The sequence below is a fragment of the Magnetococcales bacterium genome, from assembly GCA_015228815.1.
Taxonomy (GTDB): Bacteria; Pseudomonadota; Magnetococcia; order Magnetococcales; family UBA8363; genus UBA8363.
Map to the genome: position 1 here is coordinate 57,672 of JADGCV010000006.1, position 86,778 is coordinate 144,449.

Sequence of the window (86,778 nt, forward strand, 5' to 3'; positions counted from 1 at the left end):
AACGCATCGTCGTTTGCGCCAACTGGGCCACGGCAAAGGTGAAGTCTTCAATGCCATAGGAAGCCTTGTATGGGTCGATGACCTTGGTGTACAAAATTCCATCCACCTCCAGCGAAATATTATCCTTGGTGATGGCCGACTGGCTCGGAACATCGACCGCCATCTCCTTCAGGGTCTGATCGTAAGCCACCTTGTCGATGAACGGAACCAAAAAGTTGATCCCCGCCGTCAGGGTGGTATGGTATTTCCCGAAACGTTCGACGACAAATGCCCGGTTCTGCGGAACAAATTTCAGCCCACTTTTCAGAATGACCAGAACAAGAATGGCCAATCCGGTCCAAAAATTGAACACAAGGTCAAGCAACGCCTCTTCGGTCATTACATGTCTCCCGGTCGTGTGGATACGGAAACGATTTTCTTTTTACATTTACCATTTTCCCTGAATTGAATCGATCTTTTTCCTGGATGTGCCCGGGAACCGGTCCGGTTTTTCGTTTGACAGCGGTCGGACAGAATGAAAAAATTCGTCGGCCAGGGGACATTCAAACCTCGGTTACCCATTTGAACGATGATATGATGCACGGTCGGCATGGATGCAGTCACAATCGAAAAGCGGAGGCGAAAAACCTTTGAAAACCTGGACACGAAAACGGGTGGTGGTCACGGGCGGGGCCGGCTTTCTGGGATCGCATCTGTGCGAACGTCTCCTGGCCGAAGGAAACGATGTCCTCTGCGTGGACAATCTGTTTTCCGGCAATCGGGACAACATCATCCATCTTCTGGGACATCCCGGTTTCGAGTTTATCCGCCACGACATCACCTTTCCCCTGTATCTTGAGGTGGACGAAATCTACAACCTGGCCTGCCCCGCCTCTCCCATCCATTACCAGCACGATCCGGTCCAGACCACCAAAACCAATGTCCATGGGGCCATCAACATGCTGGGATTGGCCAAACGGGTCCGGGCGCGCATCCTTCAGGCATCCACCAGCGAGGTCTATGGCGACCCCGAACAACATCCCCAAAAGGAAGACTATTGGGGACACGTCAATCCCATCGGCCTGCGGGCGTGCTACGACGAAGGAAAAAGGTGCGCCGAAACCCTGTTCTTCGATTATTACCGCCAGCACGGACTGTCCATCAAGGTGGTCCGCATCTTCAATACCTACGGCCCCCGCATGCATCCCAACGATGGACGGGTCGTGTCCAACTTTATCGTCCAGGCACTGAACAATGAACCCATCACCCTCTATGGCGATGGCTCGCAAACACGCTCGTTCTGTTTCGTCGATGATCTGATCGACGGCATGGTGGCCTTCATGAAAACCCCTGATCGGATTCCAGGTCCCGTGAATCTGGGCAACGACCATGAATTCACCATTCTCGAACTGGCCCAAAAGGTGATCGCCTTGACCGGTTCCTCCTCGCCGTTGGTCATGAAACCTCTTCCCTCCGACGACCCCAGGCAACGGCGTCCCGATCTGACCCGCGCCCGGGAATATCTGGAATGGGAGCCCCGTATTTCATTGGATGATGGCTTGATCGCCACCATCGATTATTTTAAAAGTTTGTTCCGGAAAGCATAATCCGAAGAGGTGGCATGGTGTCATCCCCGCATGGCCCGCATGAATGGATGCTGCCGATGGGCCATCGTCCCGTTGCATGGGGACGTGTTGGTCGGTGGCTGCTCCTGATCGCATTGCTTTCGGCGAAAGCGGCATGGGCCGTGGACGAACCGCTTTCCTATGAGGTGGCGTTTCGTGGCGTGGAAGGATCGCTGCTTTCGTTGCTGCAATCGGTCTCTTCTTCGGTCCGGTTGCAGGATCGCCCCCCTGCGAATCCATCATCGCTGCGGCGCCGGGCCATGGACGATCACGAAAAAATGGTGCAGGCCCTTCAATCCAGGGGATGGTTCGATGCCCGTGTGGACGTCCTTCTTCCCGACGAAAGGCCGGTCCGGACCATCCTCTTCGTTGTCGATACGGGACAACTCTATCATTTGGCCCCCCCCGGATTGCGGATCAAGCCGGTGCATGACCGATTGGGGGCAATCACCGCGGAAAGCCTGGGATTGCGCGAAGGGGCACCCGCCGAATCCGCCGTTGTCTTTTCGGCGCGGGAGGCGTTGCTGGCTCGTGTCCGTCAGTTGGGGTTTCCCCACGCCTCGCTCGGAGATCATGGACACGATCTGGATCGCGCCGCCCGTCTGTTGCATGTCGTCCTCGACCTCGACGCAGGCCCCCTGGTCCGCCTGGGACCGGTCCGGTTCTCGGGAGATGAAGGTCTGGATGCAACATTTCTGGCGCGGCATTTGTCATGGCGCCCGGGTGCGGTCTACCATCCCATGCGACTGGAACGGGCGCAGCGCACCCTCATGGGTACGGGACTGTTCTCCGCGGTGGCGGTGGAACTGGGGGCGGCCCCGCCCGAGGGCGAACTGTGGCCGGTCGATGTACGTCTGACACAGCGAAAACACAGGACCGTCTCCACCGGCGCCGGCTACAGCACCGACAAGGGAATCAACCTGAAAGGGGCCTGGGAACACCGCAATGCCTTTCAGGTCGGACAGCGCATCAAGGTAAAAACCGAGTTGGGAACCGAAGCGCAATCGGTGTTCCTGTCCCACGAAACCCCATCATTCATCAGTTCACAGCAAAAATTGACCCTTTCCGCTCAATCGGAACGCACACTCGAAGATGCCTTCGTCAGCCAGTCCATCCAGCTCGGCGCCAATCTGTTGCGCCCGGTGTTTCCTCCGGGGGGAGAGGCCAGCGTCGGCGTGGAATGGCGCATTGCCGATGTCATGGAAAAAAGTGGCGGTGGCGTCCGTTCTTCCTTTGCCACCACCGCCATTCCCATGGTGTTCAAACTTGATCGCAGCGATGATCTTCTGGATCCACGCAACGGATGGCGTTGGGCCTCGGAACTCAAACCGGTGCTGTCTCTTTCCGCCGCTGGCGAACCACATGCCCGGTTTGTCCAACGGGGCAGTTGGTATCACACCCTTTCCTCGGCGTCGCCAACCGTATTGGCTTTGCGGGGCGAAGCAGGCACGGTGATGGGGGCAAGCCATGGGGACCTTGCGGCGGATCAACGTCTTTATGCCGGGGGAAGCGGCACGTTGCGGGGGGTTGGTTATCAGTTGGCGGGACCGTTGGATGGAGAACACAAGCCGATCGGTGGCCGGTCCCTTCTGGCCCTGGGAACGGAGGTTCGCTGGTTGGCGACAGATCAGGTGGGGCTGGTCGGATTCCTGGATGCGGCGCGGAGTTACCTGGGACAGACCCCCGATGTGGGGGAAGGACTGTTGTCGGGCGCGGGAATGGGCGTCCGCTATTTGACTCCGGTTGGACCTCTGCGGTTTGATCTGGCCTTTCCCCTGCGACGCAGGGAAGAGGTGGACGATCCTTTTCAGGTCTACGTCAGCATTGGGCAGGCCTTTTAGTCATGCATCGCGCACGGATCCGTCACCGTCCCCGGAGCATTCCGACGGGAAAACGCTTGCCATGATGCGCCGTTGGAGGTATGAATACCCGTTAGTTGCCATTAACGTGATTTCCGCGGCTGATTGGGGATAAAGCCCATGAAAAAGTTTCAGATGGAATTGGCTGGACTTATCGTCGAATCGGTTCAGGAGATTTTTTCCGCCTATCTGTTCATCGAAGCAACCCCCGGCCCTGTGAAAACCAGCGTCCCTGGCGAAATCTACATCCCGCCAAAGACCGAAGTCCTGGCCATGGTCAGCTATCATGGCGCCTTCGATGGCGGGATGCATCTGGCCTCTCCCGAATATGTGGCGTGCAAACTTTCCGGCGCCTTCGCCGGAGTGGAACTGGAAACCATGAACGCCGAAGGGTGTGACGCCTTCGGGGAACTGGCCAATCTGATCGCGGGCGGGGTACAGACCCGTCTGATGGAACATCACGGCTTCGCGGAAATCACCCTGACCCCGCCAACCGTCTCGACCCAGGGACAAATCAACGGCATCTACCGGGAAGACCTGTCGAGCGTCCAGCAATACTTCAAGTTTGCCGGCGGATTGATGTTCGCCGAATGTTTTTTCATTCCACGCCTTGCCGAAATGCACCCCAATCCGTGAACTTGAAGATCATGACGGATCGCCTTCACGTTTGCCACCGCTGTTTCTGAAGCGAGGTTGACGTTTTTCCTTGAACGCGGCGACCCCCTCGCGAGACTCGGCGGTTTGATAGAAAAGCGAAACGGCATGCAGTCCCAGTTGGGACAAACCGGCCAGGTGTTGCGTGTCGGCATTGAAGGAACTCTTGGCCAAGGCCAGGGCGGTTGGCGAAAGGGCGAGGATCTCCGCACACCATCGCGCCACTTCCTCGTCCAGGCGGTCCTCGGCAACGACACGATTGACCATGCCCATTTCCATTGCCTCGGTGGCGCTGTAGCGGCGACAGAGAAACCACATTTCCCGGGCTTTTTTCTCCCCGAGAACACGCGCCATGAACGCCGTGCCGAAACCAGGATCCACCGACCCGACCCGGGGTCCGACCTGTCCGAAGACCGCCCCCTCGGAGGCGATGGTCAGATCACACAGCAAAGCAAGCACATTACCGCCTCCGATGGCAAAACCACGCACCTTGGCAATGACCGGCTTGGGTACGGCGCGAATGATCCCCTGCAACGCTTCCAAAGGCAAGCCGATAATCCCCCGGCCATCGTAGGACCCGCTGTGGGCCGATTGATCGCCACCGGTACAAAAAGCCTTGTCTCCAACCCCGGTCAGCACAATGACGCCAATATCCCGATTCCAGCCCGCGCGATCGAAGGCATGGATCATTTCCTCGCACGTCCGGGCGCGAAAGGCGTTGAGGCTTCCAGGCCGGTTGATGGCGATTGTGGCGACCCCTTCCGACTCGTGATAAAGAATATCCTGATAATCCATCGCGATTGATCCTCAAGTCCGGTTTGATTCAACCTTTCCAACAGCCCCATCCCTCGGTATATAAAGAGTCTCAAGGACCGGACACTCCGGTTGCCCGCAAGACCGTCGTGTTTCCGGCCTTGTGTCGCTCGCCGGTTGACGCCTCCGGCTGAAGTCTGGTAGCGACATCATACCCGGATCGGGCCGGAAAAAACACGCGCCGAAACACAATCGGCGCATAAGGGATGTTGCATTTTCGAAACAGGGGCTTACCATCACGAGACGTTCATACCGACATCAGCGCATCCCGAGGCAAAACATGTTATCCTGGCAGCCATGATCCAACCATCCTTCGACTCCTTCCTGCGTCTGAGCGCCCAAGGCAACGTGGTTCCCATCTATCGGGAAATCCTGGCCGATCTCGACACCCCGGTATCCGCCTTCATCAAGGTGGCGGGCGATGCCAGCTATTCCTTTCTTTTCGAGTCGGTGCTCGGGGGAGAGAAATGGGGACGGTACAGTTTTCTGGGACTCGATCCGGCGGCGATCTTCCTGGCCTTTCCCAACCGGGTGGAAATTCGCTGGCGCAACCGGCCCAAGGAGGTATTCACCTCGGGTCAGCCGGTGCGCATTCTCGAATCGCTGATGCGCCGGTTCACCCCTGTCGAGGTTCCCGGTCTGCCCCGTTTCCATGGCGGGGCCGTCGGGTATTTTGGATACGACATGATCCGTTCCTTCGAACGGGTCCCCGACAACAACCCCGATACCCTGGGGACTCCGGACGCCATTTTCATGTTGTCGGACATGGTCATTCTTTTCGACAATCTGGCGGGAAGGATCAAGGTGGTCGTCAATCTGTTCATCGACCCCCGCGACGATATCGTCACGCTTTACGCCGATGCCGTGACCCGCATCAACCAAATGGTCACCAACCTGCGCAATGCCCCATCGCGACCGAAGCCCACTGCCCGAGGCCCGCGGATTCACGAAGATGCGTTTCGTCATGAAATGTCCAAATCCACCTTCGAGGCGGCGGTCGAAAAGGCCAAGGAATACATTCGCGCCGGCGACATTTTTCAGGTCGTCCTGTCGCAAAGGCTTTCCATCCCCTTTGCCCATTCTCCCTTGTCGCTCTACCGGGCGTTACGGGCGACCAATCCATCGCCCTACATGTTTCTCCTGAATTTTGGCGACTTTTCCCTGGTCGGCTCCAGTCCCGAGATTCTTGTCCGGCAGGAGGGAACGACCGTCACCGTGCGTCCCATCGCCGGAACCCGGCGCCGTGGTGAAAACGAAGACCGTGATCTGGTCCTGGAACAGGAACTCCTCGCTGATCCCAAGGAACTGGCGGAACATATCATGCTTGTCGATCTGGGACGCAACGATCTGGGACGGGTCGCGGTCCATGGATCGGTCCGGGTCACGGAACGTCTGGTCATCGAACGATATTCCCAGGTCATGCACATCGTGTCCAATGTCGAAGCGACCCTGAAACCGGGATTGACCCCATTCGATGTCGTCGCGGCCACTTTTCCGGCGGGCACGGTCAGTGGCGCCCCGAAAATCAGGGCCATGGAGATTATCGACGAACTGGAAGTGTCACGCCGGGGGCCCTACGCGGGAACGGTCGGATACGTGTCCTTCTCCGGCAACATGGATCTGGCCATCACCATTCGCACCGCCATCATCAAGAACGGGACCCTTCATGTCCAGGCAGGGGCGGGCATCGTCGCCGACTCCATACCGGAACGGGAATACGAGGAAACACGCGAAAAGGCCCGAGCCATTTTTCGCGCCGTCGATATGGTTCAACAGGGACTGGAGTGACCGGCATGCTCCTGATGATCGACAATTACGATTCCTTCACCTACAACCTGGTTCAATATTTCGGCGAACTCGGATCGGAAGTCCTGGTCAAGCGCAATGACGAAATCACGGTCGAGGACGTGATCCGTCTTGCCCCCAGTCACATCGTCATCTCCCCCGGACCTGGCAATCCCGATCAGGCGGGGATCACCCTGGAACTCATTCGCCGGTTGTCGGGCATGATTCCGATTCTCGGTGTCTGTCTGGGTCATCAGGCGATGGGACAGGTCTTTGGCGGTCGGGTAGTGCGTGCGCCGACACTCATGCACGGGAAGACCTCGCGCATCTACCATGAAGCCACCGATCTGTTCCTGAATCTCCCCTCGCCGTTCAACGCCACCCGTTATCATTCACTCATCGTCGAGAAAACGACTTTTCCCGAATGTCTGGACATCACCGCCTGGACCGACGATGGTTTGATCATGGGGTTGCGGCACAAAACCATGCCGGTCCATGGCGTTCAGTTTCATCCCGAATCGATCCTGACCGAGCACGGGCATGCCTTGTTGAAAAACTTTCTCGATACGTCCCAAGGATTTGAAGGACGGCCCAGATCATGAACATGCACCTGGCGATTTCGCGTCTGATCGAACGACACAATCTGTCTCAGGAAGAGGCGCGGCAGGTCATGGAACGGATCATGGCGGGCGAGGCGACCTCGGCCCAGATCGCCGCTTTTGCCGTCGCGCTGCGGATGAAGGGAGAAACGGTCGATGAACTTGCGGGCGCGGCCCAGGCGATGCGTGAAAAGGCAACCCGGGTGACGACCGCGGCAACCCCGTTGATCGATACCTGCGGCACCGGCGGCGATGGCCGGGGAACCTTCAACATTTCCACGACCGCCGCTTTTGTCGTGGCTGCCTGTGGTGTCACGGTCGCCAAACATGGCAACAGTTCCATTTCCTCCAAATGCGGGTCGGCGGATCTGCTTCGCGCCCTGGGGGTTGGCATCGAGGTGTCTCCCGCCACGGTAGCGCGTTGCCTGGAGGGTGCGGGGATTGGTTTTCTGTTCGCCCCGCGCCATCATGGGGCCATGAAGCATGCGGCGCAACCGCGGAAGGAGTTGGGAGTTCGCACCCTGTTCAATCTTCTGGGGCCCCTGACCAATCCCGCTTCCGCCACCTGCCAACTGATGGGTGTGTTCGATGGACGATGGACGGAACCGCTCGCTCATGTTCTGGGCCGTTTGGGCGTGCGGCGCGCCCTGGTGGTTCACGGGCTGGACGGTCTGGATGAACTGACCACGACTGCCGGCAACATTGTCTCGGAACTCAGGAGGGATGGCACGGTGGAAACCCGGACGGTCGAACCCGAGGAGTGGGGCCTCGCCCGGGCTTCCCTCGAAGCGTTGTCGGGAGGCGATGTCGCCGAAAACGTGACCATTACCCGGGAGATCCTTTCCGGAACCCGCGGTCCCAGACGGGACATCGTGGTACTCAACGCAGGCGCAGCCCTGTATGTCGCCGATGCCGCCGTGGACATCGTCTCCGGCATGGAACGGGCAGCCCAGGCCATCGACAGTGGCGAGGCATCGCGAAAATTGAATCTTCTCATTTCGCTGACCGGGACAAAACACGGACAATAACGAGGAAGACATGAACACCCGTGGCAGCGTTCTCGACCGCATCATGGCCACCAAACGCGACGAAGTGGCCCGCAGCCGGGCTGCGATCTCCGAAGAGGAACTGCTGCGACGCATTTCCGATCTGGAAGCGGTGCGGGGATTTTCCTCGACCCTCCAAAACGCGATGAATCGGCAGCATGGGGCCATCATCGCGGAAATCAAGCGGGCATCGCCATCGAAAGGGACAATCTTTCCCGAGAATTTGGCCCCCTTCGATCCGGCATCCATTGGAAAAGGATACCAGGATCATGGCGCCGCCTGTCTTTCCTGCCTGACCGACAGGGATTATTTTCGTGGATCGGATGAATTTCTTCCTCTATTGCGTCAACAGGTGCCTCTTCCGGTGTTACGCAAGGATTTTCTGTACGATCCCTATCAGGTCGTGCAATCGCGCGCCCTGGGCGCCGATGCCATTTTGCTGATCATGGCCGTCTTGTCACCTGCCCAGGCATTGGAACTGGAAGCGGCAGCCCTGGAGGTCGGTCTGGATGTCCTGGTTGAAATTCATGATGAAACGGAACTGGAAGCGGCCCATGATCTTGCATCGCCGCTCATTGGCATCAACAACCGCAACCTGAAATCGTTTGAAACCTCTTTGGATCGATGCCTGGAGCTGGCGCACAGAATCGAACCCGGTCGCATCGTGGTTGCCGAAAGTGGCATCGCGACCGGTCAGGACCTGGCGCGATTGCTGGCCAACGGCATTCGCGCCTTTCTTATCGGCACGGCCTTCATGCACCATCCCGACCCTGGGGCGGCCCTGGGGCGGCTGGTAGCGGATGTTTGTACTCACTGAATTTGGCCATTCTATGTGAGACATGGGCCAGGGTATCAAAAAGAAGGCAATTGTCGAATTCCATCCGAGGCGGAACAGAATTGGCCGCTGTATTTCTTACGGTTGGGTGCAACCGGTATTTGCTCACCGTTGGCTATAAAGCTCTCCTTGGCAAGTTTCCACGCTGCATCCAGTTCGGCAATAGCATTTTCTGGAGAGTCGCCAAACGCGGAGATGGTCGGCATCTCGACAAGACGGGCGATCCAATCACCATCGGCATCTTCCCAGGTTTCCAAGCTATAGCCGTCAAACCTGTCTTTGTTGTTCATGGCATCATTCCTCAATTAATTTAAGGGCCTGCCTGACCTGATAACCTTTTGCCATTCCGTCACGATTTTGGACAGAAATACGTTGGCCTTTGGGTGCGATAAAAATCATGTGGCTTCCTGATTGTCGGTCGAGGCGAAAGCCGAGGCCATTGAGCAAAGTCTCGAAGTCGCGGAATGAGACTCCGTCAGAGTTTCGTTTTGCCAAAACAAGTATCTTATCGATTTTTCTCATGCTGGTACTATATCAGGCGAAGGATTCCTGGTCATTCATCCGTAACAAATCTGGAATCATTGATTCGATTCTTGCTGATAGATCTTCCATCGTTGCCGCCTCGGTGACCAACCCTGGAATATCAGAATCCTCGACATACCAGACATTGGCCTCGGAATCCCATACAGCTCTAATCTTGAACGCTCCTGAAGAACGGTGTTTCCGTTTTCGGCTCATTGCTTAGGACTTCCCGTTCAGTCGTTATTGCATCGCCCGGTGAAAAATTTCAGCATGCCCAATTTTGACACCAAACGACGGAAACTGTCACCAGGAATTCTTCAGGCCCCTGACTCGCTTGGACGCCAAATCCAAAATTATGTAAGTATTTGTTTTATTTGGTAGCGGGGGGGGGACTTGAACCCCCGACACACGGATTATGAATCCGTTGCTCTGACCAACTGAGCTACCCCGCCCTGGGGAGGACCTGTCATCATCCGGTCCTGTTTGAATGGTATTTTCGGAAAAACGTCCCCAAGGAAACCCGCACCGGAACGTTTTTTCGAAGCCGCTGATTTTCGTGGGAAGTGGGTTCGTTGTCAACCCCTTCAAACACCGTTCGCTTCAATTTTCGGTCTGCCCCCCGTCAACCCCGGTTTGGCACCCCCTTCGCTGATCCGCCAGACTTCATCCCTTCCGGTTCCATCTTCCCATTCCGGCTATTTTTCGGAGGGCTTGACCAGATAGAACTGAATCGCCCGTACCACACCCCGTGCAAGATGAACCACCCCCCTGGGACGAATTCCGGGAAATATTCTGGAACTCAGAATGTAGGCGATATAAATGGTTCCAAAAAAAGAATAAAACCGGGGAAGGTTGATGTAGGTCATACGTTTCAGGATGGGAACCAGAAACGCCGGCGCTCTGCAAATCAATGGACCAAGAAAACACAAATTGCGCTGGATCACTTTCTCCCGATCCGTGTAACTGTTGAGCATCGACGTGCCATACGGCGAAAGTTCCGAGAAATTGTATTCCTTGTCCAAAACCCCAAGACTCTGGGCATATTCGGTCAATTCAGTCCGTGGATAAGGGGCGAAAATCGTGAACTGATTGGTCGTGGCCTTCAGGGATCGCGCCATCATGACCGATTGAAAGTCCTCGTCCAACGTTGTTCCGGGAATGCCCAGAATGGTGTTCGAGGTGATGTGCAAACCATGTTTTCGGGCAATGGCAAATCCTTCCCGGACCTTCTCGTCGGACATTTCCCGTTTCAAGACCACATCCCGCAACCTTTCGTTTCCCGCCTCCAGTGACATGCCCACCGACCAACAACCTGCCTGCGCCAACAACGCAGCGACCCTCTCGGTGATGACATCGGCGCGGATCAGGCAATAGAAAGGGATGCCAATCTCCTTCGAATATCGTTCAGCGAATTCCACCAGCCAGGGATCGTCCCGTTTCCAGACAAAAGAATCATCCTGGAAACGAATAAAACGAACTTCTGGATATTCCTGGCATACATGCTTGATCTCCGACAACACGGATTCCACACTCCGGCGACGAAAAAGATTGCGCCCCTCACCCTTGAACATGTTGTTGTAAAGATGGTTGAAACAATAGGTGCATTTGAATGGACATCCCTTCTGCGTCATGAAGGAACGCATGCCCGAATGGATCAGCTCCGGATCGGTTTCAAAGAAAATCCGTCGATCCGGAAAAGGAAGGGAATCAAGGTCGTCCACGACCTCCTTGATCAGCGTGCGCTGGGTCGGTGTGATCAGGTTGGGAATGCCATCCAGACTCTTTCCCGAGGCAACCGCCTCGATGATTCTCAAGATGGCCCAATCGCCCTCGCCCTGACAGACGGCATCCAGACGCAGTTGATCCATCACCTCCGGAAAAAAAGTCGGATGCGCCCCGCCCATCACCCGAACAATCTTTTTTCCTGTACAGACCGACCATTCCCGAACCTTGACATCGTTATCGGCAAAAAATTGCGCATCCGGACTCATGGTGGAATAACCCACAATGTCGGGTTGAAATCCATCCAGGCTGGCCACGATGTCATGATTGTTCAAGGCCATCATGTGTACCGTATGTCCCGAACGCTTGCAGATGGCGCTCAAGGCCATGATTCCAAGGGGTTCCCCAAAACTGAGATCGGCGACGACAAATAACACTTTCATGGCAGACGGCCTGTTTTTCTTCGCAAGAAGGCGTTCATATTCGTTCAGACGGTATTCAGTCTGTATTCAATCAACTTCATGGTACACGAATATTGACGGCGTAAATAAGATTGACATGGTGAAATGGAACACCTGTTGGATACCAGAACTCGCTGCGATCAGGAAAGAAATGCCGAATGAACGCCAAAAGCTGGGTACACGAATTGACATGATCCCGGGCAACGATATAATCCCAATCAAAACCTTTCTTCATGAAAGTACGCCGTGTCGTCACATATCGTCCCATATTCCATGCCAGACCGCCCTCCGTGGGGATGGCAATGCTCATGATGCCACCTGGCTTGAGGACACGGGTCCACTCCTTCAATACGCGATAAGGTTCGGGAACATGCTCAAGATTGTAGATGGAAATCAATCGGTCAAAAGAGTGGTCCGCCACATCCATATGACGGCAATCCAAAGGGATAAACGTCAGACGGCTGTTTGAGGCATACCGCCTTTGCGCCTGTTCAAGAATGTCCGTATTGACATCGGTCAGAACATATTCATCATATTGATGCCGGACATGGGGAACATGTTCCCCCGCACCGGCGCCGACCTCCAACACGCGACCCAGTTTCATCCCAGGCGTCAAGGGACGTTCCACCAGACGGTGGCCCGCGTTCTGGATGTGCCGAATCAACGAATTTCCCTCATAGAATACCTCATGATAATGCACGGCGAATTCATTTTGATAACGCAACCATACTTTGTCCTCATTCAAGTTTCTTGGACTCATATCATCCCGCCCTTTGATGACCACCATGTTCCATCGTACCCTGCCCCGACTCGATTCACCGTGGACCCGACCGGGCGCCAAGACAGAGAATATGAATATGTCCCTTCATCCATGAGGCCAACAACAGGTCTTCCACGACAAAGAAAAAATGAAGCACCGGAAACAGGGTTCTGTAAAACCTGAACAGCAGACTGTTTTGCACACCCATGATATCGGCGTGTTCCTTGAGGGCATTTTTCTTGAAATAAACCCATTTCAACAGGTCCATGGCCAACTCTGAAAGAAGCACCATGGAAAAACCATGGTAGAGCACCTCCAATGGCAGAGGCATGTACAATGCCTCCAGGTCCGCCCTGGAATAACCCATGCGGAAATGGTATTCCCCCCCCTCGGGATCGTCATGGCCCATGTTGCGCAAACGGCTGGTCGCCCGGATTCCTTCCAGGGCAGGAACCGTGATCAAGATGCGCCCCCCTGGCTTGAGAATCCGCGCCATCTCCTTCAGCGCCGCGGCGTCCAGTCCCTGGGGCAGGTGTTCCAATACCTCGGAACAAATGATCAAATCAAAGCTGGCATCCCGAAAAGCCAGGCGATCCACACGGCCACGGACCATCCAGCCAATCTTCCGCTCCCGGTTGGCCTCCAGCGAGGCCATGTCACAATCAACCCCCACGCATTGATAGCCCTGCCCCAACATCTCGCTGAGGTAACCCAGACCACAGCCCACATCCAGCAAACGCCCCCCTGTCGTCCGCGGCAGAAACCGTTTCAGACGGGCCAAACGCAGCCGGGAATGGATCGAAAAATGAAGAGGATGCGCAGAATGCGCGGATGGGGAGGATGCGCTGGGCATCAAAACCTCCTGAACAGTCCTCGTTAAAGTTTGCAACAGCGCGCACACGCCGGAAACATGCCATTTTTAAGGCGCAGGCGAAATTTTTTCATGGTTTCATTGTTCCATAAATGGAACGGATCCCCCTCCATGACATTCCCCAGTTCCAGATAGATTTTCGAACAGGGATACAACCTGCCATCGGCGTCCAGCAACATGCCGCGCCAGGCAAACAGACATTTGCGCGTGGAATGGAACGGTTCCATGGAATACCAATGCCGGGTCTCCTCCGGTGTCAGATCGGGGGCCCATTGCACCGGGATTCCCGGCAATTCCCGTCCCAGGCGTTCCCGGAAACGGATGATCCGCTCCGCCATGGCGGCCATGGGTTCGGTCTGTACCACCTCGTTGGTATTCGCCTTGACCGCAAAAAGGGCATCGATCACCTTTGGCTGGGCCGCGAACTCGCCAGGCAATAAATAATTGTAATGTTGAATGCGCAGACCATCCAGACCATGCTTTTTGACCAGTTCCACCGCATGATCGATCTCCGTCAACGCCCTGGGGGTAATGGTATAGTTGAGGATGATCTCCGTTTTGCCACGGTTGTCGGCAAACCGGGACAGATTGTCAATGAAATGCCGATAGGCCAAAGGAGAACAGGCCACCCTGGCATGGGATTGGGGATCGCCAAGCAAGGTAAAGTCGATATAATCCAGGCCCAGTTCCACCAAACGTTCCATGACGCCGGGGCGCATCAGGGTGCCATTGGTGAAAATCTGTACCGGCAATCGTTTTGACTTGGCATAGGCGACCATCGCCACCAGATCGGGATGGGTAAACGGTTCCCCGCCCGAAAGAATGACGCAGGGATGTTTGGCGGCGACCCGGTCGATGAACCGCCGATAAACCTCCAAAGGCAGAATATGACGGGTCTTGAGTTCCTCGTGAAAATAACACATCTCGCAACGAATATTGCACTGATGCGTTATGGCGATCGTGACGTTGGTGACCGATTCAATGGGAAACGGATTGAGAAAATAATCCACCGGAAACAACACCGCCTGCTTGAGCACAGTAGAAAGGGGATACATACGCTTGAAATAGCGGATACGCCGATAGACATTGTACATGATCCGCAACCGTTCCCCGAATCCAGGCATGTCCATGGTCCCCTCACTTGCGTTTCCAATGGGAAATCAACCGTATGACCGTGCGATAAAGATAAAACTCCACCATGAAATGATGCAGATTGAATCTTAACCGGAACAGGGCGATGGGTTTGTAAAGGCGGGAGGCCAGGCGTACAAATCGATAGAACAGGGTGTAATTGCCCCTGGATTCCTTGATCAGTTTGTCGTCGATGACAAAAGCGGCCATCTGCAACAGTTTGACCATGTTATCGAAACGGTCGGAATACCAGGGATGGCGTATTTTCCGGACACAGTCGAAGGTATCCATTTCGATCCAATCATCCAGGGTCTTCGGCCCCTGGTAATTGAATCGGTTTTCCGCCTCCTCCAGCATGACCGAACCGGGGATGGGTTTCCAGTCGCTGCCGATACCGAAATAGGCCTGGGGATTTTCCTTGAGCATTTGCAGCACGACATCCTTGGTTTCCACCAGATCGGCATACCGTTCCCCTGGGGTTCCATAGATGAAATTGTAGTGAGGAATCAGGTGTGGATGACGGGCCAGCTTCTGGTTGACGCGCAGAATTTGTTCCCTGGAAATCCCTTTTTGCATCCGTTGCAAAATCCGATCGCTGGCCGACTCCACCCCGACCATGATGACACGTCCCCCAGCCGCCACCATGAGTTCGAGAAATTCATCGTCCATGCGGTCGATTTCATTGATACGCGCCCCGCGAAACTCCAGATGGACATGAATCCCCAACTGGATCATCTTCTCGAAGATGCGCTGCATGCGCTTGATATTGACAAAACTTGTGTCATCGATAATACTTAGATGGGTGACTTCGTAGTGTTTGATCAAATACTGTATGTGTTCGATCACCTCGTCTTCGGGATCCGGCAGCCATTTCTTGCCGTTGATCTCTTTGTACATGGCGGGACTGACGCAAAAGGTGCATTTGTAGGGACAGCCCACGGCGGTAAACAGTGGAAAAAGCCTTTGTTTCTCCCCCTTGTAGACCCGTTGATACCCCTCGTGCCGCACATTGACGAGGTCATAGGGAATATCCCGAAAATTGAGTCGTTCAAAATGACTGGACCGGGGATTGTGTACCGGATGGCCCTGGGCATCCTTGAAGGAAATTCCCTGAATGGCGGAAAAATCTCCATGCCCCGACCTCAAGGCCTCGATGAGTTCGGCCAGCGCCCGGGAACCATCGCCACGTACCAGAAAATCGATGAACGGTTCCGCCACCGTCTCCGGCAACACCGTGGCATGCGGCCCACCCCAGACCACGGGAATGTCGGCATTGAACTCCTTGACATGACGTGAGATTTCCCGGGCACAGTCCAGTGGCAGGCCGGTCATGACCGAAATGCCGACCAGACGAACCCCCTGTTGCAGGATGGGATCGATGACCTTGCGCCAATCCCCCGGTTCCAGACGCAGGTCGATCAGTTTCACATCATATCCGCGTTTTACCGCATCGGTGGCGGCGTAGATGATACTCAACGGCAACTCGACAATGATGGAATCCATACTGCCGAGACGGGGATAAAGAAGAAGGGCATCCATCATGATGCGTGTGACTCCCAAGGTCTGGCATCGTCAATAAAGACCTTGAACCATAACTCCAGCATGGCGATGGCCACCAGTTGGCGATAGGCAAGCATGCTGCCGTGGGAAAACCAGCGAAACAACGCTTCCAGGTAGGTCCACTGGAAAATCCCCCGATTCGCCATCGATTCCTTGTTGAGAAGATCGTGACACCAGAGCAAAAAATGGCTGCGCATCGCCGTCGTCAGGGGCATATAGAAAGCCTGTTTGCCCTTTTCCCGCAAATGTTCGGGGAAACGGCGTTCAATCATGGCCCGCAACACCTCCTTGTTGCGGCTGCGGTTGAATTTGGCCTCCCGAGGCAGATTGAGGGCGAATTCGACCAGGCGGTAGTCAAGAAAAGGGCTGCGGTTTTCCACCGCGTGGGCCATGTTGAGTTTATCCAACCGAAACAGGACACTGAACGGAATCCAATACTTCACATCCAGCAACGAGATCCGGGAAATAAACTCAAACCCGTCCCCATCATCCAGGTCCCGCTCAAAACATTGGGCAAGAGGGACATCATCCCATTGTTGGCGAAACTCCGGAAGAATGGCTGCCATTTTATCTTCCGGGGTCAGGCAGGCGGTAATGTGTTCGTAAAAGTCGCCGAACCGTCCCGCATGGCGCAGGGATTGAACCAGCTTCAGTTTTTCACGCGGACCAAAACGGTCGGGATAATCGAAAAAACGGTCGATCAGCGCCGCGGGCGCCAGACGGGTCAGCCAGGTCAGGGCAGAACGCATCCCAGGCGTCGAGAACAGGGGTTCATGCCGCTGCCGCAGCATCATCAATCGTTGATGAAAATAACCATTGAAAATTTCGTCCGCTCCGTCCCCGGTCAGAACCACCGAAAGTTTTTTCTTCGCCTCCCTGGCCAAAATCCAGGAAGGAAGCGACAACAGGTCACCAAAGGGTTCATCCAGATGGTAGACCATCTCCGGCAATGTATGGAACAGATCCCCTTCAACCGTGATCGGATTGAATTCAAACCCCAAGAAGTCGGCCACCTGTCGCGCCCGGGGATGCTCGTTGTAGCGGTAATCGAAGCCGACGGAAAAAGAAATTTTCTTGCCGCTCATCTGACGACTCATGGACGCAGCGACGGCGGCGGAATCGACGCCACCACTCAAGTAGAGTCCAAGCGGCACGTCGCTTTGCAACCGCAAGCGGACGGCATCATCGAACAATTCCTCGAACCGGTCCACCGTTTCGGGTCCATAACTTGAACCCGGCGACGGCGCGGGATGCCAATACCGGAAAATGCGGATCCGTCCCTCCCGCCGCACCAGCATGTGCGCCGGTTGCAGTTTTTTGAACGATTTAAAAATGGTACGTGGCGCGGGCACATGGCGAAAGGCAAGGTAATGTTCCACCGCGACCGGATCCACCTCACGGGTCATCCACGGAAAGCGCAACAAGGTATGCATTTCCGAGGCGAAAAGAAACCGTGGTCCCTGTTCACCATAATAAAACGGTTTTTTGCCAAACCGATCCACGGCCGCCACCAGTTGACCGGCGCGCCGGTCCCACAGGGCAAAGGCAAACATGCCGTTGACCCCGTCAAGCAACCGCTCTCCCAACTCTTCATAAAGGTGCAACAGCACCTCACAGTCGCTATCGGATACGAAACGATGCCCCCGTTCCTTCAACCCTGCCGTCAGTTGCCGGTAATTGTAGATTTCGCCGTTGGCGACCAAAACCAGGGATCCATCTTCGTTGAACAACGGTTGGTTGCCGGAACTGGACAGGTCGATGATGGTCAGACGCCGGTGTCCCAGGGCCATCCCTTCCTCGCGAAACGCACCCCCGGCATCGGGACCGCGATGGAAGAGGGCCTGGGTCATCGCCGCGAAAAGGGCAAAATCCTCATGATCGGGACTGAACAGCCCTGTTATGCCACACACATCACCCCTCCTTGGCCACCGCATGGACCAGGCGGACTTCCGCCAGGCGCCAGGCGCCATCCAGGACATAGACCTTTTCAAGGTCCAACCGTTCCAACAATTGTGGCAAATGGACGATATTCTCGCCAATGGACCGTTTTTCGATGAAGGAGTGATCCCGGGCTTCCAGAAAATGGATGCGGTTGCCGCGGAGCGGAGTTTTGAACAAAAGCCGGTCCCGGATGCATACCTTCCCTGCGGACAGCTTGAGACGTCGTTCCAGGGTCCAGGGAGCGGACCGCCCCCCCAGATTGGCCGACGATTGATTGAGGGCGCTCCCCTTTCGCCGACGGATCCAATCAATCCCCTTGCGGGTCAGACGCGACCCCAGGGCGGTGGAAGAAGCCAGACGCAATACCAGACGCGCCATGAACGAAGGGATGAATTTCTTGACCCGGGGCAACGGGGCCAACACGAACGGCTGGCCCTGTTCCACCCCGAAATGCAGGTGACGGTCATAGGTCATGTTGGTGGCCGAACCCCGGTCCAGATCGAGGGCGTAGCCAAAATCGGCGACCGAACCCAACGTATCGGGAGAAAACAATCGTGTCACCCCCCCGGCGACCGCGGCAAAAATGCCGGAACCGGCGCCGACATGAAAACGGATCAGGGCCGAATCCTTGAACAGGACCGGTTCCGCCATCGGATCCTCCATCGAGGCCCCCCTGGCCAGGGGAACCGCCTCTCCTTCGGGAGGGGCTATGGTTTGGCGCCTTTGGTAATAATCATGGGCCAGAAGCGTTTGAAACGCCCAGCGCGGCAGGCGCAAATCATCACCCAGCGTATTGGCGAAGCCTTTGAATCCGGTTTCCATCCTTGCGAAACGGTGATAAAGCCAAGCCGCCTGCCGGGAATAAGGCGACAATAAAATCACGGCGATGCGGGAAAGATAGGGATTATGGCAGACGCCATATTCTTCACCGATCGTCAAATCGGGATGAACCCATTGGCAGGCGAATTCGAAAGCGCGGACAAAAGGGGCGATGGCCGACCAGTCGTTCCACAAATCCATGGCCATGGCGACGAATTCCACCGTCAGAAAGGTGTACCCCACATCCATGTGCCCCACCTCGGGAAACCATCCTTCGGTGGTTTGCGTCCGGAGGATGGACTGAAGTTTGTCACGGGCATTTGCGGTCAGGGCGGCATCATCCAGGACATGCCCCGCCCACGCCAGCGCCGCCACGCCGACCGCCTGGTGGTTGGTTTTGAACAAATCCTGCCGTCCCTTCAGCCAGTGCGCGGTCGCGGCCAGTTTTTCCCGGGCATGGCGCACCAGTTCCGGCGGCAATACCCCCCCCACCTCCGCCAGGGTACGGGCCACGGCATGACAGGAGAACGCAGCCGCGGCAAAAGCCCGCTCTCCCTTGTACCATTCGTCCATGGAACCATCGCCATACTGGTTGGCGCACCAGAAACCAAGCTGTGCCGCCACGGTCGCCAACAGTTGCGGATCCCCTCGCCATGGAGAACCGGGATATTCCCGGACATACAGCAGGGCCAAAGGCAGCATCGCCTCCTGACGACGCATGTCGGAAATCTCCGAGGTCTTGTCGCGCCAATAGGCCAGATGCATCGACCCCCACGTCGGCGAAAGGGGATCACGATCCATCTGCCCCATCAATCGCGGTACCGCCCGATAAAGAAATTCGAGGGGCTGCCTCAGGTCCTTCATGAACCGGGCGCTCCAGGTTCCACCGCGGAGGAAACAGGCGGGTTGCACTTTTCCCCGGAATCGAACCCCTCGACACAGCGAATGGGCTTTTGCCCGGCATGGCCCAGATGGAGGTAGAACGTCAATTCTCCCAGCAATCCAAACGCGAGAAACATGAACCCGACCACCATCATGAACGGAGAAAGCAACCAGATGGGATGGGATTGCAGCAGACCTTCCTGATGCCCCATCAAAAAGGAAACAAAATGCATCAGCATGAACACACCGCCCCAAAAGATGGAAAACACGATGCAGATCATGCTATAGGCACCAAAGAAATAGAGCGGCGACTGCACATATCGGGTCAGGAAAAACACCGTGAGAAAATCCATGAGTCCGGTAAACATGCGGCTGGTACCAAACTTGGAACGACCAAAACGCCGTGGCGCATGTTCGATGGGCACCTCGCCGACGCGATAACCCCGATTGGCCATAAGCACCAGGATATAACGATGCAACTGGCCATACAACGGCAATTCCTGCAAGCATTCCCGGCGGATCAACTTGAACCCGCAATTGAAATCCCGGATGGGAATCTTGGAAAACCGGCGCACGATGCGATTGAAAAGACGCGAGGGAAGGGTCTTGGTCAACGGATCCTGGCGATTGAACTTCCATCCCGTCACCACATCCAGATTTTGTTCTCTCATGGCTTGGAGAAGTTTGGGGATCTCTTCCGGTTGATCCTGAAGATCGGTGTCCATCATCACGACCAGTTCATGTTGCGCCAACCCGAAACCCGCCTTCAAGGCATTGGATTTTCCCTGGTTGATCCGGAAATGGACTGCCTTCACGATCCCCGGATGCGCCCGCACCAGTTGGCTGATGATCTCGGTAGAACCATCATGACTGCCATCGTTGATGAAAATCACCTCATGCGGTCCAATATCGTCGAGCACGGGCAACAGCCGCGCCACCAGGGGATCGAGGGTCTGGGCTTCGTTGAAAACCGGAAGTACGACACTGATCCTGGTTTCTTTCAGTTCAGAGTCTGACATATTCATTCCTTGGGGAACCGATGAACGATGAAGTCCGTCTTGACAATCACGCTCCGTTACGGATTTCCCCGACATGGGGAGGCCAGGAACCAGAAAATATATGAACGATCAAAAAAACACCAAGGAAGGAAACCATGACGGAACAATACAGGAAAAAACAACAACCCCACCAAATTTCACGTTCCTGGACGGGAAAGCTGGACGTTGACCATCATGCCCAGATGCCGATCAATCATACGGTACAGGAAACGCGGCATGACCTTGTGCAGGTGAATCGGGCCAAGATAGAGAAATCTGAATGGGAAGTGACTGCGGGACATACGTTCGATACGAAAACTGGAAAACAATTGCCGCAATTCCTCGTTGGTATAAAAACGTCCGATGGGATTGGTCGGACCATCCATGAATCGATAAAATTGCTCGTAATCTTCAGTATGCTGAATACCATCGCGTTTGGCCGGGGCCTTGAGCAGAAGGCGCAAGAAAAAGGTGGCGATGGGAAACAAAACCGGATTGAAGAAGAACAGCTTTCCATACAGGCTGATAAAGGCCGTGCCACCCGGCTTGATGACCCGCCACGCTTCCGCGACTCCTTTCTCCGTGTCCGGAATGTGGTGCAACACGCCAATGGAGGTGACCCGGTCAATGACCCCGGTCTGGAAAGGAAGATATTGGGCATCGGCCATGATCGCCATTCCGTTGGCAAGCCCATAGGTACGCAAGGCTTCCCGGGTGCTGATGGCGGCCTTTTCGGTAAAATCGACCCCCATCGAAAAAGCCCCATGCTTGGCCGCTTGTTTGACCACCCATCCAGAGCCGGAACCAATATCCAAGGTAACCAACCCGTGAAGGCTCGCAAAACGGTATTCATCCATGCAGAACATGTCCACCTCTTCCTGGCGCCACACATCCTGGGCCTCATAATATTCCCTGGAATAAAGGGGATTGGTGGCCTCATATTGAAAATGAGGGCTGTCCTCCCAATGTTCCTTGGCCTGGGCCAGCAAAGAATCGTCCACCGTGAGAAAGCGGGGAATGTCGTCGATGATGGGATAGTCTCGCCGACATGAATCGCAGGAATAACGCCTGCTCTGTGGCGTGTCAACCAGGGTCAACGTTCCCTTGCATTGTGGACACGCGATCCATTGGGTGACTTTTTGAAAATCGAACATACCATTACCTTTCGACGGACCCGGAGAGGTAGGTGAACCAGTTCTTTGATCAACGGTATTCCTGTAAAAAGGCAGAACATCATTTTTTCGGAAGATCTTACTTGGCAATACTTCCCATACTCCTGGGAAATGGATTCGTTGTCAACTTCTTCAAACACCGTTCGGATCAATTTTCGGTCTGCCCCATGGCATCCGGGTCCCAGGATTTGATCACCGGAACCGCCAGGCCCAGTTTGGCGACCCGCTCGCTCATCCGCCGGGCTTCATCCTTGGAAACATAGGGACCAAAAAACACCTTCTTGACCGGCATGTCCGCCTCGATCTTGACCATGCGCAACGGTTTGACCCCCAGGGTCTGCGCCTTTTCCATGTCATGAACCGCAAACCCCAGCAGCAACGACCGACTCAAGGAAAGAATGAATCCTTCCCAGGTCTCCTCCACCGCGACATCATATCCATTGCTCTTGAGGACCGTCTCCATGACCTTGGCATCCTCCAACCGGGAGTACGGTCCCGCCTGCACATTGTTCAATCGGACACTCTCCTCCTTCACACCCACCCGCGGTTCGAGTCCATTCTCCCGCATGCGGGTCAGGAGGCTCTCCATCCCCATCTCCAGAACAAAACTGCCCACCTGAACGACATAACGTCCATGTTCTTCATCGACTCTGGCGACCACTTTCTTTTCGGGCCTGGCAGTCTCCGCGGGAGGCGGCGTCACCGGTGGTTCTTTTTTTTCGTCCTTCACCGGGGGAACGGGTACCGGCTCCAAAACCTTCACCTCCGGTTTTGGTTTTTCCATGGCCGGCCTGGCCGCGACAGTCGCCTTGGCCGCATCCTTTCCGACCGGTTCACCAATGACCCGGGCCGTGGCAATGTCCGGCAGAGGATACCGTTTTCCAGGCATCAGGGGACCCGACCAGACCTCCGTATCGGGCGTTGACGATAAAATCAGTTTGCTGAAGTAGCCCAGATTACCCATCAACAGCAACAAGGCCATCGTCCAGGCAAACAATCCCATGATTCCGGAAACACGAGAAGACACGCTGACTTCCTTTAACAGTTCCGCTCGTACAGCAGTCGCAGACCGTTCAACGTCAAAAATTCATCGACCATCTCCACCCGCTTGCTCTCGGTCGCCATCAAACGCGCCAGCCCACCCGTGGCAATCACCCGGACGGGCGCATATCCCGATTCCTCGATCATCCGGTCGATCAATCCATCGACCAACCCCACATAGCCCCAGAACAATCCCGACTGCATCGATCCGACCGTATCCCTGCCGACGACCACCTTGGGTTTGGCCAGCTCGATCCGGGGCAGTTTTGCCGTTTTCTCCGACAACGCATCCATCGACAGCCCCAATCCCGGCGCGATCGCCCCCCCCATGTAATCGCCGTTCGGACCCACCAGATCGAATGTCGTCGCCGTCCCGAAATCGACGACGATCGCCGCCGCCTTCAGGGAATCGAACGCCGCCACCGCATTGACGATGCGATCCGCTCCCACCTCGCGCGGATTGTTGTAGCGTATGGTCATCCCCGTCTTGATGCCCGGCCCCACGATCATCGGATGAATATTCAGATACCGCTTCAACGCCCGCACCAGGGCCGATTGGATCGGAGGGACGACACTCGCCAGAATGACGGCCTTCACCTCCCGCGCCGGCAGGTCGGTCAGATGAAACAGGTTGACGATCAGAATGCCATATTCATCCCCCGTCTGCGCCACCCGCGTCGCCAGACGCCAATGACGGATCAGGTTTTCCCCCTCGTAGACACCAAGGACCACATTGGTATTGCCAACGTCGATGACAAGTAGCATATTTTTGGTTTTTTCCCTATAGGGGCATGACATCGCCCGCGATCACCCGAGTCGGACGCTCATCCCCCGAACGCTGGACGAGCAGAAATCCTTCCGAATCCATATCCACTGCCCTGCCCGAAAACTGCTCTGCAATCAGATTGACCCGGACCTCCTTGCCACGAATCCCCGACCGTTCGATCCAGGCCTCCCGAATCGCGCCGAACCCATGGTTTAAATAATGCCCATACCATTGTTCGAACCTGAAAAGAAAATCGGCCAACAACGGGGCGCGCTTGATCGTTTTTTGTGAATGATCATGAATCGAACGGGCAATGAGCCCGATCTGGGGTGAAAAAACGGGACTCCCGGCATTGACATTCAACCCGACCCCGACGACCACATGATGCACCCGGCCCTCTTCGGCAGCCATTTCGGTCAGAATGCCCGCCAGTTTTCCGCCCCCGAGCAACAGGTCGTTGGGCCATTTGATCTCCACCCCCTGGACCCCCGCCGCCGTGACCGTTTCGGCAAGCGCCAATCCCGAGATCAGGGTCATCTGTGCCGTATGACGCGGTTCGACCTCGGGTCGCAGGATCATCGAAAAATAAAGATTCACCCCCGCCGGCGATTCCCACACCCGTCCCAACCGGCCACGGCCATGGGTCTGGCGGTCGGCGACGACCACCGTCCCCTCCGGCGCCCCCGCCAACGCCATCCGCGCCGCCTGGACGTTGGTGGAATCGGTCTCGGGCAGATAATGATAGCGCTCCCCCCGGAACATCGTCCCACGCAACAACCCACCGATCATTTCCCGGGTCAGGGTATCCGGAACATCGTTCAACATATAGCCCTTTCCCGCCATCGACAATACCGTGAACCCCGTCCGACGCAATACCTCGATCCGTTTCCAGACCGCCGCCCGGCTGATCCCCAGCCTTCGTCCGATTTCAGCGCCCGAAAGAGGCCGATCCATGTGGCGGCGCAATAAGGTCAACAGATCGGTATCACATCGTGACGAGGAGAGAGACATCCTTGCTGCCCGCGCTGTGGGTGATGGCGCCAATGGAAATCAAATCGACGCCCGTTTGCGCGACCGCGCGGACATTGGACAACGTTATATTGCCACTCGCTTCCAACAACGCCTTCCCCCCGGCAATGGCCACTGCCTTCTCCAGGGTTTCCAGATTCATGTTGTCCAGCAGAATGATCCGCGCCCCCGCGTCCAGGGCCTCCCGCAATTGATCCAGGGTTTCGACCTCGATCTCGACCCCATGCAGATGACTGACCGCCTCGTAGGCTTTTTTGAGCGCCATGGAGATGCCACCCGCCAGGGCGATATGGTTTTCCTTGATCAATACCCCATCATCCAGGCCAAACCGATGATTGTAACCGCCACCGATGCGCACCGCATATTTCTGCAACAGCCGCAATCCCGGCGTCGTCTTGCGCGTGTCGCAAATCCGCGCCCGGGTCCCCTCGACCTGCTCCACATATCGCCGCGTCAAGGTTGCCACCGCCGACAGGTTCTGGAAAAAATTAAGCGCCACCCGCTCCCCGGCAAGGATTCCCCGGGCCGGGCCATGAATGGTGCAAATCCGGTTTCCTGCCAGGACGCCCTCGCCATCGGGCCGTTCCGGCAGGATCCGAATTCGCGGATCGACCGCGCGAAAGACCTCCGAAATCACCGGCAGACCACAGACCACCATGTCTTCCTTGGCAACCAGCTCCGCTTCCGCCTTCTGACCCGGGGAAACCAACGCATTCGTCGTAATATCTCCCCGGCCAAGATCCTGACTCAGGGCAATGGTGACGATGTCCAACCAGGGAGGATTCATCATGTCTTAACTCCGCATCCGTTCCAGGCGCCGCAGCGCCTCCTTCATTTCATGGATTTTTTCCTTGAGTTCCCCTTCCTTGGCCCGTTCCTTCGTTACGACCTCGGGGTTTGCCCGCGACAGGAACGAAGGGTTGGCCAATTTTTTCTCGACCTGCTCCAAATCCCGTGCCAGTTTCTCCGATCCCTTCAGTAAACGCGCCATTTCCGCATCGACATCCATCAACCCCGCCAATGGAATGTAAAGACGCAGATCTCCCACGACCCCGGTCGCGTTTTCCCCCTCGGGAACCTCATTCTCCCGCGTCCATCGGTCGATTCGCGCCAACACCGAAATGATGCGCTCATGCCGCTTCAAGCGTTGGATGATCGACTCCTCCCCCAGGACCACCAGCGGCAGCCCCTTGCCCGGCGGCAATTCCAGTTCGGCGCGTATCGTCCGAACCGTCGTCACCACTTCGATCACCCAATCCATTTCCCGCTCGATGGCCTCTTCCTCGGCATCAAGCCCTTCCGCCTCGGGCCACGAAGCCAACATGATCGAACTCCCGGCACATCCGGCCCTCGAAGCCACCCGCAACCAGAGTTCCTCGGTAATGAACGGCATCAGGGGATGCAACAGGCGCAATGACGTTTCCAACACCTCCAGCATGGTCGAACGGGTCATGTCCCGGGTCTCTTCCGCGATCCCATCGCCATACAGGACCGGCTTGACCATCTCCAGGTACCAGTCACAATAGACACCCCACAAAAATTGATAGATATGGTGGGCATAATCGTTGAAACGGTACTCCTCGATCGCCCGGCGGACCGCTTCGGTCACCCGTTTCAACCGCGCCCTGATCCATCGGTCGGGGATGGAGGCAACCCCTGCCACAACCAGGACCCGTTCGCTTCCCTCGTGCGAATTCATCAACACAAACCGGCTCGCGTTCCACAATTTATTACAAAAATTGCGGTATCCTTCAATCCGGCCAAGATCAAACTTGATGTCCCGTCCCTGGGTCGCGAGACTGGCCATCGTGAAGCGCAACGCATCGGCGCCGTAGGGAGGAATCCCCCGAGGAAATTCCCGACGGGTCGCCTTTTCGATCCGTTCGGCCAGATGCGGCTGCATCATGTCCCGCGTCCTCTTGGCCACCAGCGACTCCAGATCGATCCCGTCGATCAGGTCCAGGGGATCCAGAATGTTCCCCTTGGACTTGCTCATCTTGTTGCCCTCCGCATCGCGGATCAACCCGGTGATGTAGACGTCACGAAAAGGAACCTCTTCGGTAAATTCCAGCCCCATCATGATCATCCGGGCGACCCAGAAAAAAATGATGTCAAATCCGGTGACCAGGCAGTTGGTCGGGTAGAACGTCTTGAGTTCCTCCGTCGCCCCAGGCCATCCCAGGGTCGAAAACGGCCAGAGCGCCGATGAAAACCAGGTATCCAACACGTCCGGGTCACGTTCCAGATGCACCGGCGATCCATAGTGTTCCGCCGCCAGTTCATAGACCGTCTCTTCGCAATTGCACACGAACAGATGACCATCGGGGCCATACCAGGCGGGAATGCGATGCCCCCACCAGATCTGACGCGATATGCACCAGTCCTGAATGTTGCGCATCCATTCGAAGTAGGTTTTCTCCCAGTGGGCCGGAACCAGCCGGATCCGCCCCTCCTCCACCGCCGCGATCGCCTTTTGCGCCAACGGCGCCACCCGGACAAACCATTGATCGGTCAACAACGGTTCGATCACCGATCGCGACCGGTCCCCCCGGGGAACCATGAGTTCATGCGGTTCCACTTTTTCCAGCAATCCCAGCGATTCCAGATCGGCGACCACCCGGCGACGCGCTTCATATCGATCCAGTCCACGATAGACCTCGGGGGCGTTTTCGTTGATCGTGGCATCGGCGGCCAAGACACTGATCACCGGCAAATGATGACGTTCACCGATGGCATGGTCGTTGAAATCGTGGCCGGGGGTGATCTTGACGCACCCGGACCCGAATTCGGGATCGACATGGTCATCGGCAATGATCGGAATCAGACGACCGGTCAATGGCAACGTCACCATGGCACCGACCAACCCTTTGTAGCGCTCATCCTCCGGATGAACCGCCACCGCCGTATCCCCCAGCATCGTCTCCGGACGGGTCGTCGCCACCACCAAAAATCCCGAACCATCCGCCAGAGGATAGCGCAAATGCCACAGATGGCCCGCCTCCTTCTCCGACAACACCTCCAGATCCGATACCGCCGTCCGCAACACCGGATCCCAATTGACCAACCTTTTTCCCCGATAGATCAAACCCGCTTCATACAGACGGACAAAAACCTCGGTAACCGCATGCGACAGCTCCCGATCCATGGTAAACCGTTCGCGGCTCCAGTCGCAGGATGCCCCCAACCGGCGCAGTTGACCGACAATCGTCCCCCCCGATTGCCCCTTCCACTGCCACACCCGCGCCTCGAAGGCCTCGCGCCCCAGATCATGCCGGCTCTTTCCCTCCGCCTCCAGTTGCCGCTCCACCACCATCTGGGTGGCAATCCCGGCATGGTCGGTCCCTGGCTGCCACAGCGTCCGGTCCCCCCGCATCCGATGATAACGGGTCAGGGCATCCATGATGGTGTCCTGAAAAGCATGCCCCATGTGCAGGCTTCCCGTCACGTTCGGTGGCGGAATCATGATGCAATAGGGGGCTCCCCGCCCATTCAGGTCGGGAGTGAAATACCCCCGCTCCTCCCATATCCGATAAAGCCGCTTCTCGACACCCGAGGGATCATACGTCTTTGAAAGTTCCGATTCCGACATTGCGTTTCAATCCATCCGCTACAGTGTTCGTTCCATGGAACGTCTTCCCTGAAAAACAACCCCACTTCGTCCCATATCCATCCGTGGCGCCCATCCCCATGCCAGAATCAATCCAGCTCACGGATCCGGTCAAGTTCCTCGCGTACAACCTCCTCAATCAGTCCAGGCAACAGGCGTTGCACCATGGATGCGACCATCTCACGCACCAACTCCTCGACCTGGCCACCATACAGTTCCTCCAACGACCGGGAAGTCACCGCCTCCGCTCCATCTCCCGCCACACCATCCAAACGAGAAAGAACACTCCATGGTTTTTCTTCTTCTTTTAAAAGTTTTTCTTCCAGAGGCTCTTCCTCCAGGGATGCTTCTTTTAAAAGTTTCTCTTCCAGAGGTTCCTCCTCAAGGGGTTCTTCCTCAAGGGATTCTTCTTTTGGAAGTTTCTCTTCCGGCGGTTCTTCCTCCAGGGATGCTTCTTTTAAAAGTTTCTCTTCCGGCGGTTCTTTCTCAAGGGATTTTTCCTCCAGAGAGTCTTCCTCAAGGGATTCTGCCTCAAGGGATGCTTCTTCTGAAAGTTCTTCTTCAAGAGATTCTTCTTTCAAAAGTTCCTCTTCCAGAGATTCTCCCTCCAGGGGGGGGGCTTCTAATAGTTTCTTCTCAAGATCCTCATCCGGAAATTCTTCTTTTAGAAGATCCTCCTCCAAGGATTCTTCTTTCAGAGATTCCTCTTTCAGAGATTCCTCTTTCAGAGATTCCTCTTCCAAGGATTCCTCTTCCAAGGATTCCTCTTCCAAGGGTTTCTCTTCCAAGGATTCCTCTTCCAAGGGTTCCTCTTCCAGAGATTCCTCTTCCAGAGGTTCCTCTTCCAAGGGTTCCTCTTCCAGAGATTCCTCTTCCAGAGGTTCCTCCTCCAAGGACTCTTCTTCCAGGGATTCCTCTTCCAGAGGTTCCTCCTCCAAGGACTCTTCTTCCAGGGATTCCTCTTCCAGAGGTTCCTCCTCCAAGGACTCTTCTTCCAGGGATTCCTCTTCCAGAGGTTTCTCCTCCAAGGATTCTTCTTCCAGAGATTCCTCCTCCAAGGACTCTTCTTTCAGAGATTCCTCTTCCAGAGGTTCCTCCTCCAAGGACTCTTCTTTCAGAGATTCCTCTTCCAAGGACTCTTCTTTCAGAGATTCCTCTTCCAGCGGTTCCTCCTCCAAGGATTCTTCTTCTGAAAGTCCTTCTTCAAGAGATTCCTCTTCAAGAGATTCCTCTTCAAGAGATTCTTCCTCCAGGGATTTTTCTTTTAATAGTTTTTCCTCCAGAGATTCCTCATCCGGGGATTCTTCCAGAGGGAAAGTATCCTGCTCCGAGGGTTCGGGAATGAAGGTTGCTTCCTTTTCGATCGGGATTTCCGATTTCCCCCCAGGAGGGGTTTCATTTTCTTCTTCCACATCGAGCGGCGGCGGATTTTCGATGGCGGCGTCAAGGAGTTCCAGATCATCCTCGTCCGCGGCGTCAAGGAGGACGGTCTCCTCCTCACCGACGCCGATGGCGGATTCATCCTCCTTCGATAATTCTCCGGAAAGGGATGAAAGGTCTTCCCAATCACCGGGTTGCGAAACCAGCTTCACCCCCGGTTCACCGGAATCCTCCGCCCCGATCGGTTCCATCAAGAGGTGTTCTTCCCCATCGGTATCCTCATTGGAAAGAAGAGCCATCATTTCGTCATCGATCGCTTCCCGTTCCATGGCGGTCATGTCCGGAGCATCCTTGGCCGATTCCATGACCGCGGCGATATTGACCGGGGTGGGAAAATCGATTTCCATTCCGGTCAGGTCGAGAATATCATCATCTTCATCCATCACCGGGACCGGGTCGCCGGAAGCGGATTGGGGTATCGCACCCGCTTCGGGATCTTCGGGACCGGAATGGATTGGAGAATCGACCTCGGAGGGGGGCGAAGGGGAGACATTCTCCGCGAATTCCTCGCTGTCCAACATGCTCTCCAGTGAATTGAGGACCTCCTCCATGGAAGGGACCGGAGGGATGTCGGCGGGAAGAGAATCGGGAATGACGCTCCTGGACTCCGTTGCGGAAGGTTCCAGACTGTCGGCCAGTTCGACCTTTTTCAGGGGGGATTTTTTTCGGCTCGCGGTCCCCTCGGTTTTCTTGACCGACCTGGGTTTGGTGTCCTTGATGGCGGCCATTTTTCCTCTTTCATCCCACCGGGGGATCGTCTGGAGACCCGAAATCGTCCTTCACATCGGTCCGATCGGTGATCAATCACCATCCAAAATACAGACGGACGGTATCCATCAAATTGCCAATGAATCCTCCCGAGGGAAGTTCCCTGGATGCCACAACAGGACGATTGAGCAATTCCTGGCCCTTGAATTTAACGATCACCGAGCCGATCTGCTGTCCCTTTTCCAGTGGGGCGAAGATGGGATCTTCATAGACCATCCCGACCTCCAGGCTGTTTCTTTCCTTTCTGGGGATGGTCACCACGATCGGCTTGTCCACCGTGGCATCGACGAAGTCCTCCGCCCCCTTCCAGATGCGAAGGCTGCGAATCAAAGCCCCCGGTTCGTAGACGCGCACGGTTTCGAACATGCGGTTGCCATAACGCAGGAGACGCAGGGCATCCTCCTCGCGCACCTTGCTGCCCGTCGAACCGAGAATGACGGCGGAAAGCCGCTGTCCCTCCTTCTCGCTGGTGGCGACCAGACAATAACCCGCCTCGCGGGTATGACCGGTCTTGAGGCCGGTGATGGAAGGGTCCCGCCACAAAAGACGGTTGCGGTTGTACTGCTGGATGCCGCTGAAGGTGTACTGCTTCTCCTTGACGAAGTAGCTGTACTCGGGATAGCGGTTCATGATGGCACTTGCAAGTTTGAACAGGTCGCGGGCGCTGGTGTAGTGGTTGGGATCGGGCAATCCGGTAGGATTCATGAAGTGGGAGTTGGTCAATCCCAATTCCTTGGCCCTGGCGTTCATCATGTCGATGAACCCCGCCTCCGATCCCCCCAGGTGTTCCGCCACCACGACGCAGGCATCGTTGCCGCTCTGCACCGCAATCCCGCGGATCAAATCATCGACCTTGATTTCATCGCCAACCTTGACGAAGGTCTTCGATCCCGCAGTCCGCCACGCCTTTTCACTGACCGGAAGTTTCTGTTCCAGATTCATGTCCCCTTTCGCCAGGGCCTCGTAGATCAGATACAGCGTCATGATCTTGGTCAGAGAGGCGGGTGGCACCACCTTGTCGGGGTCCTTCTCGAACATGATCACGCCGGTATCGAGGTCACCAAGAATCGCCGACGTGGCGCGAATGTCGAGTGCGTTGCGATCGGGTTCGACCGCGGAAGAAGACCAGGGAAGAAGACAGAACGTCAAAAACAGCGTTGACAGTATGATGATTGGCACGACGAAAACCCCTCGGATGCAAGGGTCCCTGTTGATCGAGGTTTTTCCCTGCCAGGCAGTCCGGGCCTGGCCCCAAACCAGATTGTTTTCGGTGCGCATGGCGATGGCCGGTTTCGAACCGGTTCCAGCCATTGACCGCGTGGCCGTATCATTCGGAAACGATCCTGGATTTTTTCAAACCAAGGTTGGACAGTCGGGCCAGCATGACATCGGCGCCAAGCGGAGAGGGAAACGGACCCACCAAAACCCTGAAATAGCTGTCGCCATTCTTGGTACCCGCACGAACATGGGTCTTTCCGGTCGATTGTATCCGGTTGGCGAGACTTGCCGCGTTTTCACGCGAACGAAAGGCGCCAACCTGGACAAAGAAGGTATGCTCTGAATCCCGACGTTTATTTTGGACCTTTCCGGTTTCGTTATGCAAGTCCTGTTGGTTCTTTTGTTCTGTTTTTAACCGGTTGGCAAAGAGGCGCCGCCGATTTTGACTGTAGGGATGATCACTCGGCAGGGGATCGGCGAAGCCCAGAGCCTCGATGCGCACCTTTGCCGTCCCCTTGTCGAGAAACTGCAATTCCCGGGCAGCCGACTTGGAAAGGTCGATGATCCGGTCGCCGATGAACGGACCACGATCGTTGACCCGGATGGTGGTCCAACGACCGTTGTCCAGGTTCGTCACCCGGACCGTCATGGGAAGGGGCAGGGTCTTGTGCGCCCCGGTCATGCCGTACATGTCGAAAAATTCACCATTGGCGGTATCTTCTCCATGAAAATTGGGACCATACCAGGAAGCAATCCCCTCGGCGACAAAATTTTCCGCATCGTCCCGGGACATCGGAAAGTAGGTCCGACCGTTGATCGTATAGGGATTGCCGGTCTTGACATGATCAAGATTCTTTTGTTTCGCCGGAGCGGGAGGTTCAAGCTCGGAGACATCCTCCCGAGGCAAACTCTGACACCCCGCGATCAGCAGGCAGCACACCACCGTCACAATCCGGGTCCAATCGAAGGAATACTTGTTTGTCATCGTGCATCCTCTTCAAGGCCATCGGTCCGTCGAATTCCCGTGACTTTCGGGGCGACCACCCATGTGCCGCATGGAAATTAAAGCACTTTTGAAAATTATAGCAAGTCAAAGCAAATTTTGTTCCAAAAAAAGATCCATCACCACGCCTTCATGATCGATCGCTCTCGGAAAACCCGTGGGTATTGCAATTTAAACATAATTATTTCATTATCTTATATAAAGCATACGCACACCTTGGGACTGGATTGCCCCATCCTTCGGAAAAAATACGCCCACTGGCATCCCTTGCCAGAAACCCCATTCCAAGTTCATCCTCGCCTATGGATTCCGCAGTGTCGCGCGGAGATGGTGTCAATTCTCTAACATGGATGCCGCGGTCATTGAAAGGAGAATGGCGCATCACGATGGTCACCGTCGCCCCTTTCCAAGGCCCCGTGCCAACCCCTTGACCGACCTCGAAGGCATGACCTGGAACGATAAAACCCAAGAATGGCGTCGCCGGCTGCGCCACGTCCTCCCCCATGCGCACCAGCACCGGGGGGCCTTTGCCGTCGGATTCATTCTTCTGGCGCTGACCAATCTGAGCGCCGCCGCCATCCCCTATCTTCTGAAGCGGACCACCGAAACCCTGACCGCCACACCCGACCCCGGAGCCATCGCCCCGTTTGCCCTGGGCCTGATTGTTCTGGCGCTCTTCAACGCGACCATCCGGGTTCGGGCCAGGACCCATATTTTCGGCATTGGCCGCGCGGTGGAATTTGCGCTGCGGCAACGCTACCATGCCCATCTTCTCGAACTCGATGCCCTCTTTTTCGACAAGGAAAAAACCGGTGACCTTGTCGCCCGCGGCAACAACGACATCACCTCCATCCGCATGTTCATCGGCCCTGGATTTCTCCAGGTTTCCAACACATTCATGGTCTATGCCATCACCCTCCCCGTCATGATCGGCCTCGATCCCTCCCTGACGATCCTGGTGCTCGCCCCCTTTCCCATCGTTCTCGGTGGCGCCAGGATCCTGACACGCCGTCTCTACCGCCTCAGCCGCAAGGTTGCCGACCGTTTCGGGGCATTGTCGGGTTTTGTCCAGGAATCGATCACCGGCATCCCGGTCATCCGTACCCATGCCCGGGAAGAGGACTGGCGCCGCCGTTTCGCCGACGAAACCCGGGAACTCTACGAAGCCAACGTGCATCATACCCGGCTGCAAAGCCTGTTTGCCCCTCTGACCATGCTCAGTGGCGGCATCGGCGCCGTTCTTCTCTTGGGTTTTGGCGGCCAGGAGGTGGCGGCGGGCCGGTTGACGGTCGGAGATTTCGTTGCCTTTTCGGGATACCTGGCCATTTTGATCTGGCCCACGGTCGGTTTCGGCTGGATCCTGACCGTGCTGCAACGGGGATTGGCCGCCCTGGAACGGGTGGGACGGATCCTCGACACCCAACCCTTCCGGACCGACGCGCCTCAAGCCCCTCCCCTCGCGCAACGCCTCGGAGGAGACATCACGGTCAAACACCTGACCTTCGCCTTCGGTAACGGACCACCGGTCCTGAAAGACATCGATCTGTTCATTCCACAGGGTGGATTTTTCGGCCTGGTGGGTCGGATCGGCTCGGGCAAGAGCGCCCTGTTGTCGTGTCTGGCGCGCCTCTATCCTGTCGCCGACGGGTGCATCCGGATTGGCGGACACGACCTGATGTCCCTGGGCGAGGCCGATCTTCGCGCAACCGTGGCCATGACACCGCAGGAAAGTTTTCTCTTCGCCACCTCCCTAAGGGAAAACCTCGATCCGGGAAATCGTGGCTTGTCCGACGATGAACTCCGGGCGGCCCTGAAAATGGTGGCGCTGGAGGATGAAGTGGCCCGGTTTCCCCAGGGCATCGACAGCCTCCTGGGCGAACGGGGGATCACCCTTTCGGGAGGCCAGCGCCAGAGGGTCGCTCTTGCGCGCTCGCTTCTGGCGCACCCGGCGATTCTACTCCTGGACGATGTCTTTTCCAGCGTCGATGCCCGCACCGAGGAACGGATCCTCGAAAACCTCAGGGAATGCGCCAAAACGCAGACCCTCCTCATGGTCTGCCACCGGGTGGCGGCCCTGCACCATGCCGACCGCATCATTCTTCTGGAAGCGGGACGCATCCAGGGGATCGGCAATCATGCCGAACTCATGAAAGCAAACCCCATCTACAGAGACCTGCACCAGAAGATGGAACTCAAGGAAGCCCTGCGGACGATGGCCGATGGATTTCCAGCCCCTGCCGCGCCTTCCATGGAACAGATCATCCCATGACCCCCGCCATCCACCCCGACACCGATGAAACCCGTTATGGCCGCTTCATGGATTGGCGGCTGTTCACCCGTTTCCTCTCCTATGCCGCCCCCTATCGCCGCTGGATCACCGCCGCCCTGATCTTCCTGCCCGCAAACGCCCTGATCCAAATGGCGCAACCCCTGTTGATCCGGCAGGCGGTGGATGATCACCTGACCACGGGAAACATGGATGGATTCGTTGGCCTCATCGCCCTGTTCATCCTTCTGGTCGGCTTGCAGTTTGCCATCGGCTATGTTCAATCCTTCACCAATGCCGCCCTGGGACAGCGCGTGGTCCGAGACATTCGCGACCATCTTTTTTCCCATCTTCTGTCGCTGGAGGCAGCCTGGTTCAACCGCCAGACCAGCGGTCGTCTGACCAACCGCATCGTCAACGACACCGAGGCAGTCAGCCAGATGGTCAGCTCCGGACTGGTCAACCTGATCGGTGATTTTCTGCTTCTTGTGGGAATCGGCGTGTCGATGACGCTGCTGTCACCCGGGCTCTCCCTGGTGACCCTCCTGGCCATGCCGGTCATCGTCGTCGGCACCGTCCTCATCACCCGGAACATGCGCCTTGTTCAGCGCCAGGGCCGCCTCCTCCAGGGACAGATGGCGGGAAGGATGACCGAGGAGGTCGAGGGCGCGGAAGTATTGCGCCTGTTCGCCGGTCAGGAACACCGCCGCCTGCGGTTTGGCCATCTCAACCAGGAACATTTCGATACCGTCCTCAAGAGCAACTTTCTCGAAGCCCTGCAATTCAGTTTCATCGAGGCCGCCTCGACGATCACCATGGCCCTTCTTTTCTGGTATGGGGCCACCCTGGTCGCCCAGGGGGAGACCACCATCGGCACCATCGTCGCCTTCATCGACTATCTGCGCCGCATCTTTTTTCCGATCCGCGATCTTTCGGGAAAATTCACCACCATGCAGGCGGCCATGACCGCCCTGGAACGGATTTTTCATCTGCTGGATACCCCGCCGGCCATCCGTGATCCCGTAGTCCCCTCGCCGCTGCCCCCCTTTCGTGGCGAGATCCGTTTTTCCGATTGCGACTTCAGCTACGGCGACGCCCCGGTCCTGAAAGGAATCCACGGTATCATAAGTCCCGGAGAAAAAGTCGCCATCGTCGGCCCCACGGGATCGGGAAAAACAAGTCTTGTCAAACTGATCAACCGCATCCACGAACCAACCCGGGGAGCGGTCTTCATCGATGGCCTGGAGGTGCGCCGCTATCCCCTGGGAACCCTCAGACGCCTGGTCGGAATGGTGCAGCAGGAAACCTTTCTCTTTGCCGGCACCATTGCCCGGAACATCGGCCTCGACGATCCCGCCATCGGCCCGGAGCAACTCCATGCCGCCGCCGTCCAGTCCGGGGCCATCACCTTCATCGACCGCCTTCCCCAGGGAATGGCCACGATTTTGTCGGAACGTGGTGGCAACCTGTCCGCCGGTGAACGGCAACTCCTGGGGATCACCCGCATGTTTGCCTTCAACCCCGCCATTCTGGTCATGGATGAGGCAACCAGCTCGGTCGATACCATCAGCGAACGAATCATCCAGACCGCCCTGAAACGGCTCCTGGAACATCGAACCGCCCTCATCATCGCCCACCGCCTCGGGACCATACGCCATGTCGATCGCATCCTCGTCCTGGTCCAGGGCCGGATCACGGAAACGGGAACCCATGAGGAACTGATCGCAAAAAATGGGGTCTATGCCCGACTGCATGCATTGCAGTTTCGCGAAGATACCGCCACCATGATGGAGCTCCAATCCGACATTTCCAATCCCGAAGGACAATTCGCTCCGCTACCCAACAACCAACCCAACGGTGACGCCGATGAGCCAACGCAACGACGCTCCCCCTTCGAATGAACTGGAACTCGAAAACCTGGAATGGCGGGAATCATTGGACCATGTATTCCAGCACCAGGGGGCCAACCGGGTTGTAGAACTGCTGCATACCCTCCAGGCCCATGGCAAAATGCTGGGTGTCGAAATCCCGTTTTCCGCCAACACCCCCTTCGTCAATACCATCCCCCCCGAAAAACAACCCCCCTATCCCGGAAACCGCGCCCTGGAACGGCGGATCAAAAGCCTCATCCGCTGGAACGCCATGGCGATGGTCGTGCGCGCCAACCGGGATGAATCGGGAATCGGCGGCCATATTTCCACCTACGCCTCCGCCGCCACCCTCTATGAGGTGGGTTTCAATCATTTTTTTCGCGGCCCCGACCATCCGGGAGGCGGCGACCTTGTTTTTTTCCAGGGGCATTCGACCCCCGGAATCTACGCCCGCGCCTTTCTGGAAAACCGCATCGACGAACAACACCTTGTCAACTTTCGCCGTGAACTCAACCCCATGGGGGGGCTCTCCTCCTATCCCCACCCCTGGCTCATGCCCGACTTCTGGCAAGCTACGACCGTCTCCATGGGGCTGGGGCCGATCATGGCCATCTATCAGGCGCGGTTCATGCGCTATCTGGCGGACCGCAACCTCAAGGACACCTCCGACCGGAAAATATGGGCTTTCCTCGGCGACGGCGAAACCGACGAACCCGAAACCCTGGGCGCCATCAGCCTGGCGGCCCGGGAAAAGCTGGACAACCTGATCTTCGTCATCAACTGCAACCTGCAACGGCTTGACGGTCCCGTCCGCGGCAACGGACAGATCATTCAGGAACTCGAAGCGGACTTTCGCGGCGCGGGATGGAATGTCATCAAAGTCATCTGGGGTTCCGACTGGGATCCCCTCTTCGCCCGCGATCATGACGGACGGCTCATGAAACGGCTCTCCGAACTGGTCGATGGCGACTACCAGAAACTTTCCGCCGAGGGCGGGGCCTTCATCCGCCGTCATGTGTTCGGCGGGCATCCGCAACTGATGGAGATGGTGGCCCATCATTCCGACGAACAACTGGAACGGATGAATCGCGGTGGCCATGATCCCGAAAAAGTCCATGCCGCCTTCAAAGCGGCGGTGGAACATCGGGGACGGCCCTCGGTGGTCCTGGCGATGACCATCAAGGGATATGGGCTGGGTGCGGCGGGAGAAGGGAAAAACATCACCCACTCGCAGAAAAAACTTAATGAAGAGGAACTGCGCGATTTCCGTTCACGCTTCCAGGTCCCCCTGTCGGATCAGGAGGTGGCGGGCATGCCCTTCTACAAACCGCTGCCCGACAGTCAGGAGGTCCGTTATCTTCGGACCCATCGGGAAAAACTGGGCGGATTTCTCCCCTGCCGCCGTCCGATCGACGAATCCCTGCCGCTGCCGCCGGCGTCTCTGTTCGAGGAATTTCGCCCGGGGACCGAGGATCGCAAGATTTCCACCACCATGGCCTTTGTCCGGCTCCTGTCGAAACTGCTCAGGGATCCGGGATTGGGTAAACGGATCACCCCCATCGTCCCCGACGAGGCGCGCACCTTCGGCATGGAAGGATTGTTCCGCCAATGCGGCATCTACTCCCATCCGGGCCAGCTCTACGAACCGGTGGATCATGACAGTCTGCTGTACTACAAGGAAACCCGCGATGGCCAGATTCTTGAGGAAGGGATCACCGAAGCGGGAGGGATGAGTTCCTTCATCGCCGCCGGAACCTCCTATGCCAACCATGGCATCACCATGATTCCCTTTTTCATCTATTATTCCATGTTCGGCTTCCAGAGGATCGGTGATCTGGCCTGGGCCGCCGCCGACATGCGTTCCCGGGGATTTCTCGTCGGCGGCACCGCGGGGCGGACGACACTGGCCGGAGAGGGCTTGCAGCATCAGGATGGCCACAGCCATCTCCTGGCGCTGCCGATCCCCAATCTGGTCGCCTACGATCCCGCCTTCGCCTTCGAACTGGAGGTGATCATCGAGGACGGACTGCGGCGAATGATCGTCGAGCGGGAAGATGTTTATTATTATCTGACGGTCATGAATGAAAACTACCCCCAACCCCCAATGCCCGAGGGGGCCAGGGAAGGAATTCTCTCCGGTCTTTATCTGTTTCGCCCGGCGCCCGATCCGTCGTTTTCGCGCAAGGTGCAACTGTTCGGCAGCGGCGCCATCATCAACGAGGTCCTGGCGGCCCAGGAATTGCTCGCCGAATTCGAGGTCGCCGCCAACGTCTGGAGCGTCACCAGTTACAAGTCGCTCTACCGGGAGGCGATGGCGGTGGATCGTTTCAACCGCCTGCACCCCGAAAGGCCGCTGCAAAAACCCTATCTGACCCGTTGTCTTGAAGGACATTCGGGACCGGTGATCGCCGCGAGCGACTATGTGCGCACCCTTCCCGACATGGTGGCCCAATGGGTCCCGGAAGGGATGATCAGCCTCGGGACCGACGGCTTCGGGCGCAGCGATTCACGACCGGCGCTGCGGGATTTCTTCGAGGTGGATGTCAAGTTCATCACCCAGGCGGCCCTGAGCGCCTTGTGTCGCCGTGGCCAGATCGACGCCACCGTGGTCACGCAGGCACTCCGGCAACTTGGCATCGATCCCGAACGGCCCGATCCGATCACACGATGACGACCATGGCAACCATCCACTGGCACGGCAAGGAGCGGACCCAATGAGTACGGAATTCACACTGCCCAACCTGGGGGAAAACATCTCGGGGGGAGACATCGTTCATGTTCTGGCGACCGCTGGCATGTCGGTCACCGCAGGGACGGTCCTTCTCGAAGTGGAAACCGACAAGGCGGTCGTCGAAGTCCCGGCAAACGAGGATATGATCGTCCAGGAGGTCCGGATCAAACCCGGAGATCACGTCAAGGTCGGACAAGCCCTGTTCATCGTGGAACCGGGAGGAGCGAAAACAGCCGCCCCTCCCGATCTGTCACCCCCTCCCGTAACGGCGCCCCCGACCGCGCCCCCGACCGGCGCGGACCAGACCGACAGGGCACAAACCACAACGGGTGATGCCGCCACCGCCCGGCCCGCCGGAATGGAGGGATCTCCGATGGCGGTTGCGCCCCCCGTCCGTTCGACGGTCCCGGTCGCGGCGGCCCCTTCGGTGCGCCGCGAGGCGCGGGAACTCGGGGTTGACATTCGTCAGGTCAAGGGAACCGGGCCGGGAGGACGGATCGGCATGGCGGATGTCCGGGCCTGGGTGCGGGAACACAACCGCAATCCCGCCGCCGCCGTCTCCCAGGGACCGATCGGGGTGGGTGATGCCCGGGTACCGCTGCACACGCAACTGCCCGACTTTGCCTCGTGGGGCACGATCACCCGGGAAAAGATGAAAAATGTCCGACGCGCCACGGCCATGCACATGGCCGCCACCTGGAACACCGTCCCCCAGGTCACCTGCCATGACAAGGCGGACATCACCCGCCTGGAAGAACTGCGTCACCGGTTTGCCCCCCGGATCGCCAAGGGTGGCGGAAAACTTTCGCTCACGGCCATCGTTTTGAAGGTCGTGGCAACGGCGCTCAAGATGTTTCCCCAGTTCAACGCCTCGGTGGACATGGCCAATGATGAAATCATTTTCAAGCAGTACATCCACCTTGGAGTTGCGGTCGATACCCCGAGGGGACTCATCGTGCCGGTGCTCCGCGACGTGGACCGGAAAAACATCACCCAACTGGCCGCCGCCCTGACCATTCTTTCCGAAACGGCGCGCGCGGGAAAGACGGCGTTGGAGGATATGCGCGGAGGATGCTTTACGGTATCCAATCTTGGCGGAATCGGCGGTATCGGTTTCACCCCCATCGTCAACTATCCCGAGGTGGCGATCCTTGGAATGTCGAAAGGGGTGGTGGAGGCGGTGCAGGTCGCGGGAACATTCGAACCCCGCCTCATGTTGCCATTGTCGCTATCGTTCGATCATCGTCTGATCGATGGCGCGGATGGCGCCCGCTTTTTGCGTTGGATTTGCGAAGCGTTGGAAGAACCGCTCCTTCTGTCCCTTGAAGGATAGAAGCCCGCGACTTAAGTCACGCACCCTGGCAACCGGTTGGGAGAAGGTCATGAATAAACCCGGACATGTCATCGTCATCGGCGGCGGTCCCGGAGGCTATGCCGCCGCGTTTTTGGCCGCCGGTCATGGATTTGAAACCACCCTCGTGGACCTTCAGCCCCATCCTGGAGGGGTGTGTCTCCATTGGGGTTGCATTCCCAGCAAAGCCTTGCTGCACGCTGCCAAAACCATCAGCGAAGCCCGCGAAGCGGCGCATATCGGGATCCGTTTCCAGGAGCCGGAAATCGACCTGGAGATGTTGCGCTCCTGGAAAAACAAGGTGGTCGAACACCTGACCTCGGGATTGGGACAGCAATGTCTGAAGCGCAAGGTCACCTTCATTCAGGGACGGGCGACGTTTTTGTCGTCCGATCGGGTGGCGATCGATCGAGCCGATGGCGAACGAATCGCGTTGACTTTCGACCAGTGCATCCTCGCCACGGGTTCCAAACCGCGATCGCTGCCGGAGTTGGATTGGGAATCACCACGGGTCATGGATTCCACCCGTGCCCTGGAACTCGAAAAAATTCCGGAAACGTTACTCGTCGTGGGCGGTGGCGTCATCGGCCTTGAATTGGGATCGGTGTACGCAACCCTGGGGTCCAGGGTGACCCTGATGGAGATGACCTCGGGATTGCTTCCGGGGGCGGATCGGGATCTGGTTCGTCCCTTGAGCAAGCGGATCGACCGGTGGGCGCAAAAGGTGATGCTCGAAACCCGGATCACCGGGGTTCGGCACGAGGAGCAGGGGATCGACATCACCTTTGCCGACAAGGAGGGCCATTCGTTCAACGACAGGTTCGACCGGGTTTTGGTCAGCGTCGGACGAATTCCCAACTCGGAAGGGTTGGGCCTCGAAAACACCGGTGTCGTATTGGATCGGGGATTTGTCCGTGTGGACCGCGGCCAGAGGACCGACGACCCGCGAATTTCCGCCATTGGCGACCTGACGGGTGGTCCAATGCTGGCCCACAAGGCGTCCCATGAAGCGCGGGTGGCGGTGGCGGTATTGGCGGGAAAAAAAGAAACGTTCGAACCCCGTGGCATTCCCGCCGTTGCCTTTACCGATCCGGAGTTGGCGTGGGTGGGATTGACCGAAACCGAGGCCAAGCGGCAAGGGATCGAAGTGAAATCGGTCCGTTTCCCCTGGGGGGCCTCGGGTAGGGCGCAAACTTTAAGCAGTGCCGATGGACTCACCAAACTGATCGTCGATCCCGAGACGGAACGGATTCTGGGTGTGGGAATCGTGGGAAGTGGGGCGGGAGAATTGATCGCGGAGGGGGTTTTGGCACTCGAAATGGGCGCCACGGCCTATGACCTGGCAGCGACGATCCATCCCCATCCGACGTTGTCGGAAACGGTGATGGAGGCGGCGGACGTTTTTCTCGGCCACTGCACCCATTACTTTGTTCCAAAACGCTGAAGAGTCCACAGGAAAAACAGGCATCATGGACATGATCCAGGAACTTCAATACAAAGTAAGTCGTCTGTTCCCACTCCTTGCACAAGAAGCATTGGATTTCATTGGATACCTGGAACATATCCATCAGCGTGACCAGGGGTCTGTCCTTTTGAAACATGCCCAACAGACATCCATGCGCAAGGTTTGGGATAACCCAATCGATGAGGTATGGAATGACATGTACACCTGGATAAAAAATATAACCTAGGATAATTAACCATAAAACATCCACTTGGTTACCGTCAGGGACCAAACTTTTCATGAACCCCAAGGTCTATCTGGAAACCAGCATCATCAGCTATCTGGCGGCCCGGCCCAGCCGGGACTTGGTGCTTGCCGCCCATCAGCAGATTACCGCCGAATGGTGGGACAAGAGCCGCCGCCACTTCGACCTGTACACGTCCGAACTGATATTCCGGGAGGCAAACGCGGGCGACCCCGGAGCCGCCAAACGTCGGTTGGAATTTTTGGCGGGCCTGCCCAGTCTCAATGTCAATGAAGAGGTCATGACTCTGGCCATCGCACTACTGGATGCTCGGGCTGTTCCTCGACAGGCGGTTGATGACGCCTATCACATCGCCCTGGCTGCCGTGCATAGGATGGATTACCTGCTGACTTGGAATTGCAAGCACATCGCCAATGCCACCATGTGGAGCCGGATTGATGGCATCTGTCGTTCCCAAGGCCATGAACCTCCAGCCATCGCCACCCCCGAACAACTTCAGGAGGAATGACCATGTGGGAAGACCCCATAGTCGCGGAAGTCCGCAAGGTCCGAGAAGAACATGCCGCCCGCTTCAATTATAACCCAGTGGCCATCTACCACGACATCAAGCGCATGGAACAGGAGTCGGGCCGGGAATACGTGGATTTCTCGCGAAAGCCGGACCAGAAAGCAGCAAGACCAGCTGATGGCTGTCAGGTAAGATAACGCAACGATCATCTTTTTGATTGACACACATCCTCTTTTTTTCCTATCCTGCCCCCATGGACACGACTCGCAAACACACCCCGTCGCTGCGACTGCATGGCTCCCTCCCGAGTGCCAACCCCGACCCGTGGGCGAAGGAAGGTTTGCGACAGGACTGAGTTGATCCGCCAAATCTTGAAACCGAAGGCCATGGGTTCCCCCGAATCCATGGCTTTTTTAATTCCCCCTTCCCGACAAAAAAAGCGGAGGAAAATAATGAAAAAAAACCATTTTTTACTGCGACTGACGGGCGGCCGCCTTTGGATGGCGTTGTGGCGCCCAGGCGGCCGGTTCGCTCCCACCATTGTCCTTCAATCGCATACGACAAGGAGTCGATTTCGATGTTGACCCAGGCCCGCCGGAAATACCGCCCCGCCCCGCCCATTCCCATGACGGTCCGCCATTGGCCCGACCGCACCCTTTCCCAACCACCCCAATGGTGCAGCATCGACCTTCGCGATGGCAACCAGGCCCTGGCGATTCCGATGAACCCGGAACGGAAAAGACGTCTGTTCCAGATGCTCATCCGTTTGGGATTTCGTGAAATAGAAGCCGGCTTTCCCGCCGCCTCTCAGGATGAATTCGCCTTCATGCGCACCCTGGTCGATACCACCCCCGAGGAGGTCGCCATCCAGGTATTGACCTCGGCACGCGAGGAACACATACGCCGCACTTTCGCAGCCCTCGAAGGGATGCCCCAGGCAACCGTCCATTTTTATCTTTCCACCTCCCCGGTCCAACGGCGGGTGGTGTTCGGAGTGGATGAAAAAACCCTGATCGCACGGGCCGTCACCGCCGCAACCTTGATCCGGACCCTTGCCGAACGGCAACCGGAGACCCGATGGCACTTTCAATTTTCGCCCGAGAGTTTCTCGGCGACGGAGCCTGAATTTGCCCTTGCCATCTGCGAAGCGGTGGTTGCAGTCTGGGAACCCGACCGCGAACACCGGATTATTCTCAATCTTCCCGCCACGGTCGAAGTCGCGGCACCCAACCGGTTTGCCGACCAGATCGAATGGTTCGACCGCCACCTTGCCCGCCGTGAGGCAGTCATCCTTTCCATTCATCCCCACAACGACCGCGGGTGTGCTGTCGCGGCGGCGGAGTTGGCCCTTTTGGCCGGGGCGGAACGTGTCGAGGGGGCCTTGTTCGGCAATGGGGAACGGACGGGAAACCTTGATCTTGTCACGTTGGCGCTCAATCTTTACAGCCAGGGAATCGATCCCGGACTTGATCTTTCGGACATGGGGCAAATAATCGAATGTTACCGTGAATGCACCGGAATGGAGGTCGCCCCGCGCCACCCCTATGCCGGAGCCATGGTCCATACCGCCTTTTCGGGATCCCATCAGGATGCCATCCGCAAGGGATTGGCCGCCGCGGTCCCGGACGGCCCCTGGGAGGTCCCCTACATTCCCATCGATCCCCGTGACATGGGCTTTGATTTGTCGGGCATCATCCGGGTCAACAGCCAATCGGGAAAGGGGGGAGCGGCCTATCTTCTGGCCCGGGAACGCGGCATCACCCTTCCCCGCTGGCTCGAACCGGAATTCGCCCGTGAAGTGCAACGGGCGACGGAACAAAGCGGTGGTGAATTGTCCGCACCCCAACTCATCGACCTGTTCGACCGGACCATGCGGCATCCACCGCAACACATCCGCCTGGAACACAGCCATCTGTACCAGGAGCCGCAACGGGAGTTGCCCCAGGATTCAGGATACCGGATCGAATTGAAGGTGACGATCGATGGCCAATCCAGAACCCTTTTCGGCCAGGGCAACGGTCCCATCGATGCCGCCTGCCACGCCTTGCCGGGTCCGTGGCACATCCGACAGTATGAGGAACACGCCCTGGGACAAGGGAGCGATGCCCAGGCCATCGCCTTCATCCAGCTCGAACAACATCCCTGCCGCCCCCGGTCCGGCGTGGGAATTCATGAGGACATCATCACCGCCTCCCTGCACGCCTTGATGGCGGCCATCAACCTCTGCCTTGCAGAATGGTCCCCCGCCGACCGTCGAACCTTGTTTTTGGATTGACCTCCGGAAATTCCAGTCTCCCCCCCGTCCGGGATCGGCCCGCCGATCCCGGACCCTTTCACAATCGTTTGAACAACCTCAACAAACTTGCGGCTGTGCGACATCCGATGTATGATTATTTCTACAAAATAACTCATATAAAACATACCCATTAAGGAAACCATGCAACAACTGCCCCCCGCCATTCCCATTGTCTTGGTTGATATTGAAAATTTCAGTCAATGGAACCAGGACGAGCAGGCCAAAATCATTGACCGTTTACAGACAGGACTCAGGGAAAGCCTGAAACCCTTGATCGGGTACGCCAACCCCGACACGATCATCAACCGCCACGGCGCTGGGGACGGTTATTATTTGTTTCTTCAAAGTTTTTCAACCCCGGTTGCCATGCGGGTAGCCTTGAATCTGGAAAACTTTCTGCTCCAAGACAACCAGAAGCATCCCCGCTATCCCCTGCGCCTGCGGGTGGTATTGACTTTGGGAAGTGTCGGACTCAAGGGGGACCAATATCTGGGAGAGGCGTTGACCGAGGCGGCACGGCTCATCGATCATGATTGGATCAGGAAGATATTGAAAACCCGCAAGGAAAGTCCCGTTGTCCTGGCAACCTCGAACTTTTTTTGGGACGATTGGCATCCTCATCCCCAGCGCACCGCTCCAGAGTTGACCTTTCCAGAAGAGCGCCCCTGGATCGCGGTTGAATTATCCGTCAAACATGGCCGCCTCATCGGTGCCCATGTGCAGGTCGAGCCAACAACCTTTTTTCCAATCGCCCAACAACAAACCATTCAGGAAAAACCGGTAGAAACCTCTGCCTGCGATCTGACCCCCTGGCTCAAATCACTGCATGACGAAACCCGGTATCTCACAATCAGCGGCATCGGCTCCGGCGGAGGCCGGGGCAAAACAGCCAATCTTTACCCGATTGAAGATCTTTATACGGTCATCAAGTGCCATGACATAGTCATCAACGCACGGCAATCAACGATGGAACGGATGGGGGGGCAAGAGACGCGCGGTAAAAAGGTCAACCTGGCGGAACTGTTGCCACGACACAAAAGATTGTTGATCGAGGGACAGCCGGGATCGGGGAAGACCACGTTTTTAAAACTGACCGCCGCCATGCTCGCCAGGGATATTCTGGGAAATGAACCCTGCCCGGGCGGAGGGACCTGGCGCAAACGCCATCTGGGCCTGGATGACCGCTTGGAATCGCCGATTCCGTTGTTTTTGCGGCTTTCGGAACTGGCCAGGCTATTGTCCGACAGGCCCCCCCCAAAAATGGCGGACGACCGTTTTCGGCTGTTGGATCTTCTCCAGACCACCCGGGACGCGGGCCGGGAGGCAACATGGCGGGACTATTGGCAAACCTTGCTGGAAGAAGGCCGGGTCCTGCTGCTGTTGGATGGACTGGATGAAGTCGCGGATGATCGCTTGCGTGAGCGGGTGTTCGCCATTTTTCAAAGTGCGGTAACCCACTGGAAAAAAAATACCATCATTGTCAGCAGCCGTCCCATTGAAGCGGAGCGGTTGGAACAGATGGGATTTCAACGGACGGTGATCGAACCTTTTGGCATCGCTCAAACACAGGAGTTTATCGACCATTGGTCGGCAGCCCTGTATGGCCAAGCCATCGGCGTCCCTGGCGGTGCGGCGGAACAACATGCCGAAATCCTGGTTCAGGCCATTCTCGCCAAACATTCCATCCGCAAGTTGGCGGCCAATCCGGTCATGTTGACCTGTTTGTGCGTGGTTCATTGGAACGAAGGCCAATTGCCCGAAGGAAGGGCGCGGGTCTACAGGGCGGTGATCCGCTGGTTGTTGGGCGCCAAGGATGAGGTGCGCGCCGACTTCAACAGGAATGAACAAGAACGCTATACCACCCGGTTCGCCCATGAATCTTTTGCCGCCATTGCCCTGGCCATGATGGGCGGTCGTCAAGGGAGGAAAAAAGCCATTTTCGACCTTGAGGAGGCCGCCAAGGCTGTAATGCCCCTTCATGAACGTCATTTTCCGGACGTCACTACGGACCGGCTTGTTTCAATACGAAAATGGATCCAATTCGAGTGCATTTACAGCGGCATTCTGGAAGAGATGGGGCGGAACCGCCTCCGATTTTGGCATTTGACCTTTCAAGAGTATCTGGCGGCGCAAAACTTGGCGTGGATGAGCGATGACAAGGAGAGCGGATGGTGGCCTCTTGTCGAAGGCCGTTTGGAAGACCCCCATTGGCGGGAAACGATCGATCTGTTTCCCGGCGTTCTTTTCGATGAGGGTGGTAGCCAGCGCCCGGATGAATTATTGACACGGGTAGTAGCCAAATGGCGTACCTCCACTTGGTCCGATCCATTTCTGAAACTGGTCCCGGGCAAAAGACACAACAACGGCTTGGCGGAGGCCGCTCACAAGGCTGGCCTCCTGGTGCGAATCCTGGAGCCGATGAAGGTATATCAATACCAACCCAGCCCCGAGATCCAGAAAGAATACCGGCAGGTGCGCAACCAAGCCCTGAACCTTTTCACCCTGGAAGGTGCGGCCAAGGTGCCGATCAAGGTACGCCTGGCAGCGGCGGAAGCGTTGGGCCAGGGGGGCGACCCGCGCCTGACCGAGGACAAGTGGCGAGAAAATCTTATCAAAGTGCCTGGAACCGACATTTGCCTGGGGAAATACCCGGTGACAGTGCAGGAATACCAACGCTTTGTCGAAGATGGTGGCTACGACAACCCCGATTATTGGCAGGAGGATCACGCCTGGACCTTTCGGCAAGCGCATGACTGGAAGGAACCAGATCAATGGGCACAACAATTGGACCATGGCAATCGCCCCGTCGTGAGGGTCTCCTGGTATGAAGCCAGAGCTTATTGTCTTTGGCTGACCCGGCAAAAGTCGGACGTAACAAGGGATATCCGTTTTTTCCTCCCCAATGAAGATGATTGGGAGAGGGCGGCCACCCCCACCCATGGTGATTACCCCTGGGGCACGGAAAACCCGACACCGGAATTGGCCAATTATAGCGACGGCAAGATCGGCGCCCCCACCCCGGTGGGACTCTACCCCGCAGGCAACAGTTCCCTGGGCCATTGCGACTTGGCCGGCAACGTCTGGGAGTGGTGCTCCACTCCTGGATCGAAGAAAGACGCTATCGAGGAAGATGCAGTGAAATACGGACCACCGAAGGTAGTTCGGGGCGGGTCCTGGGGCTTCCCAGCTTCCGACCTCCAGGTCGGCGGCAGAGGCGGTCGCATCGACGGTCGTGCGGGCTACCGCGGCGCCGGTCTGGGCTTTCGCCTCGCCGCCCCCGCCAGCACGCTTGATCCTTGATTTTTTGGGTTTTGGTCCTTGATGGGGTCCAGGGGGCGATGATGACTTTGTCACTTTGAACCGCTTCCTTTCCGAAGCGGCCATCGTTCTTGGCAAATCCCCCCGGCAGTTGGGCTACCGGATCAAGAACGGCGCACTTTGAGCGCACAAAAACAAGGGCTTCTGGGTCATCGTCAACACCGACCTGCCCCTTTTCGAAGTTTGGAAACACGATACCCTTTTGCCCGCCCCCGGATTTCGAATTCCAAAAAAGTAGGCTGTCCCCGAACTCCAAAGTGACATTTTGTCAGTTTGTCACTGTCACATGGACATCATGACCGTTATTAGTGACAAAGATGGACCAATAACGACCATTTTTGTCACTTTAAACGACAAGAATGGTCGTTCTATTGTCATTTCACGCAACCATTGGGCTGCGACCCATGGACCCCATCAAGGATTAAGCGTGCTGGCGGGGGCGGCAAGGCGAAAGCCCAGACTGACGCCGCAGCCGCCCGCAGGAGCGTCGCCGCGGAAGCCGACCCGGAGGTAGGAAGCCGGGCGGAACCAAGACCCGCCCCTGATAGAGCGAACATCTGCATTGCCACGCTTGACCACGGGGTCCTTGACCATCGTTCCATCGGCCCGTTTTTTATACACCTGATTATCCCAGACATCCCGGCACCATTCCCAAACATTTCCTGCCAAGTCCAAATGGCCGAAGGGACCTGCGCCCGCCGGATACCGTCCGACCAAGGCTGGTTTTCCATTGCCGTAGTCCAAACCAAAACAGGCCAATTCCTTCGTGGGGTCGTCGTCTCCCCAGGGATGGCGGCATCCCTCCGGTCCCCGAGCGGCATACTCCCATTGCGCTTCCGAAGGGAGAAAGAATTCCTTTCCGGACTTTTTGGAAAGCCACTCACAAAAAGCGACGGCATCTTGCCAAGCCACACCGACAACCGGCTGCTGCGGATCGGAATATTTTTGATCGCGCCAATAGAACGGTTCCCTATATTTCGTCTCCAGGATGAAAATCCCATAGTGCTGGTTCGTCACCGGCGTTTCCGCCAGCCCAAAAGGTGAAAGTTCCACCCGATGTTCCGGTTTTTCAAAATCCCTTCCCTGGTTGTCTCCCATCGTAAAGATTCCCCCCGGCACCGGAAGCAATCGCAGCCCCGGCAGGGGTTCAAGAATTTTTTGTTTTGTGGTTTTTACCTTTCTGGTTTTAGGAGTCCCTGCTTTGCTGTCGATGACATAAATTCTCTCTGGGACGCCTGCGGCTACAGAATTTTTTTCCGAAACGCCCGACATCGCTTCTTTGCCTAAGGTCTTCCCGGCTTCGGTTCCCGGCGCCAAAGGTAAGGAACGCCTTTCGGCGATCAATTCGCGGATCCGGTTCGACAAATTGAGAAAAACCTCTTGTTTCCCAATTTCATTCATGTGTCCCAGTGTTCGTGTTGGTGAAGCAAACCCTTGAATCTTGGTCAATATTTTTGTTTTATCATTGACTGCGACCTGAGAAGGGCTCACAAAGACAGGAAGAAGGGTCAGCTTTTTTTTCTCGAAAGCTCTCAATAGCCACGGCAATTCCGTCTCAGCGACAAATTTGGAAGCAAGAAAGGGCTGAGAGATAAAAAGCACCGCCACGGAAGCTTCCTCCATGGCCGCAACAATTTCTTTTTCCCAAACCGCTCCCTCTGTGATCTTCCCGTCATACCAACACTGAACCCCCTCTTCCCCCTTCAACGTCTCAATATACGGCCAAAAAAGTTCCAAACAGCTGACGTCTTTATGACTGTAACTGATGAAGACCGCAGGTTTTGACACGCTTCTGGCACCCAAAGACATCATCCTTTCAATAACCAGTCGTAGAATCCTGTCGGCTCTAACATCAATACCAAGAAGGTTCAAAAGGCCAACGATCATCCACTCCGTGACTTAATGGTGTTACGAGTCCTTTAATTTCAAGCCCGCCATTATTACCATGATTTGGATTCGAATTCCACCTCGTTGGCCCAAGCGGCGCCGTCTCCCGACTGGACGTCAATCAGGCATGATCATTTCACCACCATCCCCCTCAGCCTGAGAAACAGTTTGTCGATATATCTGTCCCGGTCATCCGTCATGAACAACACATGCCGCTCCTCAAGATCGTCCTGGAAGTTGTCCCAGTTCAGTTGCGGATACCTCGTCCAGGGACTGCGGATGTGCTGTCGCGGCGGCGGAGTTGGCCCTTTTGGCCGGGGCGGAACGTGTCGAGGGGGTCTTGTTCGGCAACGGGGAACGGACGGGAAACCTTGATCTTGTCACACTGGCGCTCAATCTTTACAGCCAGGGAATCGATCCAGGACCCGATCTTTCGGACATGGGGCAGATGACAGGAGTTTCCCCAGGATTCAGGATACCGGATCACATTGAAGGTGACGATCAATGGCCAACCCAGAACCCTTTTCGGCCAGGGCAACGGTCCCATCGATGCCGCCTGCCACGCATTGCCGGGTCCGTGGCGCATCCGACAGTATGAAGAACACGCCCTGGGACAAGGGAGCGATGCCCAGGCCATCGCCTTCATCCAGCTCGAACAACATCCCTGCCGCCCCCGGTCCGGCGTGGGAATTCATGAGGACATCATCACCGCCTCCCTGCACGCCTTGATGGCGGCCATCAACCGCTGCCTTGCAGAATGGTCCCCCGCCGACCGTCGAACCTTGTTTTTGGATTGACCTCCGGAAATTCCAGTCTCCCCCCCGTCCGGGATCGGCCCGCCGATCCCGGCCCCTTCCACAATCGTTCATGCTTCCCGGATCAAACGCCCCCCCTCGATCCGGACCTTGCATTCGATCAATCCCGGTTTGCCCTCGGGGTCGGGACCCAGGCAGCGGCCCGACGCCAGATCGAAGATCCAGTTGTGCATCCGACATTCGACACGATCGCCATGATCGACGCCTTTGCACAAGGTCGTCTTGGAATGCGGGCAGCGGCTCAGATAGACCTTCGCCGTTTCCGGACCGGTACGGAATACGATCAGATCGCCGTCCGGCTTGTGGACACACGCCATTTTGTTCAGAGGAAAAGAGGCCATCGTCCCAAGGACGTTATCTCCGACCACCTTCTCTTCACCCGGTGCCTCGGGAAGAAGATCCAGATCCCGCAATACTTCAATGGCATCAAGCAGTTTGTTCAGCCCCGAGGCGGGGAAGGCCATCATCACCGCATCAAGGATTTCCTCCTTGCTGGCCCCCGCCTTCAACGCCTTGGGGGCGTATTGCCGCAACCCCCGTTCCGTCCCCACCGCCACCTTGGTCACGATCTGGATCAAGAACCTGGTTTTATCATCCAACGCCTTGACACTGTGTTTGTAAAAACCAAGCAAATTCGTCGCCGCTTCGGGACGGACAGCCCCCAGATACCTTAATGCCTTCGACACGATCATCTCCTTTCAGAATGCAATCAACCGATTTGAAACGTTTGCAGAAACATGGAAAGCAGCCTAAGCCACGAATACGACATGAAAATGGCCCGTCCAGGATTCAGACCCCGGATGTTCACGTCGTACCAACCGAGTCATCGCCCGACGTGACAGAACGCTCTTCCTCCCGACCAGCGCCATTCCCTTCCCGGGATGGAACCGTCGCGGAGGACGGTCGATCATCTTCCCCATCCCCCTCCCTGCGTTCCTCGATTCCTTCGCGAGAACCATTGCCGGTCACCGGTTTACCCCGACCGCGCCCCCGCCCCCGTCCGCCACGACGCGAACGTTTGCGCTTGGCCGCGGCATCGGTCCGGGCCGGATTGGCCATGTCCGATTCATGGGCATGGGGTCCCAGATCCCGATCCTGAAGGTCTTCTTCCTCGTCCTCTTCCGGCAATGGACTCGAAGCCCTCTCCGTAGTGCCGGGAGTCACCTCGTGCAAGGTATAAAGCCCTGGAAAACGCATGGCCAACGCCTCGACATGGCGCATGTCCTGAATCTGTTTTTCTTGTGGCCGCTCCCTGGATTGCGGTCCGGAAACGACCTCCTCTTCCCGTTGCCCCGTGGCATCATCCTCCACTTCAGAGCGACTCGACGCATCCGGAAAACGGGACGGGGCAGAACCCAAACCCGCATCCTGCACGAGGGAACCGGTCTCGCTGCCCCCCTGATTCTTCTTGCGCCGCCGTTTGCGCCGGCGCTTTTTCTTCGCCCCCTCTCCGGTGTCGCTGGCGACCGCGGTCCCAGAATCACGGGCAACGACAACAGGATCGGCCTTCTTCTCCACATCCAGGGCATCCTCCACGACCGGCGGCGATTTCACCTTCTCATCCCGCGTTCGCTCCCGCTCCTTTTTCGATTTTTCGACATGGCTGGTATTGAATTCGGGCGGTTGGAGACGAAGATCGGCATGAATGTTGATGCTCACCTGGTTGGACTCCTCCAACCGCACCAACGGCGACCGCTTGTGGTTGAACAGGTAGTTCATCACCTCGGACGAAACATGGTAATTGTAAACCTGATATTTCCCCTGGGCCACCTCCTCCTCGATGCAACGGTAGGTATACACCGCCGCCGACTCCACCGAACGGATCGTCCCCAACCCCTTGCACCGGGGACATTCCATCCGATTGGTCTCGCTGAAGGTCGGTCGCAGACGCTGCCGCGATAATTCCAACAACCCAAACTGGGAAATGCGACCAATCTGAACCTTGGCCCGGTCGCTTTTGAACGCCTCCTTGACCCGTTTTTCCACTTCCTGGATGTGCTTGCGATCCTCCATGTCGATGAAGTCGATGACCACCAACCCCCCCAGGTCCCTCAGGCGCAATTGCCGCGCAATTTCATCGACAGCCTGAAGATTGGTCTTGAAGGCCGTCGATTCCACATCCTTTTCCCGTGTGGAACGGCCCGAATTGATGTCGATGGTGACCAACGCCTCGGTGGGATCGATGACCAGATAACTCCCCGCCTTCAACTGGACCACCCGATCGTGCATGGTCTCGATCTGACTTTCCACCTGGAAGCGGGCAAACAGGGGAATGCTCTCGCGATAGGGTTGCACCACCTTGACATAGCGGGGCATCAATAAACGCATGAAATCCTTCCCCAGACGATACCCCTCCTGCCCCTCGATGAGGATTTCCTCCATGTCGGTGGTATACAGATCGCGGATGGTCCGGATGATCAGGTCTCCCTCCTGGTGAATGAGACAGGGGGCCTTGCGGGTCCGGGTCCCTTCGAGGATCATCTTCCACAGTCGCATCAGATAACTGATGTCGCGGCTGAACTCCCGTTTGTTGCGCTGTACGCCGGCGGTACGGATGATCAGGCTCATTTCGGGAGAAATGGGCAGGGTGTTGAGGATTCCCTTGAGGTTCTTGCGTTCGGCAGGGTCGGTGATCTTGCGCGAGATCCCCCCTCCGCCAGGATTCTCGGGAAGAAGGACCGTGTAGCGACCCGCCAGCGAAAGATTGGTCGTCAGGGTAGCCCCCTTGTTGCCGCGGGACTCCTTCACAACCTGGACCAGGACCGTCTGGTTGCGATGCAATATCTTCTGAATCGGTGGCGGGCGGCGCCGATGCTGCCGGCGAATTTCCTCAAGCGGCGGACGGTCCTCCTCTTCGTCCCGCTCCGATTCGGATTCCAGTTCGGAAACATCCCCCTCCGGGTCGTCCTGACCGGTGGCATGTCCAACATCGGCAGCCGCGTCCTCGTCGCCGGAATCGTCTTCCTCCTCCAGCGCTTCCTCCGACTCCGCTTCCAATCCGTCATCCTGTTCCCGACCCGAGGCGGAGGCCTCGGAAAAATCCATGACATCAAGGGAGGATTCGGCGGAAGATTCGGCGCCGTCCCCGGGAGAGGAAGGGTCCACCGCTTCCGTTTCCCGGCGGGCCTCATCGACGGAAAAATCGATCGATTCGTCGCCATCCGCCGCATCCGCCGCCACGGCGGCCTGGAGCGCCGATGTGGCGGACGCTTCCCGCGCCGCGGCGCCGGCGCCGGTCAATCCTCCAGGGGTGAAATATTTCGGATGGATGTCGTTGACGGAAAGAAAACCTTGACGTCCACCATGAAATTCGATGAATGCTGCCTGAAGCGATGGTTCCACCCGGGAAACCCGCCCCAGATAGATGTTGCCCTTGATCTGCTCCTTGTTGGCGGTTTCGATATCGAGATCCACGAGTCGGTTGTCCTGAACAATGGCAACCCGGATTTCTTCAGGATGGGTGGCATCCACCAGCATGCGTCTGGTCATTCGTCTGTGTTCCTTTGTTCGCGTGTGGCCGTGCCGCCACGGGCCGGAGACGAAAATGCCCCGGCGGGCGGTACGGCAAGGTTCGAATATGAAAAGGTTTCAAAATGGAGAAAAAAAAAGGGAATCCGTGCGGAGGCGCCAGCGGTGCATTCGTGCTTTTGAGGTGATCTTTCATGCGGGCATTATAGAAAGGGTTTGCGATGAAAGCAAATGCGGTGAACCCCCAGGGGAAAAAAACCGGGGTTTCGGTGGTCGAAGTCGATGCACTCCATGCCGGGATGCGGCTTGACCGATTCCTCAAACGCCACTTTCCCGATCTTCCCGCCGGTTTGATCCACAAGTTGCTGCGTACCGGACAGGTACGCCTGGATGGCTGTCGCGTCAAGGGAGATGAACGGCTGGTCACCGGAGGAAAGGTGCGAATTCCTCCCCTGAATGTTTCACATCCCACCCCTCGCGAAACCACGCCCACCCCTCCCGCCGCCATGCTCAAGGCCCTTGAAGGAAGCGTCCTCCTGGAAGGGGAAGGGTTCATCGTCATCAACAAACCGCCCGGATGGCCGGTTCATGGCGGAACGGGACAAACCTCGGGGTTGATCGATGGTTTGCGCCATCTGTGGAAAGATTCTCCCCACCACCCCGAGTTGTGCCACCGTCTGGACCGCGACACCTCGGGCTGCCTGCTCCTGGCCACCGACCGCCAGGCCGCCAGCGTCCTGACCTCGGCCTTTCGCGATGGCGCGGTGGAAAAAAACTATCTGGCCCTGGTCCGGGGATGTCCCGACCCCGCCGAAGGGGTGATCGAATCCTCCCTGGCCAAGGGGGTGATCCGATCCGGGGAACGAATGGTGGTCACCGACGATTCGGGACGGACGGCCCGGACCCGATACCGGACCAGCGAACGTTTCACAATCGCCTCGTTGCTCGAAATATCCCTGGAGACGGGACGGACCCATCAGGTTCGGGCCCACCTGACCTCCCTGGGACATCCCCTGGCGGGCGACGGCAAGTATGGACAACGCGACTTCAATCGCGTCATGAAATCCCTGGGTCTGACGCGAATGTTTCTCCACGCCAGGAGCCTCTCCTTTCCCCATCCCCGCTCCCGCGTCCCTGTCCGGGTCACGGCCCCCCTCGATCCCCATCTGGTCCGGTTGATCGACAGCCTGCGCCAGGAAAACAAACCACGCCCGTCGCCATCGTCACCGCCGGCCAAACCATCGGGGTCGCCTCATGAACGTTGATCTGGTCATCTTCGATTGCGACGGCACCCTGACCGACAGCCTCGATGCCATCTGGCAGGGAGTCAATCGGGCCATGGCGGCCCAAGGACTCTCTCGACGCTTCTCCCCGAAAGAGGTCGCAGCCATCGTCGGACTCTCCCTCGAACAGGCCTTCGCCCAGTTGTTGCCCGGGACCCCAGGCACGGTCTCACAGGCGCTGGGCCAGCGCTACAGGGAGCAATTCCGCCGCATGATCGGTGAAGGAATGCCCGAATCACCCCTCTTCCCCGGAGTCGTGGACACCCTGACCCGACTCCATGAAGCGGGCATGGTCCTGGGCATCGCCACCGGAAAATCGATGGCCGGTCTCGAACGGACACTCCAAAACCACAATCTGAAACATTATTTCACCTTTTTCCAAACCGCCGATTCCGCCCCGAGCAAACCCCATCCCGCCATGATCACCCGGATCCTCGCCGAAAGCGGGCTTGCCGCGTCCCGGACCCTCATGGTCGGAGATACCGATTTCGACATGCTCATGGGACATGGCGCCGGCGTGGCGACTTGCGCCGTCACCTACGGTTGTCACGACCGCCCCCGCCTGACCATGGCCCGGCCCGATTTTTTCATCGACCGGATGCCGGAGCTGCCACCGCTTCTGGGAATTTAAGAAGGGAAAACGTCCAGGGAATTCCATGACGCATCCGGGGCATTGCCCCGGACCCGGCCACGAGGATCATCTCCATGGACCGGCAATAATTTTATTTTGGCAAAGAGTGTCTGTCAAAGGTGGAGAAAATCCACGGTTCATGGCAGGATTCGTCTTGCGACTTTGGCATGCTCCCCGATTCGGGGGCGATCAAATCAGCGGAAAGAATCAATACCATGAGCCCCAGGACACTGTTTGCAAAAATATGGGAAGAACATGTGATCCGCGAAGATGCGGATGGAACCACTCTTCTCTATATCGACCGACACCTGGTCCACGAGGTCACCTCGCCCCAGGCGTTCGAAGGACTCCGTCTGAACCGGCGCGAAGTCCGCAGACCCCAGGCCACCTTCGCCGTCCCCGACCACAACGTCCCCACGCGCGACCTGGCCCACGGCATCCTCGATCCGGTCTCCCGCCTCCAGGTCGAAACCCTGGAAAATAATTGTCGCGAATTCGGTATACGTATCTTCGGAATGGGAGACCCGCGTCAAGGGGTCGTCCATGTGATGGCCCCCGAACAAGGATTGATCCTGCCGGGCCTGACCGTGGTCTGCGGCGATTCCCATACCGCCACCCATGGCGCCTTCGGCGCTCTGGCCTTCGGCATCGGAACCTCGGAGGTGGAACACGTCCTCGCCACCCAGACGCTGACCCAGAAACGCCCCAAGACCCTGCGCATCACCATGACCAATACATTGGGTCCCGGAGTGACCGCCAAGGATCTGGTGCTCCATCTGATCGGCCATATCGGCACCGCCGGCGGCACCGGTTTCGCGATCGAATTCGCCGGCGAAGCGATCCGCGCCCTGTCGATGGAAGGTCGGATGACGGTCTGCAACATGGCCATCGAAGCCGGAGCCCGCGCCGGAATGATCGGCGTGGATGACCGGACCATCGATGATCTGGCGGGACGCCCGTTTTCTCCCAAAGGCAAGGACTGGATCGAGGCGGTGATCCAATGGCGCCACTATGTTTCCGATCCGGGAGCCACCTTCGACCACGAAATCAAACTGGACGCCCGGGAAATCGAACCCCAGGTCTCCTGGGGAACATCGCCCGAAATGATGGCCTCGATCTCGGGATGCGTTCCTCAACCCGCCGATGAACCAGATCCGGTGCGGCGCGCATCCATGGAAAAAGCGCTGGCCTACATGGGATTGACCCCTGGCCGGAAAATCACCGACATCGCCATCGACAAGGTATTCATCGGTTCCTGCACCAACGGACGCATCGAAGACCTTCGGGCGGCGGCGGACATCGTCAAGGATCGCCGGATCGCCCACTCCGTCAAACTGGCCCTGGTCGTCCCCGGCAGCGGACTGGTCAAACGTCAGGCGGAAGAGGAAGGTCTGCACCGGATTTTCCTCGACGCCGGGTTCGAATGGCGCGAACCGGGATGTTCGATGTGTCTGGCGATGAACAACGATGTCCTGCACGCAGGCGAACGCTGCGCCTCGACCTCCAACCGTAATTTCGAAGGACGACAGGGCGCCGGAAGCCGAACCCATCTGGTCAGCCCGGCCATGGCGGCAGCAGCAGCGATCTTCGGCCATTTCGTCGATGTCCGAGGCTTGTAGGTCCACGTCGTCATGTCCCGTCACCTCTCCCGCGAACCGAAAAACGATCTTAGTCCGGACGATGCAAGGAGTTGTATCATGGATCTGGAACTTGTTCTGTTCAAGACCTGCCCCTTTGCGCAGCGGGTCGTCATTGTGCTCGATCATCTGGAAATTCCCTATCGCAAAACAATCATCAGTCCCGGCGACCGCCCCGACTGGCTCCTGGAATGCGCGCCGATGGGACAGGTCCCCGTGCTCCGAATCAATGGCGACCGGGCACTCTTCGATTCGGTGGCCATCGCCGAATTCGCCAACGATCATGCCGACGGAAACCTGCTTTCCTCCGACCATGTGCAACGGGGGATGGAACGGGCGATCGTGGAATGGGCGGGAACGTGTCAACGAGCCTTCGGCGAATGCATCGCCGCCGAAGACGAGTCGGCATGGCATCGGCAACTGGCCGATCTGACCACAAAACTCTACTGGGTCGAAAAACTGGCGCATCCCTCCGGACCATGGCTCATGGGAGAAGGATTCACCCTGGCCGACGCCGCCATGGCACCCCTGTTCATGAGAATGCGGGCACTGCAAAAAAAGGTGGTCTGCTTCAACGCCGAGGCAACCCCGAACATGGTCCGGGCCATGGAAAAGATTCTTGCCATGGAGGTCGTCGCCCGGTCGGTAGAGGGCGACTTCGACCGAATGTTTCGCATGATGGTCCGGGGACGCGCCAAAGGTGGATATGTCGATTCCCTGATGGGATGACCCGAGAACGAAGTCCACGGACGAAACGACGTTCATCAAGGAGAAGAAGGTCATGAAACCTTTTCGGGTCATGAATGCCCTGGTGGCACCACTGGATCGGGCCAATGTCGATACCGATGCCATCATTCCCAAGCAATTCCTCAAATCGATCAACCGGACCGGATTCGGCCCCAACCTGTTCGACGAATGGCGCTATCTGGACCGCGGCGAACCAGGACGCCCCGCGAACAATCGTCCCGAAAATCCCGATTTCGTCCTCAATCAACCCCGTTACCGCGATGCGGAAATCCTTCTGGCACGCGATAATTTTGGTTGCGGCAGTTCTCGGGAGCATGCCCCGTGGGCGCTGCTCGACTACGGCTTCCGCGTCATCATCGCCCCCAGCTTCGCCGACATTTTTTTCAATAATTGCTTCAAGAACGGGATCCTCCCCATCATCATGGAGTCGTCACGGGTCGATCGGCTGTTCCAGGAAACCGCGGCGACTCCAGGCTATCGCCTGACAGTGAATCTCGAAACCATGACCGTGGTCACGCCCAATGGAGAATCATTGGACTTTTCGGTCGATCCCTTCCGCAGACACTGCCTGCTGCATGGACTCGACGACATCGGCCTGACCCTGGAACACGAGGCGGCAATCCAACAGTTCGAAAACAAACGCCGTCGGGAACGTCCATGGGCCTTCATCCCCGACGAGGGGGATCGCCTTGGATTCGATGATTGAGGCGGACGAAAATTTCCAGGAACGCGATTCACATAAGGACGGGACGTTTATGACACACAAGAATATTCTGGTGTTGCCGGGCGACGGCATCGGGCGGGAAATCATCGCCGAGGCAATGAAGGTGTTGGAATGGGTCGGCGCCCGGCCCGGTGTGCGGTGGACCATCGACGAAGGACTGATCGGCGGCAGCGCCTATGACGCCACGGGAGTGCCACTGCCGGAAGAGACGGTCAACCGGGCAAGAAAAGCGGATGCGGTGCTGTTGGGGGCGGTCGGAGGACCCAAGTGGGACAAACTCGACTTTTCCCTGCGCCCGGAACGGGGATTGCTGGGGATTCGCAAGGCCCTGGACCTTTATTGCAATCTGCGTCCCGCCCAGGTCTTCGAACAATTGATCGATGCCTCTCCCTTGAAACGGGAGGTCGTCTCGGGGATCGACATCATGGTTGTACGTGAACTTTCCTCGGGGATCTATTTTGGCGAGCCTCGCGGGATCGAAACCCTTGCCGATGGACGGCGGCGTGGGTTCAATACCCTCTCCTACAGCACCGATGAAATCGAACGGGTCGCCCGCCGGGCCTTCGAAACGGCCCGCAAACGACGCAACAGGGTGTGTTCGGTCGATAAGGCCAACGTCCTTGAATCGACCGGCCTGTGGCGCGAGGTGGTCAGCCTTTTGGGGAAAAGCGAATTTCCCGATGTCCACCTGACGCACATGTATGTCGATAATGCCGCCATGCAGCTTTTGCGCAACCCACGGCAATTCGACTGCATCCTCACCACCAACATGTTCGGCGACATCCTTTCCGACGAGGCCAGCATGCTCACCGGATCGATCGGCATGCTGGCCTCCGCTTCACTGGGCGATCGAAATGCCCTGTACGAACCGATCCACGGCTCGGCCCCCGACATTGCCGGCAAGGGGGTCGCCAACCCTCTGGCCACGATCCTGTCGGTGGCGATGATGCTGCGTCATTCCCTGGGGTTGCCCGAGGAAGCCGACCGGATTCAACGGGCCGTGGCCCGGGTTCTGGATCAGGGATTGCGGACCGCCGACATCATGCAACCGGGCGCCCGGGAAGTGGGAACGGTCGCCATGGGAGATGCCGTCATGAACGTGTTGCGGGAAGAGGTATGATCCCGTGTCATTACCGCAACCAGGCGGTCCTGGCCGCCTTTTTGTCACGCTTGTTGGAGAACACGAATGAAAAAATACAATGTCGCCGTTGTCGGAGCGACTGGCAACGTCGGACGGGAAATGCTCAACATCCTGGCGGAACGGGATTTTCCCATCCATGAACTCCACCTTCTGGCCTCGCAGCGGAGCGCCGGGACCACGATGCGGTTCAAGGATCGGGAACTCATCGTCAAGGACCTGGACAAATTTGCGTTTACCGGGGTCCACATCGGCCTGTTTTCACCCGGGGCCTCGGTGTCATCCCGTTATGCCCCCATCGCCGCCAGTGCCGGATGCGTGGTGGTGGACAACACCTCCTTTTTCCGCATGGATCCCGATGTGCCCCTGATCGTTCCGGAGGTCAACCCCGACGCCATTGCCGGCTACAGGAAAAAAGGAATCATCGCCAATCCCAACTGTTCGACCATTCAAATGGTCGTGGCCCTGAAACCGATTCATGATGCCGCCATCATTCAACGGGTCGTCGTCGCCACCTATCAGGCTGTCTCGGGGGCGGGCAAGGAAGCGATGGATGAGCTTTTCGAACAGACCCGCTGCACCTTCGTTCCGGGAACCAGCGTGGCGCCGAAAAAGTTTTCCAAGGAGATCGCCTTCAATGTGCTGCCGCACATCGATCAGTTCCTGGAGAACGGCTACACCAAGGAAGAGATGAAAATGGTCAACGAAACCCGGAAAATTCTCGATCCTGCCATCCGGGTCGCGCCAACGGCCGTTCGGGTACCGGTGTTCAACGGCCATTCCGAGGCGATCACCATCGAAACGAAGAAGAAACTGACCGCCAGCGAGGCCCGTCGTCTTCTGGCCCAGGCCCCTGGAATCGAGGTCATGGACGACCCGGCCAACAAGGTCTATGCCAGTCCGCGTGATGCCTCGGGAAAAAATGCAACCTTCGTTTCACGCATTCGTGAAGATGTCAGTTGTGACAATGGCCTGCAAATGTGGGTTGTTTCGGACAACCTGCGCAAAGGGGCCGCATTGAACGCCGTCCAGATTGCCGAGGTGTTGATTCGCCAATACCTGTGAACGAATCGGACCTTGTCCCAGACCCCTTTTTTCTTTCAATAATCTCGAACCGAGGGGAAGATACCTGGGCAGTTACGTTGTTTCTTCAAGGCTCGCGGATGAAGGAAAGGATGTGAAAAACAGCAACCCCGGGATTTCGTTCCACACACCAGAGGAAAGGACGATCCTTTTCCCGGCCCGATCGGGAACACCGTTCGCGTCATGGCTTGTGGGACTGGCGGCGATCATTCTGAATTTTTTTCTCGTTTCCGTTTCCTGGGGCGTGAGCCTGGGAGGCATGGAGGTCAAAAGCCACCTGGGTGAACCATTCCAGGGGATGGTCGCCGTCACCCTGGGAGAAAAAGAACAGGGCATCCCTCTGGAGGTCACCACGGCCCATCCCGACGATTATCAACCCCTGAATCTGGATTACAACGAGCAGGTTGGCAGTGTGATCCTGAAAATGGAAGGAAAGGGAAGCCGGCGACTGTTGTCGGTAACGACGAAAGACCCGGTGAACATCCCTTTTTTCAATCTTCTGCTGAAACTGTCCCTGGGACAGGGAGATCATTTTCGCAATTATCCCGTATTCCTCGAAGTCCGGCCCACCCCTCTTTCCCGAGAATTTCAACCGGACCGGAAGGTCAACCGTCCGCCATCCCCATCACCGACTGCAATCGAACCAGGGGAATATGGACCCGTCCGGCCCGGGGAGACCCTGATCGGGATCGCCGAAAAATTCACCCCGCCCCATCTTACCCGCCATCAGGTTCTGGCCGCTTTTTTTGAACACAACAAATCACTTCTGGTCAATGGCAACATGAATGGCCTTCCGGTCGGGACCGTTCTCAGGGTGCCGCCCGCCGACGATCAAGGCAAGCTGAATCCGGACCAGGCCAAGGCCCTGGCAGCCAGCCACCGCCAAACCTGGCTTCAGGGCCAGAAAAACGGCAATGCCGCCCAGGACAATCGTTCCCGGTCCGAGCCGCCCGCCTCTGAAAAGATTGAGGTACAACCGGTCACGAAAGGGACCGGCCACGACATGCCGGCGCACTCCCCCCCGACCCAGGTCGAGCCTACCGCGAAAACCCGGGAAACCCCGACCCCGCATCCCACGACCCAATCTGCCAACGAACCCGTAGCAACGGTGGTCGATATGCGCCTGACGTTGTCGCCCTCCGGAAAGGAAGATGCCCTGGCCCTGACGAACCGCCTTGATACGGCGAAGGACCCGGTGTCCCGTCAACCAGAGCCGGTACCGGCGCCAACCGTGGGAACGGAAGGAGTCACCGCAGTCGCCCTGGAGGCCTTGGAGAAAGAAATCGCGGCCCTTTCGGAACAACTCAAACAAAGCGAATCCGCCCGAACCACCCTGCAACAACAATTGACTGCCCTCGAAGGGCGCTTCCGGAAACTGGAACAAAACCGGCCCCCTCCGGTTCCCTCGTCGCCCCCCGAAATGGAGATTCCCTGGGAGTTGGCAGGAAGTGTTGCCGCGGTGGTGGTCATTCTGACCGGTCTTCTGTCGTGGCGCCGTCTTCGAAGCAAGGGAAAAGGAAACTCCGACCCAGCCCCGCGCCCCCAAGCTCCTCCGGTCCCCCCGAGCCGGGAACGGCACATGACCGATCTTGCCGCCAACAGCGTCATGCCGATGCATCGGGACCGTCTTTCGTCCCATCGACCGCCGTCATCCGGTTTTCCTCTCGAAGCGCTCATGGAATCGCGCCAGGAATCGGAACCGTCCGCGGTGCTTCCGGACTCCGGTCATGACCTTGCCGCCGCGGATCCACGGACCCGGGAATCGGCGGCCATTCCGCCAGGAACCCCATTCACCCCATCGCCCCCGGCCACACAGGAGATTCAGGAACCGCGAAAAGAGGCGATGTCCGCCGCTTCCCGGTCGTCCTTCGTCCCTCTGGCCCTGGGGACGGCGGGTGCCATCGCGGTGACCTCATCGCTCATGGGCGCCAGGGAAGAGGATGGCATTCATGAAAATCTCCTGGACCTTGGCGATGCCGACGACGAAAGCGATTCCATTTTCAATCTGGCCGGCAATACGGGAAAGACGGAATTGGATACGGTCGGCGTCGAAACCTTGTTGGGGTCGGCCCGGATCGATGCCGATCTGGCAATCGGATCGACCCCGCCGCTCGATGGCCAGGTCCCCGGCACGGATCGCGTGGCGCCCCTTATGGAACCATCCCCGGCCAATCCGTTCGCCTTGCCGGAAGGCGATGCCCTGGTAAAACCGCTGCACGCGCCCGGGGAATCCGCTTTGGAAACGTTGACCTTCGCGTTGGCGATGCCTCCCCCTCCAGAGGCATCCGCGGTGGAGGCGGAAACAGTGTCTCCCCCGCCAGGGAACGCCATGACCGACATCGAATCCCTGACCTTCGAAGTCCCCGCGATTGCCGAAACGATCACCGATGTCCCCGTGGCCAAATCCCCGGTCATCGAAATAGAGACCATTCCCTTCGAGCCGGAAGAAACATCCCGGAAACCGGCAGTCGTCGTCCCACCGCCGACGCAGGACAATGAAACGGAAAAAAAAGGACGACCGGGTGCGATAATTGCCATGCCGCAAACAAGGGACGACAATGACACGTTTGACCTTTCTGACCTTGAATTGACCCTGGACGGTGATTCGTGAACACAAGGGAGGGATAAGAATCGTGATCGGAAAATGGACGATGCTGTTCTTTTGTTTCCTGGGGTGGTCATGGCACGGTAGCGCCATGGCCGACGATGCAGTCTCCTTTGGACAGGTTGAAGTCGGCAGCGCCATGGGCGAACCTTTGCATGTCCGCATTCCTTTCCAGGGGTTGGGTTCGTCCACTCTGGAAACAACAGAAGCGCTTTGGGGAGTGCCGACCAATTATGCCCATCAGGGAGGCCCCGTTCTGAAAACATCAATACGCCAGGAGAATGACAAGAATATTCTGCTGATCGACAGCGACCGCGGCATGACGATTCCCTTTTTCACCCTCATGATCCGCATGGTGACCGCCGATCGGGTCATCATCCAGAATCTGCCGGTATTTTTGGGAGAGATGGCCCAGGCATCCGCCGCGAAGGATGGGATACCGTCGGAACACGATCCCATCCAGACCGATGGATCCGCGGCCTCGACCGGATCCACCCGGGACACGACGCGGGAAATGCCGGTCCAGGGATGGTCTCGGGCATGGATTTGGGGACTGTCCGCCCTGGTATTGTCGGGTGGTCTTTTGCTCCTGCCAAGGTTCAGAAGGACACCGACCCGAAGCGGTCTTTCCCGTGGCGGCGCACGCAATCGTCCCATGGCAGTCCCACTTTCCACGCCACGGGAAACGATGGCGACGGACCGCGACACCGCGCCAGCGTTCGAAGAGACGAAAAAGGAGAAAAACGAGCCGGAAATTGTCCTTCCTTCTCAGACAACGGTTCCCGACCCGCGGGAAGAGACCGTTGGCGCCACCACAAAACCCTCCGATCCGGAGACATCCCCATCCTCCCGGTCACCACGATCGGGCCATGTCGAAGCGATGTCACCGGCGGACCGGAGCAAAGGGGTGAAAATCAGTTCGATGATCCGAGGAAAATCGCCATTGTCGGGGAAAAATCCCCATTCAATCGAGAGGCGTAACAGGAAGAAATCACCACCGGTTGGTTGAGTGAATCCATGAAACCGCAACCATCTTGGGATGCGTCGTTTTCGTCATTCCCACAGTGGTTGACCGAAAGCGGCCCCCCTGGACTCGAAGCGGATCGTTCAGAACGGATACGGCAAGATCACCGCCGTCATCCACCGTTCCCAAGGCGAACCCCATGACCGACGTCGCCCAGCCTCATGATCATCTGTTGAAAGCCATCCTCGCCGATGCCGAAACGGCGGGAACCCTGCTGCGTGAGCGGCTGCCTGCCGAGGTGGCGGTTTTGCTTGCCCCCGATCCGCCGGAACTGGTGGAAGGCAGCTTCATCGACGACGCGCTGCGGGAGCACCGAACCGACCGTCTCTATCGGGCACGGCTCAAGGACGGCGGGGATGCCTTCATCTACACCCTGCTGGAGCACAAGAGCCGACCGGACCGCAAGGCCGGCTGGCAGTTGCACCGCTACATGACCCGCGTCCTGGAGCAATGGGAACGGGAACACCCGGACTGGGAACATCTGCCACCCGTCATCGGCATGGTCCTCTATCACGGCGCCGCCCCCTGGCGGGTTCCGGACGAGTTCCGTTCCCTGATGGCAGGATGCGAGGCCTTGCACCCCTACCTGCCCAATTTTCGTTTCGTGGTAGTGGACCTGGGTCGGATCGACAACGAAGCCTTGTCCGGCAATCCCCGCCTGCGGGCCGGACTGCTGACCCTGAAATTCGTCTTTCGCAAGGGGGAACAACGAGGTATCATAAGGATGGTCGGGTTGTCGTTGCGGAAGGCCCCCGATCTGCTGCACCAAATCGTCCTGTATATGGTCTCGACCTACAATGGCATCGACGAGGCGGCAATCCGGGAACTGGTCCGGACAGCCCGCCCAAAGGAGGAAGCGATGATGGTTTCCAAGTTCGCGAGGGATATACTCTCGGACCATCCCCCCGCCTGGGTGGTGGATATGGTGCGACAGGAAGCGAGGATGATGACTCCGTTCGCGCAGAAGATCCTTGCAGAAAATCCCCCCGACTGGACGGTGGATATAGTGCGACAGGAAGGTCGGCAGGAAGGTCGGCAGGAAGGTCGGCAGGAAGGTCGGCAGGAAGGTCGGCAGTCCGAGGCAGTGACCATTCTGGTTCGCCTGCTCCGTCGCCGCTTCGGGCAACTTCCGGACTGGGTATCCGCCCAGGTCAACGCAGCAAAGACGGAACTCCTTGAAATCTGGTCGGATCGTATCCTGGACGCCCAATCCCTGGAAGAAGTTTTCCACGTTTCGGAAAAATAGAAAAAAACAGACACCAAACCGCAACCAGCCTGGGATACGCAGTTTTCAAATGCCATTCCCGCCTTCGCTTGAGATGACGTTTGGCAATGACGCATCGCAGGATGGTTGCGATTCAAGAAGACCCGGAACGGCGACTTTCATCCCCCGGTCCTTGCGAAAATGTTGGACCATCGCCACCGGAATTGACCATGCATCAAGAAAAGAAAAACAAAAAACCAAAGCTTCTCGTTTTGGCGCACCTTCCGCCGCCAGTCCACGGGGTCACGGTCATGAGCCGATCGGTCGTCGATTCACGACTGATCCGCGACCACTTCGATCTGGTGGTCCTGCCGATTCAATTCACTGCCAATCTTCACGAGGTGGGACGCAATCATTGGGCAAAAATGATCCGGCTGCTGGGATTCACCCTTCGCCTGCTCTATCTGGGGCTGATCCACCGGCCCGAGCTGGTTTATTTTACCCTGGTACCGATCGGAATGCCGTTCTACCGTGATTTCATGCTCCTTTCCCTGATCAAGGCCATGGGATTGCGTGCGGTTCTGCACCTTCACGGCATCGGGGTCAAGGAATCCGCGCGACGCCGAATCAACCGTGTTCTCCATCGCCGCACCTTCTCCGGCGTTGAAATCATTCACCTGTCCCCCCTGCTCCATGAGGACATCGCCGCCTACATTCCCCGGGAACGATGTCATTTTCTCGCCAACGGCATCCCTTCACCTCCCGCCATGGGCGATACATTGCCGCCCCCCCTGGAAAAAAGAGAGAACTCCGTCCGGTTTCTTTTTCTTTCCAATATTACCGAAGAGAAAGGGCCGCTTGATTTCGTCCGCGCCCTGGGAATACTTCGGGATCGGGGACGATCGTTTCATGCGACCATCGCCGGAGCGGTTATTTCCCATGACTGCCTGAATCGTCTGGAACGACTGATCGGGGAATTGCATCTGGAAAATCGAGTCGTGTATGTCGGGCCAAAGTATGACCAGGAAAAAGCGGCGCTTTTCTTCCGGTCCGATATTTTCGTCCTGCCGACCCATCGGGAAAGTTTTCCCCTGGTCCTCCTGGAGGCGATGTCCCATGGCCTGCCGACGATCGCGCCGGTGGAGGGGGCCATCCCCGCCATCATCGAGGATGGAGTGACCGGCATTCTATATCAGAAGAAAGATGTGGAAAACCTTGCCCAGGCCATGGAATCATTGGAGATGAACCATGATCTGCGCCACAGTATGGGAAAGGCGGGAAAAAAACGTTTTCAAGAACATTTCACCCTCGAAGTTTTCGAGGCGCGACTGGAACGGATCCTTTCCACCTGCCTGCAACGATAACCCCGTCATTTCATGGCGCCGCCAGTGTACGCACACGCGAAACGGACATGTTTCATCACTCCCGGTCATGTCGTCCGCCTGATTCTGGGTGTGTTTTTTCTGTTTGTGGTCCTTCCCGTCCAGGGAGAACCCCCTCCGCCCGCGCCGCGGGCGATCTGGGAGGTCGAACCCTTGACTGCCGAAGCGATCGCCACGGTGCGCGGTCGGACGGAACAGGAACTTTCGGCATTGCCCGCCGATGCCAAGGAATCCAGTACCGAGGGGGCGATGCGGGCGGTCTTGAAGGCCCGGCTGGAACTGTTGACGGAACTCGATGACACCCTCAAAAGTCGTCTCCATCTGCAACATGCAGCCCCGATATTGCTCCAGTCGGAGGGGGAGATCGGCAATGCCCTGTCCCGGATCAAAAAACTGTCCGAGCCACTTCCGCCGGAAAATCCAACGAATGATGTTTTCGAAACCTTCCGTGAAAAACTGACCACATCCTCGATCAAACTCGAAGAACTCAGAAAAGACATGCAGGAACGGGCGGAAATCATGCAGGGATTGAGCGCCCGGGCCACCAGTGTCCGCGAACGCCAGCGCGAAGCCCAACGGAATGAGGAAAAATTCCGTACCCTGTTGTCCGGAGCCACCGTCACCGACAACCGCTCGCTGGTCATGGCGCGGGTGGACAATGAAAAATTGTCGCAACGGGTCGCGTTGGAGATACTCAAGGAACTGGAAGCGGAACAGGAGTTCGAAAAGCAGACGGTGGGCGTTCGCGACCGGCGCCTGGAACTGGCGCAACTGGAATTCGACCGGGTGCAACAGGAAGTGTCGCTGTATCAGGGGGCCCTGAACCGGATCCAGAACCAGACCCTGAAGGCCCAAGAGGCGGAAATCAACCTCAAGGAATCGGCCATCGAAAACGCCACCAGCGGGGATGCCTTGTTTCTGGCAACCTGGGAGGCCAGTGCCGCCCGGGTCCGACGCAACGTGACAGGCAATACCGCCCTGCTCAACGAAATCCGTTCCACCATTACCGAACAGGAAGACCGGTTGAAGACGGAACGGGAGGAGTTGAAAAATTTGCGCAGCCTTGCGGGTCAGGGATCGGGATTGAACGAACTCTCCTCGGCGATCTTCAAGGAGGCCTATCTGCGCATCGGTTCCAGCCGCAAGGAAATCAAGGCCCTGGATCAGGGAGATTTGGAGCGGCGAATCGGCGAGGCGATGGAACGGCAATCGGCGATCATCGCCCAACTTCCAGGATTGCGCAGTCAATGGCGCACGGAAATGCAGGCGGCCTCGATGGGGATGCCCGAACACAGACTCAAATCGTTCATGGACAAGGCGGAAAAGGTATTCAACGCCTATCGGGAAATCTTGGCGGAGGAAAAGAAAGTACTTCTTGAAATCAACCTTCATGGACAGAGGATGCGCCTTCTCCCGGTGGAACGTCGGGAGGTGCTGGCGGAACTGGAAACCTTCGTTCTGTCGCGAATTTTCTGGGTTCAGGACGACATACCGGTCGGTCTGACCATGATCAAGCAACTGGTGAACGAACTTTTTTCTCTGGAACGCCCGTATTCATTGATCAACTGGTGGTTGAGCGTCCTGTCGCGGGACACACTGGAAACGCTTGTCCGCTTTGTACGCAGCGGTCGGATGGCGCTTCTGGGAGGATTGCTGCTGTTTGGTCTGCCCCTGGTTCTTTTCTGGATCAACCACCGCATGCGACATGTTTCCGCTGCCCGAAGCGGAGCGGAATTTTCCGCGGATCGCGAAGGATTGGGAAGGGACCAGTGGTTTCGTTTTTTTGCATCATGGTTAAGCCCGTTCTATGTCCTCGCGCTCGCCTGGGGCATCGATTCGATGGGCTTTCCCGCGGCGCTGGGAACGGTGGGGGCACGGTTCATGATTCACACGGGGCTGTTTCTGCTGCTCTGGCGCATCAACGTCTTTCTGTTGCGGACTCCTGGAATTCTGTCTTTCTCCATGGGATGTCCGGTGGAGATCTGCCACGACCTCTATCGCGCCATCCGCCTTGTTCTCCTGGCCTATCTGGTATGCCTTCTCCCCTGGATGATTTTCGACGATTGGCCGTTTCATTTTGAAATACTCCCCCGCCTGGGCCTGACCCTGTTCGAACTGGCGGTCATGGCCGCCATCTATCGGCTGATCCGCCTGCGATCCAATCTGGTGCAAAAGTTTCTGAGCCTGGGAGACAGGACCGGTTTTCTGGGACGCAACTGGAATCTGATCCTGTTGCCCGCCCTGATGTTCATGGTGTTGATCATCATCATGGACCTGGCGGGCTATCGCTTTGGCGCCCGCTATCTGGCGACCAATGGCCTGTTGAGTTTCATCACCATCATCGCCATGACCGGAATCTACCGTTTTCTGGCGGTGGCCTCGGAAAAAATGATCCAACACTGGGTCCGGGAGCCCGTCGCCACCGATCCGCCGCCACCGGGTCAGGCCAAATCCGATCACAGGGCGCGACAGATCCAGGGACCGTTGAGTTGGATCGTCTTTCTGACGGGGACTTTGGCCCTGGCCGATTATTGGGGCATCAACGAAAGCGTGCTGCACTCGTTGAGCGACATCACCCTCTACAGCGTCACCAGCGCCGATGGCCAGATCCAATTTGTCAGCCTTGCCGATTGGATCTGGTTTGTCTTCAGCCTGTTTCTGGTCTTCTGGGCCGCCCGTCGCCTGCCCCATCTGTTTCAGTGGTTTTTCTTTTCGCGCATGGATGCGGATGCCGGCATGCGCTACGCGATCATCACGATGACACGATACCTGGTCGTTCTGACCGGTATTTTCATCGCTTTTTCATTCCTGAAACTCGATCTGGCCAAGATTGGCTGGCTGGCGGCGGCCATTTCGGTGGGACTGGGTTTTGGGCTTCAGGAAATCGTGGCCAATTTTGTGAGCGGCATCATCCTGCTGGTGGAACGACCGATCCGGGTCGGAGATCTGATCACCGTGGGGACGATGACCGGAACCATCACCCGCATCAACATTCGCGCCACCACCCTGCGCAACGTCGATCAACAGGAAATTCTCATTCCGAACCGGCAATTGATCACCCAGGAGGTCACCAACTGGACCCTGGGCGACACTCGTGTCCGCCTGGTGGTCGCCATCGGGGTCGCCTATGGATCCGATGTCGATCGGGTTGGCGCCCTGTTAATGGAACTGGCGTGCGACCAGGCGGAGGTTCTTCCTGACCCCGCGCCCGAGGTCTACTTCATGAATCATGGCCCCAGTTCCCTGGACTTTGAACTGCGGGTCTACCTGAGCCATCCCAAACTGACCCTGCCGATGCGTGACCGGTTGAACAAGCTGATCAACAAACGTTTCCAACAGGAAAAGATCGACATCCCCTTTCCCCAGACTGACATTCATATCCGCTCCGGTCTGGAAAACAAAATAGTTCCCACCGCATCACCACCCGAAGTGGTTGAAGCCACGCTCTGATCGCATCATTTTCCTACCTTCCTTTGATGTGGCCACGGAATAAAAAAAACCGTTGACATGCCACCTTCCAAAGGAACCGTGGCGCGGAAATGACCGTCCGACGCCACAGACGACGGGGATTGCGAATCAGGCGCGGCAACCATTCCAACCCCAACCGTTGAAAGAACGGGGAGGAACGATGGACCCTCCCGGAAAAAAAGTCAAAAACCGCGCCGATGGGGCCGATGATGGGTACATCGAGACGATGCCGGTGTTCATGGATCCATTTTTCCTGTTTGGGGGCGGTCAGTCCGACCCAAAGCACATGAGGACGGGCCTCCTTGATGGCCCGAAGGATCCGTTCATTTTCTTCGTGATCGAATCGGGCCGAAAAGGGGGGGGCGTACCATCCCACCACATGGATTCCAGGAAATTGCTTTTCCATCTCCATCCGGATCCGTTCCAGGGTGTCCGGGGTCGCGCCGAGGAAAAAACACCGCCCCGTCGGCAACCCCGACAAGGCCCGATTGATGGCCATGAACAGATCGGTCCCCGTCACCCGGTCGCGGATGGATCCCCCCAGAAGACGGGAAGCCCATGAAATGCCAACGCCGTCGGGAACGATCAGGTCGGCATCGAGAATGGCCCGACGAAATCCGGCATCGCCCTCGGCCACCATGAGCGAATGCGGATTGGCACAGACAAAATAGTGTGATTTCGCCAAATCCTCCGACCAGGAAAGAATCTGTTCAAGGCAGGCGTCAAGCGGCATCCGGGTCACGGGAAACCCGAGAATCGATTCGGTCTGCACCACGGGATCGTGCCGCGTCGATGGCGAATGGCGGGCAACGGTGGCCGGGTCCCCGGGTCCGGAGGTCATGTCGCAATCCTTTTCTTCCATCCGATCCGCCATCCTCCCGAGACCCCTTGCCTTGGTTTCAGGAATGGAATGTCTATTTTCGATAACAGGTACGCCCTTCACGGGCCAGTTGTTCCAGGGTTTCAAGGACCTCCCCGCACCCCAGGAGAATGGCCTGGAGGCGATGCAAGGCACCCGTCCTGTAGTACCCCCGGTCAATCAGATCGGGCACGATCAGACGCAAATCCCGGCGGCGAGACAGGTCGGGATCGAACAGATGGGTTGTCGTGAAGCACCGATTTCCCTGGGCATCGCGGCTTTCAAGAGTCCATGTTTCCCTGGTGAACGGGTCGAAGGGAAGCAATGGGCGAATGATTTCCTCGACGGCATGAAAGAAAGTCAAAGCCCGAATATCGACCCCAAGCAGAAGGTTTTGCCCCTTGAACGCCAACATTCGAGCATATGGAGAACCTTGGCCGCAGGGGGTGAGACAGCGTTGATGATCCTGGATCAACGCCTGGGCATGGCGCCCCCAGGCGGCGACAGGATGGGTCGGATGAAGGCTGCGGACGACCCCTGGGCTTCTGCGAAACAGTTCGGTCACCAGTCCCATTTGACTCGGGGTACGCCGGACATCGAACAACGTTCCCCCCTCGGCCCAATCGCGGGCGAGGCCAGTGAAGGGAAGCGTCGGCATCAACAGGGTTCCCTCTTCACCCACCACCCGCTGCAACAGGCCGATCAGCTCCCTTGGAGTCCCGGAGAATCCTGCAAACCCGTCCCAGGAACAATGGACCATCACCACCTGTCCCGGTCCCAATCCCAGGCGGACCAGGAAATCGTGAAGTTCCAGGGCGTCAAATCCCTGAAAACGACGGATGGCCCCCAACCGTGCCCGCCGAAGACGCGACGTGACAAAACGTCCCCATCGAAGAAGCAGGGGATGGTTCATAAAGCTTTACCTCCCGGAATGGATATTGACACCTGTCGGTTCCCAAAGCCCGCCGCGGTCGGAAGCCATCAGGGTCCGTTCTTTGGCGATTGCGGAATCCGGGAGGAGTATGATAATAATGCAACCCAGAAATAAAGACATCCGCTCCCCTTCAACCCAATGGCCCGGAAATCGGCAAGTCCCGATCAAGGGGCGTTCCGACAATCGCGTGTTTTCAACCCGGATCGGCAATCATCATGGAAACAGAACTGATCAGTCAACTGACCGCCTTTGTCCAGGTCGTTTTTATCGATCTTGTCCTTGCGGGCGACAACGCGATCGTCGTAGGAATGGCTGCGGCTTCGGTTCCTGCGCATCAACGAAAACAGGTGATCATTCTTGGAACCGTGGCGGCGGTTATTCTGCGTATTCTTTTTGCCCTGGTGACGACGCAACTGTTGCAGATCATCGGTCTGACCCTGGCCGGCGGACTTTTATTGATGTTCGTGGCATGGCAAATGTTCAAGGATATCCGCTCGCACAGGCACAAGAAGAGCGAAGAGGAGTTGGCACGGGAAGCCATGTCAAAGGGTGAGAAGAAATCGGTGGCGGGAGCGGTGTGGCAAGTGGCCATGGCCGACCTGTCGATGTCCCTGGACAACGTTCTGGCGGTCGCCGGAGCGGCCAAGGATCATCCGGGAATTTTGATTGCGGGACTGGTCATTGCCATCATCATGATGGCCTTTGCCGCCAACTACATTGCCCGCATGATTCAACAGCGTCCCTGGATCGCCTGGGTGGGGCTTGCGATCATCACGTATGTTGCCCTCGACATGATCTGGCGCGGCTATTTCCAGATCACGACCGTGACTGGCGCCGTCTGATTCCTTAGCGTGGCCCGCGGTCCGGCCCGAGGGCATGGACCGTTAAAGGAATAACTTTCAACGGACAAGGAGTTTCCACCATGAAACAAGGAAAAGTGTTGTCGCTATTGGGGATGGGCGCGTTGGCCATGGCGCTGTCCTCCTGTGCCCCCCCTGTCGCCCAGGAGGGCTGGATGCATCAGGGATTTCGTCAATGGCATCCGCAGGCGGGCAAGGCCCAGATCGCCGCGACCGGCACCCAGTGTTATTTTTGCGCGCCGACCGCGACGGTCGAGGCCGCAAAGGCCGATGGCGACAGCGACGATGACCGTGTGCGGGACAGCCAGGATCAATGCCCTGGAACTCCGAAGGGGATCACCGTGGATGCGCGCGGATGCCCCTTGAATGTCGATGGCGACAATGACGGCGTTCAGGATCACCTGGACAAATGCCTGAAAACCCCGACGGGGGCAAAGGTGGACACCGATGGATGCTGGCAACCGGGTCCCATCCAGTTTGGCACGGGCAGCACGAAAATCGATCTTGACGCCCGGAAGGTTCTCAAGGAACTCATCATCGTCCTGAAGAACAATCCCCACGTCACCCTGGGCATTCATGGTCACGCCGACAATCGCGGCAAGGACAAGGCCAACAAGAAGTTGGCGGAAAGCCGGGCCAAGGTGATTCAACAGTATTTGATCAAGAATGGCATCGCCAAAGACCGCCTCTCCGTGGCCACCTTCGGCGAACAACAACCGATCGCCGACAACAAGTCGAAACAAGGACGGGCGAAAAACCGCCGGGTCGAATTTGTCGCCCAACCACATTGATCTGCCCGGTTCATCGAACCCGGGGGTGCCCGATCGCGGCGCCCCCGGGGGCAGTATGCCGTCTTATGACATCGAGGAAGGCGCGATAGGGACTTGGCCATCGAAGAACGTCAGGCGAATGTACGATGCCCTGAGCAAACGCACGGATGCATGATGGTTGTGGATCGCAAATTGAATAGAGATGGTAACTGCCCAAGTACCTTACAGGTTTAATTATTGAAAGAAAAAAGGGGTCTGGGGGATTGCCCCCAGGGTTTTGATTTTGTTTTTGACTTTGTTTTTTACGCGCCATTTCACCCGAAGCGGTTTCTCGCGTGGTTTTTGCGAGAAACCGCGCAGGCGCGTGCCTTGGTTTGCCCTTCTTCGCGGTTTTTGCGAAGAAGGGCAAACGCATTGCAGGATGGAAACTTGCAATGTGTCCTGGTCTTTTCGCAAAAACCGCGAAAAGACCAGGACCAGAGCGCGCGCCTGAGCGAATTTCCGCAAAAATCACGCGGAAATTCGCTTCGGGTGAAATGGCGCATGGAAAAACAAAATCAAAATCAGCGGCGCCCCCTTTTTTCGTTCATGCTCCAAAGGACTCAAGGGCCTGACGGGTACGTTGAATCTGCTGAAGTATGATCCGTTCGATTCCCTGGGGACTGGTCTGCTTGCCCAGACTGAATCGCAACCATTGGGAGCGGCACAACGAAAAGTTTATCCCACCATTGGCGAATATCCCATGAATCCTCGGGTGTCGCTCCAGCCATTCCCCGACCGCCGGAGCGACATCCACCGAGCGACCGACCGGATAGGCCAGAAAATCGATCAGAGAGATTCCTTTTTCTTTCCAATAGCATTCGTTGTCCTCGATGGCCCGAACCGCCTCCGTGGCCGTCTGGCGCCCGAGGAGGCGGTGGCCGGTGGTATGGTTGCCGATCTCCCAGCCCCCCCGCTCAAGCTCCGCCACCGCCGCACAATCCAGATGGATGCGCAACGCGGCAGGATCCCCCAGGCACTCGTGAAACACGGCTGTCGTCGCCTCTTCGACCACATCGGCCACATAGTTGTCCTTGATCCGGGCAAACAATTCTTCCCCCGTTTCCGGCCAGCGAACTTCCGGGGCCATGGAACCAAGAACCGCCGCCAATCGTGACGCATGCCCCCGCGCCACCAGCAGCGCCGCCAACACCCGAAAAAAACTTTGCCTCCCTCCGGCAAACTCGGAACAAACAAATACCGTCGGTTTCAATCCCAGCGACCGGATGACCGGATGGGCATGGGTCAGATTGTTGGTGAAACCATCGTCGAACGTCACGGCAAAACAAGGCCGATCGGGTCCGCCCCGCTCCCAAAGTCCGGGCAATTCACCAAGCGCCACAGGGGTCATGCGGGTCATCATGAACTCCAGTTGCGCCCGAAATTCAGCCACGGTCGTTTCCCCCTTTCGATAACACGCTTCCCAGGGTTGTCGATGGTCGGGATCGACGATACTGTGGTAGATCAGAATGTAGATGCCGTTGGGAAACACGGAGGTCTTCGCCAGGCCCTTTCCCCCCGGAATCAGTCTTCGAAAAAGACGGGACATGGGCGTCGCGGTCGTTGCCGGTTGGACAACGGTGGACCGCTCGATCGCTTTCTGAAGCGCCGGCCATTCACCCCCTGGTCCCGGGAGCGCGGGTGACATCATCCGAGGCCCCCCTGGCCCGTCAGGGTGGTCCAGATCCAGGGGACCCGCCGCAACCATCGGCGACGCGCCAGAACCTGGTCCCGCTCGGCCCGTAAATGACAAAACAGATCATGATACCCACGACACATTCGTTCGGCGGTATGGGGAAATCCAGCCATCCGGGCAGTCCATTGGGGAAAGGTGGCGAGCATTTCCTCCAATTTTTCTTCCAGGGTTTCGGGTGAATATTCAATGCCAAACCCTTGGCAATATTCAGGCATGGAACCGCTGTTCAGATAGAGGAGCGGCAATCCGGTCAGGCCCGCCTCCAGGTTGTGATGCCCCCCCGATTCGTGCCTCGATGCGGTGATGTAGGCATCATGGCGGCGCAATTCCTCCGCCAGCGCCTCTCCCGACAGGGGTTCCAGATGCCGTCCCTGCTCAAAACGAAACCCTTCCGGCACACGTCCGATATAGGTAAACTCGATCCGCGAGGCCCAGCGGGGATCGGCCAGCAAACGATCCAGGCGCTGATAGACATCAAACCCCTTGTTCCAGTGGTTGCTCCAATGATGGGTCACCAGCCTGAGCCGCGCCCCCCGGATCCGGGATGCCCCCGGATGCCACAACCGTTGATCGCTGCCATTGAGGAGAATGCTCGACGGGCGCGCTGGATCGAATCCCGCCGCGACATAACGATCCCGGACCCACGCGCTGACAAAGACGGTATGATCGGCGATCCGGTTGGCATGGATGCGAAACCGGTTGAATTTTTTTTCGGCGTCGTCCCTGGCCTCACTGGTGTTGTTGATCCGATGCACCACGATGGCTTTGGAGTTTTTCAAGAGCAGGTAGCGCAGGATGGCCTTGTGGTCGTAGGCGGAAATGCGCAGACGGGCATCGGGTTCGACCAGGAGTATGATGTCAAGATCGCGGTCCCCGAGGTCATGAACGACCGCTTCACCCCGATCCTTCAGATAACGGCTCAGGGAATGGCCGAATTGGTTCCCGCCACCCCAGGCCCCCGATTGAAGGTTCATGCCAAGACTGATCTTCATCATCGCATTGTCCCATGACATCGTTTTTCAGTAAGGTGCGCTTTGGCCCTACAACCAGTCCAGGTTGACCCGATCACCCGGATCCGGCAAGTCCTCGACGGCGGTGATGGGTCGAAACGCAGTCCCCTGGCGCAAGCTGGCAAACCAGGCGGGAGCGCGATGTCCATGAATGGTGGTGATCCCCAATCCGGGAGCGGTGCGTTGCATGACCGGCAGCGGTTGAATGGCCAGACTGGGAGATCCCAATACATTGGCGGCAAAATGGGAAAAGGTGGACATGGGGGTAGTGATGATCACCGGACAACACGCCAACCCAAACAGATCAAGGACAGGATTGGTTGCGGCGGCATGTCCGCCGTGGGCATTGTAGCTTCCATCCGCCAGTGACGGCAGGACGGCGAAGCGTTCCCGCAATCGTCCCTCTTCCCCAGGCTCCAGGTTGTTGTGCGACAAAAGAAAAACCACATGGCCAAATCGAGAACGCACCTGCTCCATGGCGTGAATGTACCACCACAAAGGAACCCGGGGATGCCGGGTGGCATGGATGTCATAGCCATCCCCCTCTTCCCCATGAAAGTCGCCCCGGCGAATGTGGACCCCGACAAGCATGGCCCCATCGGAACGGCCCAGGTGACGGCGCAGTTGTTCGCGACCCGCGGCATTCAGGCGCAGCCGTGCCATCGTCGGCAGGTACACCCGGTCCAACACCCCCTGGTCCCCCCCCGTCGTCCCCCTCTGGATCAATACCCGATGGCGTCCCAGACGGTGAAAGGTCGTCCCATCGGGATCGCGCACCTTGCGGCCAAACAGTTTATCCATCGGTGTATAGCGCCATCGGCGGGCCCCCGCCACCTCCAATCCTTCGATGTCGGGCCAATCGAGGCAAACCTGATGGCCAAACAGTTCATGGAAGGCAAAACAAAGCGCCAAACCCTCCAATCGATTGCACAGGCCGGTGTATTGGGTGCTGATGATTCGTTTAAACCACATGGAATCCATCCATCCCCGGTCCCCGTCTCATTCTGAAACCCGCCCCATTTCCGGTCATGACCGTCATTCCATTCCGTGCGTGGCTGTTCACCGTTCTTGCTTTTCCCGGAGGATCCGGACAAGTTCATCCCCAACCTGATCGATCCCCCGAGGCGACCAGTGACCATCGACGTTCAGGTAGGTCCCCCGTACCCCATCGAGCGTCGTGGTCAGATCATGAACCGGAACACCATCGCCACGCAACCGTTCCATGAATACCCGCAATGCCTGACGCCGGTTGCTGCCATACTCCTGGGGATTGCCAAAAATCGACCATGTCTCGCCATATCTGGGATCGACATGGAATCCCATGGGGACCAGAACCACCGAAAAGGGGATGCCATGATCGGCACACACCTGTTTCATGGCGCGCATCCGGGGATATATTCCCATGATCAGTTCCTCGGGCAAGGTTTTTTCCTCCCGGTAGGCTTCCCCCACCGCCCAATGGAACAGGGGTTCGAACATGTAACTGCGAAACAAACCGCCATCGGGAGTTTTCAAGGCAGAAAAAAGATATTCGCTCTCGGGACGGGCCAACACAAGACGCAACCGTTCCCTCCGGTCGCCCTCGAACCCGGAAAGATCAAGCAGAAAACGGCGCACCCCGGCATCGTCCAGGGTACGCAGACGATGCATCATCGCCTGTTCCCGCTCATGCAGGTTTTCCCGCGAACCGGGTTGCCATACCCGCAGAACATTGCGATGCCGGTTGGTCACCAGATGATTCAGGGCCAGAAGCCCCATCTCCGAGGCAATGGAATCCTTGGGATAGGTCGAAAAAATGGCGAGCCGGGTGGATAGTTTGTCGGGAGAAAAATCGTTACCGACATAGAAGAACAGAAAAATTTCATCCGCCCCCAGGGGGATGACAATGTTTTTGATGCGGTAGAAATAATCGCTGGTTCCGGTTGCCGACACCCCGAAATTGACCACTTCCCAATCCTGGCGCGCCAGTTTTTTCTCGACCGCCAGGGGAAGGGGAATGGCGGCGGATTCCTCAAGAAAAGAATCGCCGACAAAAGCGATGCGCCGCACTCCGGAAAGCGGTTTCACGGTCCGTTCCCGGTCCCGCTGTCCCCACGAATTGAACCCCTGCCCCGCCTCGAGGTCGAGGACCCGTCCCCAACCCTGACGTCCCAGACCGGGATCGACCCCATGCAGACCCAGAACCGGCCACGAGGGGACCCACCATCCCGCCACAAAATTGGCAAGATACAGAGAAACGACAACCGCGACCACCCAAAGAAAAAAGATCACCGCAAAACGAAACAGAGGCATCTTCCAAAGAAAATGCTCGGCACCAGGGTCCGCAACAATAATTTTATTTTTTGCCAACGAATGACGCTTCATTCACTGAACCATGATTATGATTAATAATCTACAACCAATCGATCGATTGATCATAACAAACATCGGGCAGTTGGGCCATGGAGGTCACTTCATGAAACCCCTGCCCCTGATTCCAGGTATCCATCCAGGTCTGAAAGTCCTGACCAAACGACAGGCTGTACCCCATGCGCGGTTCACTGCGGGAGGTGCGGCGCACAGGGAGAAGGACGAGGGTTTCCCGCCCCAGGGCGTTGGCGGGGTAGTGGGTAAAACTCGACATCGGGGTACCGATGATGATGGGGCAACAGGCCAGGGCAAACAGGTCACGCACCGGATTGGCCTGGGCCTGGTGTCCGTGTCGTTTGGGTCGGTAGGGATTATCCATCGGCGCCTGGAGGATGGGAAACGCCCCTTGAAGACGGGTGATTTCGTCGGGTTTCAGCCCATTGTGGGCCAGATAGAAGGTGACCCTGCCATGGCGCCGCATCACCGCATCCATGGCATATTCATACCACCAAAGCGGCACCTGGGAATGAATATGCCGCTCCGGGTCATACAGATCTTCCTCGGGCCCCTGGCGAAAATCACCACGACGGATATGGACCCCGACCATGATGGAATCCTTCAACGACGCAAACTGCCCGGTCAATTCGAGCAACAGCCGGGGATGGAGCCGCAGCCGGGCAGCGGTCTGGCGATAAAGCCTGCGATTGATCCGGGAAATGCCACCGAACAACCCCTTCTGGATCACGATCCGGTGCCCTCCCGCACGGACGAACGCCTCGGGGTCGGTCGCGGCAAAACGGATCGCCCCAGGCTTCATCCACGGACGCAAGCGGCAAAAACGGGCGCCGATCACCCGCAAATCGGCGGACTCAGGCCAGTCGAGCAGGACTTCATGGCCGAAATATTCCTGAAAGGCAAAACAGACCGGCAGGGCTTCGAGACGATTGCCCAGACCCGCGAAGAGGGTGCTGTAGACCTTTTTGCCGAACATGACCTCAAAGACCTTCCAGGTTCATCAGAAACCGCCCCTGGATCGGGCCAGGGAAATGGCCAGTCGATAACTTTCCTCAAGGGACGCGACGCACTTTTGTATGGTAAAACGTTCGCGAATGGTCTCGTGTCCCCCGCGGGAAATGCGGGCCGCCAGATCAGGCTCTGTGGTCAGCCGTTGAATGGCCCGGGCCAGGGATTGGGGCTCGGATTCGTCGATAAGCAGGCCGTTGACCCCATCCTCGATCACCTCGGGAATGCCGCTGTGGCGGGTGGCGATGCTGGGGATCCCCCAGGCCATCGCCTCCAGGAGGGCGTTGGGAATCCCCTCCCGATCCCCCCCCGGCGTCGTCCGGCTGGGATGAAGAAATACATCGTATCGGGTCAGTGCCTGCAACAAGGTCGGATTATCGACGAATCCGGGAAAATGGACCAGCCCCTCCAACCGTAAATCCCGAACCAGACGCTTCAATTCCTCTTCCCTGGGACCCGACCCCATCAAGGTCAGTTCCACCGCCATTCCCTGTTCCCGCAGCAGAGAAAGCGCCTTGATGGTCACATCCAACCCTTTTTTTTCCACGAAGCGGCACGCCTGCAACAAACGCAAGGGACGTTGTCGCGAAAAGCCCTCGGGAATCCGGGCCACAAAAGGTTCCGGAAGGGGAACCCCGGTGCGGTTCATGCGGATGCGGTGTTCGGGACATCCCCGTTGAACCAACGCCGCTTTCAGCGAATCGCTTCGAACCAAAAACAGGTCGGTGACCGCGAGCAACCGTTGAAACTCATCCTGAGTCAAATCGTCCGACAGGTCGGCGCCATGAAACGACACCACCTTCGGTCGGGTCTCCCGGACCAGATAGGGAAGGATCCGTACCGCCTCGGTGCCAAGATAGACATGCACGACCTCGGCCCGAACCCTGGCGACATGGATCCGCATTGCCTTGGTTTCGGCGCCATCCATGGGGACACGCCGCCGTTGCATCCGGTGGTAGATCCGCGAAAAAAAACGCCAGGGGCTTTTTTTCAGGATCAACAATCGTTCGAAAGGAAAAAGCTCGGGATGCCGGCGACTGCGGGTGATCACCCATCCTTCGAACGCAACCAGAGAGGTGACCTGACGATAGACATGCAGCATCTCGGGTCTGAGAAAGGTTGCCAGAAAGGAAACGACCACCGGTCGGTCCCGATCGCATCCCGAATCGGCCTTCATGAAGGGCACCACGATGCGTTATCGAGCATTTTTTTCAATCGATAAATTCCTGAAACCAGAGTTCAAGGATCAACAAGGCCCACAATTGCCTGCCCCGATTTTTCTTTCCCGCCACCTGCTCCGCCACCATCCGCCGCAACACCAGCGGATCGAACACCCCCCGGGTCAGTGACCGCTGCGTCAACAATACCGACCGCAACAGTTGTCCATCCTTTTCCCGCAACCATCGGGCCAGAGGAATCCCGAACCCGGTTTTGGGCTTGTGTACCACCGCTTCCGGCAACCGGTCCGCAGCCAGCTTGCGAAGAATGTTTTTCCCCACGAGGCCATCATGTTTCAATCGTTCCGGCACCGAAGCGGCAAAGGTCACCAATGTATGGTCGAGCATCGGTGCCCGCAGTTCCAGACCGTGCGCCATCGAGGCGACATCGGTCTTGACCATCAGGCAATCGGGCAGATAATTGCTCTGATCATGGCGCATCATCCATTCCCACCCGTTCATGGACGGATCCCATGCCGGCGGCAGGCCTGTCATCATCCGCGGCGCCATCGCCAAATGTTCCAGCATTCCCGAACCATAGAGCATTGCCTTGTCCCAGTGGTTGAAAATGGCCATCCGCGACAAAAACCGCTCCGGAAGCACGCCCCCGAAGCGGACGGCGTGTTGATGCATCCAAGCGGCCAGGCGACCCGGTCCCGACAACCGCGCCAGTCCCGAAATCATTTCCCCCACCCGCCAACGCACCGACTCTGGCAGAACATCGCCCCAGGCCCGCCGCATCGCCCGGGCATAGTTGGCATATCCGGCAAAACATTCATCCGCGCCATCCCCGGTCAATGCCACCGTCACATGCCCCCGTGCCAGTTTCGCCACATGCCATGTCGGCAGGGCGGAAGGATCGGCGAAGGGTTCGTTGTAATGACGCACCAGTTCGGGCAATCCATCAAGATGTGATGAATCCAGGATCAGTTCATGATGCCGGGTCCCATAACGCTGCGCCACGGCCCGGGCAAAGGGCAGTTCCCCCCCTCCCGCCTCATCGGCAAAGCCCAGCGAAAAGGTCTGCACCGGTCGGGAACTCGATTCGGCCATGAACGATACCACCGTCCCCGAATCGATCCCACCGCTCAACAAGGCCCCCAACGGCACATCCGCCACCATCCGCGTCCGCACCGATTCCCGCAACCGCCGCGAAAGTTCTTCTTCAAGTTCCCCATCGGTGCCGGCGAAGGGAGGTTGTGGTTCCGGTGCCCAGTACCGCCGCAGGGTCACTTCTCCCGCCGCCGTCACCAGCAAAAAATGCCCCGGCGGCAACTTGGCGATCCCCGCGAAAGCGCTCAACGGACTCGGGACGTATTGATGGGATAAATAGCGATCGATCGCCATCCAATCGGGCGCGACCGTCATTCCCCCATGGGCGGTAATGGCCCGGATGGCCGAACCGAATAGAAATCCTCGGGCATCCTGTCTGTAGAAGAAAGGCTTTTCCCCCAATCGATCACGCGCCGCGAACAAACGATGGCGTTTTCCATCCCACAAGGCGAAGGCAAACATTCCCTGAAGGTGCTCAAGCATGTCGGTGCCGAAGTCTTCATAAAGGTGCAGCAGGACCTCGGTATCGCTTCGGGTGGAAAAACGGTGGCCGCGTCGTTTCAGTTGTTCGGTCAACGCCTGAAAATTATAGATTTCACCATTGAAAACGACCCACAGCGTGCCATCCTCGTTGCCGAGGGGGGGGACTGCGGCATCACTGAGATCGATCACCGCCAGACGGGTCTGTCCCAGGCCAACGGGTCCATCGACATGCACCCCAAGGGCATCGGGCCCCCGATGGGCGATGGCCCGACACATCGCCTCCAGCCGCGATCGTTCGACCGCCGCGCCCGCGAAAGAAATCTTGCCGCAAATGCCGCACATGAGCCAGGTCAGCCAGCCTCGTCCCGAGAATGATCCGCCGTTCCATTTTTCTTGATGGTCGGTTTCGACAACCGTCTTTCCGATTGCCCCCCGGACCTTGTTGCAAACCTCTGAAGCGCCCGCAGCCAATGTCGGGCGATAATCTCCATGATGAACGCCACGGACAGTTCCGTCAAACACCGACTCACCTTGCTCCCCGCGCACCCATCACGGTCGCAGGGAATGCAGGGCCAGTCAAGGCGGCAGACCCAATGATTTCCAGCCTGTTGTGCCCCACCGCCACGGGTATAGGGCTGCGCCTGGACTCCATTGGGCCATGGACCCCAAAGATGCGGTTTGGTCGGACCGAACACGACCACGGTGGGAAGATCGAGGGCCGCCGCCATATGGCTCGGGGCGGTATCGACGCCGATGTAGAAATCGCAGGAATCGAGCAGGGCAGCCATCCCCTTGAGATCGAAATGGCCTGCCAATATCAAGGGTTTGGTCTTCATGTTGTCGATGATCCGCGTCAGGTATTTTTTTTCCACCGCGCAATCGGCGCCGGTCATGACGACAAAGGCGCCGTATTCCAGGGCCATGGCATCGGCGACGTGCGCCATGGTCTCGGGAGGAAGGCATTTGAACATCCAGCGCGAGGTCGCATGGATCAGGCACAGGGGCCGGGAACCATCATCCCCTTCGCGAAGCAACAGCGCTTGAATCGCCTCCCGCGCGGCTGGAAGGACCGGCAAGGTCACATGCAGGCCATCATGACGCAGACCCAGGGGGGCAGCCAGGGCCAGGTCGCGCAGGATGGCATGCTGGTCATGACCCGGTTCCGGCTGCATCGGATGATAGGCCAGGCGATTGGTCAGATTGCGTTGCCAGGGAACCCGGGTCAGGAGATGTCCCAGACGAACGCCTGCCCCGGTCATCCAGGTGCAGATCGCCCCGCGGTCGCCCCCCCCCGACAGATCGATCACCACGTCGAAGCGCGAGCGCCAAAGCCACCAAAACAGTGCCAACAGCCGCTTAACGCCGCTCCCCCGTTCAAAGCGCCACACCTGATGAATCCAGGGATTCCCCTCCAGCACCTCCGCCGCCGCCCCGATGACCAGAAACGAGACCGTCGCCTCGGGAAAATTTTCTCGCAGAACCCGCGCCAAAGGCGTCGCCAGCAACGCATCGCCGATATGCTTGAGTTTGATCAGAAGAATCCGCCGAGGAGGAACCATCCGCAACTCCGTCAACAATCGGTATGTCCGGCAATGTTCATGACCTGTTCCTTTCCCCTCTCCGACGGCGCTCGGCCTGGGGTGGACGCCAGGATCGAACCTTCGCTTCGGTCAGCCCCAATCCATGCATCGCCTCATCAATGAATCCGGCAAAATGGTCCCCCATGCCGGTATCGAAGGTGGGGTCCAGCGCATTGTGCCACTGTTTGAGCCAAGGCAACAACTCCAGCAATCCAGCCAGCAGGGGGGTGAGTCGCTCGGCGGACCAACCCTCGTTCTCCTTCATGCTGATGAAATAACCCGCCAGGGCCAGGGCCTGTTGCAGATGGTTCCAGCCCGCCCAGGCGATGACCGGGGTGGGGGCCTTGGCCTTTTCACAATGGGGATACAGAACAAAACGCTCCTTGGGCACGTCCAGCTTGCCGCGCAGTCGCCAGAAAGAGGCTTGCTGGAAGTCGGCGGCGGCGTATTTGGGCGGCACGGGGATGTCGCCCACCTTTTCGCCGGCGTCCGCTTTTCTTTGCAAATCCCAGGTGCGTTCCCAGGCGGCACGTTTGCGCAGGCCGGAATCCTTGTAGCGCAGGATGGGCAGAAACGGCACCGCCTCGTCCAAAACCAATTCGGTGACCAGAGCGGTGAGGTCGAAGTCACTGCGGCCCCGGTAGAGGGTGGCCACCTTGAAAAAATCACCATCGTGGTAGAGTTGATCCGCGAGACGTGCGCAGGTGGTAAGTTCCGGGGCATCGGACTGCCACACCGGCATGGCCTCGATGCGGTCCAGGAGCCACCCCTTGAGGGCGCGCTGTTCCTGCTCCTCCCAGGACTCCAGATTCCA

General features: G+C 57.6%; 68 protein-coding genes, 1 tRNA gene and 1 pseudogene (1 of these 70 cut by a window edge). 33 read left to right on the forward strand and 37 right to left on the reverse strand.

What is annotated here, in order from left to right:
* Positions 1–379 carry the beginning of a paraslipin gene (locus tag HQL76_03760; GenBank protein ID MBF0108274.1) on the reverse strand. Its footprint begins 608 nt before the window's first position, so the window shows 379 of its 987 coding nt (coding positions 1–379); the start codon lies at positions 377–379; its stop codon lies off the left edge, out of view.
* Between the two features lie 214 nt (positions 380–593).
* Between HQL76_03760 and HQL76_03765 the strand changes: the two genes are divergently transcribed.
* The 3 genes from HQL76_03765 to HQL76_03775 all read left to right on the forward strand — a co-directional run bounded on the left by HQL76_03765 (position 594) and on the right by HQL76_03775 (position 4,099).
* Positions 594–1,586: an SDR family oxidoreductase gene (locus HQL76_03765; protein ID MBF0108275.1), complete on the forward strand. Its 993-nt coding sequence runs from the start codon at positions 594–596 to the stop codon at positions 1,584–1,586.
* Between the two features lie 56 nt (positions 1,587–1,642).
* Positions 1,643–3,445, forward strand: a complete 1,803-nt coding sequence (locus HQL76_03770; GenBank protein ID MBF0108276.1) for a BamA/TamA family outer membrane protein — start codon at positions 1,643–1,645, stop codon at positions 3,443–3,445.
* A 138-nt stretch (positions 3,446–3,583) separates the two neighbouring features.
* Positions 3,584–4,099 (forward strand): chemotaxis protein CheX, encoded by a 516-nt coding sequence (locus tag HQL76_03775; protein ID MBF0108277.1) that lies wholly within the window; start codon positions 3,584–3,586, stop codon positions 4,097–4,099.
* Positions 4,100–4,108: 9 nt separating this feature from the next.
* On the opposite strand, the gene HQL76_03780 is transcribed toward HQL76_03775, so the two are convergent.
* Positions 4,109–4,912 (reverse strand): enoyl-CoA hydratase/isomerase family protein, encoded by an 804-nt coding sequence (locus HQL76_03780; GenBank protein ID MBF0108278.1) that lies wholly within the window; start codon positions 4,910–4,912, stop codon positions 4,109–4,111.
* A 315-nt stretch (positions 4,913–5,227) separates the two neighbouring features.
* Between HQL76_03780 and trpE the strand changes: the two genes are divergently transcribed.
* Genes trpE through trpC form a run of 4 tightly spaced genes read left to right on the forward strand, consistent with a single transcriptional unit; the run spans position 5,228 to position 9,177 of the window.
* On the forward strand, positions 5,228–6,718 hold the full coding sequence (gene trpE, locus HQL76_03785) for an anthranilate synthase component I (GenBank protein ID MBF0108279.1): 1,491 nt from the start codon (positions 5,228–5,230) through the stop codon (positions 6,716–6,718).
* Between the two features lie 5 nt (positions 6,719–6,723).
* On the forward strand, positions 6,724–7,317 hold the full coding sequence (locus HQL76_03790) for an aminodeoxychorismate/anthranilate synthase component II (GenBank protein ID MBF0108280.1): 594 nt from the start codon (positions 6,724–6,726) through the stop codon (positions 7,315–7,317).
* Positions 7,314–8,342, forward strand: coding sequence for an anthranilate phosphoribosyltransferase (trpD, locus tag HQL76_03795; protein ID MBF0108281.1), 1,029 nt, complete (start codon positions 7,314–7,316; stop codon positions 8,340–8,342). The genes HQL76_03790 and trpD overlap by 4 nt, the downstream gene beginning before the upstream one ends.
* 10 nt (positions 8,343–8,352) lie before the next feature.
* Complete coding sequence (gene trpC, locus HQL76_03800; protein MBF0108282.1) at positions 8,353–9,177, forward strand: indole-3-glycerol phosphate synthase TrpC; 825 nt, start codon at positions 8,353–8,355, stop codon at positions 9,175–9,177.
* Positions 9,178–9,212: 35 nt separating this feature from the next.
* Here trpC and HQL76_03805 read toward each other — a convergent pair whose 3' ends face one another.
* From HQL76_03805 to HQL76_03905, 21 genes are all read right to left on the reverse strand, one after another.
* Positions 9,213–9,485: a type II toxin-antitoxin system HicB family antitoxin gene (locus tag HQL76_03805; GenBank protein MBF0108283.1), complete on the reverse strand. Its 273-nt coding sequence runs from the start codon at positions 9,483–9,485 to the stop codon at positions 9,213–9,215.
* Between the two features lie 4 nt (positions 9,486–9,489).
* Positions 9,490–9,717, reverse strand: a complete 228-nt coding sequence (locus tag HQL76_03810; protein ID MBF0108284.1) for a type II toxin-antitoxin system HicA family toxin — start codon at positions 9,715–9,717, stop codon at positions 9,490–9,492.
* Between the two features lie 12 nt (positions 9,718–9,729).
* A complete protein-coding gene (locus tag HQL76_03815; protein ID MBF0108285.1) occupies positions 9,730–9,933 on the reverse strand; it encodes a DUF1902 domain-containing protein in 204 nt (67 codons plus the stop codon).
* A 159-nt stretch (positions 9,934–10,092) separates the two neighbouring features.
* Positions 10,093–10,169 (reverse strand) — tRNA-Met (locus HQL76_03820).
* Positions 10,170–10,412: 243 nt separating this feature from the next.
* The gene (locus HQL76_03825) at positions 10,413–11,882 is read right to left on the reverse strand and encodes a B12-binding domain-containing radical SAM protein (protein ID MBF0108286.1); all 1,470 of its coding nucleotides are present in this window, start codon (positions 11,880–11,882) and stop codon (positions 10,413–10,415) included.
* A 76-nt stretch (positions 11,883–11,958) separates the two neighbouring features.
* Complete coding sequence (locus HQL76_03830) at positions 11,959–12,645, reverse strand: class I SAM-dependent methyltransferase (GenBank protein MBF0108287.1); 687 nt, start codon at positions 12,643–12,645, stop codon at positions 11,959–11,961.
* Between the two features lie 70 nt (positions 12,646–12,715).
* Positions 12,716–13,513, reverse strand: a complete 798-nt coding sequence (locus HQL76_03835; GenBank protein ID MBF0108288.1) for a class I SAM-dependent methyltransferase — start codon at positions 13,511–13,513, stop codon at positions 12,716–12,718.
* 23 nt (positions 13,514–13,536) lie between these two features.
* Entirely contained in the window at positions 13,537–14,655 is a 1,119-nt protein-coding gene (locus tag HQL76_03840) for a radical SAM protein (protein ID MBF0108289.1), read from the reverse strand.
* Between the two features lie 13 nt (positions 14,656–14,668).
* Positions 14,669–16,204, reverse strand: coding sequence for a B12-binding domain-containing radical SAM protein (locus HQL76_03845; protein MBF0108290.1), 1,536 nt, complete (start codon positions 16,202–16,204; stop codon positions 14,669–14,671).
* Positions 16,201–18,132 (reverse strand): asparagine synthase (glutamine-hydrolyzing), encoded by a 1,932-nt coding sequence (asnB, locus tag HQL76_03850; protein MBF0108291.1) that lies wholly within the window; start codon positions 18,130–18,132, stop codon positions 16,201–16,203. Before asnB (HQL76_03850) ends, HQL76_03845 begins: the two co-directional genes overlap by 4 nt.
* Before the next feature lies 1 nt (position 18,133).
* Positions 18,134–19,846, reverse strand: a complete 1,713-nt coding sequence (locus tag HQL76_03855; GenBank protein MBF0108292.1) for a hypothetical protein — start codon at positions 19,844–19,846, stop codon at positions 18,134–18,136.
* Positions 19,843–20,883, reverse strand: coding sequence for a glycosyltransferase family 2 protein (locus tag HQL76_03860; GenBank protein ID MBF0108293.1), 1,041 nt, complete (start codon positions 20,881–20,883; stop codon positions 19,843–19,845). The genes HQL76_03855 and HQL76_03860 overlap by 4 nt, the downstream gene beginning before the upstream one ends.
* Positions 20,884–21,059: 176 nt before the next feature.
* A complete protein-coding gene (locus HQL76_03865; GenBank protein ID MBF0108294.1) occupies positions 21,060–22,055 on the reverse strand; it encodes a methyltransferase domain-containing protein in 996 nt (331 codons plus the stop codon).
* Positions 22,056–22,221: 166 nt separating this feature from the next.
* Complete coding sequence (locus HQL76_03870) at positions 22,222–23,100, reverse strand: SPOR domain-containing protein (protein ID MBF0108295.1); 879 nt, start codon at positions 23,098–23,100, stop codon at positions 22,222–22,224.
* Between the two features lie 11 nt (positions 23,101–23,111).
* A complete protein-coding gene (locus HQL76_03875) occupies positions 23,112–23,879 on the reverse strand; it encodes a type III pantothenate kinase (protein MBF0108296.1) in 768 nt (255 codons plus the stop codon).
* A gap of 16 nt (positions 23,880–23,895) precedes the next feature.
* Positions 23,896–24,891: a biotin--[acetyl-CoA-carboxylase] ligase gene (locus HQL76_03880; GenBank protein MBF0108297.1), complete on the reverse strand. Its 996-nt coding sequence runs from the start codon at positions 24,889–24,891 to the stop codon at positions 23,896–23,898.
* Positions 24,866–25,696, reverse strand: a complete 831-nt coding sequence (nadC, locus tag HQL76_03885; protein ID MBF0108298.1) for a carboxylating nicotinate-nucleotide diphosphorylase — start codon at positions 25,694–25,696, stop codon at positions 24,866–24,868. Before nadC ends, HQL76_03880 begins: the two co-directional genes overlap by 26 nt.
* A 6-nt stretch (positions 25,697–25,702) precedes the next feature.
* Positions 25,703–28,498, reverse strand: a complete 2,796-nt coding sequence (locus HQL76_03890) for a valine--tRNA ligase (protein MBF0108299.1) — start codon at positions 28,496–28,498, stop codon at positions 25,703–25,705.
* 107 nt (positions 28,499–28,605) lie between these two features.
* The gene (locus HQL76_03895) at positions 28,606–30,684 is read right to left on the reverse strand and encodes a hypothetical protein (protein ID MBF0108300.1); all 2,079 of its coding nucleotides are present in this window, start codon (positions 30,682–30,684) and stop codon (positions 28,606–28,608) included.
* Positions 30,685–30,760: 76 nt separating this feature from the next.
* The gene (locus tag HQL76_03900; protein ID MBF0108301.1) at positions 30,761–32,035 is read right to left on the reverse strand and encodes a D-alanyl-D-alanine carboxypeptidase; all 1,275 of its coding nucleotides are present in this window, start codon (positions 32,033–32,035) and stop codon (positions 30,761–30,763) included.
* Positions 32,036–32,051: 16 nt separating this feature from the next.
* Positions 32,052–32,927 (reverse strand): septal ring lytic transglycosylase RlpA family protein, encoded by an 876-nt coding sequence (locus HQL76_03905; GenBank protein ID MBF0108302.1) that lies wholly within the window; start codon positions 32,925–32,927, stop codon positions 32,052–32,054.
* Positions 32,928–33,318: 391 nt separating this feature from the next.
* On the opposite strand from HQL76_03905, the gene HQL76_03910 reads away from it, so the two are divergent.
* The 10 genes from HQL76_03910 (at position 33,319) to HQL76_03955 (ending at position 48,977) form a co-directional block, all read left to right on the forward strand.
* The gene (locus HQL76_03910; protein MBF0108303.1) at positions 33,319–35,214 is read left to right on the forward strand and encodes an ABC transporter ATP-binding protein; all 1,896 of its coding nucleotides are present in this window, start codon (positions 33,319–33,321) and stop codon (positions 35,212–35,214) included.
* Entirely contained in the window at positions 35,211–37,112 is a 1,902-nt protein-coding gene (locus HQL76_03915; GenBank protein MBF0108304.1) for an ABC transporter ATP-binding protein, read from the forward strand. The genes HQL76_03910 and HQL76_03915 overlap by 4 nt, the downstream gene beginning before the upstream one ends.
* Positions 37,078–39,753 carry a pyruvate dehydrogenase (acetyl-transferring), homodimeric type gene (aceE, locus tag HQL76_03920; protein ID MBF0108305.1) on the forward strand — a complete coding sequence of 892 codons (2,676 nt, stop codon included), beginning with the start codon at positions 37,078–37,080 and terminating at the stop codon, positions 39,751–39,753. The genes HQL76_03915 and aceE overlap by 35 nt, the downstream gene beginning before the upstream one ends.
* A gap of 43 nt (positions 39,754–39,796) precedes the next feature.
* Positions 39,797–41,146 carry a 2-oxo acid dehydrogenase subunit E2 gene (locus tag HQL76_03925; protein ID MBF0108306.1) on the forward strand — a complete coding sequence of 450 codons (1,350 nt, stop codon included), beginning with the start codon at positions 39,797–39,799 and terminating at the stop codon, positions 41,144–41,146.
* A 49-nt stretch (positions 41,147–41,195) separates the two neighbouring features.
* Positions 41,196–42,608, forward strand: coding sequence for a dihydrolipoyl dehydrogenase (lpdA, locus tag HQL76_03930; GenBank protein MBF0108307.1), 1,413 nt, complete (start codon positions 41,196–41,198; stop codon positions 42,606–42,608).
* Between the two features lie 25 nt (positions 42,609–42,633).
* Entirely contained in the window at positions 42,634–42,855 is a 222-nt protein-coding gene (locus tag HQL76_03935; GenBank protein ID MBF0108308.1) for a hypothetical protein, read from the forward strand.
* Between the two features lie 52 nt (positions 42,856–42,907).
* Positions 42,908–43,381 carry a type II toxin-antitoxin system VapC family toxin gene (locus tag HQL76_03940; protein ID MBF0108309.1) on the forward strand — a complete coding sequence of 158 codons (474 nt, stop codon included), beginning with the start codon at positions 42,908–42,910 and terminating at the stop codon, positions 43,379–43,381.
* A gap of 2 nt (positions 43,382–43,383) precedes the next feature.
* The gene (locus HQL76_03945) at positions 43,384–43,578 is read left to right on the forward strand and encodes a hypothetical protein (protein MBF0108310.1); all 195 of its coding nucleotides are present in this window, start codon (positions 43,384–43,386) and stop codon (positions 43,576–43,578) included.
* A 380-nt stretch (positions 43,579–43,958) separates the two neighbouring features.
* A complete protein-coding gene (locus tag HQL76_03950) occupies positions 43,959–45,656 on the forward strand; it encodes a 2-isopropylmalate synthase (GenBank protein ID MBF0108311.1) in 1,698 nt (565 codons plus the stop codon).
* A 162-nt stretch (positions 45,657–45,818) separates the two neighbouring features.
* Positions 45,819–48,977 (forward strand): SUMF1/EgtB/PvdO family nonheme iron enzyme, encoded by a 3,159-nt coding sequence (locus HQL76_03955; protein ID MBF0108312.1) that lies wholly within the window; start codon positions 45,819–45,821, stop codon positions 48,975–48,977.
* Positions 48,978–49,409: 432 nt separating this feature from the next.
* On the opposite strand, the gene HQL76_03960 is transcribed toward HQL76_03955, so the two are convergent.
* Positions 49,410–50,882, reverse strand: a complete 1,473-nt coding sequence (locus HQL76_03960) for an SUMF1/EgtB/PvdO family nonheme iron enzyme (GenBank protein MBF0108313.1) — start codon at positions 50,880–50,882, stop codon at positions 49,410–49,412.
* A gap of 277 nt (positions 50,883–51,159) precedes the next feature.
* On the opposite strand from HQL76_03960, the pseudogene HQL76_03965 reads away from it, so the two are divergent.
* Positions 51,160–51,336, forward strand: a pseudogene (locus tag HQL76_03965) (2-isopropylmalate synthase).
* Positions 51,337–51,370: 34 nt separating this feature from the next.
* Positions 51,371–51,679 (forward strand): hypothetical protein, encoded by a 309-nt coding sequence (locus HQL76_03970; GenBank protein ID MBF0108314.1) that lies wholly within the window; start codon positions 51,371–51,373, stop codon positions 51,677–51,679.
* Positions 51,680–51,747: 68 nt separating this feature from the next.
* Here the strand turns inward: HQL76_03970 and HQL76_03975 are convergent, their stop codons facing one another.
* Complete coding sequence (locus tag HQL76_03975; GenBank protein MBF0108315.1) at positions 51,748–52,383, reverse strand: carboxymuconolactone decarboxylase family protein; 636 nt, start codon at positions 52,381–52,383, stop codon at positions 51,748–51,750.
* Between the two features lie 118 nt (positions 52,384–52,501).
* Complete coding sequence (locus HQL76_03980) at positions 52,502–55,186, reverse strand: Rne/Rng family ribonuclease (GenBank protein MBF0108316.1); 2,685 nt, start codon at positions 55,184–55,186, stop codon at positions 52,502–52,504.
* Positions 55,187–55,386: 200 nt separating this feature from the next.
* On the opposite strand from HQL76_03980, the gene HQL76_03985 reads away from it, so the two are divergent.
* From HQL76_03985 to HQL76_04040, 12 genes are all read left to right on the forward strand, one after another.
* Complete coding sequence (locus HQL76_03985; GenBank protein MBF0108317.1) at positions 55,387–56,430, forward strand: RluA family pseudouridine synthase; 1,044 nt, start codon at positions 55,387–55,389, stop codon at positions 56,428–56,430.
* Positions 56,420–57,079 carry an HAD-IA family hydrolase gene (locus HQL76_03990; GenBank protein MBF0108318.1) on the forward strand — a complete coding sequence of 220 codons (660 nt, stop codon included), beginning with the start codon at positions 56,420–56,422 and terminating at the stop codon, positions 57,077–57,079. Before HQL76_03985 ends, HQL76_03990 begins: the two co-directional genes overlap by 11 nt.
* Before the next feature lie 215 nt (positions 57,080–57,294).
* Positions 57,295–58,698 carry a 3-isopropylmalate dehydratase large subunit gene (gene leuC / locus HQL76_03995; GenBank protein MBF0108319.1) on the forward strand — a complete coding sequence of 468 codons (1,404 nt, stop codon included), beginning with the start codon at positions 57,295–57,297 and terminating at the stop codon, positions 58,696–58,698.
* A gap of 78 nt (positions 58,699–58,776) precedes the next feature.
* Positions 58,777–59,445: a glutathione S-transferase family protein gene (locus tag HQL76_04000; GenBank protein MBF0108320.1), complete on the forward strand. Its 669-nt coding sequence runs from the start codon at positions 58,777–58,779 to the stop codon at positions 59,443–59,445.
* Between the two features lie 52 nt (positions 59,446–59,497).
* A complete protein-coding gene (gene leuD, locus HQL76_04005; GenBank protein ID MBF0108321.1) occupies positions 59,498–60,169 on the forward strand; it encodes a 3-isopropylmalate dehydratase small subunit in 672 nt (223 codons plus the stop codon).
* Positions 60,170–60,218: 49 nt separating this feature from the next.
* The gene (gene leuB, locus HQL76_04010; protein MBF0108322.1) at positions 60,219–61,307 is read left to right on the forward strand and encodes a 3-isopropylmalate dehydrogenase; all 1,089 of its coding nucleotides are present in this window, start codon (positions 60,219–60,221) and stop codon (positions 61,305–61,307) included.
* 66 nt (positions 61,308–61,373) lie between these two features.
* Positions 61,374–62,390 carry an aspartate-semialdehyde dehydrogenase gene (locus HQL76_04015; protein MBF0108323.1) on the forward strand — a complete coding sequence of 339 codons (1,017 nt, stop codon included), beginning with the start codon at positions 61,374–61,376 and terminating at the stop codon, positions 62,388–62,390.
* A 112-nt stretch (positions 62,391–62,502) separates the two neighbouring features.
* Positions 62,503–65,019: a hypothetical protein gene (locus HQL76_04020; protein ID MBF0108324.1), complete on the forward strand. Its 2,517-nt coding sequence runs from the start codon at positions 62,503–62,505 to the stop codon at positions 65,017–65,019.
* Positions 65,020–65,041: 22 nt separating this feature from the next.
* Positions 65,042–66,022 (forward strand): hypothetical protein, encoded by a 981-nt coding sequence (locus tag HQL76_04025; protein MBF0108325.1) that lies wholly within the window; start codon positions 65,042–65,044, stop codon positions 66,020–66,022.
* Between the two features lie 154 nt (positions 66,023–66,176).
* Complete coding sequence (locus tag HQL76_04030) at positions 66,177–67,283, forward strand: Rpn family recombination-promoting nuclease/putative transposase (protein MBF0108326.1); 1,107 nt, start codon at positions 66,177–66,179, stop codon at positions 67,281–67,283.
* Between the two features lie 269 nt (positions 67,284–67,552).
* Complete coding sequence (locus HQL76_04035) at positions 67,553–68,605, forward strand: glycosyltransferase (protein MBF0108327.1); 1,053 nt, start codon at positions 67,553–67,555, stop codon at positions 68,603–68,605.
* A 12-nt stretch (positions 68,606–68,617) separates the two neighbouring features.
* Positions 68,618–72,073 (forward strand): mechanosensitive ion channel, encoded by a 3,456-nt coding sequence (locus HQL76_04040; GenBank protein ID MBF0108328.1) that lies wholly within the window; start codon positions 68,618–68,620, stop codon positions 72,071–72,073.
* 13 nt (positions 72,074–72,086) lie between these two features.
* Here the strand turns inward: HQL76_04040 and HQL76_04045 are convergent, their stop codons facing one another.
* Both HQL76_04045 and HQL76_04050 read right to left on the reverse strand, forming a co-directional pair.
* Positions 72,087–72,932: a WecB/TagA/CpsF family glycosyltransferase gene (locus tag HQL76_04045; protein ID MBF0108329.1), complete on the reverse strand. Its 846-nt coding sequence runs from the start codon at positions 72,930–72,932 to the stop codon at positions 72,087–72,089.
* A gap of 73 nt (positions 72,933–73,005) precedes the next feature.
* Complete coding sequence (locus HQL76_04050) at positions 73,006–73,863, reverse strand: AAC(3) family N-acetyltransferase (protein ID MBF0108330.1); 858 nt, start codon at positions 73,861–73,863, stop codon at positions 73,006–73,008.
* A gap of 236 nt (positions 73,864–74,099) precedes the next feature.
* On the opposite strand from HQL76_04050, the gene HQL76_04055 reads away from it, so the two are divergent.
* Together HQL76_04055 and HQL76_04060 are read left to right on the forward strand one after the other, a co-directional pair.
* Positions 74,100–74,726, forward strand: a complete 627-nt coding sequence (locus HQL76_04055) for a YjbE family putative metal transport protein (protein MBF0108331.1) — start codon at positions 74,100–74,102, stop codon at positions 74,724–74,726.
* A gap of 80 nt (positions 74,727–74,806) precedes the next feature.
* Entirely contained in the window at positions 74,807–75,535 is a 729-nt protein-coding gene (locus HQL76_04060; protein MBF0108332.1) for an OmpA family protein, read from the forward strand.
* Between the two features lie 565 nt (positions 75,536–76,100).
* On the opposite strand, the gene HQL76_04065 is transcribed toward HQL76_04060, so the two are convergent.
* From HQL76_04065 to HQL76_04105, 9 genes are all read right to left on the reverse strand, one after another.
* Complete coding sequence (locus tag HQL76_04065; GenBank protein ID MBF0108333.1) at positions 76,101–77,204, reverse strand: polysaccharide deacetylase family protein; 1,104 nt, start codon at positions 77,202–77,204, stop codon at positions 76,101–76,103.
* A complete protein-coding gene (locus tag HQL76_04070; GenBank protein ID MBF0108334.1) occupies positions 77,201–78,244 on the reverse strand; it encodes a hypothetical protein in 1,044 nt (347 codons plus the stop codon). The genes HQL76_04065 and HQL76_04070 overlap by 4 nt, the downstream gene beginning before the upstream one ends.
* Before the next feature lie 45 nt (positions 78,245–78,289).
* Entirely contained in the window at positions 78,290–79,231 is a 942-nt protein-coding gene (locus HQL76_04075; protein MBF0108335.1) for a hypothetical protein, read from the reverse strand.
* 87 nt (positions 79,232–79,318) lie between these two features.
* The gene (locus HQL76_04080) at positions 79,319–80,551 is read right to left on the reverse strand and encodes an SGNH/GDSL hydrolase family protein (protein MBF0108336.1); all 1,233 of its coding nucleotides are present in this window, start codon (positions 80,549–80,551) and stop codon (positions 79,319–79,321) included.
* Positions 80,552–80,651: 100 nt separating this feature from the next.
* Positions 80,652–81,599 (reverse strand): hypothetical protein, encoded by a 948-nt coding sequence (locus HQL76_04085; GenBank protein ID MBF0108337.1) that lies wholly within the window; start codon positions 81,597–81,599, stop codon positions 80,652–80,654.
* Positions 81,600–81,623: 24 nt separating this feature from the next.
* A complete protein-coding gene (locus tag HQL76_04090) occupies positions 81,624–82,808 on the reverse strand; it encodes a glycosyltransferase (GenBank protein ID MBF0108338.1) in 1,185 nt (394 codons plus the stop codon).
* A gap of 34 nt (positions 82,809–82,842) precedes the next feature.
* Entirely contained in the window at positions 82,843–84,726 is a 1,884-nt protein-coding gene (gene asnB, locus HQL76_04095) for an asparagine synthase (glutamine-hydrolyzing) (protein MBF0108339.1), read from the reverse strand.
* An 8-nt stretch (positions 84,727–84,734) separates the two neighbouring features.
* A complete protein-coding gene (gene rfaQ / locus HQL76_04100) occupies positions 84,735–85,943 on the reverse strand; it encodes a putative lipopolysaccharide heptosyltransferase III (GenBank protein ID MBF0108340.1) in 1,209 nt (402 codons plus the stop codon).
* A 37-nt stretch (positions 85,944–85,980) separates the two neighbouring features.
* On the reverse strand, positions 85,981–86,778 hold a 798-nt coding region (locus HQL76_04105), incomplete at its 5' end, for a restriction endonuclease (protein ID MBF0108341.1).

What these genes read in the sequence shown, in the direction of transcription:
- trpC (MBF0108282.1), top strand. Translation starts at nt 8,353, where the DNA reads ATGAACACCCGTGGCAGCGTTCTCGACCGCATCATGGCCACCAAACGC.
- HQL76_03990 (MBF0108318.1), top strand. Translation starts at nt 56,420, where the DNA reads ATGAACGTTGATCTGGTCATCTTCGATTGCGACGGCACCCTGACCGAC.
- HQL76_03775 (MBF0108277.1), top strand. Translation starts at nt 3,584, where the DNA reads ATGAAAAAGTTTCAGATGGAATTGGCTGGACTTATCGTCGAATCGGTT.
- leuB (MBF0108322.1), top strand. Translation starts at nt 60,219, where the DNA reads ATGACACACAAGAATATTCTGGTGTTGCCGGGCGACGGCATCGGGCGG.
- HQL76_03865 (MBF0108294.1), bottom strand. Translation starts at nt 22,055, where the DNA reads ATGTTCGATTTTCAAAAAGTCACCCAATGGATCGCGTGTCCACAATGC.
- HQL76_03950 (MBF0108311.1), top strand. Translation starts at nt 43,959, where the DNA reads ATGTTGACCCAGGCCCGCCGGAAATACCGCCCCGCCCCGCCCATTCCC.
- HQL76_03940 (MBF0108309.1), top strand. Translation starts at nt 42,908, where the DNA reads ATGAACCCCAAGGTCTATCTGGAAACCAGCATCATCAGCTATCTGGCG.
- HQL76_04075 (MBF0108335.1), bottom strand. Translation starts at nt 79,231, where the DNA reads ATGTGGTTTAAACGAATCATCAGCACCCAATACACCGGCCTGTGCAAT.
- HQL76_03855 (MBF0108292.1), bottom strand. Translation starts at nt 19,846, where the DNA reads ATGAAGGACCTGAGGCAGCCCCTCGAATTTCTTTATCGGGCGGTACCG.
- leuD (MBF0108321.1), top strand. Translation starts at nt 59,498, where the DNA reads ATGAAACCTTTTCGGGTCATGAATGCCCTGGTGGCACCACTGGATCGG.
- HQL76_04080 (MBF0108336.1), bottom strand. Translation starts at nt 80,551, where the DNA reads ATGCCTCTGTTTCGTTTTGCGGTGATCTTTTTTCTTTGGGTGGTCGCG.
- asnB (MBF0108339.1), bottom strand. Translation starts at nt 84,726, where the DNA reads ATGTGCGGCATTTGCGGCAAGATTTCTTTCGCGGGCGCGGCGGTCGAA.
- trpD (MBF0108281.1), top strand. Translation starts at nt 7,314, where the DNA reads ATGAACATGCACCTGGCGATTTCGCGTCTGATCGAACGACACAATCTG.
- HQL76_03815 (MBF0108285.1), bottom strand. Translation starts at nt 9,933, where the DNA reads ATGAGCCGAAAACGGAAACACCGTTCTTCAGGAGCGTTCAAGATTAGA.
- HQL76_03890 (MBF0108299.1), bottom strand. Translation starts at nt 28,498, where the DNA reads ATGTCGGAATCGGAACTTTCAAAGACGTATGATCCCTCGGGTGTCGAG.
- HQL76_04040 (MBF0108328.1), top strand. Translation starts at nt 68,618, where the DNA reads ATGGCGCCGCCAGTGTACGCACACGCGAAACGGACATGTTTCATCACT.
- HQL76_03860 (MBF0108293.1), bottom strand. Translation starts at nt 20,883, where the DNA reads ATGTCAGACTCTGAACTGAAAGAAACCAGGATCAGTGTCGTACTTCCG.
- lpdA (MBF0108307.1), top strand. Translation starts at nt 41,196, where the DNA reads ATGAATAAACCCGGACATGTCATCGTCATCGGCGGCGGTCCCGGAGGC.
- HQL76_04030 (MBF0108326.1), top strand. Translation starts at nt 66,177, where the DNA reads ATGACCGACGTCGCCCAGCCTCATGATCATCTGTTGAAAGCCATCCTC.
- trpE (MBF0108279.1), top strand. Translation starts at nt 5,228, where the DNA reads ATGATCCAACCATCCTTCGACTCCTTCCTGCGTCTGAGCGCCCAAGGC.
- HQL76_04085 (MBF0108337.1), bottom strand. Translation starts at nt 81,599, where the DNA reads ATGTTCGGCAAAAAGGTCTACAGCACCCTCTTCGCGGGTCTGGGCAAT.
- HQL76_03880 (MBF0108297.1), bottom strand. Translation starts at nt 24,891, where the DNA reads ATGTCTCTCTCCTCGTCACGATGTGATACCGATCTGTTGACCTTATTG.
- HQL76_03905 (MBF0108302.1), bottom strand. Translation starts at nt 32,927, where the DNA reads ATGACAAACAAGTATTCCTTCGATTGGACCCGGATTGTGACGGTGGTG.
- HQL76_04070 (MBF0108334.1), bottom strand. Translation starts at nt 78,244, where the DNA reads ATGATGAAGATCAGTCTTGGCATGAACCTTCAATCGGGGGCCTGGGGT.
- HQL76_03915 (MBF0108304.1), top strand. Translation starts at nt 35,211, where the DNA reads ATGACCCCCGCCATCCACCCCGACACCGATGAAACCCGTTATGGCCGC.
- HQL76_03980 (MBF0108316.1), bottom strand. Translation starts at nt 55,186, where the DNA reads ATGACCAGACGCATGCTGGTGGATGCCACCCATCCTGAAGAAATCCGG.
- HQL76_03790 (MBF0108280.1), top strand. Translation starts at nt 6,724, where the DNA reads ATGCTCCTGATGATCGACAATTACGATTCCTTCACCTACAACCTGGTT.
- nadC (MBF0108298.1), bottom strand. Translation starts at nt 25,696, where the DNA reads ATGAATCCTCCCTGGTTGGACATCGTCACCATTGCCCTGAGTCAGGAT.
- HQL76_04015 (MBF0108323.1), top strand. Translation starts at nt 61,374, where the DNA reads ATGAAAAAATACAATGTCGCCGTTGTCGGAGCGACTGGCAACGTCGGA.
- HQL76_04060 (MBF0108332.1), top strand. Translation starts at nt 74,807, where the DNA reads ATGAAACAAGGAAAAGTGTTGTCGCTATTGGGGATGGGCGCGTTGGCC.
- HQL76_03765 (MBF0108275.1), top strand. Translation starts at nt 594, where the DNA reads ATGCAGTCACAATCGAAAAGCGGAGGCGAAAAACCTTTGAAAACCTGG.
- HQL76_03825 (MBF0108286.1), bottom strand. Translation starts at nt 11,882, where the DNA reads ATGAAAGTGTTATTTGTCGTCGCCGATCTCAGTTTTGGGGAACCCCTT.
- HQL76_03805 (MBF0108283.1), bottom strand. Translation starts at nt 9,485, where the DNA reads ATGAACAACAAAGACAGGTTTGACGGCTATAGCTTGGAAACCTGGGAA.
- HQL76_03840 (MBF0108289.1), bottom strand. Translation starts at nt 14,655, where the DNA reads ATGCCTGGATTCGGGGAACGGTTGCGGATCATGTACAATGTCTATCGG.
- HQL76_03900 (MBF0108301.1), bottom strand. Translation starts at nt 32,035, where the DNA reads ATGGCTGGAACCGGTTCGAAACCGGCCATCGCCATGCGCACCGAAAAC.
- HQL76_04050 (MBF0108330.1), bottom strand. Translation starts at nt 73,863, where the DNA reads ATGAACCATCCCCTGCTTCTTCGATGGGGACGTTTTGTCACGTCGCGT.
- HQL76_04065 (MBF0108333.1), bottom strand. Translation starts at nt 77,204, where the DNA reads ATGATGTCACCCGCGCTCCCGGGACCAGGGGGTGAATGGCCGGCGCTT.
- HQL76_03895 (MBF0108300.1), bottom strand. Translation starts at nt 30,684, where the DNA reads ATGGCCGCCATCAAGGACACCAAACCCAGGTCGGTCAAGAAAACCGAG.
- HQL76_04045 (MBF0108329.1), bottom strand. Translation starts at nt 72,932, where the DNA reads ATGACCTCCGGACCCGGGGACCCGGCCACCGTTGCCCGCCATTCGCCA.
- HQL76_03935 (MBF0108308.1), top strand. Translation starts at nt 42,634, where the DNA reads ATGGACATGATCCAGGAACTTCAATACAAAGTAAGTCGTCTGTTCCCA.
- HQL76_04000 (MBF0108320.1), top strand. Translation starts at nt 58,777, where the DNA reads ATGGATCTGGAACTTGTTCTGTTCAAGACCTGCCCCTTTGCGCAGCGG.
- HQL76_03955 (MBF0108312.1), top strand. Translation starts at nt 45,819, where the DNA reads ATGCAACAACTGCCCCCCGCCATTCCCATTGTCTTGGTTGATATTGAA.
- HQL76_04090 (MBF0108338.1), bottom strand. Translation starts at nt 82,808, where the DNA reads ATGAAGGCCGATTCGGGATGCGATCGGGACCGACCGGTGGTCGTTTCC.
- rfaQ (MBF0108340.1), bottom strand. Translation starts at nt 85,943, where the DNA reads ATGGTTCCTCCTCGGCGGATTCTTCTGATCAAACTCAAGCATATCGGC.
- HQL76_03945 (MBF0108310.1), top strand. Translation starts at nt 43,384, where the DNA reads ATGTGGGAAGACCCCATAGTCGCGGAAGTCCGCAAGGTCCGAGAAGAA.
- HQL76_03810 (MBF0108284.1), bottom strand. Translation starts at nt 9,717, where the DNA reads ATGAGAAAAATCGATAAGATACTTGTTTTGGCAAAACGAAACTCTGAC.
- HQL76_03780 (MBF0108278.1), bottom strand. Translation starts at nt 4,912, where the DNA reads ATGGATTATCAGGATATTCTTTATCACGAGTCGGAAGGGGTCGCCACA.
- aceE (MBF0108305.1), top strand. Translation starts at nt 37,078, where the DNA reads ATGAGCCAACGCAACGACGCTCCCCCTTCGAATGAACTGGAACTCGAA.
- HQL76_04035 (MBF0108327.1), top strand. Translation starts at nt 67,553, where the DNA reads ATGAGCCGATCGGTCGTCGATTCACGACTGATCCGCGACCACTTCGAT.
- HQL76_03925 (MBF0108306.1), top strand. Translation starts at nt 39,797, where the DNA reads ATGAGTACGGAATTCACACTGCCCAACCTGGGGGAAAACATCTCGGGG.
- HQL76_04055 (MBF0108331.1), top strand. Translation starts at nt 74,100, where the DNA reads ATGGAAACAGAACTGATCAGTCAACTGACCGCCTTTGTCCAGGTCGTT.
- leuC (MBF0108319.1), top strand. Translation starts at nt 57,295, where the DNA reads ATGAGCCCCAGGACACTGTTTGCAAAAATATGGGAAGAACATGTGATC.
- HQL76_03770 (MBF0108276.1), top strand. Translation starts at nt 1,643, where the DNA reads ATGGGCCATCGTCCCGTTGCATGGGGACGTGTTGGTCGGTGGCTGCTC.
- HQL76_03910 (MBF0108303.1), top strand. Translation starts at nt 33,319, where the DNA reads ATGGCGCATCACGATGGTCACCGTCGCCCCTTTCCAAGGCCCCGTGCC.
- HQL76_03985 (MBF0108317.1), top strand. Translation starts at nt 55,387, where the DNA reads ATGAAAGCAAATGCGGTGAACCCCCAGGGGAAAAAAACCGGGGTTTCG.
- HQL76_03845 (MBF0108290.1), bottom strand. Translation starts at nt 16,204, where the DNA reads ATGATGGATGCCCTTCTTCTTTATCCCCGTCTCGGCAGTATGGATTCC.
- HQL76_03835 (MBF0108288.1), bottom strand. Translation starts at nt 13,513, where the DNA reads ATGCCCAGCGCATCCTCCCCATCCGCGCATTCTGCGCATCCTCTTCAT.
- HQL76_03875 (MBF0108296.1), bottom strand. Translation starts at nt 23,879, where the DNA reads ATGCTACTTGTCATCGACGTTGGCAATACCAATGTGGTCCTTGGTGTC.
- HQL76_03960 (MBF0108313.1), bottom strand. Translation starts at nt 50,882, where the DNA reads ATGATCGTTGGCCTTTTGAACCTTCTTGGTATTGATGTTAGAGCCGAC.